Raw genomic sequence first — 113,614 nt, 5'->3', positions numbered from 1 at the left:
CAAGCAGATTGTGGACGACGGTTTTTTCCACGCCGACCCGCACCCGGGCAACATCCGCATCCGGGACGGCAAAATCGTCTGGATCGACCTCGGCATGATGGGGCGGCTGTCCGTACGCGACCAAGAACTGTTCCGCGAGGCTGTTAAGGCGATCGTGCGGGGCGACGTCGACGCGCTTAAGGGCATCCTGCTGACGATCGGCGTCTGTACGGGCAAAATAGACCATGCGCGGCTGTATACCGATATCGACGGCTTCCTGACAAAGTACGGCAAAATGGAACTTGGCACCATGGATCTCGGCCAGATGCTGGAGGAGATACTGACCCTTGCCAAGCAGCACCACATCGCGATGCCCAAGGGGGTTTCGATGCTGGGGCGCGGCGTGCTGACGCTGGAAGGCGTGCTCGCAGTCATCAGCCCGGAAATCAACCTGGTCAAAATCATGGCGAACCGCCTGTCTTCCGAAATGCTGCAAGAGTTTGACCTCAAGCAGGAGCTGCGCACAAACGCCAGGCGGCTGTATGAATCCGGCCGGAAGGCGATCGACCTGCCCGCCCAAATGTCGGACTTGCTGCGCATGGGAATCAAAGGGCAGGCAAAGCTGAACCTGGAACTGCTCGGGTCGGAACAGCCGCTGTCCTCGATCGACCGCATGGTCAACAAAGTCATCAAGTGCATTTTTTCCGCGGCGCTCCTGATCGGCTCCTGTATGCTGTGTACGACGGATATGAAGCCGCGCATCCTGGAAATCCCGATCCTCGGCCTGTTGGGCTTTGCGGCGGCGCTCCTGATTGGTTTTTGGGTGCTGTGGGACATGCATAAAGACAAGAAACACAAAAATTAAAGCCCGGACAGGCCTAGCTGTCCGGGCTTCTTTTTTAGTGTTCCGCCCAATCCTGGCTGCGCCCGACGGCCTTGCCCCAGCCTTTCAGCAGATGGGCGCGTTCCTCCGCGGGCATATGGGGCGCAAAGGTCGTTTCGCAGCGCCAAAGCGACTGTAATTCGTTGCGGTCTTTCCAGACCCCGGCGGCCAGGCCGGCCAGATACGCCGCGCCGAGCGCGGTGGTTTCGTGGATCGCCGGGCGGCGGATGGTGCAGCCCGCGATATCCGCCTGGAACTGCATCAGGAATGCGTCGCGGCTGGCGCCGCCGTCCACGTTGAGTTCACGCAGTTCGATCCCGGTATCGCGCTGCATCGCATGAAGCAGGTCGCAGCTTTGATAGGCGATGGATTCCTGCGCCGCCCGGATAATATGCTCCCGGCGGGTGCCGCGTGTCAAGCCGATCAGGCAGCCGCGCGCGTACATATCCCAATAGGGCGCGCCAAGCCCGGTAAACGCCGGCACGAAATACACCCCGCCGGTGTCCGGCACCTTCTGGGCGTAATACTCCGCGTCCCGGCTCTCGCTGAGGAAGCGCATTTCGTCGCGCAGCCACTGGATGACCGCGCCGCCCACGAACACGCTGCCTTCGAGCGCGTATTGGACGCCGCCGTCCAGCCCGATCGCGATCGTCGTCAACAGGCCGTTATTGCTTTCACAGGGGACGGCACCGGTGTTCATGAGCAGGAAACAGCCTGTCCCGTAGGTGTTTTTCGTGTCGCCCGCCGCAAAGCAGGTCTGCCCGAACAGCGCGGCCTGCTGGTCGCCCGCAATGCCTGCAATCGGGATGCGGGCGTTCTGGATATCGGCATAGCCGTAAACCTCGCTGGAGGAGCGCACCTCCGGCAGCATGGCGCGCGGGATGTCCAGCGCCCCAAGCAGCGTATCGTCCCAGTCCAGCTTGCGGATATCGTACAGCATGGTGCGGGATGCGTTGGTGACGTCCGTGATATGCGCGGCGCCGTCCGTGAGTTTCCACACCAGCCAGGAATCAACCGTGCCGAACAGGATGTCGCCCTGTGCCGCGCGTTCGCGTGCGCCCGGCACCTGATTCAAAATCCATTTGATTTTTGTGCCGGAAAAGTAGGCGTCCGGCACAAGGCCGGTCGTCCGGCGGATGTACGGGGACAGCCCCGCGCCGCACAGCCCGTCCACGATCGGAGCGGTCCTGCGGCATTGCCATACGATCGCGTTGTAGATTGGCCGGCCGGTGTGCCTGTCCCACAGGATGGTGGTTTCCCGCTGGTTTGTGATGCCGATGGCGGCGATCTCCTGCGCGCGCACGCCGCTGGACGCGATCACTTCCATCATGACGGCATATTGCGAAGAATAGATCTCCATCGGGTTTTGTTCTACCCAGCCTTCGTGCGGGTATATCTGCGTCAGCTCCTTTTGCGCCACGCCGACGATATTTTGCTGTGTATCAAACAGGATGGCGCGCGAACTGGTCGTACCCTGGTCAAGCGCCAATATGTACTGCATCATATGCATATCCGCCCCTTTTCCGCTTATATAGTCTAACTATACTGGTTCGGGGCGGTCCTTGTCAACGGGGCGCCATGTTTTTGCCGAAAACAGGGAACGGGACATTGCACGCACCGGGCTTTTGTGCTATGATAACTGATAGGTATATTTTAATCCAGCACGATTCTGCATAAAAGGGGCAATGAAGCCATGCAATATCAGTTTTCGGATCGGATTTCCGGCTTGAAGCCTTCCGCGATCCGCGAAATCCTTAAAGTAACGCAAGACCCGTCGGTCATTTCCTTCGCGGCGGGCAACCCGTCTCCGGAGAGTTTCCCGGCTGCGGAAATGGCGGAAATCGCCACTGACCTGTTCCGGAACCGGGCGGGGGAAGCGCTGCAGTACGGCATGACCGAAGGGTATATGCCGCTGCGCCAGCAGACGGCCAAGCGGCTGCGCGAAAAGTACCGCATCGGGACGGACGGGGACGACCTGATCATCACGAGTGGCGGGCAGCAGGCGTTGGAGCTGGCGGCCAAGGTGTTTTTGAATGAAGGGGATACCCTCATCTGTGAAGACCCGAGCTTTGTCGGCGCGCTCAACGCTTTCCGGTCGTACCGCGTGCGTCTGGTCGGCTGCCCGACGGACGAGCTGGGCATGCGGATGGACATCCTGGAAAACCTGCTCAAGACACAGCCGCGTGTCAAGGTGATCTACACCATCCCGACGTTCCAGAACCCGAGCGGGCGTACGATGCCGGAATCCCGCCGGCGGGAAATGCTCGCGCTCGCGGAAAAATATAACGTCATGATCCTGGAGGACAACCCCTATTTTGAACTGCGCTACTCCGGGGAGCCTGTCCCGGCGATCAAGAGCATGGACGTAAACGGGCGCGTCATTTATGCGGGTTCCTATTCCAAGGTGCTTGCGCCGGGGATCCGGATGGGCTTTGCCTGCGCGCCGCGTGAGGTGATCGGGAAAATGGTGGTCGCAAAGCAGACGAGCGACGTGCATTCCAACCTGTTTTTCCAGATGGTCATTTCCGAGTACTTAAATAGATATGATCTCGATGCGCACATCGAGCAGGTGCGCGGCCTCTACCGCCACAAGCGCGACGTGATGCTGGACGCGATCGGCCGGCACTTTGACAAGCGCGTCAGCGTGACCCATCCCGACGGCGGCCTGTTCCTCTGGGTACAGCTCCCCGACGGCTGCGACGGGTTCGCGCTTTGCGAGCGCGCCGGCGTGCAGAAGGTCGCCGCGGTGCCCGGCGTTTCGTTCCTGGTCAACGATGAGATGAAAAGCCCGGGGATCCGGCTCAATTTCTCCCTCCCGTCCGACAGCCAGATCGAAACGGGGATCGCCATCCTGGGCAAAGTAATTGAAGACTATTTAAAGGAAGTAGAAGCATGAGCGAAAATACGATCGAACAGAAGAAGAAAACCATCTTCTCCGGCGTGCAGCCGAGCGGGAAGCTGACCCTGGGGAATTACCTCGGCGCAATCCGCAATTTCGGCCCGCTGCAGGAGGAATATAACTGCATTTACTGCGTCGTCGATATGCATGCCATCACCGTCCGTCAGGATCCGGCGACGCTCCGCCGCCAGACGCTCGAGGTGCTGGCGCAGTATATCGCCTGCGGCCTTGACCCGGATAAAAGCACGCTGTTTATTCAGAGCCACGTACCCGCGCATGCGGAACTGGCCTGGGTGCTGAGCTGCTATACCATGTTTGGCGAGCTTTCCCGCATGACGCAGTTTAAGGACAAGTCCTCCAAGCATGCGGACAATGTCAACGCCGGCCTGTTTACGTACCCGGTGCTGATGGCTTCCGACATCCTGCTCTATCAGACGGATATGGTGCCGGTGGGCGTCGACCAGAAGCAGCATGTCGAACTGGCGCGCAACATTGCGCAGCGCTTTAACGGCGTATATTCCGATACCTTTGTCATGCCGGAGCCGTATATCCCGCAGACAGGCGCAAAAATCATGAGCCTGCAGGAGCCGTCCCGCAAGATGAGCAAGTCCGACGAGAACCAGAACAGCTTTATCCTGCTCATGGACAAGCCGGATGATATTATGCGGAAATTCCGCCGCGCGGTGACCGATTCGGACACGCGCGTCGCACGCGGCGAGGGCAAGGACGGCGTCAATAACCTGATTTCGATCTACGCGCTTGCAACCGGCAAAACGCCGGAGCAGGTGGAAGCCGAATTTGAGGGCAAGGGCTACGGCGACTTCAAGCCTGCCGTCGGCGAGGCGGTCGTGGAACTGCTGCGCCCCATCCGGGAAAAGACAGAAGCGCTTTTGCAGGACAAAGGCTACCTGGAAAGCGTTTATAAAGAAGGCGCTGCAAAAGCCAACTATTTAGCCCGCAAAACGCTGGATAAAGTTTACCGGAAGGTTGGCTTTGTCAAGCGATAAAGTCCCTGTGCGCCGGTACCCCGGCGCACGGAGGTTGGAGAGGTAGTAGCAATTATGTCTGAATATCAGGTAATCGGGACAATTATTGCGGCTTTTGCCGTTGCGGGTGTGTTAGCCTATATTTTAACGCCGTTTGTCAAGCGGTTTGCCCACAAGGTCGGCGCGATTGACGTGCCCAAGGATAACCGCCGCATGCATAAGGTGCCGATCCCGCGCATGGGCGGCCTGGCGATCTTTATCGCTTTCCTGTGTGCAATGCTCATATTTGCTGATTTTGACGAACAGCTCCTGAGCATCCTGCTCGGCGCGACCATTATCGTCGTGCTTGGCATTTTTGACGATATTATGGCGCTGGGCGCCAAGCTAAAATTTGTGGTGCAGATCGTTGCGGCGGCCATCCCCGTCTGCGCGGGCGGGCTTAAAATCGCGATGTTCACAAATTTGAACCCATTTTCAGAAAACCCGTATTTTAACCTCGGCATTTTTGCAATCCCGGTGACGATTATCTGGATCGTGGGGATTACAAACGCGGTCAACCTGATCGACGGCCTGGATGGCCTGGCGGTCGGTGTTTCCTCGATCGCCGCGCTGACGATGCTCGCGGTCGGCCTGCTGACGAACGACATGGCCGTCGCCGTCGCCATGGCGGCGCTCACGGGCGCATGCATCGGCTTTATGCCATACAACATCAACCCGGCGAAAATCTTTATGGGCGATACCGGGTCGACCTTTTTGGGGTATATGCTTGCGACCATGTCCATACAAGGCATGTTTAAGTTTTATGCGGTGATATCCTTCGCGGTGCCGTTCCTGATCCTCGGCCTGCCGATTTTTGACACGGCCTTCGCGATCACGCGCCGCGTCCTGTCCGGCCGCAGCCCGATGAGCCCCGACCGCGGCCACGTCCATCACAGGCTGATGGATATGGGCTTTAACCAAAAGCAGAGCGTCGCAATCCTTTACGCGATCAGCGGCACGCTCGGGTTGGCCGCCGTCGTATTGACCTCGCGCGGCGAAGTCAAGGCGATGGTGCTGGTACTGGCCGTAATCATTGCGATCGCGGTGGGCGCAAAAATCGTCCTGAGTGTGGACAAACATCTCAATGCGGAGCACCACAACACGGCAGGGCAGCCCAACCTGCCGGAATCTGAAGAAAAGGATACAGAATCAGATGAAAAAGATTAAAGTAATGACCGTTTTCGGCACCCGCCCAGAGGCGATCAAGCTGGCGCCGCTGGTGCGTGCGCTCGAGCAGGGGGAGCATACGGAAAGCATCGTCTGCGTAACCGCGCAGCACCGCCAGATGCTCGACCAAGTGCTCGATATTTTCAAAATCAAGCCCGATTACGACCTGGATATCATGCAGCCGCGGCAGACGCTGGCGCTGATTACGGAAAAGTCCCTGCACGGCCTGGACGCCGTGCTGGAGGAGGCGAAGCCGGATATTGTGCTCGTACATGGCGACACCTCGACGACGTTTGCCGGCGCGCTGGCCGCGTTCTACCACAAGATCCCGGTGGGGCATGTAGAGGCGGGCCTGCGCACCTATGACAAGTATTCGCCGTTCCCGGAAGAGATGAACCGCAAGCTGACCGGCCAGATTGCGACGCTGCATTTTGCGCCGACCGTCCGCAACCGCGACAACCTCGCGCGGGAGGATATCCATGACGGCGTGCTGGTGTGCGGCAATACGGTCGTGGATGCGATCCATATGACCGTGCGGGGGGAGTTTACCTTCCGCGACGAGCAGCTCCAGGCGCTTGACTTTGCCAAGAACCGCGTTGTGCTTGTAACCGCGCACCGCCGTGAAAACTACGGCGAGCCGATGGAGAATATCTGCCGTGCGATTGCGGAGCTGTCCGCTGCCTATCCGGACGTGCATTTTGTGTACCCGGTGCACCTAAGCCCGTACGTGCGTGAGACCGCGGAAAAGTACCTGGGCGGCAACCCGCGCATCCACCTGATCGCGCCGCTTGCGGTCGATGAAATGCACAACCTGATGGCGCGTTGCTATATGATCATGACCGATTCGGGCGGGTTGCAGGAAGAGGCGCCGTCCCTGGGTAAGCCGGTGCTGGTGCTCCGTAAGGAGACCGAACGCCCCGAGGCGATCGAGGCGGGCACGGTAAAGCTGGCGGGCGTAGACCAGGGGGAGATCGTGCGCTTGGCGCGCGAGCTGTTTGACGACCCCGGCGCGTATCACGCGATGGCGCACGCCGTCAACCCCTATGGCGACGGCAAGACGTCCGAACGTATCGTGCAGGCGATCGAGCAGTATTTCGGCCTGCGCGAGGACGACCCCGCGCCGTTTTGCCCGTAACATCCCCGGCTTGATTGGAGGAACCGCATGAAACCCAAAGTGACGACGCCCTTGCTTGCCTCAATCGGCGCGATGGTGATGGTGGGTACATTGTTCCTCAGCTTTTATGTGTCGACCAGCGCCTACCGCGCGGACGGGACGGGGATCGTCCTACCCGGCGAGGTGGACAAGGCGCCGGTAGCCGACACAGAGGTGCAGCACAAGCAGGACGACGGGCTGGACGGGATCAAGATTACGCCCGACAACGTGCAGCAGACCATCGCGTCGCTGGACAGGCCGGACGCCTATAGCTGTACCATTGAAAACACGCTTTACTATGGCCAGTCCAGCCATACCATTTCCCGCAGGCAGACGGTCAAAAATGGCGTTTGCCGTACGGATGAACTGAATCCCTCCGGGTCGATCGTGCGCAGTACGATCCAAAGCGGCGATAGGCTCTATGCGTGGCAGACCGGCAGCAGCACCTATTATGAGGGGAAGGCGGGCGCATTTTCCGTGGACGCCTCCGGTATGCTGCCGACTTATGAGACAGTCATTGCACTGCCGCGTGAAACGCTCACCGAGGCGGGGAGCGTCAATCTGGACTACGAGCCCTGTATCTACGTCGGCGCGCAGGACGGGGGACACCGGAGCGTATATTATGTGTCGGCGGTGACCGGCCTGCTCAAACGGGCCGACATCTTTGAAGGGGAACGTCTCATCCGCAGTAGCGTGATGACGATGGTTTCCACAGAAACGCCGGAGGATTCGGCCTTTGCCCTGCCCGGCGGCGCGCTGGCCGAAGGCATCGGCAATCCATCAGGAACGGAGTAATGACAAAGCATGCAGGAAGTAGCATTTACCTGGTCAGCATTTGGCGAGTTGCCGGATGCGGCGCACGATATCCGGAACAGGGTATTTGTGGAGGAGCAGGGGTTCCAGGAGGAGTTCGACGAAACCGATCGCCGGAGTTATCATATCCTACTCATGCTGGACGGCGCCGCCTGCGGTACCGCCCGGATATTTTGGGATCAAAAGCCCGTGATGCGTTTGGGCAGGCTCGCGCTGCTGAAACCCGCCCGCGGCGGCGGGCACGGCAGGGCGGTGCTGGAAGAGTGCCGGGCGCAGGCGCGCCGTATGGGCGCGCACAGCATGGTGCTGGATGCGCAGATGCGGGCGAAAGGGTTTTATGAGGCATGCGGTTTTACCGCAGTCAGCGATGTATTTTTAGAAGAAGGGTATCCGCACTACCGGATGGAGTGCAGCCTTTAGGAGAGGTAGCCATGGCCAATTATTTAGGGATTTCAGATGAAATTTACGCGCTCGGCAAGCAAGCCGAGCGCTTTATCGCGCCGTATATGGCGCGTATTGACGAAACGTGCGATAGCAACACGGAAAAGGTGCTTGCAGCCTTCCGCAAAAACAGGGTTTCAGACAACCTGTTTGCGGGAACGACCGGGTATGGCTATGACGACCATGGGCGTGACACGCTCGACCGCATCTATGCCGATATCTTTTGCACGGAGGCGGCGCTTGTACGGATCGGATTCGTAAACGGCACGCATGCGCTGTCCTGCGCGATGTTCTCCGCCGTCAAAACGGGGGATACCGTGCTGTCCGTGACCGGGCCTGCCTATGACACGCTACAAAATACCATCACCGGTGATATGTGCGGCAGCATGAAAAGCTACGGCATCGGCTACCGGCAGGTCGACCTGAAGGACGGCCTGCCCGACCTGCCCGCCATTGGGCAGGCGGCGGCAGACCCGGCGGTCAAGCTGGTGTTCATCCAGCGCAGCCGCGGCTATGCCGTGCGCCAGACGCTGTCGTGCGCCCAGATCGGCGAGATATGCGGGATTGTGCACCGGGTAAACCCGGGCGCGGTTGTCATGGTGGACAACTGCTACGGCGAGTTTGTGGAAACAACCGAGCCGACGCAGTTTGGCGCGGACCTTATAGCAGGCTCCCTCATCAAAAACCCCGGTGGCGGCCTTGCACCCACCGGCGGCTATATTGCAGGCCGGGCGGACTTGGTGGAAAACGCCGCGTATAAGCTGACGGCCCCCGGCATCGGCGGGGAATGCGGCTGCACGATAGGGCAGAACCGCCTGCTGTACCAAGGCCTGTTTATGGCGCCGCACATCACCGCGCAAGCGCTCAAGACGGCGGTTTTTTGTGCAAAGGTTATGGAACTGCTCGGGTATGAAGTCAGCCCAAAGGCGGAGGATACCCGGTATGATATTATCCAGACCATCGCGTTCGGCGCGCCGGAGCCGCTTTGCCGGTTCTGTGAGGGCATCCAGTCGGGCGCGCCGGTGGATTCCTTTGTCACGCCGGAGCCTTGGGCGATGCCGGGGTATGACGACCCGGTTATTATGGCGGCCGGGGCGTTTGTCCAAGGCGCGTCGATCGAGCTTTCCGCAGACGCGCCGATGCGGGAACCCTATGTGTGCTATATGCAGGGCGGATTGACCTATTCGTCCGGCAAGGCCGGCATCCTGCTTGCGGCGGAACGTTTAAAAAAAGCCAAATAGCACGAAAAAAAGGCGGGATTTTCCCGCCTTTTCTCACTTTTAAACGATCTAGCGGTTTATATTGAACGAACCCTTTTTTTGTGGTATAATAGCCGCACACGGCTAATCATACCGGGGAATTAGAAATTATACTGCGGCGCGGGCGTGCATGGGAAACCGGTACGGCGTTCACGCCGGGACAGAAGGAAAATGGGCAAACAGTATGGTTATTATGGGAATTGACCCGGGATACGGCACCATAGGTTATGGTTTTGTAAAGTACGACCAATATAAATTTACCCCCATCCAGTATGGCGCGATTACGACGGGGCCAGGCATGCCGATGCCGCTGCGCCTGTGCGAAATTTATGATGACCTGAACACCCTGCTGGATACGTTCCATCCGGAAGCTGTGGCGGTGGAGGAGCTGTTTTTTAACACCAATATCACGACCGGCATCCAGGTCGCACAGGCGCGCGGCGTCATCCTGCTGGCATTGGCGCAAAAAGGGCTGCAGCCCGCGTCGTATACGCCTTCCCAGGTCAAGCAGTCCGTGGTCGGCTATGGCAAGGCCGAAAAAAAGCAGGTCATGGAAATGACGCGCGTGATGCTGGGGCTTTCCAAGGTACCGCGGCCGGACGACGCCGCCGATGCGCTGGCGCTGGCAATCTGCCACGGGCACGCCCATCAATCTCAGATATATGAGGGAAGATAATGTTTTATTATGTTGAAGGCAAGGCCGCCCTGGTGGAACAGGGGCTTGCCGTGGTCGATTGCGGCGGCGTGGGCTATGCCTGCCATGCGTCGCAAAATACGATATCTGCAATTAAAGTGGGGCAACAGGCGCGCCTTTATACATATCTATATGTAAGGGAAGATATTTTCGACCTCTACGGTTTTGCCGACCAGGAAGAGCTGTCCTGCTTTAAAATGCTGATCGGGATTTCCGGCGTAGGCCCTAAGGCGGCGCTGGCGATCCTGTCCGTCGCCCCGCCCTCCAGGCTGGCGCTTTCTATTATCACAGGGGATGAGAAGCTGTTGACGCAGGCGCCCGGGATCGGTAAAAAAATTGCCCAGCGCATCGTGCTGGAACTGCGGGACAAAATGGCAAAGGAACAGATGGAGAACCCGGTCGCGCAGTCTGCGGCGCCCACGCTGGTACAGGCCGGCAAGGGCGGCGGTGTAAACCACACGCAGGAGGCGGTCGCCGCACTTATGGTGCTGGGCTACAGCCAGGCGGAAGCGTTCCACGCCATGGAAGGGCTGGCGCTGGACGGCATGGAGGCGGAAGACATCATCCGGCAGTGCCTGAAAAAGCTCGCCGCACAGTAAGGGAGTGGTAATTTGAGCATTGAATTTTCCGGGGGCATGGCGGACGACGAGCGGATCGTCTCCAGCCGGCAGTTGGACGATGACGATACGGAAACCTCCCTACGGCCGCGTTCCATGGGGGATTATATCGGCCAGGAAAAGGTTAAGGATAACCTTTCGATCTTTATAGAAGCCGCCAGGAAACGGAATGAACCCCTCGACCATACGTTGCTTTACGGCCCGCCGGGCCTGGGCAAGACGACGCTGGCGAATATCATCGCCGCTGAGATGGGCGTCAATATCCGCGTCACCTCGGGACCCGCCATTGAAAAGGCAGGGGATTTGGCCGCGCTCTTGACAAATTTAAGTGAAAACGATATCCTGTTTATCGATGAAATTCATCGCCTCAACCGCAGTGTGGAGGAAATCCTCTATCCCGCGATGGAGGACTATGCGCTGGATATCATCATCGGCAAGGGGCCTTCCGCCCGCTCGATCCGTTTGGATTTGCCGCGGTTTACGCTGATCGGCGCGACTACGCGCGCAGGGCAGATGACCTCCCCGCTGCGCGACCGCTTCGGCGTGATGCTCCGGCTGGAGCTTTATTCCCCGGAGGAACTTCAAAAGATCGTCGACCGTTCGGCCGGGATTTTGGGTGTGCCAACGGTGAGCGACGGTTCTTTTGAAATTGCCAGGCGTTCGCGAGGCACCCCCCGTATCGCAAACCGGTTTTTGCGCCGGGTGCGTGATTTTGCCGAGGTTTGCGGCGACGGCGTGATCACGCGCGAAATCGCGGATATAGCGCTGCGCGCGCTGGAAGTCGACGCGCTGGGGCTTGACCGGATCGACCGCCGTATGCTGCGGTGTATCATCCAGAATTTTAGCGGCGGCCCGGTAGGCCTGGAAACGCTTGCCGCCGCAATCGGCGAAGAGGCGATCACGATAGAGGACGTCTATGAGCCGTATCTGATGCAGATCGGTTTTTTAAACCGCACGCCGCGCGGCCGTTGTGCAACGCTGCTTGCGTATGACCACTTGAAGCTGGAGCCGTCTGACGGCCAGCAGCGCCTATCATAGCAATCTCAAGTCCGAAAATGGAATGCAGTTACTTTCAGGAAAGCAGGGTGTTGAAATTTGGGTAAATATTTTGGTACAGACGGCGTAAGAGGCGTCGCAAATGTTGAATTAGACGCATTATTGGCGTTTAGGATCGGCGCGGCGGCGGCGTATACGCTGACGCAGGAGCGCATCGGCGGCGGCAAGGCGAAGCTTTTGATCGGCAAGGATACGCGTATCTCTTCGGATATGCTGGAAAACGCCTTGGTCGCTGGCATTTGCTCCGTCGGCGCGGATGTAGAGCTGCTCGGCGTGATTCCCACGCCGGCCATCGCATACCTTACCATTAAGCACAAGGCGGACGCGGGGATTGTGATCTCGGCAAGCCACAATTCCTATGAATATAATGGGATCAAGATCTTTTCCGGCAGCGGCTACAAGCTGTCGGACGAGATTGAAAACCGCATTGAAGCCCTGATTGATGATTTTGAAAGCATCCCCAAGGTCAGCCACGACAAGCTTGGCCGGGTGCTTAAAAGCGCGATCGATCCGGTGGTCGAGTACACCGACCATGTCAGCGAAACGATTGAGGGCGACCTGAGCGGGCTGCGGGTCGCGGTGGACTGTGCAAACGGCGCATCCTCGACGACGATTATCCGTCTGCTCCGCCAGCTCGAGTGCAGCGCGGAAGTGCGTTTCTACGAGCCTGACGGGATCAACATCAACGACAATTGCGGTTCCACGCATCTGGGCAATCTGAAAGAACGCGTCAAGAACGGCAACTTTGACCTCGGTATTGCATTTGATGGCGACGCCGACCGCTGCCTTGTCGTCGACGAGACGGGCGAGGAATTGGACGGCGACCGCATTATGGCCGTCTGTGCGGCGCGTATGAAGCGGGAAGGCAAGCTGCGCGGCAACGCTTTTGTTGCGACTGTGCTCTCCAATATGGGGCTGCACGCCTATGCGAAGAAGCAGGGGATGGAAATCGTCTGCGCGAATGTTGGCGACCGCTACGTCTTGGAAAAGATGCTGGACGGCGGCTACATCTTGGGCGGCGAGCAGTCCGGCCATGTGATTTTCCTGGAGTACGCTTCCACGGGCGACGGCGAGCTGACTGCGGTACAGTTTATGAAGATCCTGAAGGACAGTGGCAAAAAATGCTCTGAAATCGCGGCCGAAGTTATCCCGTTTCCACAGCTTATGATCAATGTAAAGGTTCCAAACGACCAGAAGAAGGTCATTGCCGACCGGCCTGAGGTAAAGGAAGCGATCCAGAAAGCGGAAACCGCGCTTGGCGAAGGCCGTATCCTGGTGCGCCCGTCCGGCACGGAAGCGCTGGTGCGCGTCATGGTCGAAGGCCTCGACGCGGGGCTGGTAGAAAAAATGGCAAAAACAGTTGCGCAAACGATTGAGAGTATCGTATAATAGGGAATCATAACGTGCATCGATGGAGCGGCATGATATGACCTGATGGTCAATCCGTGCCGCTTTTTCCCTTGTTAGGAGGTGGATCACATTCTTACAATTGCATAGCAAAAAGCGCCAGAGCTGCGGCGTCATGAACCGCAGCTGACGAGGAAAGGGTTCATCGAAAATTCGGCGGGTGCCCTTCGGCCATCAGTGGGTTGGTCGTCAGCAAACCTTTAAAACCCGGGAGCGATCCCGGCGACAAAGAGGTTATGCAGATACGCACTATTTTTATGCCCAAAATTGGGGAGCAATATTTTTTAGTGTCATGGAGGAAAACATTATGTGTGGCATCGTAGGGTTTACCGGCAGGGAAGGCGCACTGCCGATTTTAATCAGGGGCCTGTACAGCCTGGAGTACCGCGGTTACGACTCCGCCGGTATTGCGGCCTTTACGAAAGAGGGGCTGCGTGTGATCAAGACGCGCGGCCGGATCAAAAACCTGGAAGATAAAATTATTGCAGAAGGCGGCCTGGACTGCACCTGCGGAATCGGGCACACGCGCTGGGCGACGCACGGCGGGCCTTCCGACCGCAACTCCCATCCGCACCTTGGCGGCAAGGAAGGCAAGGTTGCAGTCGTACATAACGGCATTATTGAAAACTATTTGGAGCTTCGCCAGCGCTTGGAGGCGCACGGTTATGAATTCCATTCCGAAACGGATACCGAGACCGTCGCCCATCTGATCGATTACCTGCATACGGGCAGGCGGGAAGATCTGGCGATGACGGTGCTGAAGGCCGTCGGCCGCCTGCGCGGCTCGTATGCGCTCGGTGTGGTGAGCATGGATAACCCGGAGGAGATCGTCGCAGCGCGGCGTGATAACCCGCTGGTCATTGGCCTGGGCATGGGGGAAAACATGATTGCATCGGATATCACGGCGATCATCTCGCGCACGCGAAAGTACATCATCCTGGACGATAACGAAGTGGCAATCGTGCGTCCGGACGGCGTCGTTGTGATGAACGAGTTCGGCGACGAAGTGGAGAAGGAAATCCACACGGTTACCTGGGACCTTTCCGCCGCGGAAAAGGGCGGTTACGAGCATTTCATGATCAAGGAGATCATGGAGCAGCCCCAGGCGGTCAGCAGCACGGTGCGCCCGCGCGTGCAGGAAGGCGCGGTCCGGTTTGAGGAACTCGGGCTGACGGAAGATCGCCTGCGCAAGGCAAAATATATCCATATCATCGGTTGTGGCTCTGCGCTGCATGCAGGCATGGTCGGGAAGCACGTAATTGAATCGATGTGCCGGATACGCTGCTCTGCGACGGTAGCGTCGGAGTTCCGGTATGAAAACCCCATTATTTCGCCGGATGACCTGTGTATTGTCATCAGCCAGTCCGGCGAGACGGCGGATACGCTCGCGGCGATGCGCCTGGCGAAGGAAGCGGGTGCATTTACGCTTGCCATTGTCAATGTCGTGTCTTCCACTATTGCGCGGGAAGCGGACGGCGTACTCTATACCTGGGCCGGCCCGGAAATCTCGGTGGCCACCACGAAGGCCTATTCCGCACAGCTTTCCGCCCTGTACCTGATAGCGGCGAATCTCGCCCGGATCTGCGGTACCATCGATGCGCAGGAAGAGGCGCACATCTGTGACGAACTCTTTGCCCTGTCCGACCGCATCCGTCAAACGCTACAATGCAAGGAGCAGATGCAGTATGAAGCTTCGCTCTATGCCAACCGCACACATGTATTCTTTTTAGGCCGCGGCTTGGATTATGCGGCTGCGCTCGAGGCGTCACTGAAGCTCAAGGAAATTTCCTACATCCACAGCGAGGCGTACGCGGCGGGCGAACTCAAGCACGGTACCATTTCGCTGATTGAAGAGGGGACGCTCGTCGTCGCGCTGGCCACGCAGCCGGCGCTCTATGAAAAGACGGTGTCCAATATCCGCGAGGTTGTGGCGCGCGGCGCGGCGGTCATCCTGGTCACGACAGAGGATTTTGACGGGGATGCCAGCCAGTGCCAGCAGGTAATCCGTCTGCCCAAATGCCAGAGCATGTTTTCCGCATCGCTTTCGATCGTGCCGCTGCAGCTCCTAGCGTATTATGTTTCCGTGCAGCTTGGTTTGGATGTTGATAAGCCGCGAAATCTTGCAAAATCGGTTACCGTCGAGTAGGGGACTGCGTACAAACGGGCAGGTGTTGTAGAATCCGCACAAAAAGATTTGGCATATAAAAACAAAAAACCATAAGATTCACAAAAACTCTTGACATAATCCTGTAGGGCTTATATAATAATATCAATATGAAATATGGAAATGATAGCAGCAATGAAGCAAATTGCCTACCTGAAGAGGCGCTTTTATGCAAAGCCGCTAGTTTAGGGGACAATGACGCAATGGAACAGTTGGTACACCGGTATTCCCGCTTGGTGAAAACGTGTGCACGGCCGTATTTTCTTGTAGGCGCAGATGGTGAAGACCTGATTCAGGAAGGTATGGTAGGGCTGTTGCGGGCAATACGCGAGTATGACGCTTCCAAGTCGGTGCCGTTTGAGGCATTTGCCCGGCTTTGCATCACGCGCAGGCTTTATTCGGCGGTGCGCGCTGCGGCTTCCCACAAACATGAAATGCTGAACCATTCCATATCCATAGAGAAACCTCTGTTTGACGACAATGCGGAACCCCGCCCCCAGGTGGCAGAACCGATTTCAGATCCGGAATCGTTGGTCATCGGCATGGAGGAGCACCGGGAGAGGCTGAAGCAGCTCCTCGGCTCACTGTCTATCTTCGAGGCAAAGGTTTTGAGGCTTTATCTTGACGGCTATTCTTACGAAGAAATGGCGGGACGGCTGGATAAATCCATCAAATCCGTGGACAATGCCATCCAACGCATCAGGCGGAAATCGGCAGCTATCAATCCTTAGGCGAATGCAGGGAAAGTCCTGTACGCAAATATAATTTTAGTGTTCCGCAGCGAACCAAGGTATCAAAGAGAGGTAGAAAACATGTACGAAGACAAGACTTTAGTATGTAAGGAATGCGGCGCTGAGTTCGTATTCACCGCTGGCGAGCAGGAGTTCTATGCAGAGCGTGGCTTTATGAACGAGCCTCAGCGTTGCAAGTCTTGCCGTGATGCAAGAAAAAATGCGGCTCGTGGCCCCCGTGAGTACTTTACTGCTACTTGCGCTTCTTGCGGCGGTGAAGCAAGAGTTCCGTTTGAGCCCAAGTCTGACCGCCCGGTATATTGCAGCGAATGCTTTGCAAAGATGAAGGCTGAGTAATTAGTTTGGACTTCAAAATCCCCCATCCCTTCTGGGACGGGGGATTTTATTTGCGTAAGCAGCAAAGGCAGCACAAAAGGTAAAAGGCGCTACCTTCACGAATTCGCTGGCAAAAAAGCGCACCATATAAAATACGGTGCGCTTTTTTCCACTCTATAGGTGCTTTTTAGGCGCGGTTCACGATACGCATTTGTAGCGCCTCCATGATGTCCAAGGCTTTTTCATGCAGGGCGTCGTCAAAACTGGCGCACAGCGATGCGTCAATGGTAATTTGGGCTTCCGGCCATTGCGCCTGCAGCATGACGGCGTTGGAAAGCACGCACATGTTGGTCACGACGCCGACCATCATAATATCAGATATCTCCCCGATCTGCCCGGCAAGGCGCGTAAGTTCAGCGGGCGGTATCCCGAAACCCGGTTTATAGGCCTGGAACAGCTGCCCGTTGGAGCAGGTTTCGCAGCAAAGCATCTGGGTTTTGCCGTAAAGCCGCCATCCTGGGGTCTGGGCAATGCAGTGCTGAACCGGCAGCGCGCGCCCCTCGCGGGTGGAAAGGTAATCCTCGCCATGCGTATCAAATGTGAAGAGGACATAATCCCCCATAGCCAGATACGCTTGCGCCAAATGGGCAATACCGTCATCCAGCGCAGCGGCTTTAGGGAAACCAAGGGCGCCATCCACAAAATCGTTTTGATAATCTACGATCACTAGCAGTTTTTTCATGATCCTCCACCCTTTCATTCTCCTGTTAAGCCCATCATAGCACGGAACACAATCCGTGGCAACTATATTTTTTTTATGGTATAATAACCTACATAGTGCGGCTGCTCCACGCATAAGGTGGAACATGTGGGGAGGCAGAGACTATGAAAATGTGGACACTGCGGATACGCACAGTACTGTGGGGCGGCATTGCGGTGGCGCTGGCTGCAGTGATCGCGGTCTTTTTCCGGACGCAGGGTGCAGCCATGGCATTTTCGCCATGGGCGGATGAACGGACGCTGGTAATCGACGCCGGGCACGGCGGGTTTGACGGCGGGGCGATTGGCTCCGGCGGCACGACGGAGCAGCATATCAATTTGAGCGTCGCGAAACGGACGCAGGCGCTGGCGGGCTTCTTCAGCATCCAGACGGCCATGACGCGGAGCGATGAAAATGCGCTGGGTTACCAGCCGGGACGCGCGATCCGGGAAAATAAGGTTGCGGATATTAAGATGCGCGAAAAGATTGTGAATGAAACGCCGAATCCGGTGTTCATCAGTATACATCTAAACAAATTTGAACAGGGAAAGTACTGGGGTGCGCAGGTCTTTTATTCCAAAGGCAATGAAGAGGGGATGCCACTCGGCGAAACTGTACAGCAGTGCCTGATCGACGGCCTCAACAAGGAAAACCACCGTAAGGCCAAACAGGCCGCGGATACGATTTACCTGATGAAAAAGCTGCAGTGCCCGGCAATCATTGTCGAATGCGGGTTCCTTTCAAACCCGGAGGAAGAGCAGCTTCTACAACAGACGGAGTACCATAAGCGCCTGGCAATCTGTATTGTCAGCGGTTATTTACAGCATCTGGCGTCGACGGACGCTTAGCGGAGGGACAATGAAAGAAAAGACAGTTTATTTATGCAGTGAGTGCGGATATGAAAACGCAAAATGGTTCGGGAAGTGCCCCTCCTGCGGGGCGTGGAACACCATGTCTGAGTTTAAGGTAAAGCCGGAAGTACAGACGCGCGGTGTGTTGCAGAAGCCGCGCGGCCTGTCAAAACCGTCGACGCTTTCCCAGATTGAAACACGGGATGAAGAACGGTTTTTGTCCGGCATCGGGGAGCTTGACCGCGTTTTGGGCGGCGGCGCAGTACACGGCTCCTTTGTACTGGTAGGCGGCGAACCCGGCATCGGCAAATCCACGCTGCTGCTGCAAATGTGCCAGGAGATGTGCAAAAATGCGACCGTTTTGTACGTCTCGGGGGAAGAATCGCTGCGCCAGATCAAACTGCGCGCCACGCGGCTTAAAATCTCCCCGCCAAGCCTGTTTGTGCTCGCGGAAACCGATATGGAGCAGATCCTTGCGGAAACCGACAACCTTGCGCCCGATATCCTGATCGTCGACTCGATCCAGACAGTATACCGGGCTGAGGTCTCTGCGGCTCCCGGCGGCGCGACGCAGATCAAGGAATGCGCGATGGCGCTGATGCAATATGCCAAAAGCCATAACGTGACCATCTTCATTGTCGGCCATGTCAATAAGGAAGGCGCGCTCGCGGGACCTAAAATCCTGGAGCACATGGTGGACTGTGTGCTGTATTTTGAGGGCGAGCCATCTGGGAGCTTCCGGTGTTTGCGCGCTGCAAAAAACCGGTATGGGTCTACCAATGAAATCGGCGTATTCGAAATGAGCGACCATGGCCTGCTGGAGGTCGAGAACCCCTCGGCGGCTATGCTGGCTGGGCATCCCGCGGACGCCTCTGGGAACTGCATCGCCTGCACAATGGAAGGCACGCGCCCGATCCTGGCGGAAATCCAGGCGCTGGTGGCGAAGACCGCTTTTGGCGTGCCGCGCCGTACGGCCGCGGGCGTGGACTACAACCGGATGGTGCTGCTGCTTGCGATCCTTGAAAAGCGCGCCGGGCTGTTCCTGTCCGGCAGCGACACCTATGTCAACGTCGTCGGCGGCATGCGGCTGGACGAGCCTGCAGTCGACTTGCCCATGCTGCTCGCGACAGTCTCGAGCTTCCGGGACAAGCCTCTGCCGGAAGGCGTGATGGCATTCGGCGAAGTGGGCTTGACCGGCGAACTGCGCGCCGTATCCGCCGCAGCGCAGCGCATCCAGGAGGCCTGGCGGCTGGGGTTCCATACCTGTATCATGCCGCGGCAGGATCTGGGGGATAAGGGGCTCCCAAAAGAGATGAACATCGTCCAGGTACAAAATATCGCGGAAGCCATTCAGGCTGTCTTGTAAAATGGCGGTATTTTCGCTATAATAAACGGAACGGGAATAAAAACACTGCGCAGTTGGTAGTCTCGCGCGCGGCGGTTTCGCCGTCAGTAACCCTCCCTCCCATGGGTCGTCCGTTTCCCGCAGCACTTTAATGGGAGGAACTGCATATGGATGTTTCAGCAAAGGTAAGCGTGTATTTCGATGACCCATTTTGGGTCGGCCTGTACGAGCGGGAAGAGGATGGGCATCTTACAGTATGCCGCATTGTTTTTGGCGCGGAGCCAAAGGATTATGAGGTGTATGCGTATTTGCTCGCCAATTGGGGGCGCTTGCGGTTCAGCCCGCCGGTTTCCATAGAGGCGCGGCTGGTCACCAAAGCAAACCCCAAACGGATGCAGCGGGCGGTACAGCGCCAGTTATCTAGCCCGGCCGCGGGTACAAAGGCGCAGCAGGCGATGAAGCTTGCGCAGGAATCCTGCAAAGAAGCAAGGAAAACACGCCGCAAGTCACTGGAAGAGGCCGAGAAGGAACGCCGGTTTGCGTTACACATCCAAAAAAAGAAGCAAAAGCACAAGGGCAGGTAAATCCTGCCCTTGTGCTTTTTATCCGTCCGGCTCATAATTTTCAAGATGCAGGCAAAGACTATAAGCAGTTTTGAAATTGGGAGGACATTGCATGAAAAATAAGGTCAGGATGACGCTGTTATCTACAGCGGTAATTTTATTGGTAATGCTGCTGATCGGTGCACACTCCAATTCAGAGCCTGTGATTTCGCTGAAGGGGACGACGGCGGTCTCCCAGGATATTTATAACAGCGTCTATGCGCCCGGACAGGTGGAGGCGGAGCAAAGCGCGGACTACAGCACCGCGCGGACAGCGACCGTTACAAAGCTTTACGTAAAGCCCGGCGATCGCGTCACAGAGGGGCAGCCGCTGCTCTGCTTAAGGGAAACCACGATGGCGCTGGATGAGGAAGCGGTTCAGACATTTGCACAGGCGGTGATGGATGGCGAGCTTGCAAATCAAAATGCAATGTCGTCTGCGCTGCAAAATATCGGCGCGCCCGAGGACGAGGAATATACGGTCAAAGCTACGATGGACGGCGTCGTCATGCAGGCGCCGGAAACGGTAGGGCAGAACATCCTCCCTGGGCTGAGCTACCTGCGGATTTCCGATACGGAGCATTTACGGGTGCGCGCCGATATCCCGGAGACCTATATCCGCCAGGTGCGGGAGGGGCTGCGCGCCAATGTGACGAGCGACGCGAACCCGGACGTCACGGTTGCAGCGCGTGTGCAGCGCGTCGCGCCATACGCCCGGCGCGCGGTCAGCCTGACCGGGCAATCGTCCGCCGCAACGGTAGAGGCGCTGCTCGCGCTCAAGGAGACCGACCCAGCATTGCGGCCGGGGTATTCTGTCGACGTAAAGATCTTTACCGACGCTGTCCAGGATGCCGTGCTTGTCCCGTACGAGGCGGTCGGGCAGGAAGGGGACAGCGAATACGTCTTTACCGTGAAAGGCGACGGCACCGCACATAAAATCTATGTGGAAACCGGGTATGAGCTGGACGGCTATATCGAGATTAAATCCGGCGTAAAGGCGGGGGACGTCGTGCTGCTGTCGCCGCCGGATACATTGCGGGACGGGGACCGGGTCGAGGTCGGCGGGATATGAAATTTGCAGACGGGGTATTTTTGGCGGCGGTGCAAATGGCCCGCCGCCGTATGCGCGCCTTTTTATGCGCCGTATCTGTCGGGGTGGGCGTTCTATCCATGGTACTGATTGCATCGCTCGGCCTGTTCGGGGAAAAGCAGCTGCAGCAGGGCATGGAAAGCGTAGGCCTGAGCGGCCTGACAGTCTACGTTTCGCAGGCGGGGCAGGGGCAGCTATTGACGGCAAAACATGCCTCTGAACTGGCAGCGACGCTGCCGGAAGTTGCGGCTGCGATGCCGGTCAAGGTCAAGAGTGGGACATACCGTACCAGCCACCAAAACGGTTCGGCTGTATTCCTTGGCGTGAACGAGCACTTGGGCGACGTTATGGGGCTGTCGCTGGTTGCGGGGCGTTTGCCGAATGCGCAGGAAGTAAAATATGGCCGGGCGGTAGCGGTAATCGATGAAGTCCTGGCAAAAAAGCTGTACCAGAGGACGAATATCACTGGAAAGTCAGTTCGCTTTACAGTCGAGGGGAAAGAAGAGTATTTTGAAATTATAGGGGTCATAAAGTCGCAAACGGGTGCAATTGGCGCAAGCTTTGGAAATTTGATCCCGACGCTTATCTACGTGCCGTATTCCTGCTTGGCAAGCGATAAGGAGAGCGTGGATCAAATATTCATCCAGTGCGCCGCCAAAGCGGATTTGGACGATACGGGCACGCAGGTCAAGGATTTCCTGTCCCACCGCGAACAGGTTGCCGGCACGCTTTCCGTCCAAAACGTAAGCGGCGCGGTAGAACAGATACAAGGGATGGCCTGGATGGTGACCGCGCTGTTCTTAGCGGTCGGCGCGATTTCCTTTTTTGTGGCAATGCTTGGCGTTTTAAGCGGTATGTTTTCGGCCACCCATGAAAAGACCGCAGAAATCGGTATCTTTATGGCGCTCGGGGCGCAGCGCAAGGATATCGCCCGTATTTTTCTGTTGCAGGCCGTGCTGACCTGCTTGCTGGGCGGCGTGGGCGGTACGGTGCTCGCGGGGGTGCTTTTGGCGGCCGCATCACAGGTTTTGGGGGTTACACTTTCCATACCGTTCGGGTTTGCCGCGGCTGTTTTGGCGCTGTCCGCGCTTTGTGGGGCGCTGTCGGGCGTATACCCCGCAATCCGTGCGGCCAAGCTGCATCCAGTCGACGCAATGCGAAAATAATCTGTGCTTGCTCCTTTTTTTCTACAGTGTTCTGTGGTAAAATAGCAAAGACAAAGCACAGAAAAGGGGAAGCGACATGCGCCATATTAATGATCTCAGCGAATTGAGCATGGAGGAGTTCCAAGAGCTATACCGCCTGACCAGCAATATTATTGACCGCCCGGAAGGGTATGCCGACGCTTGCAGGGGCAAGGTATTGGGAAGCCTGTTCTACGAGCCCAGCACGCGTACCAACCTTTCGTTTTCTACGGCGATGATGCGGCTGGGGGGCAGCGTAGTGGGGTTTTCAGACCCACGCTCCACTTCGACGGCCAAGGGCGAATCATTAAAGGACACTTTTAATATGGTATCCAGTTATGCAGACCTGATTGTGATGCGTAACCCGCGGGAAGGGGCTGCAAAGGCGGCTTCGCTTTATTCATCCGTCCCGGTGATCAACGCGGGCGACGGCGGGCATCTCCACCCGACCCAGACGCTGACGGATATGGTGACGATCCTCCGCCTGCGCGGCAGCGCCGATAATATGAAGATCGGCATCTGCGGGGATTTGAAATACGGCCGCACCGTCCATTCCCTCATCAAGTTTTTGCAAAAGTATAAGAATGTACAGTTTTATTTGATCGCACCGCGGGAGCTCTCCATTCCCGAGTATATCCGCCGCTTTATGGCGGAGCATAAGATGCAGTTCTTTGAGGTATCCGGGCTGGAGCCTGTGATCCCGATGCTGGACGTGCTGTATATGACCCGCATCCAGCAGGAGCGGTTTTCATCCGAGTCGGAGTACCGCAGCCTGAAGGGGATTTATTGCCTAAATGCACGCAAGCTGCAGGAAGCAAAGCCAGAACTTTTGGTTATGCACCCGCTGCCGCGCGTGGACGAAATCGCGCAGGATGTAGACGACGACCCGCGTGCGGTCTATTTCGAGCAGGCGCGTTTTGGTATGTACGCGCGGATGGCGCTGTTACTGACGCTGTCCAAACAAGGGCACCGCCGCCCGCCCAAAACGCCGGCCGGGAACCCGTACAGATGCTGCACCAACCCCAAATGCATTACCAAGACAGAGCCGTACCTGCCGATGCTGACAGTGGAAACCAGTGAGGGCGAGTGCTGCGCTTATTGCGATAAACCTGTCGAAAAATGCATTCCAAGGAGCGAGGAATAAATAAAAGGCCATCCCTGTAAAGGGGTGGCCTTTTCAGCTATCCTGCTCTTTTCCCTCATCCTTTGGCCGTTGTATATGCGCCAAGGGGTTCCTTTCGGCGGCCTCCCGGACGTTCAGGTCGTCGATATGCGTGTAAATCATGGTGGTGTCCAAGCGCACGTGTCCCAGCACATTTTGCAGTGTTCGGATATCCACGCCGTTTTGGTACATCAGTGTGGCCGCGGTATGGCGCAGCTTATGGGCGGAGTATTTTTCCTGATCGAGCCCGGCCTGGCCGATATATTTTTTGACCATCCATTTTACGGTCTGTGTGCTAATGCGGTTGCGCTTTTTGCTAGTAAAGAGCGCATTCTTATCAATATCATGCGGCTTGACCCGGTTGGGGAGGTACCGTTCGATTGCATCCATGCAGGCGTCGTTCAAAAAAAGCATCCGTTCCTTGTTGCCCTTGCCGAGCACGCGCAAGGTGCGGTCGCGGATATCCGTGAGGTTAATGCCGACGAGTTCGGAAACACGGAGCCCGCAATTGAGGAAAAGGGTCAGGATGCAGTAATCCCGCTCCGCATATGGCCCTTCCACGTGTGATAAGAGCGCCATGCAGTCCTCCAGGGAGAGGTATTTTGGCAGGGATTTGCGTTGTGAGGGGGATTCCAGGTTGCTGACTGGGTTGAATTCCAAAAGGTTCGCCTTATCTGTCAGGTACTTGAAAAAAGCCCGTATGGAGGAAATTTTGCGTGCGCGGGAGGAGGCCGACAGGCCGTATTCGGTGACCGAGCTGTTTTGATGCTGCGGACGGTCGTGCGCAATGAATTCTAAAAAGGAATAGACGTCGGAAAGCGTGATATCCTTGATAAAGGGCAGGTCAATGTCGGTAATATCAATTTGATCGAACGGTGCGTCAGGCGCTACAAGCCCACGCAGTCGCTTCATATATCGCAGGAACATGCGAAGATCCAGGAAGTATTCCCGCGCAGTCTGATCCGATTTCCCCCGGATCGTAGAAATATAAGTCATAAAATCGCGGAGCAAGGGCGGGGACTCGATAAAATAGGATGCAACAGAGCGCTTCAACATATACGCCTCCTTATGGTTTACACTGCCAATATTGTACGTCAAAAACGCGCCTGCGTCAAATCTGCACGAAATTTGGGGGCGCCGGCTTGCGCGCGGTTCTGCCAGGGTGTATAATAAAATTCAATATTATGATTTGAGAGGAAGGGGACAGCATGAAATACCTAAGGCGCTTAACCGGTATCCTAGCGGTACTTTTAATTGTCGCAGTACTGGCTTTCGCGCTGTCCATCCCTGTTTTTACGATGCATCAGCCGTCGGCCAGCCAAATCCCCCTAGAGGACAATTCGTCTGTGCAAATCTTTTCTTTCTATAAGTCCCTCTTACAGGAGGGGTTCCCTGGGGCCTTTAGCCGTTTTGCGGAACAGCCTTCCGCCCGGGAAGGGGCTTCCTATGAAGAGGTTCGCCGCGACGCTTGGTTTTATCTGCTCGTTGCACTCTATATGTGCTGCCTGCTCCCATATTCCTTTGTACTGCGCCGGAGGCAGGAGCCGCCGCCGCTCGTACAGCAGCATGCATTGGTCCGTTACTTGAAACGCGCCGACGGCAGAAAACGCGCTTTTTTCACCAAATGGGTACGGTGTGGTGAAGGCGTTTTCAGCCTGTAAAGTAAATACGCTTTCCTGCTCCGCCCGAGAGAAAAGTTTGTTTTTTCGAGGAAGGAGCCTGCAAGCATGAAACTCAATCAATTACAATATTTTGTCGCCGTTTGCGAATGCCATAGCGTTACGCATGCGGCGGAACAGCTTTATATTTCACAGCCCTCTATTTCGAGCGCGATCCGCGCGCTGGAAGACGAACTGGGGGTGAAGCTATTCCATCGTTCCTACCACAGCCTGATCCCCACGATGGAGGGGGAGTTTTTCTATCACGAGGCGAAGGGGCTGCTGGATCACGCGGCGCAGATTGCGGATAACATGGAGCAGCGCCGGCGGCGCAGCCAGAATGTTCAGCTCGGCGTCCCGCCCATGATCGGTTCGCTGTTGTATCCGGAATTGGTACCGCCCTTTTCAGACAAGCACCCGGATGTATCGATAGAGGTTTCGAGCGCCGGTTCCTTGACCAATGCGGAAGCTGTGCGGGAAGAGCGCCTGGATATGACGCTGATGCTCCTGGGTACATACAGCGCCGGATTCCACCAGGTCGCGATCCGGCGTTCGGAAATTGTCCTCGCGGTCCCGAAGACGCACCCCTTGGCTTCGCAGCAGTGGATCGAACCCCATATGCTCCGCATGCAGAAAATGGCGTCCCTTCCGGAGGACACGGTATTGTTTGCAACGCTAGATAAGATTTGCAAGCGTCATCATATGGATACGCAGGTACAATATAAGAGCCGTGACGTAAGTAGCATCAAGGATTATGTGATGCGGAAAAACAGCGCGGCGCTGCTGCTGCGGGACGTTGTGCAGCAGGACAATGACCTGGTAGCATTGCCGTTCCGCGACCCGCTGCCGGCGGAGATTGGCCTTGTGTGGAAGAAGCGCTGCTATATGAACGCGGGCGCTGAAATGTTTATCCGCCATGTCCGGAAATTTCCGAAGGAAATCGCTGTGTAAAATTAAATTTGATGATTTGGAAAAGCGTTGCCGTTTGGCAACGCTTTTTTATTTGTTACTGCAGGATTTTTAAATTTTGGGGCAAACTAATCCCATCATTTTATATTTGCGGCTGGGCGTGATACACCCGCCGCTCGGAACTATTTTCGTCGGAGGGTGCACATGGGAGCCGAAGAACCGATTATATCCCTGGAGAATGTAGAAAAGACCTATTCAGGCCGGCAGGGGGACATTACCGCCCTGGATAAAATTAACCTTTCGATCATGCGGGGCGAAATCTTTGGGATTATTGGGTTATCCGGTGCAGGCAAGAGCACGCTGGTGCGCTGCATGAACCTGTTGGAGCGCCCGACTTCCGGGAAGGTATGGATCGACGGGCGGGAACTCACTGGCATGCCCGGTGGACAACTCCGCCGCGAACGCAGGAAGATCAGCATGATCTTCCAGCAGTTTAACCTGTTGCAGCAGCGTACTGCGTTGGAAAATGTGGCGTTTCCGCTACAAATCAGTGGGCTTCCAAAACGGGCGGCAGCGGAGCAGGCAAAAGGGCTTTTACAGACGGTGGGATTGGAGGCGCGCGCGCACGCCTATCCGGCGCAGCTTTCTGGCGGCCAGCAGCAGCGCGTAGCGATTGCACGGGCGCTGGCAACGGAGCCGAAAGTATTGCTGTGCGACGAAGCGACCTCCGCGCTCGACCCGACTATGACGCGCTCCATTTTGCATTTGTTGCGCGACATCAACCGGCAGCTTGGCATTACAATCGTCATGATTACCCATGAAATGGCGGTTGCCGAAGAAATTTGCCAGCGGATCGCGGTGCTCGACCAAAGCCAGGTCGCGGAGCTAGGCACCGTACGGGAGGTTTTTGCGCACCCAAAATCGGACATTGCCAAAAGGCTGCTTTTCCCCGGAGGGAATGCCCCCCGCCCGTCTGCGGGGAACCGATGCTACCGCATTGTTTTTGACGGCAGTTCGTCCTACGAACCGGTGGTTGCCGATCTGATTTTGCGGTGCAAAACACCGGTCAATATCCTGTTTGCCGATATGCAGAACCTTGACGGGCAGGCCGTGGGGCAAATGATCGTGCAAGTGCCTGATGGAGCGGATACACGGAGGAACATGCTGGATTTCCTAGGGCAACGGGGGCTCCAGGTAGAGGAGGTGCCGGCAGATGATTGGATCTGAGTTATGGGGGCTTATTGGCATCAGCGTCCTGGAGACCTTGTATATGACGCTGCTTTCCACTTTTTTCGCCTATCTCATCGGGCTTCCCCTTGGGCTTGCGCTGGTTGCGACTGCGCCGCGCGGCATCCGGCCAGCAAAATGGCTCAACCGCAGCCTTGGCTTTTTGGTCAATGTACTGCGTTCCGTGCCGTTTTTAATATTGCTGGTTTTGGTAATGCCGATTACGCGCGCAATTGTCGGCACGACCATCGGTACCAACGCGACGGTTGTGCCTTTGGTGTTGGCGGCGGCGCCCTTTGTCGCCAGGATGGTGGAATCGTCCATCCAGGAAGTTGGCTCCGGTGTGATCGAAGCCGCGCAGTCCATGGGCGCATCCCCCATGCAGATCATTTGCAAGGTACTGGTTCCCGAGGCAAAGCCTTCGCTCATGGTCGGCAGCGCGATCGCGGTCACGACGATCCTCGGGTACTCCGCGATGGCGGGTTTTGTAGGCGGCGGCGGGCTGGGTACCATCGCGATCAATTATGGGTACCATCGCGGCGAGACGCCGCCCATGCTTGTGACGGTGGTGATCCTCGTGCTGCTTGTGCAGTTCTTTCAGGAATGCGGCATGGGGCTGGCAAAAAAGCTGGATAAACGGAACCGATAAGGAGTGATTTCATTTGAAGAAAAAATTAACCCTGCTGTTTTTTTTGTGTATGCTTTTGTCGTTATTTGCAGGCTGCAGCGCAGGCAAAAATCAGGACGCCCACACCATTACCGTCGGTGCGACCCCGACCCCGCACGCGGAAATCTTGAAAGCAGCCCAGGAGCAGCTGAAAGAGGCCGGATATACGCTAAAAATAGTCGAGTTTACCGATTATGTGCAGCCGAACCTCGCGTTGTCCGAGGGGGCATTGGACGCTAATTATTTTCAGCACGCCCCATATCTAAATGACTTTAACCAGGAACACGGCGGCGGCCTGGCATCGGCCGGGGCGGTCCATTACGAGTTGTTCGGCATCTATCCCGGCAAAACGGCTTCGCTGGACGCGCTGCCGGATGGCGCGACCGTAACGGTGCCGAATGACGCGACAAATGAAACGCGCGCGCTGCTTTTGCTGCAGGATGAGGGCCTGATCCGCTTGAAAGACGGTATTGACGAAACGGTAAAAGCCACGGTTACGGATATTGCCGACAACCCTAAAAAATTAGTGATCAAAGAGATCGAGTCGGCACAGCTTGCGCGTTCCCTGCAGGACGTGGATTTGAGCGTTATCAATGGGAACTATGCGCTGCAAGCCGGGCTGCATGCCAACCGGGATGCGCTTGCAATGGAACCGGAAAGCGCGGCGGAGGCCTATGCCAATGTCATCGCCGTCCAGGACAGCCGCAAGGACGACGAAAAGACAAAAGCCCTGATGGCCGCGCTGACCAGCGACAAGGTACGCGATTTTATAACGGAAACCTATCAGGGCGCGGTAGAGCCAGTGTTTCAGTAAGCGCTATGGAAAAGGATCGGCATCCCAAGATGCCGATCCTTTTCCAATTTGTAACCGGTATTTGCTTGACGGCACATCTCTACAGATGTAGAATAAAGTAAAGATTAGTTCTACATCTGTAGAGGATATGGGGTGGCGGATATGACGAAAAAAATAAAACGGCTGCCAGATGCGGAATGCTCCGTTATGCAAATCATTTGGCAGGCAGACGGCTCGGTTACGTCGTCTTATGTACAGGAACAGGCGGCGCAGGATTGGAAGGCGACCAGCGTACTGACTTTTTTGTCACGGTTGACAGAGAAAGGCTTCCTGTCCTGCGAAAAGCGGGGAAAGGTCAATTTTTACCGCCCGCTTGTAGAGAAGGAACAATACCTGCAGCAAGAGGGGGCAAATTTCCTGAAGCAGCTTTATAACGGCTCGGTAAAAGACCTTGTTGTTTCCCTCGCGCATGCTGGCGCCGTTACAGACGAGGACTTACAGGATTTGCGCAGCTTTTTGGATGCACAGGGGGAGGGGTAGCCATGGAAGATCTCTTTCTGAACATCTTGCAAATCAGCCTTACCGTTGCAGCCGTGGCCGTCGTCCTCTTGGTGTTGCGGCAATTGCTGCATAAGCGTTACCCGGCGCGGGTCATGTGCCTGATGTGGCTGCTTCTTGGGATACGGCTAGTCTTGCCGGTGCAACTGACGCTGCCGCAAGCGCCCGTAACCGTCACCCCGCATACATATCGGATGACATATGAAGCCGCCATAGAAGAAACGGATGAAGCGCCGCCCGTACAGTGGGTCTCCCGCGCAGAAGCGCGGCAGGCGGCAAGCAGTCCGGAAACGCAGGCAAACCCTGCAAAGACGCTCTCTGTCGGCGCAATCCTGGGGGGCATATGGCTGTGCGGCGCGCTGCTTGCCCTGTGTTTACAGGTGTTTGCATACATCCGTTTCCAGAACTGCATCCGCCAAAATGCCCGCGGCGTTTACCGCACGGAATTGGCGGAGGTATTCGAGCGGGAGAAGGAGCGGAAAAAGATCGCGCGGCGGGTTGCGCTGCTGGTACTGCCGGGCGCGGAATGCCCCATGCTGGTGGGCTTTGTACGGGCAAAACTGCTTGTACCGGACGAAAACATGACGTTGCAGGACGCGGAATATATTTTCCGGCACGAACTGACGCACTATAACCATCGCGACCTATGGCTGAAAGCGGTGCTGCTGCTGGCGCGATGCATGCACTGGTTTAACCCGGCAGCGTATTTGATGCTGCGCGCGGCGTCGGAGGACATCGAGCTTGCCTGCGACCATGCGGTTTCGGTGGACATGTCCCTCGCGGAAAAGAAGCGGTATGGGGAAACGATCTTGCGCAGCGTCAGCAACCAGGTCAGCCGCAGGCCGGCTGCGATGATTTCACGTTTTTCTGGGGATAAGGAGAGCCTTATGAAACGATTACAGAACCTGTTTGACGGCCGCGCAAAAAAGCGGGGCGGCGCGTTTTTACTTGCAGTTATGATGGTATTGGCGGTGGTTGGCGGCTCTTTTGCCATCCGGCAGGACGCCGGCGCGATAAGCGACGACGGTTTAAAGCAGCAGCTGACGGAGCTTGCAAACGAATGGGGCGACGCGTTCCGCCACCGCACAGGCAAACCTATCTATGATATGCTGGCCAAGGATAAGGCGGAGCAGTTTTATCAAAACCGGTTGGCGATGCTCGGGGAAATTGATCCGGATGGTACCCTTGCAGGGGAGGATCAGGAACGCGCCCTCTGGCATATCGGCGTTTCCAGCCCGTGGGTGGACGGCTATACGGTGCAGGCGGTAGACCCCGCGAAAATGCAGGCGACGCTGGTCTACAACTGGCACATTTCCGGTTCGCCCGACTGGCGCACGGCGGAACGGCTGACATTTGCCAGGGAAGGCGACGCCCTCAAGGTGACCGATTGCAGCAACATGCTATTTGACGGGACGGAGGCCTATGAAGATGGCGGGCTGGTCGACAGCGTGGACAGGTTCGAGCAGCTCTATGGGAACGACCTGGGGCTGCCAGACCCTTCCTACCTTTATGCGTTGGCCGAAAATGAAGACATGCGGGGGATGGCAAAGTTCGACCCGATGGACCCGTTTGAAACAGCGGTGGCCATGCTGCATTTAAGCGGCGGCAAAGTGCTGGATTCGCGCAATTATTATGCGGAAGATAAATTGGCGGGCAAGACGGTATCCTACCAGTTTGCGGATGGCGGCATCCTCAATATCGATATGGTCAACGTCTATGACCAGGCCTATATCCCTATGGACTGGGCATTGCCGGACGGCAAAAACACACGTACGGCTACCGACCTGGCGCGGCAATGGGCGCGCGGTATCGAGTATAAAAGCGGTCAGTACCTTTATCCGATCCTGTCCACAGAGAACCGGAAAGCGCTGGTGGATTACAAACGGGAACAAGGCGAGGACGGCGAATGGTATTGGAAGGTCGGCGGCTCAAGCCCTTCGTTCCGGGAATGGGTTGTGATAGATACGGAATCCCCCGATATCAAGCGGGTCGTGTTCCTGGCGCACGGCGGCGGTTCGGATGATTACCGGTCGGACGGCGGCGGGTATGTGCAGGACATCACGACGGGCATGGAAAAAGGGCGCACGGTGATTACGGATGTGCAAGACGTAGACGTGGGGGTAGACACCGGTACGTTTACCGGTATGGAGCGCTTCCAGTTGCTGTTTGGCACGGGGCTGTCCCTGCCGACCTATGGAGCGGAGACCCTTGCGGCATTTCAGGAAAGCCATTCGCATGATTTCCTGCTTGACCCCACCGAAGCGGTTGTCAAACTGTTTGGCTTTGGGGATACGGTGACGACAGAGGATGCCGCGCTATCAAAAGAGGCGGCGGCGCAAAAAAATGCTGCGTGGCAGGTCTCTTGCTCGTTTGTCGACGGCAGCGGCGAAGTCGTGATCTATCTGTACCAGCCAGACGGTTTCCCGTTCTGGCTGCCAAGGGGCTGGGAAGTGGTGGCCGACCGTCCCGAAGCCAAGCAGACCACACAGGAGATTGTCCACCTCTGCAACCAGTGGGCGCAGGGCTTTGCCCGGCGGAGCGGGCATCTGCGGTATGATATCATGTCGGACGCAATGCAAGAGGCTTTCCTGCAGGAGCAGGGCAAAACCGAGACCGGCGAGCAAATTTGGACGATTGGCTATTCCAGCCCGTGGCCAGAGCGCTGGGCGGTGCTGCCGGAGGCTGCGAACATGACCGCGCGCATCGTTTATGCGGAGTGGGATTCCACCCCGATGGAATACCGACGCGCTGAATTGCTACACTTCGGTGAGGAGGGCGGCAGGCTCGTCGTAACAGACGCGACTGAATACGGTAGCTATTGGATCAATACTGCCGACGAGTTTTTAAACCTGTATAATAACCCGCTGGGTCCCCCGCAGTATAGCGCCGACGATTTGCAAGCGCTTGGGCAAAAAGCGGAACTGGGCAGCGAATATAGATATAGTGACCCTGCTAAAGCGGCCGTTTATTTCTTGCACCTGCAAGGCGGCAAGGCGGTACTGGATAACCCGGAAGGGATCCCCTTGGAAACCACGAATGCCGTTGTGGTAAACTATACCTTTGCAGACGGCGAGCTTATGATCCTCCAGATGATGCGTGATGTGGATGCGCCCGGCGGGGCGGCGCACGTGTGGCTGCCCGTCTATTGGAACCTCCCAGGCCGCGGCCTGTGGGGTTCCGATAGCAAACGGAACGCGCAGAATAGCGACTTGGGGTGGCCGGAAGTACAGATCACTGATATCGAGGACCTGAACGGGTTGCCCGCAAGGGTGATCCCCGAAACAGACGGTATCATCGACCTTATGCCGCAGGAAAACGCTGTGATCCATTATTCCGGCAATGTATCGCGTATTGACGTCTATCTGGAACAGGAGGGCGGACAGGGCGCAAGCCCCGTACTGGTAGGCTCCGCATCCGTCGTGCCTTCCGCATGGGAGCGCATCGTCGTGCCGCTTGCAATCCCCACGTTCCCGGATGGGGAGGGATACTGCTTAAAGGCGTACGCAACCGGTAAGGCGTCCACGCTTGCACAGCCGGATCAGGTTTTGATTGCGGACGACGGGACGGTAACCGGCTATTCCACCCCGGAGTATGTACGGTACAGCGGCGGCGACCCCGCGCCACGGGATACAAGCGCCTATCAATCCGCAGACACCGCGCGCCTGTTCCATTGGCTGCGTTCTGCCGACGGCGCATATGCGGAAGGGATTTTGGCAGAGCTTGACCGCAGGTACCGGCAGGATCCGGAGGAAGTCGAAGCGATTGTCAAGACGCAGCCGTATTCCGCTGGGCGGACATGGATCGAGCACTGGCAAAGCCTTGGGCAATAAAACGCACGCATAACGAAAAACCGTGGCCGGCAGGGATGTCCCTGCCGGCCACGGTTTGTTTTAACCTTACAATTAGTAGCCTCGGCGCTTGGTCACGGGGATACGGCGCGTCGGCGCGCCGCCCCGGCGCGGGGAAGACGGCCGGGAGGAACCCGGCGTGCGGTTGTCATACAGGCGTACATCCGCGCGCACGCCGTTGATCTTTTCGCCATTCAAGCTGCGGATTACTTCCTGCTTATACTTGGAGGGCAGTTCTACCAGGCTGTAGTCGCCATAGCAATAAATCTTGCCGATCTGCTTGCCGGAGATATCGACCTTTTCCGTGATTGCACCAACAAGCTGGTTGGGTGCAACACGCTGGTTCCGGCCAACCGAGAAACGCAGGCGCACCATGCCTTCCGGCGTGGGCTGGAGCGGCGCCTTCTGCACCGGCTTCGGCACAGCGATCACGGGGACGTCCTTCATTTCATAATCCATAAGCAGGTCGAGCAGGACGCCGGAAAGTTGTGCGGCATCAAAGCCTTCGTCCAGTAGCTTTTCCACCATCGGATGGACGGGCAGGGGGGCGGTTTCCCCATCCGCGCCCTGCATCGCTGCGGTTTTTTCACACAGCTTGGTGCGGACATTCATCAGCAGTTCGTTGGTGCGCCGCTCGCGGATATCCTGTACGCGCGGCAAGGCTTTGAGCTGGATTTTGGCTTTGGTATAGCGCTCGATATCGCGCACCTGGAAAACCTGGCGGCGGCCGCCTGCCAGCGTATAGGATACGCCTTCACGGCCTGCGCGGCCGGTACGGCCAATGCGGTGGATATAATATTCATAGTCCTGCGGGATATCAAAATTATACACCGCGTCGACGTCGTCCACGTCAATGCCGCGCGCGGCCACATCGGTCGCGATCAAAATCGGCGTGCGGCCGGATTTGAAGCTGTTCATGACGGCGGTGCGCGCTTCCTGCTTCATATCGCCGTGCAGCGCGGAAGCGTTAAAACCGTGTTCATTTAAATAGCGCGCAAGCTCGTCGACCATCTTTTTGGTGTTGCAGAAGATGATAGACAGCTTCGGGCGGTGGGTATGCAACAGGATCGCAAGCGCGTCCATCTTTGCGCCGATGGGGATTTCGTAATAATATTGCTCTACCGTGTCGATGGTGCGCTCGGAATTGTCGCCCGCCTCGATCAGGAGCGGGTCGGTTTGGTACTGCCCGGTGATTTCCATGATTGCGGGCGGCATGGTGGCGGAGAACAGGACGGTCTGGCGCGGTTCGGGCACATGGGAAAGAATGGTTTCAATGTCCTCACGGAAGCCCATGTTCAGCATTTCGTCCGCTTCGTCCAGGACGAGCATCTTCAGGTTTTCAAGCCGCAGGGTCTTGCGGTCGATATGGTCCATGATACGGCCCGGTGTGCCGATTACGACCGATGCGCCGCGGCGCAGCAAGGGGATCTGGTTCTGGATCGGTTCGCCGCCGTAAACGGCCACCGTACGGACGCCGTCCGTGTAGCGGGCAAGCTTGCGCATTTCGCCTTCGGCCTGCATGGCCAGTTCACGGGTGGGGCACAGGATCAGCACCTGTGTGCCCATACCGGCTTCCACGCATTCGACGGCCGGGACGCCGAATGCAACCGTCTTGCCGGTGCCGGTGTGGCTCTTGCCGATGATATCGCGGCCTTCGCGGATCGCGGGGATGGACTTGGCCTGGATTTCTGTGGGTTCTTCAAAACCCATGTCTTTCAGGGCGTGAAGCACGCTTTCGGATAACTGCAGATCGTCAAAAGTAATGTTGCTCAAAAAGGTTCCTCCAATAAAGTGTACGGGATCGTCAAAACAGAAAAAAGGTGGGGATAGTTACTATCCCCACGCTTTGTCAGTTGCTAAAGATAAAGCAAAATATATTATAGGCCGTTATCTGTAAAATGTCAATTGTAAATGCTTATTCAGATACAGAAATGACATCTTCCATGGTTTCAACGGTGCGGACGGCGAGTTCTTTAGAGATTTTGCGCGCAAATCCGGCCAGTGTTTTGCCAGGGCCGATTTCGCAGCCCGTATGCAGGCCGGCGGCCATGCCGTTTTCCACCAGCGCCTTCCAACGGACGGGGGAAACCATGTGGCGCTCCAGATGCTCCGGCAGGCGGTCGATGGCCAGCGGCTTGCCGTCCAGGTTGGAATAGACCGGCATACTGGGCTGGTGAAAGGTAAAGCCCTCCGCGAAGGCGCGCAGTTCCTCGGCGGCTTCCTTCATAAGCGGGGTATGGAAAGCGCCGCTTACCGCGAGCGGGACCGCGCGGCGCGCGCCGGCTTCCTTACACTTTTCTACTGCGGCATTAAGCGCGGCGCGTTCGCCTGCAATGACGAGCTGGCCGGGGCAATTGTAATTGACCGGGATGACGATGCCGTCCACGGCGGCGCAGGCCTGCTCTACAACAGCGTCTTCCAGGCCGAGCACGGCCGCCATGCCGCCGTCGATCTCGTCCGCAGCGCGCTGCATAAGCTGCCCGCGCTTCTGTACGATCCGCGCGCCGTCCTCAGTGGACACGATGCCGGACGCAGCCAGCGCCGTATATTCGCCGAGTGAAAAGCCCGCGCAGGCTTCGAAATCCACCCCACGTTCCTTGAGCGCAGCAAAAGCCGCCAGGGAATGGGTGAAGATAGCGATCTGGGAATTTTCCGTACGGGAAAGCTCCTCCGGCGCCGATTCGAAGCACAGCTTTGCAACGTCGATGCCGCAAACGTCGCTGGCGCAGTCGAAAACCTGCTTCGACGCCGCACACTGCTCGTACAGTGTTTTGCCCATGCCAGGCGCCTGCGCGCCCTGCCCAGGGAAAAATGCAAATCCAAAAGTCATTGGAAAACCCCCTATTAATCAAAAAATAGTCACAAAAAAAGGCGCGGAAACCCATACCGCAGTAGGAAACAGTTGACAAGCCTTTTCGCATCTATTATAATAAATCGTAAATACTTTGTCAATCAAACTATTGCGTATGAAGCAGATTCCGCACAGAATATGTTGGAATTTGCCTCATCTGCTATATTGGATGGATTTTGAGAGGAGCGTGGCTACGATTAGGAGCCTGTTAATTGGAACCGGGAGCTATGTGCCGGACTTTGTTCTGACGAACGATATCCTGGAAGAACTGGTGGATACCAACGATGAATGGATTGTAAAGCGCACGGGGATCCGTGAACGGAGGATCGGCCCAGGCATGACGACCTGGCAAATGGGCGTTGAGGCCGGCCGCAAGGCGCTCCAAAGTGCAAAGGTGCCGCCGGAAGAGATTGATATGCTGATCCTCAGTACATGCACCCCGGACACCTACTCCCCGACGGTTTCCGGCTATGTCCAGGAGGCGCTTGGGCTGAAAAAAGCAGCCGCGGTGGACATCAACGCCTGCTGTACCGGTTTCTGCTACGCCTCCGATATTGCGGACTGCTATATCAAGGCGGGCAAAGCGAAAACCATCCTCGTGGTCTCGGCGGAAACGCTGCACCGGATCACCGATTATACCGACCGCGGGACCTGCGTCCTGTTTGGCGACGCGGCGGGTGCGGCCGTCTACCGTGCCTGTGAAGATGAAAACGAGCAGTCCGGGATCCTTTCCAGCTTCATGGCGGCCGACGGTTCCGGCGCCGACTACCTCTATATGGAGGCGCTCCCCGTAGAGGAAGACCCACTGCACAGTGACCGTAAGTTTTCCGAAAAGAACCGCTTCCTGAAAATGCAGGGCGCGGCGGTCGTCCGTTTTACCGCTTCTGCGGTGCCGCATGCCATCGATATGGCGTTGCAGCGCGCGGGGCTTACGGCAGCCGACGTGGACTGGGTCGTTCCGCATCAGGCAAATCTGCGCATTTTGCAGATCATTGCGCAAAAATTTGGTATCCCTAACGAGAAAATTTATGTTAATATGGATAGGTACGGGAACACTTCTTCCGCCAGTATCCCGCTCTGCCTGGACGAGATGAACGATAAGGGGCTGCTCAAAAAAGGGCAGGTTATCGTGTGCACCGGCTTCGGCGGCGGGTTGACTTATGGCGCTTTTGTGCTTAGACTGTAATTGTCAGCAGGAGGAACGAAAAGATGAAAACCAGAATCACTGAACTCTTAGGGATTAAATACCCGGTTGTGCAGGGCGCCATGGCGTGGATCGCGGAACACCATCTCGCGGCCAGCGTATCGGCGGCGGGCGGCCTCGGCATTATTGCGGGCGGCGCGGCTCCGGTCGATTTTATCCGCGACGAAATCCGCAAGGCGCGCGCGCTTACGGACAAGCCGCTGGGCATGAATATTATGCTGCTTTCCCCCAACGCGGATGACCTGGCGCAGCTTGCCATTGATGAAAAAATTGAAGTCCTGACGACCGGCGCGGGTAATCCGGGCAAATATATGGAAAACTGGAAGCAGGCGGGCATTAAGGTCATGCCGGTCGTCGCTTCCGTCGCGCTGGCAAAGCGCATGGAGCGCGCAGGCGCGGACGCGGTAATCGCAGAAGGCATGGAGGGCGGCGGCCATATCGGCGAGCTTACCACGATGCCCCTGGTACCTCAGGTCGTCGACGCGGTAAGCATCCCTGTCATTGCAGCGGGCGGCATCGCGGATGGCCGCGGCATGGCCGCGGCGCTGATGCTGGGCGCCGAGGGCGTGCAGTGCGGCACGGTGTTCCTGGCGACGCCGGAGTGCCAGATTTCCGAAAAGTACAAGGACTTGGTGCTGAAAGCCAGCGATATTGCCACCGTCGTCACCGGTCGCCCGAGCGGGCACCCGGTGCGCGCCCTCAAGACGCCGCTGCAGCGCAAGTGCCTGGAGCTCGAAAAGCATGTCGACAACCGTTCGCTCGAAGAGATCGAGGCCGCGACCGCAGGTTCCCTGCGCAAGGCGGTGCAGGACGGCAACTATGAGGAAGGCACATTTATGTCCGGCCAGATCGCGGGCATGCTCAAGGAGCTCCATCCCTGCGCGGATGTCATCAGCGGTATGACGGCGCAGGCGGAAGAGCTGCTCAAAAACGCATATAAACGCTTTGCGTAAGGAGGATGGACACGATGGGAATTGCAGTAGTTACCGGCGCGTCCCGCGGCATCGGCGCGGCAGTCGCGCGCAAGCTTGCCGAGCAGGGGCATGATGTTGTGCTCAACTGCGCGTCCCGGATCGAAAAGGCGGAAGAAGTTGCGGCACAGTGCCGGGAATACGGCGTAAAGGCGGTCGCAATGGCCTGGGACGTATCCGACCATGCCGCCTGCGACCAGGCGCTCAAGGAGATCAAGGCATCCCTCGGCGTGCCGACGATCCTGGTCAATAACGCGGGCATTACGAAGGACGGGTTGATCATGCGCATGGGGGAAGCACAGTTCGACGACGTAATCCGGATCAACCTCAAGGGCACCTTTAATATGACGTCGCTGTGCGGCGCAATGATGATGCGCGCAAAGGCAGGTGCGATTATCAATATGGCGTCCGTCGTGGGCATTACGGGAAACGCCGGCCAGGCCAACTATGCCGCGTCCAAAGCGGGGGTCATCGGCTTGACCAAATCCGCAGCCAAGGAACTTGGCGCGCGCGGCGTACGCGTCAATGCCATCGCGCCCGGCCTTGTGGAGAGCGACATGACGGATGTGCTGCCTGAGGATGTCAAAAATGCAATGCTGTCCCAGATAACGCTGAAGCGCGCCGGTAAACCCGAAGACATCGCCAATGCGGTCGGATTCCTTGCATCGGATGCCGCCGCATATATTACCGGACAGGTGCTCGTCGTCGACGGCGGCATGGGTGTGTAGAGCAGGAGGATAGATATGGAAAGAGTAGTCATTACGGGCATGGGCGCGGTAACGCCGATTGGCAATGACGTGAAAACCTATATGGACGCGCTCAAGGCCGGCAAGTGTGGCGTTGCGCCGATTACGCACTTTGACACCGCTGAATTCAAGGTCAAGGTCGCGGCGGAGATCAAGGATTTCGACCCGACCCAATACATGGACAAGCGCGAGGCCAAGCGTATGGACTCGTTCTGCCACTATGCGGTCGCGGCGGCGGCGCAGGCTCTGGAGCAGGCCGGGCTGCGCGAGCCGGGTTCTTTTGACCCCTGGCGTACGGGTATTATCTTTGGTTCCGGCTGCGGCGGGCTTCCTATCGTTGAGACGGAAGTCGTAAGGCTGCATGAGAAGGGGCCGAGCCGCGTATCCCCGCTGTATATCCCGGAGATGATCGCCAATATGGCGGCGGCGCATATTTCGATGCAGTTTGGCATCCGCGGCGAAAGCGTTTGCCCGATTACGGCGTGCGCGACTTCGACGCATGCGCTCGGCGAAGCGATGCGCATGATCCGCCATGGGTATCAGGATATTGTTGTGGCTGGCGGCACGGAAGCGGCAATCTGCACGATCGGCATGGCCGGTTTCCAGAACATGAAGGCGCTTTATACCGGCGACGACCCGCAGGCGGCCTCTATCCCGTTTGACAAGCGCCGCAGCGGCTTTGTCATGGGCGAAGGCGCTGGCGCGCTCATCCTGGAAAGCCTGAGCCATGCGAAAGCACGCGGCGCGCACATTATTTGCGAGATCGCGGGCTATGGCGCAACTTCGGACGCGTATCACATCACAAGCCCGGACCCGGAAGGGGAGGGCGCATGCCGCGCAATGCAGCTTGCAATCGCGGACGCGGGCCTGACGCCGGCGGATGTTGATTATATCAACGCGCACGGCACGAGCACGCCGATCAATGAGAAGTACGAAACCATTGCAATCAAAAAGGCGTTTGGCGACGCGCTGAAGTCGGTCAAGGTCTCTTCCACGAAATCGATGACCGGCCATATGCTGGGCGCAGCAGGCGCTGCGGAAGCGATTGCCTGTGCAATGGCGATTTGCGACGGCATTATCCCGCCGACGATCAACTTTGTCGAGCCGGACGAGGATTGTGACCTGGATGTTTGCCCGAACCACGCGGTTCAGGCCGACGTTAAGGTGGCGATCAGCAATTCCTTGGGATTTGGCGGCCACAATGCCACAGTCCTGCTGAAGAGGTATGAATAAAATGGACAATAAGGAACTCAAAGAGCTTGCCTTGGAACTGATGGAGGCGGCTTGCGCGCGTAAGGTAGCGGAGTTTGAACTTGAGACAGAAGACTTCTGTGTCCGCATCAAGACACAGGGGGAGCCGGTTGTCGTACAGGCGTCCCCGGCGGCGCCGGTTGCCGCTGCCGCACCGGCTGCAGCAGAAGCGCAGGCCGCGCCGGCCGATGATATCCCGCAGGGCACGCGCGTGGAAGCGCCGCTGGTAGGCATCTTTTATTCTTCCCCCTCGCCGGAGGAGCCGCCTTTTGTCGAAGTCGGCCAGAAGGTGCAGAAGGGCGACACCCTGTGCATTATTGAAGCGATGAAGACCATGAATGAGATTTCCGCGCCGTGCGACGGTACGGTAAACCGTATATATGCGCAAAACGGCGATATGGTCGAGTTTAAGCAGCTGATTTGCGTCATTGAGTGAGGGGGATCCGGATATGCTGAATAAAGAACAGATCATGGAGATCATCCCGCACCGTCCGCCGATGCTGCTCGTGGATGAAATTACGGAGCTTACGGAAACCGGCGCAGTAGGGACGCTGCACCTGACTGGCGATGAATTCTTTTTCCAGGGGCATTTCCCGGGCAACCCGATTATGCCGGCGGTATTCCGTCTGGAGGCGCTGGCACAGGTCGGCGCGGTAGCGCTGCTCTCAATGCCGGAGTTTAAGGGCAAGACCGCCGTTTATACCGGTATCGATAAGGCGAAGTTCCGGGCGATGGCCGTCCCGGGCGATACGTTGCGTATGGAGATCAATTTCGTCAAGCGCCGCGGGCCCATGGCAGTAGCCGAGGGCATCGTCTGGGTTGGCGATAAGAGAGCGGCGGAAGCAGAAATTAAATGCGCCGTCATCATGGACTGAGGCAGGTCAAACGAATGTTTCATAAGGTTTTAATTGCGAACCGCGGGGAAATCGCGGTCCGTATTATCCAGGCATGCCGCGATCTGGATATTATCAGCGTTGCGGTTTACTCGGAAGCGGATCGCGAGGCGCTCCACGCGCAAATTGCGGATGAGGCTGTTTGCATCGGCCCCGCCCAGGCGAAGGACAGCTACCTGAATATGCAAAACATCATCAGCGCTGCGGTTGCGTCCGGGGCACAGGCGATCCATCCCGGTTATGGGTTCCTTTCCGAAAATGCGGAGTTTGCTTCGCTCGTTCAGCAAAACGGCCTTGTATTTATCGGCCCAGACCCGGATACGATCCGTTTGCTTGGGGATAAGGCTGAGGCGAAGCGCCAGGCCATTGCGGCCGGCGTCCCCGTCGCCCTCGGCACGGACGGCGCGGTCGAGGATTATGCAGAAGCGGAGCGGGAAGCTGCGCGCATTGGGTTCCCACTGATGCTGAAGGCCGCTTCCGGCGGCGGCGGCAAAGGCATCCGCATCGCGCGGGAGCCTTCCGAACTGAAGGCGGCATATGATACCGCTTCCAGCGAAGCGGTTGCCAATTTTGGCGACGGGCGCATCTATATGGAGCGGTATATCGAAAACCCGCGCCACATCGAGGTGCAGATCCTGGGCGACCACCATGGGAACGTTGTACATCTTTTTGAGCGTGAATGCTCGATCCAGCGCAGGCATCAGAAGGTGCTGGAGGAGGCGCCGTCCTCTTTTGTGGATAACGACCTCCGCCGCCGTATGGGCGCGGCAGCGGTCGGCCTTGCAAAGCGCGTAGGCTACCGAAATGCCGGCACAATCGAATTCCTGGTGGACGGTAACAAGAATTTCTACTTTTGCGAAATGAACACGCGCATCCAGGTGGAGCATCCGGTTACCGAGGTGGTAACCGGCCGCGATATCGTTTGCGAGCAGCTCCGGATCGCCTCCGGCGAACCGCTGTCCTTTACGCAGGAGCAGCTTTTCCTGCATGGCCACGCGATTGAATGCCGCATTTGCGCGGAAGACCCCGCCCGTGATTTCGCACCGTGCCCTGGCAGGATTGTATCGATGCATCTGCCCGGCGGCTGCGGCGTCCGCATGGATACGGCCGCATATCAGGGATACATGATCCCGCCGTATTACGACAGCATGATCGGCAAGCTGATCGTGCAGGGGCGGACCCGTGAGCAGGCAATTGCGCGGATGCGCCGGGCGCTGGCCGAACTGCTTTTTGAAGGCGTTACGACCAGTACCGATTATCAAATGAAAATTTTACAGTCGTCTGCTTTTGTGAACGGGAACTTTAACACCAATTCGATTGCAAACGGCGATTTCGATTAACTGATTCAGGCCCGGAGGAGGGAGACCATTGCTGATCGACTTATTTAAAAAGACCCGGGACAGCTCCATGCAGATGAAGAAATACACCGTGAGCGCCCCAAAGCCGGATATTACCTGCAAACGCTGCGGTACCGTCCTGCAGGCCAACAATTATGGCCGCAACCTCTATGTATGCCCGTCCTGCGGCCTGTATGGGCGCCTCTTTGCCCGCACGCGTATTAAGCTGACCGTGGACAAGGACAGCTTCCAGGAACTTTGGGGGAACTTGGAGACGGCAAACCCCTTGAATTTCGAGGGGTATGAGGATAAGATCCGCACGCTGCAGGAAAAAACCCGGATGCGCGAGGCCGTTGTCACAGGCGTATGCACCATCGGTGGGATCAAAACCTGTATTGGCGTCATGGACAGCCATTTTTTGATGGCGTCCATGGGCAGCGTCGTCGGTGAAAAACTGACGCGGCTTTTTGAATATGCGGCGGCGGAACATCTTCCGGCCGTAGTATTTACGGCTTCCGGTGGTGCGCGTATGCATGAAGGCATTTTCTCCCTGCTGCAAATGGCAAAGGTATCGGCGGCGGTTGCCAAGCATTCGCAAGCCGGCGGGCTGTATATCACGGTATTGACTGACCCGACTACAGGCGGCGTAACGGCGAGTTTTGCAAGCCTGGGCGATATCATCCTCGCGGAACCGCACGCCACGATCGGCTTTGCAGGCCGCCGTGTCATCGAAGGCACCATCGGCGAAACGCTTCCTGAGGATTTTCAGTCCGCAGAGTTCTTGCAGAGCCACGGTTTTTGTGATAAGATAGTTCCGAGGAATCAGATGAAGCGCACGCTCGAGGAACTGCTCCGGCTGCACCAGACCCCGAAGAAACCCAAAAGGCAGGTGAAGAAGGCGTGAGCACTACTGTTGCGGAAAAAATGCGCATCATCCATGACCCGAAACGCCCTACGATTGACGACTATGTAAATACGTTGCTTGACCATTTTGTAGAGCTGCACGGTGACCGTTTTTATGCAGACGATGCTGCTATCTGTGCAGGCATCGGCACGCTTGCCGGGATCCCGGTGACGGTGATCGGCCACCGCAAGGGCAAAACCACAGAGGGGAACCTGGCTGCTAATTTTGGTATGCCGCATCCGGAAGGTTACCGGAAGGCGCTCCGGCTGGCGCACCAGGCGGAAAAATTTGGACGTCCGGTCATCTGTATCGTCGACACTCCTGGCGCTTTCTGTGGCATCGGCGCTGAAGAGCGCGGCCAGGGCGAAGCAATTGCACGTTCGCTTGCGGAGTTTATGAATTTGCGTACCCCTGTCATATCAATCGTCACAGGGGAAGGCGGCTCCGGCGGCGCGCTGGCGCTTGCGGTCGCCGACCGTGTCTTAATGCTGGAAAACGCGATCTACTCCGTTATTTCGCCGCGCGGCTGCGCGTCGATCCTGTGGAAGGACGCATCCAGGGAACTGGAGGCGGCGGAGCGTCTGCGTATTACGGCTGACGACCTGTTGGAGTTCGGCGTGATTGAAAGCATTATCAACGAAGGGGCAAATGTGGCCTCGCTGATGCGTAATGTAAAACGTGCCTTACTTGAGAATATTCAATATCTGCAGGAAGAACCGCTTGATGTCCTGCTGCAAAAACGGTATGAAAAATTCCGTAAAGTCGGAGTTTTCAACGAAATATAATTCAAAATACAAAGGAGAACACACCCATGTTTGAGAAGATTTGCGATCTGCTGGCGGAGAAGTTTGACGCTGACGCATCTACCATGACGATGGAGACCACGATCAAGGAAGACCTGAAGGCCGATTCCCTTGACGTTGTAGAGCTCATGATGGATCTGGAGGAGAACTTCGGTATTGCGATTTCCGACGAGGAAGCAATGAAGATGAGCACTGTAGGCGATATTGTAAAGTATATCGAAGATCATCAGTAAATCACAAATTCAAATAAAAAAGACCGCTGGAAATGCATCCAGTGGTCTTTTTTTAGTCGGTCTTTTTTTTAGTGTTTGTCGTCCTGTGTGGGCTGCGGTTCCACGCATGCACCCGGCTGACAGTACATTTCCGTATAGGAGGTCATGTCAGGGTCAATGCGCGGCGAATGCTTGCTGCTGTGGGCAGGCGCTGCATTGGTATCCATGTGGAAAATGTCGTCATAACGCGGGAAATCCTTTTTGTGGCACATTTACACGTCAACTCCTTTCCGATACCTTAGTGTACCGCATAAACGTATAAAAAATGCCGGCCCTATGAAGAATACATTTTTCCCAAATCGGTTTTCCTTTTACCGTGCGTCTGTACGGAATACAAACCAGTACGCGGCCATGCGGCCATCTGCCCAGGTGCACAGCACTTTGAAGCCGCGGAGCGTGTTGCCCGGCTCGTAATCGCTCCCATCGGAGCTTAGGGATGCGAATATATTCTGCTCTACCGTTAACTCCGGTGCAGAAATACTGTTACCATCCTCTGCGGTCTTTTCCCAGATGGCATCTACGGCCGGATGACCTTGTCCATTGCGATATTTTACGGTGCCGTCATGTGCTAATATGGCGTCGTAAACGGTGATATGATACGGCGCATCTGTCCCTGGCTGCAGCGACGTTTGCAGGGCGGCGCCCAGCGGCACATAGGGGATGTCGCTGTAAAAATCAAGCTGGTGCAGCGCGCGGATGGTTTGCCAGCCGTTCTCTTCGCTGCCGTCTGTGGCAAGCACGAATAGTGGGGCGTTATCCGCTAAAACGTTTAGTTGCGGGGAACCGGCAGGTTCCGCCCCCGCTATAGATGCGTTTTCTACGCTGGCGCGGAACGGCGCATAGACGTGCGTATTTTGCCCACGGTCAGTAACCGTCAGCTGTACGGAACCTGCGGTTTCTTCTGCGGTGAGTACAAACCGCAGGCCGTCATTTTCATAAATGTCCGGTTCGCTGCGATACGGGGCGTGGTCTGGTAGGCCTGCAAGGGAAGGGACGCCGCCGGAAAGCGGCGCGGCCTTTTGGGTTAAGCGGCCGGACGGGAGTTTTAATACATACATAGTAGTTTGCGTCATGGGGTGCAGATATACGGTTTTTCCATCGGGGGAAACCGCGATTTCACAAGCGTCTTCGCCGTCTGTGATATTACATCCGATCGGTGCAAGGTCGACGCTCTGCGCAATGGATTCCTTTTGCAAATCATAGATAAAAAGGCCGAAATACGAATGTAAGATCGCATAATCCTGATTAGCATATACAATAGACGGCGGGGAAGCGCCTATCACCGTATCCGGTGTGACGGATGCAGGCTGTGGGATTTCCCCTATGGGATTGGCCGCGCATACGATAAGCGTTACGACGCAAAGGAAAACGCCGGCAACCGCGGTACGCACCCGCGGCGCTTGCCATCGGAGGGCGTTTTGAATGCGCATTTTTACGTTGGATTCCCCAAAGGCCAGCGGGCTGGTCAAGGATCCGTGAGATGTGGACAGCGTTAGCAGCGCCTGCGAATATGCCGCACGGCTGGCAGGCCCCATGCGGCGCAAGACGGCTTCGTCACACGATAATTCCATATCGCGGCAAGCGAGCAGGTACGATAGCCATGCCAGTGGGTTAAACCAATGGAGGCAAAGCGCAAGGTACGCCAGCGGTTTGATTAAATAGTCGCGCCGGCGCAGATGCGTTTGTTCATGCTGTAAAACGTAGTCCAGCGTATCGCCGGAAAGCCCAAGGGGGATATAAATCCGTGGACGTATAAAGCCCAATACAAAAGCAGTATTTATAAAACCGCTTTCATAGGTTTGTCCCTCGGCCTTCGTCGCGGTAGCGAGACCCCGCCTGAGCCTACTATAGGAAATCGCCGCATAGCCCAGCAATATGACAATCCCGGCAATCCATACGCAGGCGGCGATGGACAGGAAAACCTGGCTGGGGTTGATGGATGAAGCCTGTGCAGCTTGATTGGATGCAACAGCTTGGTTGACCGCGCTGTCCATGCCCGGAAAGCCGGTGGGCGGTGCCGCAGCCGTGCGCAGCATAATATCGTGCGGAATAGGGGCTGCGGCCGGAAGCGGGGACAGGATGCTTGAAAAGGACACGGGGCATAAAAAACGGAACAGCACGACCAGCCATAAGGCATAGGAATAGCGTTTTGGGAAACGGTGAAGCACAAAGCGGATGGCAATTACTATAAGCACGGCCAGGCTGGCAGTCAGGCTCATATTGAGCACGGTAATAAAAAAGGCGATCATCCGTCCTCACCGCCCTTGTCAGGCAATGCCTGCGTCGCATGCTCGATGAGCCCTTTCAGCTCTTCCGCCTCCTGCACTGTCAGGGTCTGATCCTTGAGGAATGCGGCGACAAATGCCGGAAGGGAGCCGTTAAACGCCTTCTGCATCACAGTTTGGCTTTCATGGCGTTGCGCGTCCTCCTTTTTTAGCAGGGCGGTTACCAGAGCGTTTTCATTTTTTAGATAGCCCCGGTCGCACAGCTTGCGCAGCACCGTATAGGTCGTAGACTTTTTCCATCCCAGTTTTTCGCGGCATATTGCCACCAGATCACCGGAAGGGAGCGGTTCGTGTTCCCAAACAAGGGACATAAATTTAAATTCTGCGTCAAATAACCGTTGTTCCTGCATGGTGCACCTCCTTCGGTTTATTGTAATAGACCCTCTTGTTTCGTATAGTCTATCGCAATAGACCAAAGTTGTCAAGAAAAAAGAAACGGTTTGACCCGTTTCTTTTTTCTGTTACTTTTGAATGCCATTGAGGAACGCGCGCATGCGTTCCGTCGCCTCACGCAAATGGCTCATGGAGTATGAATAGGAGATGCGGACATGCCCCTCGCCGCTGTCGCCGAACGCATTCCCGGGAACGACCGCGACCTTTTGCTCCTGGAGCAGCCGCTCGCAGAACTCCTCCGAGGAAAGCCCCGTCGACTTGACCGAGGGGAATACATAGAACGCGCCCTCCGGCTCAAAACAGGTAAGCCCCATCGAGCGGAGTTCGCCGAGCAAATACCGCCGCCGGAGGTCGTACTGGCCGCGCATGTGCAATACATCGTCGTCGCCTGTGCGCAGCGCCTCGATGCCTGCAAACTGCGCGGTGGTCGGGGCGGACATGATACCGAACTGATGGATTTTGCAAATCGGCATGATCAGTTCCTTCGGGCCGCACACCCAGCCAAGGCGCCAGCCGGTCATCGCATAGGACTTGGAAAAACCGCCTACGACGACCGTGCGTTCCTGCATGCCGGGTAGTTCAGCAAAGCAGACATGCTCGCCGCGATAGGTCAGGTCGCAATAGATCTCGTCCGAAATCACGAGGACATTGGTATCCTGCAGCACGGCCGCAATGGCCTCCAGCTCCTCGCGGTTCATGATCGCGCCGGTCGGGTTGTTGGGGAAGGGGAGGACAAGTGCTTTGGTTTTTGGGGTAATGGCGTTGCGCAGACGTTCTGCCGTGAGTTTAAACCCATCCGCTTCCACGGTCGGCAGCGGCACGGGCACGCCACCGGCCATAATGGTCAGCGGCGTGTAGCAGACGAAGGAGGGTTCTACAATCAAAACCTCGTCCCCAAGGGAGACGAACGCGCGCAGCGCATTATCAATCGCCTCGGAACCGCCGACCGTGACCAGGACTTCTTTGTCGGAATGATAGGTCAGGCCGTACTTACGCTGATAGAGCTTGGCGATTTCCGCACGGAGCTCCGCAAGCCCCCAGTTTGAGGTGTAGAACGTGCGCCCTTTTTCAAGCGATGCAATCCCCGCGCGGCGGACCTGCCAGGGAGTCTCAAAATCCGGTTCGCCGACGCCCAGGGAGATCGCGTCCTCCATCGTGGAAACGATGTCAAAAAACTTGCGGATGCCGGAAGGTTTCACCACCTTGACCCGTTCGGAAAGCAGTTGCTGGTAGTCTACCATGACATGATGACCTCCCTTTCATCACGAACCGAGGGGTCAAATTCCACGCCCTGATCCTTGTATTTTTTCAGCACGAAGTGGGTGCCGGTCGACAGCACGTTTTCCATCGGCGCAAGCTGCTCGGAGACAAAGCGCGCGACTTCCTTCATGGATTTACCAGTGATGATGACGGTCAGGTCGAAGCCGCCGGACATCAGGTATACGCTTTCCACCATATGGTGGGAATAAATCTGCCGCGCAATCTCATCAAACCCCATACCCTTTTGCGGGGTGATTTTGACCTCAATGAGGGCGGTTACATATTCCTTATCGGTCTTTTCCCAGTCGATCAGGGTCTTGTACCCGATAATGGTATGGTTTTTCTCGAATGCTCGGATGTGTGCCGATACCTCGGCCTCTTCCATATCAACCATGGCTGCGATCTGCGCGGCGGTCAGCCGTGCGTCCTGATCGAGCAATGCCAAAATCTTATCGTCCTTATTCATGTTGTTCCCTCCAAACGGTAACAAAAAATAGATGAAATTATTATACACCAAAAGGGCGGCAGTGCATAGACGGAAAGCTAGAAATTCTATTGCACAATTTGTAAAAAAGAGATAGAATAAAAGCAACCCAGAAAGAAGGAGCGACACATGGAGTTTACCGGTTTCCGCCCGGAAGGGCTGGATTTATTAATAGAAAACCGCCTGCACAACAGCAAAGGGTTTTATGAGGATCACAAGCCGCGCATAAAAGCGCTTGTGAACGAACCGTTCTATGCGCTGATTGAATCTATGGCTCCCGTTATGCGCGAGATCGACCCGCTCTTCGTCATCGAGCCGAAGCGGATGCTATCGCGCGTCCGCCGGGACACCCGCTATACCAAGGACAAGACGCTGTACCGTGACCATGCGTGGATTACCTTTGCGCGCGCGAAGCAGGGCAGGTTTGCCGAACGCCCGGCATATTATTTTGAAATCACCCCTGAATATTTTGGCTATGGCTGCGGATACTATCAGGCGCCGCCCAATGAAATGCAGCTTGCGCGGGAATTGATGCTTGCGGAGGATAAGCTTTTCCTGGACGCCTATCGAGCGGTTCAGCAGCAGACGCGGTTTACCCTGTATGGGGACAGCTACAAACGGCCCAAATATCCGGATGCGCCCGAAAAGTACCAAGCTTGGATCAACCGCAAGAACCTTGGGCTTTCGTATGAATGCCAGGATTTTGAGGCGCTCTTTAACGGCAGCTTTGTGCGTCCGATGCTGGCGGATTTGAAGGGTATCGCCCCGTTCTACCGGTTTTTATGTGCAATCAAGGAGCGCTCACAGGCCGCGGAAACGGAGGCGCTCAGATGAAGTATGTAGCGCTTGATTTTGAGACTGCAAATTCCTCGCCCTGCAGCGCATGTTCGGTTGGCGTTTCGGTTTTTGAAGACCGCGAGCTTCTACATTCAGACGTTTATTTGATCCGCCCGCCCAAAGCATTTGGCGCATTCCACTGGTTCAATATCAAGGTACACGGTATCACCCCGGCAATGGTAAAAAATTCACCGGCGTTCCCGGAAATTTGGCCGCTGCTGCAGCCGGATATCGAAGATTCCGTGCTTGTCTGCCATAATGCGATGTTTGATACCGCCGTCTTATGCAAAACGCTGACGCACTATGGGCTGGATCTGCCGCGCTGCAGATATGTGTGTACGGTAAAAGTGTCGCAAAAGGTATGGCCTGCGCTCCAAAACCATAAGCTTGACACGGTTTCATCCGCACTGGCTATTCCCCTCAATCACCACGAGGCCGGGTCGGACGCCTTGGCGTGCGGCATGATCCTACAGGAAGCGCTCAAGCAGACCGATTCGGTGGATGCGGACGTGCTGGCGGATAAAATAGGCATGCGTTTGGGCAAGATTGCACCAGAGGGATGTATTTCATGCTCTACCGCGCAGGAAATTGCGCGTCAAAAAGAAAGGGCGGCGCAAAAGCGTACATACACTTCGCGCCGCATACAAAAACAACCGTAGAAGAAAGGGAGTGCCATATGAAATGTTGCGAGAAATGCAGCGGCCTGCTTAACAGCTTTGACAAGGAGGATTTTTGCGCGCATGCACAGTGCGCGAAGGAAAAGGCTTCCGTACTCGTCGCATACCTGATGGAAAAAGCGCGCGGTTTCAATGTCTTTGATTTTGCAATGCTCAAAATCTGCCTGCTGAGTTTTGGCTTGTGGATAGGTTCCAAATTCTCCAAGTTTTTCAGCAGGTTTAAGGGGATTTTATTCCTTGGATTTATCTTTTCTTATGTGTTCCTGATTTGGCGCATCTTCTTCCGCGAAGATGATTGACAAAAAGGGCTGTGGGTGTTTCATCCCACAGCCCTTTTCTTATGCATTGCGGACGGCGTCTTTCATCTTTTGCACATATTCACGCACATAGGGGATGCATTCGTTCCCATACTGGGCGACCAGCTTGACGATTGCGCTCCCAACGATCGCGCCGTCGGACAGCGCCGCCATCTCCCTGGTCTGTTCCGGGGTCGAAATCCCGAAACCGACGGCACAGGGGATGTCGCTGTATTTTCGCGCAACCTGCACGATTTCGCCCACGTTTGTGGTGATCTCAGAGCGCATCCCGGTGACACCGAGGGACGACACGCAGTAGATAAAGCCGCGGGCTTCCTTCGCGATCATAGCGATGCGCTCGTGCGAAGTCGGGGCGATCATGGAGATCAGGTCGACGTTGTGCGCCTGCGCCGCCTGGCCGAGTTCGTCCTTTTCCTCAAACGGCATATCCGGGATGATCAGGCCGTCCAGGCCGCAGCCTTCACAGTTGGCGAGAAACTTTTCTGCACCATAGGTATAGATGGGGTTGAGATAGGTAAGGAATACCAACGGGACGTCGGTTTTTTGACGCATACGGCGCACCATATCAAATATTTTGTCCGTGGTGCAGCCCGCGGCAAGCGCACGGACGTTCGCGTCCTGGATGACGACGCCCTCTGCGACGGGATCGGAAAATGGGATGCCGATTTCAATCAAATCTGCGCCCGCTTCCGCCATGGTAAGGATCAGTTCTTCGGTCACCGCAAGCGACGGGTCGCCGGCGGTGACGAATGCAATAAAGGCCTTTCCATCCTCAAAGGCTCTGTGGATTTTAGTCATACAGGTTTACCCCCCTATATCGCGCAATGGCGGCGACGTCCTTATCGCCGCGCCCGGAAAGGTTGACGACCAGGATGTCGTCCTTGAACATGGCCGGTGCGATTTTCCGCGCATGGGCGACCGCGTGCGCGCTTTCGATTGCCGGGATAATGCCTTCCGTGCGGGAAAGGTACTCGAACGCGTCGACCGCTTCGTCATCGGTTACCGGCACGTATTCCGCGCGGCCGTTGTCGTGCAGCATCGCATGTTCCGGGCCGATCCCCGGATAATCCAGGCCGGCGGAAATGGAATAGACAGGCGCGATCTGGCCGTATTCATCCTGGCAGAAGTAGGACTTCATACCGTGGAACACGCCGACGGTGCCGGTCGCAATTGTAGCGGCGGTTTCCGGCGTATCCGCCCCGCGGCCGGCGGCTTCGCAGCCGATCAGCCGTACCTCAGGGTTCCCGATAAAATCATAAAATGCACCCATTGCATTTGAGCCGCCGCCTACGCATGCAAGCACGGCGGTTGGCAACCGGCCTTCGCGCTCCAATAACTGCTGCTTGATTTCGCGCCCAATCACGGCCTGGAAATCCCGCACGATCTCAGGGAACGGGGCGGGCCCCATCACCGAGCCCAGGACATAATGCGTATCGTCGATCCGCGCGGTCCACTCGCGCATGGTTTCGCTTACGGCATCCTTGAGCGTCATGGTGCCGCTTGTGACCGGGTGTACTTTTGCGCCGAGCAGCTCCATGCGGAATACATTGAGCGCCTGCCGGTCGGTATCCTCTTTGCCCATGAAAATTTCGCATTCCATATCCATCAGCGCGGCGGCGGTCGCGGTGGCAACGCCATGCTGCCCGGCGCCGGTTTCCGCAATCACACGCGTTTTGCCCATGCGCTTGGCGAGAAGCACCTGCCCCAGGACGTTATTGATTTTGTGGGAACCTGTGTGGTTAAGGTCTTCGCGCTTCAGGTAGATTTTCGCGCCGCCGAGTTCCCGCGTCATTTTTTTGGCAAAATACAGCATACTCGGCCGCCCGGCATAGTTTTGCAGCAGGTCGTCCAGTTCCGCCACAAAATCGGGGTCGTTTTTATAACGGTTATAGGCCTGCTCCAGCTCAATGACCGCGTTCATCAGGGTCTCGGGGATATATTGTCCGCCGTAAGGCCCGAATCTTCCGTGTGTTCCCATTATGCACCTCGTATCAGTTGATATATTTGTTTTATCTTTTCGGCATCTTTTGCGCCGCCCGTCTCAATCCCGCCGGATAGGTCGATACCGTCCGGCTGTACGGCGCGAATGGCATCCTGTACGTTTGCGGCGGAAATCCCCCCGGCCAGGAAGAAGGGAAGAGAGGGGCGGTTGCGCGCAATTACGTCAAAATCAGCGGTCTGTCCGGTCCCGCCGTATGCGTGCGGCGAAAACGCGTCTAGCACCAGCGCATCCACCGGCAGGCGTTCCGCCTCCCGGATATCTGCTGCAGCCCTGACACGCACCGCCTTCCACACCGGCCCGTGCCATCGCCGGCGTACCGCTTCGATATAGCGGGCGTCTTCATCGCCATGGAGCTGCAGCACGGAAAGCCCCGCGGTTTCCGCCGCCGCAAGCAGGCGCTCCAGCGGTTCGTTGACGAATACGCCCACGGTCTGGATTGCAGGCCGCAAGTGCTCCGACAGGGCGGCCGCCTGTCCGGCGGTTACCTGGCGTCGGCTCTGGGCAAAGACAAAGCCGACGTAGTCCGGTGGCGCGGCGTTGACATAGGCGATGTCCTCTGGCCGCCGCACGCCGCAAAATTTCAGCTTCATACGCCCTCCCGCAATGCGGCCAGCGTTGCGCCGATATCATCCGCGCGCATGAGCGTTTCCCCGATCAGCACCGCATCCGCGCCGTTTTCCCGCGCCGCCTTCATGTCGGCTTGGGTCGCGATGCCGCTCTCCGACACCAGGACATGCGGATAAGGGATGCGGGAGGACAGGCGCGCGGTCGTTCCCAAGTCCACGTGGAAGGTCGTCAGGTCACGGTTATTGATGCCGATGATCGGCGCTTCGGCGGCTACCGCGGAGGCCAGCTCCTGTTCGTTATGAACCTCTACCAGGGTATGCAGCCCGAGGGACATGGCGAGGTGCATCAGGTCGCGCAGCTTTTCCGCGCGCAGCAGCGCGCAGATCAGCAGGATCGCGTCCGCGCCGATCACGCGCGCCTCGTAAACCTGGTAGGGGTCAAAAATAAAGTCTTTCCGAAGCATCGGGAGGGTGGTCGCTGCGCGTACTTCGCGGAAATATGCGCTCGAGCCTTGGAAATAGTGCTCTTCCGTCAGGCAGGAGATTGCGTCCGCGCCCGCGGCTTCATAGCGCCGCGCGACCTGCGCCGGATGGAAGTCCGGACAGATGACCCCTTTGGAGGGGGAGGCTTTTTTGACCTCGGCAATGACGGAAAGCGTCTGCCGTTTCAGCGCACCGGGAAAATCCAGCACAGGGCGCGTACATGCTTCCGCCTGCGCGGCCATTTCTTCGCGGGAAACACATGCGATTTCACGCTGGAGCTGCGCGGCGCGGTATTCTACAATTTCATCTAAAATCATGGACGGCCTCCTTTTACAAAGCGTTGGTATAGGCACGGAGCGCATTGAGCCGCGCCAGCGCTGCGCCGCTTTCAATAGACTGCCGGGCAAGGGTTATGCCGTTTGCAATCGTCGCCGCGCGCCCTGCGGTATAAAGCGCGCAGCCCGCGTTCAGCAGCACGATATCGCGTTTGGCGCCGGTTTCACGCCCCTCCAGGATCGCGCGGGTGATCTCGGCGTTTTCTTCCGCAGTACCGCCGGAAATGTCGGATTTTTGCGCCAGGGTAAAACCGTATTCGCGCGGGTCGATACTATAATTGCGCAGTTCGCCATCCCGGATTTCGCATACATGGGTGGTGGAGGAAATCGAGATTTCATCCAGGCCGTCGTCGCCGTGCACCAGCATAGCCGCGCGGATCCCCAGGTTACGCAGCACCCGCGCCATCGGCTCCAGCAGGGTTTCATCGTATACGCCGAGTACGATATAATTCGTAAGCGCGGGGTTGGAGAGGGGGCCAAGGATGTTGAACACGGTACGCACGCCGGTTTCCCGGCGCGCAGGCCCTGCAAACCGCATGGAGCTGTGGAAGCTTTGCGCGAACAGGAACGATAGGCCGGTCTCCTGGATACAGTGCATGGCCTGCAGCGGCGTCATGCCGATCTTTACGCCGAGCGCCTCCAGGACGTCGGCCGCGCCGCTCTTTGACGAGACGGAGCGGTTTCCGTGCTTGGCGACTTCCTGCCCGGCGCCGGCGATGACAAACGCCGCGGTTGTGGAAATGTTAAAGGAGTTTGAAAGGTCGCCGCCCGTGCCGACGATATCGACCGCGTCCGTGCTGTTTGGTACGACAGCTGCCTTTTGCCGCATTACGCGGGCAAAGCCGGTAATTTCCTCAACTGTTTCCCCCTTCATGCGGAGCGCCACAATAAATGCGGAAATCTGGGAATCCGTTGCGCCGCCCGACATGATAATATCCATTGCCTGGCGCGCCTCGTCGACCGACAGGCTGTTGCCGTCGACCACCTTGGCGAGGTACGGCTTGAGCGCCACCCGCTCGGCGGCGGGGATTTCAACCGCGTCCGCATGCCGTCCGGTGATGCGTATCCCGGCGATTTCGCAAAGGAAGGTCTCCAAAATGTTCATGCCGCAGTCCGTCAGGATGGACTCCGGGTGGAACTGCACGCCGTAGGTCGCATGGGTACGGTGCCGCAGTGCCATGATCTGCCCGTCAAAATCTTCCGAAATGATTTCCAGGCAAGCCGGGAGCGATTCGCGTTCCACGATCAAAGAGTGGTAGCGGGCGACCGGCACACGGGACGGCAGGTTTTTAAACAGCGGGGAAGCGGTGTCCAAAATCACATCACTTTGTTTGCCGTGCATAAGGCGCTTTGCATGCACGACTTTCCCGCCGAACGCCTCGCCGATTGCCTGGTGCCCAAGGCACACACCCAGGATCGGGATCTTGCCGGAAAACGTGCGGATGACGTCAAGCGTAATCCCGGCGCTTTTGGGGTAACCGGGGCCGGGGGAAAGCACGATCGCCTGCGGCGACAAGGCGGCGATTCCATCCGTCGTAATCGCGTCGTTGCGCACGACCCGCACGTCGGGATGAAGGCGCCCGAGGTACTGGTAAAGGTTATAGGTAAACGAGTCATAATTATCGATGAGCAGAATCATAGTGCCGCAGCCTCCTTAATCGCATTAATAACGGCGAGCGCCTTGTTTTCAGTCTCGGTGAATTCATTTTCCGGCACGGAGTCCGCGACAATGCCTGCGCCCGCCTGGACGTACGCCTTGCCGTGGCGGAATAGTACGGTACGGATCGCAATACAGGTGTCGATATTGCCGTCAAACCCGATATAGCCTACCGTACCGCCGTACAAGCCGCGCTTGCGGTTTTCCAGCTCGTCGATGATTTCCATTGCGCGCACCTTGGGCGCGCCGGACAGGGTGCCGGCCGGCAGCACGGCCATCAGGGCGTCCAATGCGCTTTTATCCTTGGCAAGCTTGCCGCGCACGTTGCTGACCAAATGGGATACTTTGGAGTAACTCTCAACCTTCATGAAGTCTGTGACTTCCACCGTCCCGAATTCGGACACCTTGCCCACATCGTTCCTGCCAAGGTCGACCAGCATCGTGTGTTCCGCGCGCTCCTTTGGGTCGTTCAGCATTTGGCGGCGCAGGCGGTTATCCTCTTCCTCCGTCGCGCCCCGGCGCACGGTGCCGGCGATCGGACGGGTAGAGACGATGCCGTCTGTCACGTTGACCAGCATTTCCGGCGACGCCCCAGCCACCTGGTAATCCTTGAACTTAAAATAGTACAGATAAGGGGAGGGGTTGGCAGAGCGCAGGCAACGGTATACATCAAACGGCGCGGGCGGGTTTTCCACCTCGAAACGTTGGCTCAGTACGACCTGGAAGATATCGCCTTCCGTAATATAATCTTGTGCGCGCCGCACGTTTGCGATATATTCCTCACGCGTCAAATTGGATGTGACTTTGATTTCGCCGCTAAAGGGCGCTTTTTTATCCGGGGAAGGGACATAGTGCTCGATCAGCCCGGCCAGCGCCTGGGCGCGGTGGCCGCAGGCGGCGTAGGCGCGCGCCAAATCTTCAGTGCCGGCGGGGATATTCAGGATGATGATCGTTTTGCTCGCCAAATGGTCGTAGGCAATGATTTCATCAAACAGGAACAGGTGGCAGTCCGGCATCCCCAGGTCGTCCTGTGGGACATTGGCAAGCCGCGGCTCAATATACCGGACGGTATCATAACCAAAGTATCCGATCAGCCCGCCGGTGAATTTGGGACGGCCGGAAAACTGGGGCGCATGGTAGCGGCCGGCAATTTCCGATAGGAAGGCGACGGGGTTGCCGACACGGGTTGCCGTCGTTCTCCCATCCGCCGTTACCTCGGCCAAACCGTCCTGGATGGAAATCTCCATTTTAGGGCAAATACCAATAAAGGAGTAACGCCCCCACTGCTCAGAATTCTCTACGCTTTCCAGCATAAAGCTGTTTTCAGACAAATCCGCGACGGCGCTCATGATCTGGACTGGCGAGCAGCTATCGGCCAGCACCTCATAGAATACAGGGATACTCTTATAAGTTTCTGCGAGGTGTTTGACTTCGCTTAAAGAGGGGAATAACATACATATCGCTCCTTTAACAGGTTGATTTGGCAACAAAAAAAGTCTATCGTCACATGGGACGATAGACTTCGTGGTGCCACCCAAATTCGAGAACAGAAAATTCTCCTTATAGGGGTACAAATCAGGCGTTCAAACAGGTACGCGCCGGACGGATACCCTTTCCCGATAACGCAGGAAATGCGGCGACGGCTACTAGGGGATAGGCCCCATTGACCGCGCTCCTCACAAACCCATTCACACCAGCCGTATCTGCGGGACTTTCACCAACCGCCCGCTCTCTGCAAGACCTGCGCTGCTGTTACTTGCTTTTGCTCTTAGGATTTTGTTTTTAAATTGTGTTCATTATAGTACGGCATTATGGCGTTGTCAAGAAAAAAGCACAAATTAATTTGCGCGGTATTTTATAAATATTCATATAAAATTAATAAATCCTATGGGCGAAATTGCACAATACCGTTTTGCAGAATGCAAATTTATGATATACTAAATACAAATTAGCGCATATTTGGGAGGACCGTCTTCATGAAGGAAGGACCATATAAAAAATATTTTTGCTGGGGCCTCACAATATTGGCTGTGGTTGCAACCAGCATCCTGTTTTTCTTTGCAATTTTTAAAATTGACGCCATCGGCAGCTTTGTAAAGCAAATTGCGGCCATACTAATGCCGTTTATTTATGGCCTCGTCATTGCCTATCTTTTAATACCGACCTTTAACTATTTTTACAACCGGCTATACCCGGTTTTAAAACGGAAAGCCAAAACGCCCCTGCGCGCTGCAAGGATTGCAAAGGGTCTAAGTACAGCTATCTCTATGCTTCTGGGCTTTCTGGTCGTAGGCGCCCTTATTTCCATGGTCTTGCCGCAGCTGATCAGCAGCATTATGGGGCTTGTGGATACCCTCCCGGACAGCATCCGTAACGTGACGAACTGGTTGCAAAACCTGCTGGCGGATAACCCGGAAATCGAGCAGACTGCAATGCAGTTCTACCAGGAGGGCATAAACACCCTTACGGTTTGGGTCAAAAACGATATGATCCCGCAGCTTACCACCTTGATGAGCAGCCTTGTGGGCACCTTTAATTTTTTTAAGAACCTGCTGATCGGTATTATTATTGCCGTCTATGTCCTAAACAGCAAGGAACTCTTCGCCGCACAGGCAAAGAAACTCTTGTACAGTGTTGTGAAAGTGCCGCAGGCTAATTTAATTATCGACAATATCCGCTTTACGCATCGCGTATTTGGCGGCTTTATTAACGGCAAACTCCTGGACTCCTTGATTATTGGCGTGATCTGTTTTGTCGGCATGTCGATCCTAAAACTGCCTTACTCCATGCTGATCAGCGTAATTATCGGCGTGACCAATATCATCCCGTTTTTTGGGCCGTTTATCGGCGCGATCCCCAGCACATTCCTCATCCTTCTGATAAACCCCATGCAGGCGCTGTATTTTCTGATTTTTGTATTCGCGTTGCAGCAGTTTGACGGAAACATCCTAGGACCCAAGATTTTGGGCGATTCCACTGGGCTTTCAAGCTTCTGGGTAATGTTTGCAATCCTCCTTTTCGGCGGATTGTTCGGCTTTGTCGGCATGGTGCTCGGCGTGCCACTGTTTGCTGTATTCTACAGCTTTGTGTCCGGTATGGTCTGCCGTTCCCTGCGCAAAAAAGTTTTGCCGGAAAAGACAAGCGCATACTATGACCTTGACCATATCGACAGCAAAGACCACGGTATGAACTACGAAAAAAGCACGCGCACGGCGGCAAAGGTCGCTGTCGACGAGAAAGAAGACCAAAAGCCGGGCGGGGGCTAACTTAGGCGCAAAGTGCTGATCCGCGCGCCGGAAACTCCAAAAATAAAAAGGCGGTATGGGTTGTGCCCATGCCGCCTTTTTATTGAAGTTAACCACACGCTTCCGGATGCCGCTCGAGCCAGGCCTGCGCGTAGGAACAGGTGGCGGCCATATCCCAGCCGGCCTTCCGGATCTGTCCGATAGCCGCCTGTACCAGTTGGCCGGCGACGCCTTGCCCACGCAGCGAATCGTCAACAAAGGTATGGTCAATATTCACCTTTCGGTCAGATACGAAGGGGAACGTGATTTCTGCAATCAGCTTCCCGTTTTCATCCTTCATGTAAATGCGATGGTCTTCATATTGGAATGGCATATTCTTCCCTCCTATCAGCGGGTCATCGGGCTTTTTTTGTTACAGCGGGTTTTTGATCCAGCTTGTTTACGATCAGTGCAATCGCCTGGTCGCCGGACACGTTTGTTGCGGTACCAAAGCTATCCTGGGAGAAATGGAGCGCAATAATGAGCTGCTGCATCGGGTTCGTAAAACCGAGCATGGACGAAATCAGCCCAAGCGCCGCCATTACGCCGCCGCCGGGCACGCCGGGCGCGGCCACCATAGTGATACCGAGCATCATAATAAAGGGTGCAAACATCGCGATGGTCGGCGTCAGGCCGCTGGCCAGCATGATCCCCATCGCACCCAAAACCAGTGTAATCGTATCGCCGTTGAGATTGATGGTAGCGCAGAGCGGGATACAAAAATCCGCGACGTCCTCATCGACCTCATTGCTGTAAGCACATTCCAGCGCGACCGGTATCGTAGAGGCGGAAGACTGGGTGCCTAGCGCCGTAAAATAGGCCGGCACGATATTACGGATGCTCTTAAAATGGTTTTTCTTGCAAATCAGGCTTGCAAGGCCGAATTGGGACACGATATAGAGGAGCTGCAAGGCAATAATAATAATATAAAGCGAAGCAAACATCTTGACCGTCCCAAACAGCCTGCCCTCCGCCGCGATATTGCAAAACAGGCCGGCAATATGAACGGGGATCAGCGGGATGACGATTTTACCCAGTACAAGGGAAATCACGCCTTGCAGGTCACGGCAGACGGAAAGCAGGGAAGTCCCCTTGCTGTTCGCCATACCGATACCAAGTACGAACGCCAAGATAAGCGCCGTCATAACCCCAAAGACGGGCGGAATATCGATTGAGAAAAACGGCTGTGCGGAAGCGGCTTCTGCAATATCCCCGGAGATCGGCTGGATCAGGGAGGGGAGCAGCGCCTTGCCCAGAAGGAAGGTCAAAAACCCGGAGCAGACCGTGGTGCCGTAAGCAAGTAAAAGCGTAACGCCGAAAAGCCGGTTCGCCTTTTTACCCAGCTCAGCCAGGCCGACGGTTACAAACGACAGGATGATCAGCGGGATCAAGAAGCTTAAAAAAGTGCTAAACAGCGAGTTAAAAGTTGCAAATAGCCGGACGACCGAAGTAAATCCGACGCTGTCTGCAACGCCGAGCCAGCCACCGAGCAGGCCGATTACCGTACCGATGATAATACCGGCAATCAAGCGGGTCAATAGTCCTAAATGTTTCACGAATACGACTCCTTTTCTACAATTCCTATGTTACAGTCTAGCAGATTTACGGAATGATTACAACCCTTGCACTTGTGGTGGTATTTAACGGAATTTTAAATCTTTTGCCGCTCTGCGGTTTACTTTCACGTACTAATATGGTAAGATATAGCTAATGAAAAGTACGGGAGGGATTGCCATGAACGATAAGCTGCGGGACAAGCATATGGATGAGCTGTTCGAAGCAATATTGACCCTGCAATCGATAGACGAATGCTACAATTTTTTTGAAGACCTCTGTACGATAACGGAACTTCGTGCAATGGAACAGCGCTTCCAGGTCGCAAAAATGCTCGACCAGGGGCAGATTTACAGCGATATCGTCCGGGAGACCGGGGCGAGCACCGCGACGATCAGCCGCGTGAACAAGTGCCTGACTTACGGCACGGACGGGTACCGCAACGTTTTGGAGAAGCTGAAACAAAATGGATAGCTATCGGGTATTATCCGCCTACTATGACCGATTTACAGACGATGTCGGTTACAGCGCTTGGGCGGATTTCTTTGAGCAAATTTTCCAGAGGGAAGGGCTTCAGCCGCACCTGGTGCTTGACCTTGCCTGCGGCACCGGCAGTATTAGTGTGCTGATGGCGGCGCGGGGATACGAGATAATCGGCGTCGACGCTTCGGAGGAAATGCTGATGCAGGCGATGTCAAACACGGTCGACCTCAGCCCGCGCCCGATGTTCTTGCATCAACGCATGGAGGCGCTGGATCTCTATGGGACGGTTGACGCCTGCCTTTGCTGCCTGGACAGCGTAAATTATGTGACCGACCCGGACATGCTGCAAAAAGCTTTTGAACGGGTAGCCCTGTTCCTGGAGCCGGGCGGCGTCTTTATTTTTGATATCAATACGCCGTTTAAATTTGAACGGATCAACGGGCAAAGCTTTGTGCGGGAAGACGGGGACGTATATTGCGTATGGCAGTGCCTAGTGGAGGACGCGCTTTGCCGGTATGAATTTGATATTTTTGAAAACGGCGGCCATAATAAATGGGCACGCTACCAGGAAACGCATGAAGAACGCATTTACACGCCGGACGAAATACTGTCCTATTTGACAAAAGCAGGGTTTTCTGATATAAAGCAATATCCGGAGCTATCGTTCGGCCCTGTCACCGGGAAGGAAGACCGGCTATTTTTTACAGCGAGAAAGAGGTAACACACACGCATGAAAGATAGTTTAATCCGCGTAATCACAAAAGATGCAGGGATCCAGATGACAGCCATCCTGAGCACCGGAATTGTTGAGCGCGCGCGCCAAATCCACAAAACCTTGCCTGTGGCCACCGCCGCGCTTGGCCGCACCTTAACCGCGGCATCCATGATGGGGAACCAGCTTAAGGCGGAAGCCGGCTCGGTGACCGTGCAGGTCAAAGGCAATGGTATGCTGGGCGCGATCGTTGCGGTTTCGGATCACGAGGGCAATGTCCGCGGGTATTTGCAGAACCCGGCCGCAGACCTGCCGCTCCGCCCTGACGGGAAACTGGACGTCGGCGGCGCCGTTGGCCGCGGATACCTGATGGTCATAAAGGACGTGGGTATGAAAGAGCCGGTTTCCGGCACGGTTGCGCTCGTCAACGGCGAAATCGCCGAGGATCTGACGCGTTATTTTGTAGAAAGCGAGCAAGTACCATCTGCCTGTGCGCTGGGCGTGCTTGTCGATACCGACCAGAGCGTCCGGCAGGCGGGCGGCTACCTGGTGCAGCTCATGCCGGGCGTCACCGAGGAGCAGATCAGCCGGCTGGAAAAAAATATTGCACAGGCCGGTGCGATTACCGCCATGCTGGAGGCGGGGCTGACCCTTGCCGATATCGCGCGCCGCGTGCTGGACGGCTTTGAAATAGAGATATTGGAGTCCGCGCCGGTGGAGTACCGCTGCGCCTGCAACCGCGGGAAGGTGCTGGGCGCGCTCGTCAGCCTGGGCCGCGAGGAACTTACGCAATTGTCGGAAGAGGAAGGGCAGATGGAAGTAACCTGCCAGTTTTGCGATAAGGCCTACACGTTTACGAACCAGGAACTTGCGGCGCTGCTGGAACAGGCGAGCCAATAAATAAAAAAGGGACTTGACAGCGGCATCAAATGAGTGTAATCTAATACCATAGATTTTCACTATAGGAAATGTGATGAACGGGTAAAGTAACCGCAGGACGACTTTAGAGAGCTGCCGGATGGTGAAAGGCAGTGCCGGAAAACGGTGAAACTCGCCTGGGAGCAGTGGACTGAAAACCTTTGGGGTTGGTAGGTTCTACCGGAAGCCCACCGTTACTGGGGCGGCATATTGTTAGATATGCACTGAGTGGCCGGATTTACGGCAAGAAGAGTGGTACCGCGGAGCATACGCTTCGTCTCTTAAATTTTGTTTAAGGGACGAAGCTTTTTTTGTCCCTGAAATCCCAATAACCTACTGATGGAGGGCAAAATTATGGAAAGAACAGTCAAGATTTTCGACACGACCCTGCGCGACGGTGAGCAGTCCCCAGGCTGCAGCATGAACCTCAATGAAAAAATCGAGGTTGCCAAGGAACTGGAAGCGTTAAAGGTCGACATCATCGAAGCCGGCTTTGCAATCGCCTCCCCGGGCGATGCGGCTGCGATTGCGGCGATTGCCGACACCGTAAAGGATTCCACGATCTGCTCGCTGGCACGCTGCGTGGAAAAGGATATTGACGCCGCTTGGAACGCAATCCGTTTGGCGAATTCCGCACGCATCCACGTGTTCCTGGCCACCTCGCCTGTACATATGGAATATAAGCTGAAGATGAAGCCGGAAGAGGTGCTGGAGTCCATCACGCACAACGTCGCATATGCGAAAAAGTATTGCAGCGACATCGAGTTTTCCGCGGAGGATTCCACGCGTTCTGACCTCGACTTCCTGTGCCGTGCGTTTGAAGCCGCGATCAAGGCGGGTGCCACCACCCTCAATATCCCGGACACGGTCGGTTACATGATACCTGAAGAGTACGCTGCGCGCATTCGCTATCTGCGCGAACACACTTCTGGGATTGAAAACGTGACGCTGTCCTGCCACATGCACAACGACCTTGGCATGGCGGTCGCGAATTCCCTGGCCGGCGTCCAGGCAGGCATTGACCAAATTGAATGCACGATCAACGGCATCGGCGAACGCGCGGGCAACGCTTCCATGGAAGAATGCGTCATGGCGCTGAAAACCCGCAAGGATATCTTTGGGATCGTCTGCAACATCGACACCACGCAGATTTATCGCGCCAGCCGCATGATCCAGACCATTACCGGCGTGCCGGTTTCCCCGACGAAGCCGATTATCGGCGCGAATGCATTTGCGCATGAATCTGGTATCCACCAGCACGGCGTGCTGGCAAACAAGGAGACTTACGAGATCATGACGCCGGAATCCGTCGGCATCCCGAAAAACGCGATCGTGCTCGGCAAGCACTCCGGCCGCCACGCGTTCGAAGACCGCCTGCGCGAGCTGGGCTATACCCTGGATCGCGAGAAGCTCGACAAGGTCTTTGCCAAGTTCAAGGCCTTGGCGGACAAGAAAAAGGTCATCAAGGATCGCGACCTCGAAGCGCTGATCGGCGTCGTGCCGGTATCCGGCGAGGAGCGGTATACGCTGGATAACTTTGTTATCAATTCGGGCAACTCGATCACCTCCACCGCCGTCATCCGCCTGAAGAAGGGCGACCAGGTCTGCGAACGCGTCGCCGGTTCGGACGGCCCGATCAACGCGGCGTTCCGTGCAATCAATAAGATTGTAGGCAAGGAAATCGTGCTGGAAGATTATTCGCTGAAATCCATGACCGACGGCGAGGACGCACAGGCCGAAGCTATTGTTAAAATTGCGGTCGACGGCAGCGACATCGTCACAGGCCGCGGCGTATCGACCGACGTCATTGAAGCGTCGATCAAGGCGTATGTAAACGGTATCAACAAGTACTTTCTCGACTGAATATAGGGGGATTAGACACAAATGGGAATGACAATGACCCAAAAAATTCTCGCGCACCACGCCGGGATGGAGCGCGTGGCCGCCGGGCAGCTCATCGAGGCAAATGTCGACCTGACGCTCGCAAACGATATTACCGGCCCCGTCGCCATCCGTGAGATGGAAAAGGCGGGCTTTGATAAGGTGTTTGACAATACCAAAATTGCGCTCGTCATGGATCACTTTGCACCGAATAAGGATATTAAGTCCGCAGAACAGTGCCTGGAATGCCGCGAGTTCTCTAAGCGGCACAAGATCGTCAATTTCTTTGATGTTGGCGAAATGGGTATTGAACACGCCCTGCTGCCGGAAAAAGGCCTTGTAGCGGCAGGCGAACTGGTGATCGGCGCAGACAGCCATACCTGCACCTACGGTGCGCTGGGCGCGTTTTCGACCGGTGTCGGTTCGACCGACCTCGCGGCGGGAATGGCGACGGGCAAAGCCTGGTTCAAGGTGCCGTCTGCAATTAAATTTGAGCTCAAAGGCAAGCTCCAGCCCAACGTATCGGGCAAGGATGTAATCCTGCACATTATCGGTAAAATCGGCGTGGACGGCGCGCTGTACCGTTCCATGGAGTTTGTCGGCGATGGCGTTGCCGCACTGTCCATGGATGACCGCTTCACGATCTGCAACATGGCGATCGAGGCTGGTGCGAAAAACGGCATTTTCCCGGTAGATGAGAAGACAACGGCCTATATGGACGGCCGGGTAAACCGTCAGGTGCATATTTTTGAAGCCGATGCGGATGCGGCGTATGACGAGACCTATGTGATCGACCTGTCGGCGCTCCGCCCCACGGTCGCATGCCCGCACCTGCCCGAAAACACCAAGACGGTCGACGAGCTCGGGCGTATTGTGATCAACCAGTCTGTCATCGGGTCTTGCACAAACGGGCGCATTGAAGATATGCGCGTCGCGGCGGCCATCCTGAAGGGGCGCCATGTCGCCACGGACGTCCGTACCATCGTGATCCCGGCGACGCAGGCCGTCTATCTCCAGTGCATCGAAGAAGGCCTTGCAAAGATCTTTGTCGAGGCGGGGGCCGTCCTGTCCACGCCGACCTGCGGCCCGTGCCTGGGCGGCCACATGGGCATCCTTGCGCATGGGGAAAAAACCGTTGCAACCACCAACCGCAATTTTGTCGGCCGTATGGGCCATATTACCTCGGAAATTTATCTGGCCAGCCCCGCTGTTGCAGCGGCCTCGGCCGTTGCGGGCTATATCTGCTCGCCTGAAGACCTTTAAGGGAGGGACCGTCCAATGAATGCAAAAGGCAGAGTATTTAAATACGGCGATAACGTGGACACGGACGTCATCATTCCGGCGCGTTATCTGAACATCGCGGATACGAAGGAACTGTCGACCCATGCGATGGAGGATATCGACACGGAGTTCGTCAAAAAGGTGCAGCCTGGCGACGTGATCGTGGCGACCCGGAACTTTGGGTGCGGCTCCTCCCGGGAGCATGCGCCGCTGGTTTTAAAGGAAAACGGCGTCTCCTGCGTTATCGCGTCCTCCTTTGCGCGTATTTTTTACCGCAATGCGATCAATATCGGCCTGCCGATCCTGGAGTGTGAAGCGGCGGCAAACGGCATCGACGCGGGCGACGAGGTGGAAGTCGATTTTGATACCGGCATCATCACCAACGTCACCAAAGGGGAGACCTATCAGGCGGCGGCGTTCCCGCCTTTTATCCAGAATATCATCCGGGCGGGCGGCCTTCTGAAGTCGCTCAAGGAAAGAGGCGAATGAGCGATGCAGTATCGGATTGCAGTAGTTAAGGGCGATGGGATCGGCCCTGAAATTGTCTCGGAGGCAATGGAAACGCTTACGCTGGTCGGAGAAAAATTTGGGCATACGTTCCGGTTTGAGGAAGTCCTCGCAGGCGGGTGCTCGATTGACGTCAATGGGATCCCGCTGACGCAAGAAGCCATTGATATCTGTAAGGCGGCGGATTCTGTGCTTCTGGGCGCGGTCGGTGGCCCCAAGTGGGACGACGTGCCCTCGGAAAAGCGGCCGGAAAAAGCGCTGCTTGGCCTGAGGAGCGCGCTGGGGCTGTTTGTGAACCTCCGCCCGGCGCAGATGCACAAGGCGCTTGCCGACGCGTGCCCGATCAAGCCGGAAATTATCGGCGACGGCTTCGACATCCTGGTATGCCGCGAACTGACGGGCGACGTATACTTTGGTAAGCATTACCGCAGGGAAAGCGAAAAGGGCTGGGGCGAGGTCGGCGCAGACGACATGAACTATTCGGCCTATGAGGTCGAGCGCATCGGACGCCGCGCCTTTGAAATGGCGATGAAGCGCAATAAGAAGGTTTGCTCCGTCGATAAGGCAAACGTCCTGGAAACCAGCCGCGTGTGGCGTGAAACCATGCACCGCATCAGGGAGGAATACCCTGAGGTCGCGTATACCGATATGTATGTCGACAACTGCGCGATGCAGCTCGTACGGAACCCCAGTCAGTTCGACGTTATTGTAACCGGCAACCTGTTCGGCGATATCCTGTCGGACGAAGCCTCGATGATCACCGGCTCGATCGGCATGCTGCCGTCGGCCTCTATGAACGAGACCGGCAAGGGGATGTATGAGCCGATCCACGGCTCCGCACCGGATATTGCGGGCAAGGGGATTGCAAACCCAATAGCGACGATCCTGTCCTGCGCCATGATGCTCCGCTATTCGTTCGGCCTGATGGAAGAGGCCGCGGCGATCGAAGCGGCGGTTACCGCCGTCCTGGACGCCGGCCACCGCACGGCCGATATTGCAGCAAACGGGGAAAAGGCACTTTCCACTTCGGAAATGGGCGCTTTGATCCGCGGGCAGCTCCAGGCATAACCCTATATTGAAAGGCAAGGCTGGTAATGCAGCCTTGCCTTTCAATTTTGGCAAAGGGGTAATTTATTGTTGTATCTTTCTCAGCCCCCTGCAATAGGATTTTGCATGGAGGTAATACGAATGGAGGATTTTTCACGTTTCATTAAGCCTGATTTTACGGTACTCGTGGCGGCGCTTTATTGCCTTGGGATAGCGCTCAGGCGTTCTGCGCTCTTTCCAAACAACATGATCCCGCTTTTGCTGACGGCTTGCGGCGCCGGGCTGGGCGGGCTGTCTGTCGCTGCGCATTACAGCGCGTATGCGAACCCGGCGGCGGCCTTTTTGGATGCGCTGGTGCAGGGGATTTTATGCGCAGGGATGGCGGTCTATATCAACCAGCTGATCAAGCAATCCGCCGGGAACAAATAGTTTTCTTTTTTGCTTGAGGTTTTTCACGATATGGTATAGAATAAAAGAGATTTAGAATATGCCGATAATTGGAGAAAACATTGTGGAAACAGCTAATATTTTAGGCGTAAGATTTAACGCAATCACTTTAGATGACGCCGTGGATGCCGCGATGGAGCGCATCCGCGCAGGGGAAAAGGGTTATGTCGTCACCCCGAATTCCGAAATCGTCTATTTATGCCGGAAAGAGCCCGCGCTGACGGCTTTGCTCAACCGCGCGTGCCTTGTCCTGCCGGACGGTATTGGCGTCGTTTATGCCGCACGGCTTTTAAAACAGCCGATCAAAGGCAAGGTTGCCGGGATTGATTTTGCCGAACACCTGGTAGCGCAAATGGCGCGGGAAGGTAAAAGCATTTTTTTCCTCGGCGCAAAGCCTGGGATCGCGGAACTCGCTGCAAAAGAATTGCAAAAAAAGTATCCCGGCCTAGTTGTCAAGGGTTGCCGTGACGGGTATTATAAAGACGACCAGGAAGCCATTGACGCCATCAACCAGGCCGGAGGTGCGGACGTCGCGCTCATTTGCCTTGGCGCGCCCAAACAGGAGCGTTTTATGGCGGCGTACCAGGGGCAGGTTAATGCCACGATTTTGTGCGGCCTCGGCGGCTCGCTTGACGTTTTTGCGGGGACGGTACAGCGCGCCCCGGATATCTTCATCAAGCTTGGCTTGGAATGGTTTTACCGGCTGCTCAAAGAGCCGAAGCGCATCGGCCGTATGATGAGCCTGCCGAAATTTATGCTTGTCGTGCTGAAAACAAAGTTGTTTGGGAAAGGGGCGAAGTAAAATGAAAGTGCATTTGTTGGCGTATACGCCCCAACCGGAAAAGCTGATTGCGGCAGCGGCAAAAAACTGCTACTCCTCCACAGATATCGATGGCATCTTAGACGGGCTGACGGAGGAAAAAACCGAAAGCTTTTTACATATGCTTACGGATATTGGCCACGAAAGCCCCATTGAGCATGCCAGCTTTTCGTTTGCAATCGAAGGCGTGTCCCGTTCGCTGCTGGCGCAGATCACCCGCCACCGGATGGCCTCCTTTTCCGTACAGTCACAGCGGTACGTGAAGGAGCGCGGCTTTGAATATGTCGTGCCGCCTGAGATCGCCGATATCCCCGAAGCACGAGCGCTGTTTGAAAAGGCAATGGACGACGACCAGCAGACATACGAAGCGCTGACGGCAAAGCTGTTTGACAAGCACTTTAAGGTTTTGTGCGACGAAGGCCTTGCGGAAAAGCAGGCGCGCAGCCAGGCGGAAAAAAAGGCAATCGAGGACGCACGATACGTCCTGCCGAACGCCTGCGCCACTCGGATCGTGATGACGGCCAACGCGCGTTCTTTGCAGAATTTTTTCCGGCTCCGGTGCTGCGCGCGCGCGCAGTGGGAGATCCGCGCCCTTGCAGAGGAAATGTACAAGCTGGTCTATACCGTCGCCCCGGTGCTTTTCTCCAAAAGCGGCCCCCCGTGCGTCGACGGCGACTGCACGGAGGGGAAGATGAGCTGTGGGCACGCATTAGAAGTGCGGGCACACTATGAGACGCTGCGTAGTGCTTTACATGGATAGCAGCTGTTTGTCCGGCACAAACTAAAGCAAAATTATAGAAAGAATCCAGGGAAAATTTATGTTACCATTTCGCAAAATCACACTGGAAGACAAAGCGGAGGTAGAGCGCCACGCGACGATGATCCCCACGCATTTATGCGAACACTGCTTTGTTGACCTTTACATTTGGAAGGATCATTACAACACGGAAATCTGCTTCCATAACGGCTTTTTATTGGTGCGGTGCACTTCGTTCCCGGATGGTATCCCGATGTACCTTGCGCCGGTCGGTGAGGGGGACTTTGCTGCAGAAGTCGCGCAACTCCAGCAGGATGCCGCCGAACGCGGTGTGGATTTCCTGATGACGTCTATTTCAGAAGAAATGCTGCCATCCTATCAAAACGTTTTTGCAGATACGTTCGATTTTGTCACAAGCGAAGACGCGGCGGATTACATCTATCTGAGTGAAAAGCTGCAAACCCTGTCTGGCAAGAAGCTGCAATCCAAGCGGAACCTCGTGAACCGCTTTCAGGCCGCTTATGAAGGCCGGTGGGAATATATCCCGATCACCCCAGACAATACCGAGCAGGCCTATGCGTTCCACCTCAAATGGTGCGAGCAAAACGGCTGCATGCGGAACCAGTCCTTTATGGGTGAGACTTGCGCCATAAAGCTGGCGCTTGACAGCTTTTCTGCGCTTGACCTGCGCGGCGGCATGCTTCTTCTGGATGGGGAAACGATTGCATTTACACTGGGTTGCCGCGCGCGCGAAGACCTATTCGTCGTACAGATTGAAAAGGCAGACCATGAGATTGCCGGTGCGTACCAGATGATTAACCAGCAATTCGTTTTGGCAAATTGCACAGGCGTACAATATGTGAACCGCGAAGAGGATTTGGGGCTGGAAGGCTTGCGCAAGGCAAAAAGGTCATATTATCCAGTTTTCTATGGGCAAAAATATACTGCAATCCCCAAAGGGGCGAAAACCTTATGATCCGTTTTGCACACGCGCAGGACTATCCTGAAATCAGGCGGCTTTGGGAACGTTGCTTTCCTGACAGCAGCGGCTTTAACCCGTATTTTTTTGAGTATGTGTTCCAGCCGGGACAGGCTTTGCTGCTTGAACAGGATCATACGCTCTGTGCAATGCTGCAAATGCTGCCTTATCAGCTTCATACGGTTGCTGGGACAGAACAAGCGACTTATATATATGGCGCATGTACCGCGCCGGAAGCGCGGAAACGCGGCTACATGGCGCAGCTTTTAGAGCGCTCTTTCATGCTGGATCAGGAAGCCGGGCGCGCAGCGTCTATCTTGATCCCGCAAGAGGAGTGGCTATTTGGGTTTTACCAAAAGTATGGATACGAACGTACTTTTTATGTGAAGGATCAGGACGTTGCGGCTTGTGGTATTGCTATGCCTCCGGCGGTCAAGTCACGGCCGCTTACCTGTGATGATATCCCCGTGCTGGATGAACTTTACCGCAGGGCAACCGGCAACGCAGGCTGTGCGGTTTTACGCACTCCGATGCAGTGGCAGCGGCAGATCGAAATGTTCCAGGCGTTAGGGCTCGGCGCTTACGCACTGCATATCGGCCACGAAATGAAGGCCTATGCGTTTGTCTGGGAGACGGAAACTGGGGCTTGGGCACAGGAACTGCTTGCGGATGACGCAGAAAGTGAAATAAACTTGTGCGGCATACTCTGCCGGGAACTGGACAAGCCCAACATGCGCATTACCAAGGTAGGGATGCAAACCGCCCTTGGCTGTGCGAAATTTTATGATAACCGCCCTGTAACGCAGGGATATATCAACCTTATGTTCAACTAAGGAGGAATTACACATGATTTACCTAATGCTGGCCGATGGATTTGAAGAAGTAGAGGCTATGGCGCCGGTCGATGTGCTCCGCCGCGCGGGAGCCGATTTAAAAACGGTCGGTGTCACCGGCAGAATGGTTACCGGCGCGCACGGCGTGCCGATGCAGGCGGACTGCACGCCGGAAGAAGTGGATTTGGCCACCGCGGATATGGTGATTTTGCCCGGCGGCATGCCAGGCACCAAAAACCTATATGCCTCTGCATTTGTCCGCGATGCAATCCAGTACTGTATCGACCATGATAAGTATGTCGCGGCCATCTGTGCCGCGCCCTCCGTCGTTTTAGGCGGCATGGGGCTGCTGCAGGGGAAAGAAGCGACCTGCTACCCGGGAATGGAAGACGGTATGGCCGGCGCAAACGCACAGCCCAAGCCGTACTGCATTGCAGGCAAAATCATCACCGGGCGCGCGGCAGGCGCAGCGTTCGACTTTGCGCTTGCCCTTTGCGCGGTGCTGAAGGGTGAAGCTGTGGCGGAGCAGGTCCGCCGTGATATTGTATATGTTGGATAATGCCAAGCGCGCGCTCCGGCAGCGTATGTTGCAGGAGCGCGCAGCGCTATCCAATCTGGAACGTGAGCGGATTTCTGAAGGGATATATCGCAATCTCCTATCTGACAAGGGGCTTGCAAACAGTAAAGTGATATTCCTTTACTGCTCGACAAAAGATGAAATTGATACGGATAAAATTGCAGAATACTGCCTGTTATCCGGCAAAACCGTATGTGTTCCCAGATGCATCGGGCACGGCGTTATGTCCGCGCATGAGATTAAGTCGCTATCCGGCCTTGTGCCGGGCAAATACGGCATCCGCGAGCCAAAGCCTGACAGCAGGGTCGTCTCCCCGGATCAAATTGATCTGGTATTGGCGCCTTGCCTGTGTGCAGACCGCCGCGGTTACCGGTTGGGCTATGGCGGCGGTTACTATGACCGTTTCCTGGAAAAGACGTCTGCAACCATCGTGGCGCTTTGCGCTTCTTCACGGCTCATGCCCCTAATCCCCGCGGAAGGGCACGACTGCCGTTGCCATAAAATTGTAACAGATACGGAGGTTGTCGTTACATATGAAAAATAGGACGGCATTTTTTTCCGGTCTGGCGCTGTTCTTGTGCTTTTGCATTTTATCCGGCTCCGGCCGCATTATCCATGCACTGGAACCCATCCATTTGCTGCTGGGGATGCTGGTGGCCGAAGTGGCAGCGTTTGTAATCCCCACGCTGGTCATTAAACTGGGGGCGGGGCGGGATGACCCTGTCCGGTTCCGTACTTTCCCAAAAGTCAGTACTTCGGCCGTCCTCGGCTTTACAGTTTTTTCGGCCGTTGCGGTATCGATTGGCGTTTTGCTGATTAATTATCTTTTTTTGCAAGTGAATGCAAACCACCCGGCGACGCTGTCAAGCTTTGTTTTCCAATCCGTCAGCGGCGTGCCGGCTTTTTTGCTGCTGCTTGTTTTTATTGTGATCCCGCCGGTTTTTGAAGAGTTTTTTTTACGCGGCGCTCTTTTTTCTGCCCATGAAAAAATGGCGGGCACAGGGATGTGCATTGCCTTTTCTGGATTGTGCTTCGCCATGCTGCATGGCTCACTATCGAATTTTCTTGGGCCATTACTGGCCGGCTGCCTGTATGCATATTTAACCTATGCGTTTGACTGTGTATGGCTCGCCGTTTTGGCACATTTAATCAATAATGCCTTTTATCTGGGCGTTTCTTGGCTCAGTACCACGTACAGCGCGTTTGGGATATGGAAGTATATCCCTGGGGTCTCTGTTGTCATGCTGCTCTTTTTCGGCTATCTTTCCTTTTGCTGCCTGGAAAGCTTGCTGGTGCATGATAAAGTCCCTAAATTTAGACGTACAGAGAACCGGGGAGCCAGCCTGTTGTCGATTGTGATCAACCCGGGCTTTACAGTATTTTTATTTGCATTTATTGCGAAAGCGATTCTAGGGCTCATATAATGCGGGCCTGCCATTCATGAGGTGACAAGATGGAAAACTATACCCCCCGCGAGCCGCGCGATAACAACGCGCCTCCGGCTCGCAGGAAGCAAAAAAAGCAAAGCGGCTGTGCGGGCGCATTGCTGTATCTGGTCGTTATTTTCGGCATTGCCGCACTACTTTCAATGGTTCTGCTGTTTTCCGCAAACGATGTGTTCGCTTTTGTCAAGGATAACCGCTCCGTTACGTTGACGGTGCCGGAGGACACGACGGTAAAGGCGCTGAGCAAGGAGCTGGATCAGGAGGGCGTAATCCATTACGGCAGCCTGTTTAAATTGTTTGTGACGGTAACGGGTAAAGATACCACCGTATTGGCAGGGGATTATACCCTGAACCCCTCTATGGACTACGGCGCGATTATACGCTCGCTGCGAAACTCGACCGGGGAAAACACTGTGACGATCACGATCCCGGAAGGCTACACGATTGACCAGATCCGCGAAGCGCTGCTGAAGCACCACGTCTGCTCGGAAGAAAGCTTGGATGACGCGCTGAATACCTATCCTTTCAAGTGGGATTTCCTCAAGGGCAAAACGCCGGGGAAGAACTGGCTGGAGGGATACCTGTTCCCGGATACCTATGAGTTTTACCAGAAAAACGACAGTGCGGTGCAGGTTATCAATAAAATGCTGAACAATTTTGCGGACAAGTTTGACCAGCCGATTGCTGACGGCGCAGCTGGCCTGGGGCGCTCAATGCATGATATTGTTACGATCGCGTCCCTGGTAGAACGCGAGGCGCAAAAGGAGGACGAATTTGCTGAAATTGCAGGCGTCATCTATAACCGTCTCAACAACAGCCAGCAGTTCCCGTATCTACAGATCGATGCCACCGTTCAGTATGCGGTTGGCCATAAGGATCAGCTTACCGAAGCCGATTTGAAGGTTGACAGCCCGTATAATACCTATACCAATAAGGGCCTGCCGCCCGGCCCGATTGCAAGCCCTGGTTATACTGCGCTCTATGCGGCTTCCCATCCCGAGGACAATGGGTATTATTACTATGTAGCGATGCCGGACGGCTCCCATTTGTTTGCAAAGACCAATGCAGAGCACGAGGCTAATAAAAGGAAAGCGGCAGAAGCTTTTGAAAAGGCGAGCACACAATGATGATCAAAAAACCGGAAATCCTTTCACCGGCGGGTGACTTTGAAAAATTACGCTATGCCATCGCTTATGGCGCGGACGCGGTCTATCTGGCCGGGCGGCGTTTTGGCATGCGCGCGGCCACCGGCAATTTTGACGACGGCGAATTGCGGCAGGCCATTTCCTATGCGCACGCACGTGGGGTAAAATGCTATATTACCGTTAATATCGTCCCTTCCAATGCCGATTTGCAGCAGCTTCCGGGGTACCTCGAATTGCTGCAGGACGCGGGGGCAGACGCCCTGATCGTTGCGGACGTCGGGGTGGTCGCCATGGCCAAGCGTTACGCGCCGAAGGTGCCGCTGCACATCAGCACGCAGACGAGTATCCTAAATTATGAAGCGGCAAACTTTTGGGCGGAACTCGGTGCGGAACGGATCGTCCTTGCACGAGAACTTAGTTTGCCGGAAATTGCGGAAATCCGTGAAAAGGCCCCCAAAGCCCTGCAAATCGAAGCGTTTGTACACGGCGCAATGTGTATTTCATATTCCGGCCGTTGCCTGATCTCGCAGTATATGACCGGCCGGGACGCGAACCGCGGCGCGTGCGCGCAGCCGTGCCGTTGGAAATACAGCCTTATGGAGGAGAAGCGGCCGGGAGAGTATTTCCCTGTGGAAGAGGACGGCCGCGGGACCTACCTGTACAATTCAAAGGATATGTGCATGATCGAACATATCCCGGAGCTGGTACGGGCTGGGATCGATTCTTTTAAAATCGAAGGGCGCGCCAAAACCGCATATTATGCAGCCGGCATTACCAGCGCCTACCGCCGTGCAGTAGAAGCCTATATGCAAAACCCGGAAGGGTTTATCCTCGCGGAAGACATCCGGGCAGAGATCGGCAAGGTCAGCCACCGCAATTATTATACGGGGTTTTATTTCGGCGCCGAGGAATGCGGGCAGTTTTATGAGGACAGCCACTACATCCGCGATTGGGAAGTTACCGGGCTATGGGATTCGTGCGACGCGCAGGGCAATGCCGTATTCCGCCTGAAGAACCGCTTTTTCAGCGGTGACACGTTAGAGCTGATCCAGCCCGGCCAGGCGCCATACCGGTTCGTCGTCACGGAAATGACGGACGACGAGGGGAATCTGCTGTCCGTTGCACACCATCCGGAGATGCGCGTACACCTGAAACTGCCGTTTGAAGCTGCTCCCTACGCAATTTTGCGCAAAGAAACGGGCGAATCAATTGACAAATAGTACGTTCATGTTGTAAACTGAAAAGGTAATAAGAAAGCGATGACGAAACGAGCCGTGCACGGCAGCCAACAGCGAGAGGGGAGAGTGGAAGCCCTCGGCAATGCATGCACCGGCAGCCACTTCCGAGCCGCCCGGATAACCGGGACGCGTGATCTGCGTTAATGGATCTCTGAGATGCCCGTGAGGGGCAGATTAGGGTGGTACCGTGGAACAGAGCTTCCGCCCCTAACGTGTGTTAGGCGCGGAAGCTTTTTATTGCGCTTACAAAATTATGAAAATATATGGAGGGTCACAACATGCAATACATGGGTTTAAACGAAATCCGTGAAAAATTCCTGTCGTTTATGGAATCCAAGGGGCATTTGCGCCTGCCGAGCTTCCCCCTGATCCCGCAGGGCGACGCATCCCTGCTGCTCATCAATTCCGGTATGGCGCCGATGAAGCCGTTTTTTACCGGCGAACAGGAACCGCCGCGCCACCGTGTAACGACGTGCCAGAAGTGCATCCGCACCGGCGACATTGAAAATGTCGGCAAGACGGCGCGGCACGGCACCTTTTTTGAAATGCTGGGCAACTTTTCTTTCGGCGACTATTTCAAGCACGAGGCGATTGCCTGGAGCTGGGAATTCCTCACCTCGCCCGAATGGATGGGGATCGACGCCGACCGCCTGTACCCGTCCGTCTATGTGGACGACGACGAGGCGTTTGCGATTTGGCGTGACGAGATCGGTATCGCGCCGGAGCGTATTTTCCGCTTTGGCAAGGAAGATAATTTCTGGGAACACGGCGCCGGCCCCTGCGGCCCCTGCTCCGAAATTTACTATGACCGCGGTGAGAAATACGGCTGCGGCAAGGAAGGCTGCACCGTCGGGTGCGACTGCGACCGCTATATGGAGGTCTGGAATAACGTATTCTCGCAGTTTAATAACGATGGTCAGGGGAACTACGTTGAACTGAAGCAAAAGAACATCGATACCGGTATGGGCCTGGAGCGTCTTGCGGTCGTCGCACAGGACGTCGGTTCCCTGTTTGAGGTTGACACAGTACGCAACATCATGACGCATATTTCGGAAATCGCGGGCGTCCACTACGGCGACAGCGAAAAGACCGATGTTTCCCTGCGCGTCATCACCGACCATATTCGCTCCACCACGATGATGGTTTGCGACGGTGTGCTGCCCTCCAACGAGGGGCGCGGTTATGTGCTGCGCCGCCTGCTGCGCCGTGCGGCGCGCCACGGCAAGCTGCTTGGGATCAACCGCCCGTTCCTGTCCGAGGTTGCCAGCACCGTAATCCAGGAAAGCGGCGGCGCTTATCCGGAACTGGTCGAAAAGCAGGACTTCATCCATAAGGTTATCTCTATGGAAGAGACCAGCTTTGACAAGACCATTGACAGCGGCCTGTCCATCCTGGAAGACATGGTTGCAGCCGTTAAAGCGGAGGGCAAATCCGAGCTGCCGGCGGCCGATGCGTTCAAGCTGTACGACACCTATGGGTTCCCGATTGATTTGACGGTGGAGCTGCTGGAAGAGCAGCAGATGACGACCGACCGCGCAGGCTTCGACCAGCTCATGGAGGAGCAGCGGATCCGTGCGCGTAAGGCGCGGGAAAAGCTGGGCGACCTTGGCTGGGCTTCTGAGAACCTTGGCCTTGACAAGTCGATCAAGACCGAGTTCCTGGGCTATACGCAGCTTGCAAGCCGCGGTAAAGTGCTTGCCGTGATTGCGGACGGCGAGATTTGCGAAGACGCCGGCGCAGGCGCAAAGGTTACCGTCGTACTCGACCGCACCCCGTTTTACGCGGAAAGTGGCGGCCAGGTGCCAGACTACGGCACGCTGGCTTCTGATAACGGCTGCGTGGTTGAAGTCCGCGACGTACAGAAATCCAAAGATGGCAAGTTTATGCACTTTGGCACCGTTGCCAAGGGCGCGCTTTCCGTAGGCGACGAGGTCGAGGCTACCGTCGATGCGGAGCGCCGGCAGGCGATCTGCCGTGCGCATACGACCACGCACCTGCTGCAAAAGGCGCTTCGCACCGTCCTGGGCAGCCACGTAGAGCAGGCGGGTTCCTATACGGATGCGGACCACATCCGCTTTGACTTCACGCATTTTGCGCCGATGACGCCGGAAGAGCTGCAGCAGGTGGAAGATATGGTCAATGACGCAATCCTGGAAGGCTATGCCGTCGAAACCCGTGAAATGCCGATCGACGAGGCCAAGAAGCTTGGCGCAATGGCGCTGTTTGGTGAAAAATACGGCAGCGTGGTACGTGTCGTGCGCGCTGGCGCTTTTTCTACCGAGCTTTGCGGCGGCACCCATTTGGACAATACGGCAAAGGCCAGCGTTTTCAAAATCATCGGTGAAAACTCCGTTGCCGCCGGCGTACGCCGCATCGAGGCATTGACCGGCAAGGGCGTAATCCGCATGTTTAATGAAAAGCAGGCCATGATCGCGGACACGGCCAAGGCGCTCAAAACCTCCCCGGCGGAACTACTGCAGAAGGTCGAGCAGATGATGGGCGATATGCGTGAAATGGCCAAGAACGTGGATAAGCTGAGCGCGCGCATCGCAAACATGCAGCTTCTCGACCTGTTTAACCTGTCCACGGATATCAAGGGCGTCAATGTCATTGCCGCGAAGCTGGACGACGTGACCGTCGATACGCTGCGCGCCATGGGCGACAGCATCAAGGAGCGCGCACCCAAAATGGTCGCCGTACTCTCTACGGTTACGGCGGAAGGCAAGATTAACTTCCTGTGCGTGTGCGGCGAAGAAGCGGTCAAAAAGGGCGCGCATGCCGGAAAGATCATCAAGGAAGTCGCCAAAATGTGCGGTGGCGGCGGCGGCGGCCGGCCTGACAGCGCAACCGCGGGCGGCAAGGATGTATCGAAGCTGGAAGAGGCGATCGAGGCGGTCAACAACATCGTGGATGCCCAGCTCAGCTGATAAATTATACGGACTTTGAAGGAGGCAACTGGTATGGAAGACTGTATTTTTTGTAAAATTGCAGCAAAGGAAATTCCCTCCAAGGCGCTCTATGAGGACGGGCAGGTATATGCCTTCTACGACCTTGACCCGCAGGCGCCGACGCATTTTCTCGTGATCCCAAAGCAGCATATTGCCAGCGCTTTGGAGGTTACGGCAGAAAACAGCGCCGTTGTCGGGCACTGCTATGAAGTGATCGCTGCGCTTGCAAAACAGCTGGGGTTTGACAGCTACCGTGTCGTCACAAATTGCGGGGAATCGGCGGGGCAAAGCGTATTCCATCTGCATTTCCATGTGCTTGCCGGCCGGGATATGACCTGGCCTCCGGGATAAATATGATAAAAGGGGGGCGGCGGCAGCGCTGCCCTTCTTTTATCCTCCGGAAGGCGCCCGGAAAGGGGGAAGGCATGTGAAGCGTCCTGTTATCCCGTTTGCAGCCAGTTTTGCAGCGGCAGTCTGGGCCGCGCTGCATAATGGCGTATTGGCATTGCTTCAGGAATATTGGCTGCTTAGCGTATCCGCAGCAGCGCTGATAGCCTTATGCTGCTTTGCCATCAGGAAGATCCGTGCCGTGGGCAGTATCCTATGCGCCGGCGCGATCCTTGGATTGTTGTTTTCGGGCGCTTATACGCACTTTTTAGTGCGCCCTGTGGCAGGGCTGGATGGGAAAACCTTTCCCATAACCGCTACGGTGGAGGATTATGCGCAGGTTTATGAGGAAAATCAGCGCGTCCAGGTCTCATTTTCCGCAAAGGACGCGGGTATTACCGGTTTTCATCCCCGGATCCATACTTTGCTGTACGTCCCGCTGACCGATACACCGCTCGTTCCCGGTGACCGGATTACAGCTACCGTCGACTTTTACACCCCTACGGTGCTGGATGGGTTTGCGCGGAAGGAATATTATGACGCAAACGGCTTTTACATTTTGGGTTCAGTCAAGGATGATATCGGGGATACTGGGGAATTGCCTGCGTTTTCGGTTGAAAAGGCGACGCGCGCCCCGATCTGGTCTTATCCGGTGCGCATGGCGGCGCGGATCAAATCAAATATTTCACAGTTCCTGCCTACACGGGAAGCGGGGTTCCTGACGGCCGTTTTACTCGGCGATAAAAGCGGCCTGCAGGATACCGACCAGCAGGCGATGAAAAAAGCCGGGCTGTCGCATGCAACAGCCGTTTCCGGCATGCATATTGGCTTTCTGGTAGGTTTTTTCTACTTACTTTTTGGCCGGAAGTTTGGCACCATTTTTTCGATTGCCGCGATCCTCATCTTCATCCCAATGGCCGGCGCATCGCCTTCGGTCATACGCGCCGGCATCATGTATTTGATGGCCGCAATTGGCTTTTGCCTCGGCAAAGAGAGCGATGGCCTCAATGCGTTGTGCCTGGCATTGCTTGTGTTGCTGCTTGCCAATCCCTATGCGGTAGGCAGCGTCAGCCTTCAGCTATCGTTTGCGGCTTCCCTTGGGTTGATCCTGTTCAGCCGCAGGATCAAAATATGGGTGATGCAGCCCCTCCAAAAGCTGCCGCGTTGGTTCAAAAAGGTGGCAGGGTTTATCGCGGATGGCCTGATCTGCTCTGTCTGTGCACTTTGTTTTACGGCGCCCGTCCTGTTTTCTGCATTCGGATATGTTTCCCTCTTGGCGCCGATCGCTAATCTTTTAACAGTCGGTATCATAGGCGTCGTATTTGTCCTTGGGTTGGTCACGGCCGCCGTTTTCAGCGTATGCCCGCCACTTTCTATTTTGGCTGCCAACATCCTGACACCCTGTATTGATTATATTTTAGGGATTGCATATCGGGTATCCGCGATCCCATTCGGGTTGGTGTATTGGGACAACCTATATGGTAAACTGGCACTACTGTGCTGTTTTGCCGCCCTTATCTTGATTGCGGTGCAGCCGAAGCGGATCAAAATGTGGCTTGCCTTATCGCCGGTATGTGCTATACTGGTAGTGCTTTGTATACTGGGCGTCCATGCGGAAGCACATACGGCTACAATTTCCTTTTTGCCCAGTGGTTTCGGGCAGACAATCCTGCTTGCCGACGGGCAGCGGGACGGGTTCGACCCCATTTTAATCGATTGCAGCGCCAGCGGCCACCGCGATGCGGCATTGGCTACGCAGTCCTGGCTGGAATGGCGGTGCATGGATAACATCGATACGTTGGTGCTTACCGCGGTTGACAAGACCCATGCGCGAAGCGTGCCAGAACTCCTGCAAAACGTCCCGGTAGGCCGGATTATTATCCCGCAGAATGTCAGGGAAAGCGAAATTTCCGCCCAGATACAGGAGACGGCTGCGCAGGAAGGTGTCCCCATCCTGACTTGGGACGCCGACGGGGAACAGCCGCTCCCTACGTGCGGCGATAGCTTTCAAATCTACCTTTCTGCCGCAGTTGACCGGAAGCTGGTTGTCCGGATTCAGGCAGGGGAGGAAGATATCCTCGTGCTGCATAGCTTGACACAAAAAATGCTGCAAGCACTTTTAGATAAGCAACCTTTGCAGGCGGAAACCATTGTTTTGTCGGAAAGCAACTTAAGCGACGCACGAATGGTATATGACGCCATGGATATCTTGCAGCCGCAGACAGTTATTTTGCAATCAGGCTATTCTACGTTAGATACGCTATGCCGGAAACCGGTTCGCAACACCATGCTGGAAGGGGAAATCACCTTCCGCATCCGGCAGGCCACGGCCAAGGAGTGATAGTATGCCCACAAAAGTTACGGCAGATGGGCTTGCCCAGCTGAAAAAAGGGATTAAAGACGGCGGGATAGGCAATCTATATGTGTTTTACGGTCCGGAGTCTTATTTAAAAGAATATTACCTGCAGGAAGTGATAAAGCTTTTGGTCGACGACACGTTCCGCATGTTCAATCTGGAGGTTTTTGAGGGCAAGGCCTTGACACCGGAACTCCTATCAAATGCGATCGAAGGCTGTCCCGCCATGGCAGAGCGAAAAGTCGTCGTTGTGAAAGACTTTGACTTATACAAACCGCCGGCGGGCATGCAGGAAGCCTTGCCGATGCTCCTAACAGATTTGCCGGAGTACATCTGTCTGATTTTTTATTATGATATCCTGGAACTAAAGCAGGACAAACGTCTGAAAATCCATACGCTCCTTAGCAAAAACGCCTGTTTTGTGGAGTTTTCAGAACGCAGCGAACGCGAACTGATTGATTGGGTGCGTAGGCGTTTCCGGGCGTTGGGGAAGGGGATCGACGACGAAACCTGCTCTTATTTCCTGTTCCTGTGCGGCCACTCCATGACACAGCTCATTACGGAAACGGAAAAAGCCGCCGCCTTTTCAACCCTTGAGTATATTACACAGTATCATATCGATTCCGTTTGCACGCGCGTCCTGGACGCCGTCATATTTGACCTGACGGATGCGATTGCCGATCGTTCCTTTTCTAAAGCAATCAGTATTTTTGAGGATTTAATTGCACAAAAAAATGACGAAATCCAGATATTTTCTTCCATCATGCGGCATTTGCAGCGTTTGTATGCGGCCAAGCTGGCCAGCCAGGCGCATAATGGCGAACGGATCCTCCTGGAAATTTCGGGTACCCGCTCTTCCTACTATGCACGGAAGCTGATTGGCGCAGCGCGCGGACTTTCACTGGGCTGGCTTCGCAAAGCAATCCTTTCCGCTGCGGAAACAGATGCAGCACTGAAAAGCTCCAGTGCGGACAAACAAAAATTAGTGGAATTTATGTTGCTCAATATGGCGACCGGTTTTGAGGGATAAGGGGAAAATGATAAGGATACAAGAAGCAATTGTTGTAGAAGGCCGTTATGATGTAAATACTATCCGGCAGCTTGTGGATACAGTCGTACTGGAAACCGGCGGGTTCCGTATCTTCAGCGACCAGGAACGTTTGGCAATGATCCGCCGGATTGCAGCGGTACGCGGGATCCTGATCCTAACGGACAGCGACGGCGCGGGCTTCGTCATACGGAACTTTTTAAGGGGTGCAGTACCGCAAGATCAAGTAAAGCATGCCTATATCCCTGATATATTGGGAAAAGAGCGGCGGAAGCGGAAAGGCTCGGCTGAGGGGAAGCTCGGCGTGGAAGGGATGCCGCAGGAAATCCTTTTACGTTCACTTCGCCAAGCCGGGGCTACATTTTTAGAAGGGGACACGCCGATTGCGGGGCCGCAAGCGCTGCACCCGCAAATTATAAAAGCGGATTTATATGCCCTCGGCCTATCCGGGACACAAAATTCCAACTACAGGCGGAAAGCACTGCTGCGCAAAATGGAACTTCCGGAGCATTTGTCCAGCAACGCTTTGCTTGATTTTTTGAACGCTGTTTCCAATTTGGATGAAGTAAAAAAATATCTTTGTGAAATTGATAACACAGCATTGACAGGGGAAGCGTAAAATACTATAATAAGACCATAAAATAATATTCTGTTTCAGGGCGGAGTGAAAGTCTCCACCGGCAGTGAAAAAGCCGATAGCGCTTTTAAGTCTGCGAGCCATTTGGCACGATAGGGTTAGAATCCCAACCGACGGTTATAGTCCGGATGAAAGAAACAGATGTACTTTGTTGCGCATCTGTGCCCACAGACAATGTCTGTGGGTTTTCTTTTTCCAAAACAGAATCCAATACGTTTGGAGGAGAAATTATGAGCCACACGAAGAAAATAACATTTACTGCGATTTTTGCAGCGATCGCCGCGGTTTTAATGTTTTATGAATTTCCATTACCGTTTATGCCGCCGTTTTTAAAAGTCGATTTGAGCGGTGCAGTTATTTTGATCGGTGCATTTATTTTTGGACCGATGCCAGCGCTTTCTATGGCGCTTATTAAAGACCTGATCCATCTGTTATCCAGCCAGACCGGCGGTTCCGGTGAACTTGCGGATTTCCTCATGACGGCTACGCTCGTCCTTGTGGCGTTATTCGTGTACCGTCGCAGACAGACAAAGGGCGGCGCAATTGCAGGCTGCGCAATGGGGACTGTCGCAATGTCCATTATGGGAATGATCACAAACCAGTTTATCATCATTCCGTTTTATTCTTTGACCATGCCGATCGATCAGATTATAGAAGCCTGCGGACAGATTAATCCGTTGATTGGCAATTTAAATGGTTATCTGTTGTTCGGCGTATTGCCGTTTAATTTGATCAAAGGTGCGGTGCTTTCTGTTATCACTGTAATCATCTATCAAAAACTTGGCAGCTTTATCCGAAATATGCATGTTTCCGCACCGCAAAAAAGCCATTAACCTTAAAACAATAAGAACCCGCACAACAGATGTGCGGGTTCTTATTTGCCTCTCTTATTATACAAAATATTTATTTTGCTTAATTGGCTATGCTGCCGGATTCCGTCCCTTTGGCCAGCCCCGCCGCCGTCCGGGACTGCATCCGGCAGCATGTACCTTACGCGGCGCCGAGTAAGCAAAATAACCGTTGTTGTTCTGTTCGCTTCCCACATCACCCGGTAATATTCCTGGCAACGAAAATAGCAGCAAGCACAGAAATAACCACAGCAGCAACAGAAGCAGCTTTCATGCAAAAATGGAGCAAGCCGCCATAACGGATACCGGAGCTCTCCATAGCACCAAGCAGGATAATAAAAAAGACCTTTACAGTAAGGTGCAATAAGCAGCTTACCGCCACAACAACCGCCAAGCCGTTAAGGACATCCGGACGCATAATTAAATCGAAACCCATATTTTACACCCTTTCAAATCATTTCTTCCTGAGAGCCGCCCAGCGGTTCAAACCCTGGATGCTCCGGGAACTCTACACCATTGGTGTCTTCCAATTCTACAAACTTTTCAACCGGGATACCCTTGCCATACCATAAAATTTGTGATAATATGTCCTTGTAATCAATTTCATCCGGTTTTAAGACCAGGGACGCTTTTACGAGAAGCGTCTCTATTTTTTTACGCATTTTTCGCCCCAGCATTTTCACATACTCCGGATGCTCCAAACATGAAAGGCACAATACCTTTTCCGTACCGTCGATATCATCACCCAAGCTATCCAGAACAAAAACATTCGGGAAAAGCCGTTTAAACTCCTGATATGTACAATTTGAATACGACATTGTAAGTTCAACACGGGTTAAAGGGTAATCCAGTTTGCTTTCAATCTGCTTGTTATATATCTTTACATTCCCATGAGCATGCCCAACACCCAAATACTCGGTAAACTCCTCGCCACCATAATGCTTCATAGTATAGTTCCGCCTATCCATCAGCACATGAACCGAACTACGGGAATACGGGATATCAATCGCCACATCAAACTGCTTAAAATCAATATACTTGCAGTTTGCGATCAACCGGCAGTAGAACACATCAAACTGCGGACTTTTACCAACCTTCGCCGGATTAAATTCCAGCTTACAGGTTGTCCAATACTCATTCGGCGCTTCGCGGTTTGGCTGAATACCCCAATACCATGAATTATCTTCATCCGTATGGATTGTAAGATTCTCATGGTAATCTGAAATACGATACCCGAGCCGGTCTCCGGCCAGAACCCCATATTTACTACCTGAACCCAAACGGAGATAATGCTGCAGATCAGCGACCGTCGAAGACCGGACACGCATTAACATGATAAGCTTGTCCAAGGTATAAACACCCCTCAAACCAGCACCCCCTAAAATCAGATTTTTATAACTTTTTTAGCCTTTAAGCCAAAGGGCACATAAACCGCCGTACTGGGTTGTAGGTGTACTAAAGTACATGTCATAGCCCCTGTCTAGAGAAGGGGGCTCCCCCTCTGCCCTGCCCCTTCCCTGCTTTTTCAATCCTGAACTTTTTCGCCCTTTTGAGAAAACGCGGTGCAGCCACTTCCCACGGCCTTACCGGGACGGAAAGCCGCCCCGGCAAAGAGAGCACCTACAGCACCGGCAGCCCTCATTCGCTGGTCACATCCCGCCAACGCCAAAATACACGGTCACATATCCATGCCCAAAGGTCGTCGTCTATCTCTTCATCTAAAATCTCGTCGCCGTATTCAAACACAGCTATTTCATGCCCCCAAGTTGTATTCACTTGAAACTCAATCTTACGCATAAGCACAAACCGTCCTTTCTCAAATGCTCCACGTAAATACTTGCCTCCTCGCAGCCTACGGTCGACAAGCTCCCTTCGGCTCTCGGCGCGAGCACCTGCGCCACAAGCCGCCGCTACGGCACGCCTACGGCGATAGGAGAGCAACAACACGGCCAGAGCCTTCACCGCCCCGCAGGGCGGCTCAGGACGCGCCTGGGAGACGCTCAGGCATTCGGGTGCCCTCCCGCTGCGCGGGCCCCTCCCCGCCCGCCTGAGCGTCTTCTGTGGCGAACAGCGCGTAACTGTCGTACAGCTTCGCGATCTTAGGGCGGTAAACGAGCACCTGGCTACCAAGCTTCATGTTCTGCCCATACCACTTCTCTACTGCGAGGAAGCAGGTAAACGGGAGGAATGCGAAAAAGCCATTGTTCACCTTCAGGTGTTTTACATCGTATTCAATAAGGCACCGGATTTGCCGGTCGAGCATCCGGTCGAACTGGGCGACCAAGATAAAATTAAACCCCAGCTTCCGGTGCTGGGAGAAGAACTTAATCCACTCCATGCGCTTATTGCTACCGCTATTCCAGTCCCGGCTATTGAACAGACATTGCGCTTCATCCAAGATCACCAGCGTCTGACCCTCCACACCAAAAGCATGGCGCGCCCGGGCATAGGAGATCAACCGCTCAATTGTTACATCCGGATTATCCCAATACTCGAACCGGTCGGCCAAGGCCGAGGGGACGCTCAAGGGGAAATTAGCGATTACCCGGTTCCGCTCCTTGCGCCGGAGCTTGTCCAGAGCATCCTTCACCGCATGGTACGATTTGCCCGAACCGGGCGTACCGCTGTACAGGTAAATCACATTATCACCTCACTCTATCGCCTTGACCCACCGGGCGATAACGGCAATTGCGTAGTACAGGGCGACCGCTACAAGCCACGCTTCGGCCATTGCCAAGAACTCATAAACCGGCAGGAAATAATTAATTTTAGCTATCAGGTCGCCGAACCATGTCCCCTGCACCCACTGGAACGGGGAATCCGGGAATAATATGCATATCGCATTGAGCACGGTCACCACAGCGTTTAGGAGCAGCTGCACAAAGCTTGCGAGACCTGCAAACATAATCCATCACCTACCACTTAATCAGGTCACGTGTCCGCATGACCAAAATGAACCCGAACCAGATACAGGCCGCATACCGGAAGAACGCCAGCGGTACGGCAAACGGCGAAAGATCAACCGTGTGATGCACCTGCAAATAGTCCGTATCAATATCAATTTGCAGCTGGTAGCCCGCAGCGGTCGCCGCAAAGAGCCGCACGGCATTCACGAAATCAAACGGTATGCAAAACGGGAATTTCTGTAGGACAATAAGGTTTTTAAAGCCGTCGAAATCCAGCTTAAAATTAGACGGGCTATCGAAGAAAGCACCGATTGCCCCGGCGATCGAGGTTATGCCGTCCGCTATCCCCTGCAATATCCCCTTGAGGAAATCCCACAAGCCCTGTAATATCCCCGGTATACTGGTTGGGGTATCGGGTACATCAACGGGCGGGTTATCCGGAATATCACTTTCCCATGTACCATCTTTCACCTTATCCAAATCAACCGGCGTATCAACCGGAAAGGTTTGCAACTTTTCGTCTGGAATGTCCGGATAATAAACGCCTTCCTGTACCAACGGGATATCAAATTCACCCGTAACAGCATCGGGTAACGGTATATACATAGGGAAATCGGGAGGATCAACGACTAACGGAGGTGTAGCCGGGTATACATCACAAGCACCGCCAATAGTAATAAATTCATCCCAAAGATGCTTACCAAGATTAATAGGATACGGAACTACTTGCCAGTCAATAACATATTCCCCATCACGGAAAATCTGATCCATATAAATGGCTTCAAGATAAACCCAACGACCATCTGGGAAAGTGCCACCAGTAGTAACCCCGGCAAAACCCATCTGTTTTATATTCATATACTTTGCAGAGCCAAAACGGGTCTCTTTGTAAAATTCACCATCTTTAAAAAATGTGGCCACATAATCGCCATACTTATCAGGAGAATAAACAATATCAAAAGTATAAGTATGACCTTCAACGGTATAAGAACTAAACGGACGGAAAGGAAGCCGAAAGCTTCCCGACTCGGGAAGATCAGACACCTTAACAATATCAGACACTTCAGCGTCGATAACAAAACCGACATCTTCCGAAGACCAAAACGAACTTACAAAATCCACCACCTGCGCCCGCACCTTATCAGATAGCCGGATAACCTGCTCTTTCGTCCAATCAAGCGTAGCAACCGTTTGATTTATATAAGCCTTGAAGTCAGCCCCGGCACGCTTCCAGAGATTCCATGCACATTCAGTAAGCATTTCAATACGAAGCCACAGCCGACGATCAGCACCGCAACCACCGCGACCGCAGCGTCGTCAATGACCAGAACAGCCCGAGCTTCTAAGTATGTATGTGCCGGCGCGGCGATCGCCACCATGATAGCGAGCAGCACCACCAGCACACGGAGCAGCAGCGGCCGACGCGGACGGGCGACTGCCTGCACTAATCCTTCCATGGGAACAACCCTCCCTAGTAAGATAAAAATAGGGGGGCATTTGCCCTCCCCTTTCCGGCAAATTACTTTGCCATACCCTTAAATTTGTTCCAGAGCAGCTTCGACCCAAAGAACACGACACCGAGCGCCACGGCCAGGCCGATAACGGTCACCGCATCAGCCTGGAGACTGGTGGACGCAGACTGGATAGCGGAAACGATAGCAGAGGAATCACCCTCGGCAAGCATCAAAAACGGCATAACGCTTTCTCCTTTCCTACAGATTTTTGAACATATTTAAAGCATTCCGGGCGAAAAACCCGAAAAGCATAAATATCAAATCCGCCGTGAGCACTGTACCGAAAATCGCTGTAAATACATCAACCACCGTTACACCACCCTAATATCGCACGAGCAAAACCATGCGCAAGAATCGCCGCGATCAATACGACCAGCAGCACATTGCAGGTATCAAAGGCCGAGTGGATCTCCGTCAGCTCCGCAAGGCACTTATCTCCAACGGTTTCGGCAGCAACTTCTTCCATCTGCTCCGGCGTAGGAATAGGCTCCGCACCGGCCAACTGAAAAAGCACCAGCGAATCATTCTGCATCACTTCCCTGCCTTTTCGGAATTCGGGGAAACCAACGCCGACTGGAACGGCTTAAACGGCTGGACATACTCCAGTGATTTTAAATGCAGAACAGGCCGCCCTTTGCCATCAGCCCGAATAGAGAACGTAGCGTTATAATCTGCCGGGAGGTTGATAATAGAATCATAGTCCCCCAGCGGCAAGGATGCCGACAGCAGCCGCACACCCTTTGCGTTCTGTTCCGTTTCACTATCCCAGGACTCTACATACCGAACTTTACACCCCTGTACTGCATGTCCGTCCTTCTCGTCCTTAAAACTAGGCTCTCAGACAGTACTGTTACCACACTGTTAAACGCCATCCTGTCTAACTCATTTAAAAATTAGCATGTTAATTCTGTTCTACATCTCATGCTATTAAATGTTAAATATTGCTTGTCAACAGATTTGATCAAATTTTAAAAATATGATAAAATAACCCAAAGGAAGTGTGCAAATTGAAAACAAGGCTAGAAGCTAGAGCAGAAAAATGCACGTTAAAAATAGCTAATCAACGTTTAAAATCCATACGAAGGAATGAACGAAATGCAACCTATAGCAATACTTTGCATTATTATAATTCTTGCAATAATATTATTGTTTATAAAAATACACGCCGACCCACACAAGCACTTTAAAAACGCGAAAAAAGAGATTCAAAAGTTAATTTTAGACGCCGAACACAATAAATGGCATGACGAACCGCAAAAAGGAATCATGCAAGCAAGCTTTTTTAAAGGTCGCGTATTATTGCTACATCAAAAGGGATTAATTACGGACGAAGAATTAGAAGAACTAAATCAAGCTGCGAATTACATGAAACAATATATTAAAACAACCGATCACACCGAAAAATATATATACAAAAGATAAAAGACTAGGCTCCCCCTAGTCCTTTTTTATGCCAACACACCGGAACCCATTTCACTTAATTGAATATATTGGATATCCGACGAATGCTCCGGAAACCCTACGTCAACACATCAATCATTAGATAAGATAAAAACTTCAATATATTTTTAGACAGCACTTGACAGTTCGTATCTTTTTCCTTATAATGAAAATACATACGATAAAAGCAATGACAGAGGAAAGTAAGCGTATCAAAAGTGGTTTTCAGGGAGTGCCTGCCAAGACTGTAAGCGGGCGTAGCTACTGGTTTGCTGAAGTTCCCTCTTGAGCTGCAGGACTGAAATGTTACAAGTAGGTTCCGCCGGTGTTCCTCCGTTACAAGGATAGGATATAAAATTTTATTGTATCCGATTAAGTGCGGCGATTTGCGCCGAAGCTGGGTGGTACCGCGGAACTGTTTGTCTTTCGTCCCTTTCTTAAGGACGGAGGACTTTTTTTATAGCCTTTCTCCTGGCTGGACAAATAATTCTTTCATAAAAAGGAGTAAAGACGTATGATTATTATCATGAAAAGCGGAACCACGAGGGAGCATGTAGCTGACTTGTCAACATGGCTGGAAAAGTTCAATGTGCAGGCCAAACCCATTTTTGGCGCCGATACGATCGTTGTCGGCCTGGTTGGGGATACCGCTTCTGTGGATAAGGACGCCCTCTTGCGTGACCCGCAGGTGGAAAACATCATCAAGGTGCAGGAACCGTTCAAGCTTGCAAACCGCAAATTCCACCCGGATGATACGGTCGTAACAATCGGTGATTCTGTCAAAATCGGCGGAAATAAAGTTGTGGTGATGGCCGGGCCTTGCTCTGTGGAATCGCATGACCAGATCGTTGACGTTGCGCGCCATGTTAAGGCCGAAGGCGCCACTGTTTTACGTGGCGGCGCCTGGAAGCCCCGCTCTTCCCCGTATTCTTTCCAGGGGCTAAAGGCGGAAGGCCTTGACCTTCTGCATGAAGCGAGCATGGATACCGGCCTGCCGGTTGTAACGGAGATTACCAACCCTGCGCATATTGATCTTTTCATGGAAAAGTGCGATTGCTTCCAGGTCGGCGCACGCAATATGCAAAACTTTGAGCTGCTTAAGGAACTTGGGCAGACACGCAAGCCGGTATTGCTCAAGCGCGGCTTTGCAAATACCATTGAGGAATTCCTAATGTCTGCCGAGTATCTGATGGCTGGCGGCAACAATAACGTCATCCTTTGCGAGCGTGGTATCCGCACATATGAAACCTATACCCGCAACACGCTGGATATCTCCGCCGTCCCGGTGTTGAAGCGCCTTTCGCACCTGCCGGTCGTCGTCGACCCCTCCCATGCTGCGGGCATTTACTGGATGGTTGAGCCGCTGGCGATGTCTGCAATTGCAGCCGGTGCAGATGGACTCATTATCGAGGTGCATAACGATCCGGCACATGCGATGTCGGACGGCGCGCAGTCCCTCACCTACCATTCTTTTGCGGAAACAATGGGGAAACTCCGTTCCATTGCGGCGGCCGTCGGCAAAGAAATCTAAAAGATTGACAAAGGAGCACAGGTCATGCAACATCTCAGCCTAAAAGGGGCGTATGGCGTCTCAGATATCCTTATCGGGAGCGGGTTAATACAGCGGACTGCGGAAGAATGCATCCACAAGTTTTCGCCGAGCCGCGTGCATATTGTTACGGATACGCATGTTGCACCCTTATATTTGGAAACGATCCGGCAGCAGTTTAACATCCCTGTTTCCGTATCAACCATCCCTGCCGGCGAGGAACATAAACGGCTTTCGACCGTCGAAACATTATATCATGATTTTTTATCAGCTGGGCTGACGCGTAAGGATTTGGTTATTGCTGTCGGCGGTGGCGTCACGGGCGATATCACCGGCTTTGCCGCGGCTACATTCCTCCGCGGCGTATCCCTTTGCCAAATCCCCACCACCTTGCTGGCGCAGGTCGATTCCTCGGTTGGCGGCAAAACTGGCGTTGACCTTGCTGAAGGGAAAAACCTTGTCGGCGCTTTTTATCAGCCCAGGCTGGTCCTCATTGACCCGCAAGCCCTCTCCACCCTTCCGGCCGGGATTTTCCAGGACGGCATGGCTGAGGTCATCAAGTATGGCTGTATCCAGAACCCTGAAATCTTGCATCTTGTGAGCCGGCCAGATTTTAAAGCCGATATCGATCGTATTATCTATGAATGTGTCAAAATCAAGCGTGATATTGTTGAAGTGGATGAACACGATACCGGCCTGCGCATGATTTTAAACTTTGGGCATACAATCGGGCATGCAGCGGAAAAATTGGGGAACTACACGGCGCTGACCCACGGGCAGGCGGTAGCCATCGGCATGGTGGCTGCGATGCGCCTTTCCAATGCCTTGGGCGCGCCGGAAGACCTGGTTCCCCTGCTGTCCAGTTTGCTACAGCAGCATGGCCTTCCAACTGAACTGCCCTATGGCAAACAGGACATTTTTAATGCGCTTTTGTCTGATAAGAAGAAATTTGCAGATACGATGAACTTCATTTTGGTGCGTGAACTGGGTAAAGCGGACATCGTCCCCCTCCCTGTTTCACAGCTGCAAGAATATATTATGACGATTTAGGTGAATGAATAAAGGAGGCGGACTGCCATGGGTTCCGTATGGGGCCATACGGTCAAAATCTCTATTTTTGGCGAATCGCACGGCGGCGGGATCGGCGTAGTCCTGGACGGCTTCCCGGCCGGTATACCATATGACGAAGCCTTTGCCCTGGAGGAAATGTCCAGACGCGCGCCTGGGAAAAACAAACAATCCACTGCGCGGAAAGAGGCTGATTTGCCTAAAATCCTTTCTGGGATTTACGAGGGCTGTACGGCGGGCACGCCGGTTTGCGCCGTTATTGAAAATACGGATACCCGTTCCGGCGATTATAAGAATTTTACAGATCAGCCCCGCCCTGGGCATGCGGATTATACGGGCCTGCTCCGTTTTGGCGGTTTTAACGACCCGAGGGGCGGCGGGCATTTTTCTGGCCGCCTGACAGCCCCGTTGGTGTTCGCCGGCGCGCTTTGCAAGATGTACCTCAAAAGCTGCGGCGTTACGGTGGGTTCCCATATCCAATCTATTGCGCAAATCCAAGATACACCGTTCGACGATACTGCGGTAACGGCGGCGCAATTGCATACGCTCCGCACACAGGAGTACCCGGTTATTAACCCCCGCGCGCAGGCGGCGATGCTTTCTGCAATTGAGGACGCGCGCCTGGCGCAGGATTCCGTCGGCGGTGTAATTGAATGCGCGGCCGTCGGCCTGCCAGCCGGCCTCGGGAACCCGATGCTGGATACCGTGGAAGGCCGCCTGGCTTCCCTGCTCTATGGCGTTCCTGCGGTAAAGGGCGTGGAATTCGGCGCAGGCTTTGCCTTCGCGTCCCTGCGCGGTTCCCATGCAAACGACCTGTTTTACCAGGAAGACGGCAAGGTACTGACAGAAACCAACAATAACGGCGGCGTGCTTGGCGGCATTACGAGCGGTATGCCCCTTATTTTCCGTACGGTAATCAAACCAACCCCCTCTATCTCGCAGCCACAGCAAACGCTGAACCGTATGACTGGCGCAGTAGAGCCCCTCGTGATCCAGGGGCGGCATGACCCTTGCATTGTGACCCGCGCCGCCCCAGTGATTGAAGCGGCGTGCGCAATCGCGCTTACGGACTTAATGGTGGAGGGCTATGGCTATGCGAGAACTTAAGGATATCCGCACGGACATCAATGCTGTGGACGAGCAGATCCGCGGCCTTTTTATGAAGCGCATGGCGCTTGCACTGGAAGTTGCAAAGACAAAGGCCAATACAAACGATAAGATTTTGAAGCCGGATCGCGAAGCGGAAATTATAGCGACGCGTTCCCAAGGCATGCCCGATGAAATCCGCCTGAAATATGTCGCGCTGTTACAGTCCATGATGCGCGCGAGCCGGGAATATCAATATAGCGAGATCCTGCGACTTGTACCGGATAAGTTCCCCCTCCCTCCTGCGGAGGGGAAGCTCGACCCCCGGTCGGTTTATTATCAAGGTGTCCCAGGCGCGTATCAGGAACTTGCCGCACGCGCCCTGTTCCCGGCTTGCGAGCCCGCGCCGGTCGCTACCTGGGAACAGGTATTCCAAGCGGTGCATTCCGGGGAGGCGGACGCTGGCGTGGTGCCGGTCGAGAATACGACGGCGGGCACCGTCAACGAGGTTTACGACCTACTGCTAAAGTATGATCTATCGATCAACCGCTCTTACATTAAAAAAATCCGCCACTGCCTTGCCGCGGCGCCGGGCGCCACGCTGGATACCATCGTCCGCGTATGCTCCCACCCGCACGCCCTGCCGCAATGCAGCACCTTTATTGCTGCGCATGACTATGAGGCCGTGGAGGCTTCTAATACCGCGATTGCGGCGCAAAATGTCCGTGACCGGGCTGATAAGGCTGTGGCGGCTATCTGTTCGCGGGAAGCCGCGGAGCGTTACGGCTTGGCCGTCCTCGCCGAAGGTATTAACGATTTACAGCACAATGAAACCCGTTTCATCGCCGTCAGCCGCAAGCTGACGGTACAGCCGGAAGACAATACCATAGAGATCGTTTTTAACCTGGAAAACGTAGCCGGCTCGCTGAGCGCGGTGCTCTCTATCTTTGCGGACTACGGCGTTGACATGACGGAAATCCATTCGCGTCCGATGAAGGACAGCCCTTGGTGTTATGTTTTCTATATCGACTTTACGGGGAACATGCGCGACCATAATATCCAGGCGCTCCTTTACCAACTCCACGAGGAGTTGCCATACATCAAGGTGATCGGTAGCTACCGTGTCACTGAGCAAATGGAGGATTGATATCCTATGAACCCAATTCATTTGACCGCATCCGCCCCGCTGCGGGGTGAAATCACGGTACCCGGCGATAAATCCATTTCGCACCGCGCCGTCATGTTTGGTGCGCTCGCCAAGGGGACGACCCACATCACGGGCTTCCTGATGGGGGAAGATTGCCTGTCCACCATTGACTGTTTCCGCAAGATGGGTGTGCAGATAGAGGTTACAGAGCGTGAAGTCATTGTGCACGGCGTGGGGCTGCACGGCCTCAAAGCGCCTGCAGATGACCTTTATACCGGCAACAGCGGTACGACCACGCGCCTGCTGTGCGGCATCCTTGCTGGGCAGGATTTTTCCTGCCGCATGTCGGGCGACGCTTCCATCCAAAAGCGCCCTATGGGGCGCGTCATAAAGCCCCTGCGGGAAATGGGCGCTCAGATCGACGGGGTGGACGGGAATTTCTGCCCGCTGACGCTGGGCGGCGGCAAGCTGCATGGGATCCGCTATCCCCTCCCCGTTGCTTCCGCACAGCTGAAAAGCGCCATCCTGCTTGCTGGCCTGTACGCGGATGGCGAAACGGCCGTTATCGAGCCCGCCCCCTCCCGTGACCATACGGAACGGATGCTGCGCGCGCTGGGCGTCAAGGTAGTAACAGACGGGAACGTCATCACGCTGACGCCGCCGGCTGAACTCTCCGCACAGGATATTGCGGTGCCTGCAGATATTTCTTCCGCAGCGTTTTTCCTGGTGGCCGGCTGCATCGTGCCCGGCTCTGAGCTCACCATCCGGAATGTCGGCGTGAACCCCACCCGCACGGGTATTTTGGACGTGCTGCGCGACATGGGCGCGGACATCACCATGTCTAATATAAGGGACGGCGCGGAGCCAGTCTGCGATTTGACCGTCCGCTATTCACACTTACATGGCGCGGAAATCAGTGGCGGTATTATCCCGCGGCTTATTGACGAGTTGCCGGTTTTAGCTGTCGCCGCTGCTTTTGCTGAGGGGGAAACGGTCATCCGCGATGCGCAGGAACTGAAGGTCAAGGAATCGAACCGTATCGCCGCAATGGTAACCGAGCTTTCCAAAGCCGGTGCAGACGTATCTGAAACCGCGGACGGTATGGTGGTTCGCGGCGGCGCCCCCCTGCACGGCGCGTCGTTTGATACGTATAACGACCACCGGATTGCGATGAGCATGGCGGTTTGCGCGCTGGCCTGCGGTGGGGAAAGCACAATTTTAGACCCTGGCGTTGTGGCGATATCCTACCCGTCGTTTTTTGATACGCTGTTGGGTCTGGGAGGTTAAGGCATGCTGCTTTCGTTTGAAGAGTTCCAGCAGTTTAAACCGGCCAAGCCCACTTACGCATTGTTCGGATGGCCGCTGGGGCACACGATGAGCCCCGAACTGCACGCCGCCTTATTTGAAACCGACGCAACGGATGCAGGCTATATCGGCGTCGCGGTCCCGCCGGAACACTTAAAAGAAGCTTTTTCCCTAGCCAAGGAAAAACTTGCGGGCATTAACCTCACCATCCCGCATAAAAAAGCGGTAATCCCGTTGCTGGATGCCATTGATGACGGCGCGCGGGATTTAAACTCTGTAAACACTGTTGCCTTTACAGGCGGACGAGCCAAAGGCTACAACACAGATATTTTAGGTTTTGCGGCCTCTTTGCAAAAAGATGGCGTGGAACTTGCAGGAAAAAAAGTGCTCCTGCTGGGATACGGCGGCGCGGCGGCCGTTATGGCCTATCATTGCGCGCGCGCTGGCGCGCACCTGACAATTACCGGGCGCAACTTGGAAAAAGCGCAGGCACTGCGCGGTCAGTTGCAGGCCGCGCTCCCGGAAAGCAAAATTTCCGTTTGCAGCAAGCGGCATATCCCGCGCGATATCCAGGTGGTGGTAAACGGTACGCCGCTCGGCATGTATCCCCGTGAAGACGCTGCCCCGCTCCGTTTCCTGCCCCGTAAGACGGAATATGTCTTCGACGCGATCTACAATCCGCCGGTTACCTCGACCATCCGGCTCGCACCGGGGCGCAAGGTACAGACCCGGGACGGCCTCTATATGCTTGTGATGCAGGCTGCGCACGCGCAGACCATTTGGACCGGCCGCACCTTTCCGGAAGCTGCGCTCGATACGATCCTGCGCCGCCTATATGGTAAAATGGCCGTCAAGCGCCTCCATGACAAGTACGGCAAGAAAAACCTCGTCCTATGTGGGTTTATGGGCAGCGGCAAAACCACTGCCGGCCGCAAAATCGCAAGGCTCTGCGGGATGAAGTTTATGGACGCCGACCATTACCTTGAAGAAAAGGAAGGCATGAAAATCCCCGAGATTTTTGAACGCTTCGGCGAACCGCACTTCCGCGACCTCGAGACAAAATATCTGGCGGAACTGGCGCAAATGGACGGAATTGTACTGGCACTCGGTGGCGGTGCCGTCCTACGGCCGGAAAATGTACAAACGGTTAAGTCCACGGGTCTGCTCATCCATCTCGACACCCCATTTTACCGTATTGTAAAAAATATTTCGTATTCCAATACTCGTCCCTTGCTTGAAAAGGGCGATAAGCTTGCGCAAACAAAAAAACTGTATAATGCACGCAAGAATATTTATCACAGCGTGTCGGACTTGTCTGTCCGCTCCCCTCGCCTTTCCGAGGTGATCGAGCGTGTTATTAAATCAATATAAGCGTTTTGTTCTTAAAGAAGGTAAATTTTATATGCATTTTTTCCGAAGGTTCCAGCGTGTTGCCGCGCTTTGCCTGTGTGCCGCCGTCTGTATGACGAGCGGCGTGGGCGCGGCATTCAATTCCTCCTTCGCCTATTCCTATGCGATCGGCGAAGGGGCGCAGTATACCCGCCTGGAGGGCACCAACAGCGGTGGGTATCAGAAAGCAAACTATATTGAGTATAAGCCGAACAGTACGGTATCCCCGATGATCGCCTATGCAGGCGACTCCATTTACGGCAGCAAGGCTACGATCACAAACGCCGCAAACTATCTCCAGAACCAGGGGTATAACGTGATTGGCGGCGTCAACGCCGATTTCTTTGTAATGGGCACTAGCATCCCGATCGGCCTTGTCATTAAAGACGGCACCCTAATCAGTTCGGACGCCTGGCAGTACGCAGTCGGCTTCATGGCGGACGGTACTGCGGTGATCGGGCGGCCGAGCTCTACTATGAACCTCACCGGCCCGAGCGGTACGGTTTGGATCAGCTATTTTAATAAGACACGCACAAGCTCCGGTATTTACCTGCTTGACAGCAATTATGACGATAAGACGCATATCTCCACCTCGGGGAAAAGCATTATCCTGGAGCGTATCGATAATACCCCTGTCCGTGTCGGCGGGAAGGTTACCATGAAGGTGGTCGCAAAGGGTGCGGGCAACAGCTCCACCACGATCACCTCCAACCAAATGGTGCTCACGATTGATGACAAGACGCAAGCCACTTGGGTAGACTACCCGGTCGGCGAGGAAGTGACACTGAGCGTCAACGCGCCGGACACGCGCTGGTCGAACGTCGTCTATGCCGTCGGCGGCAAAAGCCTCGTCGTCGATGGGGCGGTGTCCGCTTCCGGCATTGACGGCGGATCTTCCCGTTCCCCGCGTACCGCTGTGGGCGTGAAAGACGACGGTACCGTCCTGCTCTATGAAATTGATGGCCGCCAGTCCTCCTATAGCGTTGGCATGACGGCGGCGGAGCTTGGCAACGAACTTAAGGGCATGGGCTATAATAATGTAATCTGCTTGGATGGCGGCGGGTCTTCCGCGATGAATGTGCGCTATCCCGGCCAGGACGCGCTCGAAGTCGTATCTAAACCTTCTGACGGCTCCTTACGCGCCTGTGCAAATTACATTTTCCTGGTGAATAAGGCTTCGGGCGACGGCGTGGCGCGCCACGTCCATATGCGCCCCAGTTTCTATTATATGATCCCAGGCGCAGAAACCTATTTTGCAGCATGGGGTTCAGACAACGCGTACAAACCTGCGGCGCTACCCGCAGGCATGACCTATACGGCATCCAGCGGTACGGTGGACGCGGCACAGCAGATTTATACCGCAGGCGAAGAAACCGGTACGATTACGGTCACCGGCTCTTCTGCCGACGGTTCCGTTACCGGCAGCCACAATTTCTGCGTGACCAAGGACGTTGGCAAGATCGAATTGTCCAGCGGCGGGTCGGCGATCTCCACCACTTCCCTGCGCGGCGGCCAGTCGATCGATATCGACGCCAAGCTGTATCACCAGAACATGGCGATGGCCGCAAAGGACAGCCTGCTCACCTGGACGGTGAGCGGCGACATCGGTACGGTGGACGGCAACGGCGTATTCACGGCAAATGAAAAGCCGGCTTCCGGAAAACTCACCTGTTCATACGGCTCTATATCCGCTTCCGTAAGCATCAATGTCGGCATGAGCGATCCCCCGGCGCTGACGGATGTTGCAGATTTTGAAACGGAACAGCCGCTAAGCGGTTCCGACGCCCTGACGCTGACGCGCGTTACGCAGTACGATAAGGTTGCACGCGGCACGGGCGCACTGCAGGTTTCCTATCAGATCGAAGACAGCTTTGATACCCTGCTGACGCCGCGCGCCCTCACGGAAGGCCTGTCCGACCTGTCCCTTTGGGCAATGGCGGATACCGACGGCGTCAAGCTGACCGCGATTTTTGAAAATGCGACTAAGGAAGAAATTGCAGTCCCGCTGTCCGCAGATGTGTCCAATGGCAAATATACGCAGCTTACGGCAAAGGTTCCGGAGGACGCGGAGGCGCTTACCGGCATCCAGATTACGCCGGGCAGCGAGAAGCAAGGGACGTTGTACCTCGACCATATCCTTATGAGCAAGGCGCCGGTGACCAATACCGACGCGCCTGCCATCACGCTGACGCAGGCGCCTGCGACTGCGTCGGCAGGCGGCACTGCCACGGTGACGGCGCGCATATCCATGAATAACGGCACCTACGTGATGCGGCCGGCCAATGTGGCCGCATACGTGGACGGCACAAAGTCTTCCGCAACCTACTCCGCGTCCAGCGGCACGATCTCTGTAACCACGCCGGCGCTGCAGGAAGGCCTGCACCAAGTCACGATCGAAGCGGTCGACGACGCCGGCAACCGTGCCCGTAAGAGCGTCACCATTACTGCCGGCAGCAGCGCATCGTCCAGTTTTGCTGATACCGCATCCCACTGGGCAAACGGTTATATTAATTTTGCAGCAAACCGCGGCCTGCTCCAGGGTGAAACATCGAACGGCGCAAAGAACTTTAATCCGCAGCGGAACCTGCGGCGCAGTGAGTTTGCCGTTATCATGGCACGATATCTGGGGCTGGATACGTCCGATACAAAGGGGCTCCCCTTTGCGGACGCTGCCTCGGTTCCGGACTGGGCGGCCGGTGCGGTCAAGGCCTGCTATACTGCAGGGATTATGAACGGGCAGCTTGATACCAAGACCGGCAAGTCCAACTTCAACCCGAATGCCAATATTACACGCGCCGAAGTCATGACGGTCATATCCAAGTGCCTGCCGCGCGGCTATGTGGCCGGGACGACCAGCTTCAGCGATTACAGCAGCATCCCTAACTGGGCGGCCGACCATGTGCGGTATACTGTTGCGGCCGGGCTGATTGGCGGATATGAGGATGGCACCATCCGCCCGCTGAACAGCATTACCCGGGCGGAAATCGCAAAGATCCTGTGCGGCCTTTACTAATCTCACAAAACGCAGCAGCTTAAAAAACCGCCCGCCTGTAAACTTGCAGGCGGGCGGTTTCCCTTTCCGTAAATAACGAGGCGCCCCCAATACATTGTTTTGTATTGGGGGCGCTTCGTTATTACTTTTGTCTGAGTTTTTCAATTTCGGCTTCCACCGGCGTGACATAAGCGGTTTTGTACACATGGTATATCACCATTCCGGGTTTTGCCCCGGCGGGCTTTTTGATGTTGCGTACCTCAGAATAATCCACCGGTACCATCGCGCTGTTTCGCGCCTTGGAATGGTAGGCGGCGATACACGCGGCTTCGGTCATAGCGGTGTCCGTCGGTTCCTTGCCGTCGGTGACCAGGATCACATGCGAACCATGGATTTTTTGCGTATGGAACCAAATATCGTTTTTATAGGCGGTCTTGAGGGTCAAAATATCGTTTTGCAGGTTGTTTTTCCCTGCAAAAACGTCAAAACCATCGCTCGTGCGGTAATGGAACGGGATCGCCTTCACCGGCGCCGGTTTATGGTTTTTTCGCCCCCGCTTCTGTTTTGCAGACAGGAAACCGGTCTGCAGCAGTTCTTCACGGAGCTGCGCCAAATCCTGCTCGCTCTCGGCTTCGCCGATCGCCTCCAGCACGCTTTCAAGGTATTGCAGGTCTGCATTGCCGATCTTAATCTGCTCGGTCAGCATGCTTTCCGCTGTTTTCGCCTTATTGTAGCGCTTAAAATAGCGCTGTGCGTTTTGTTGCGGCGTCAGGCGGATATCCATTTGGATTTCAATTTCCGGACATCCTTCCGCGTAATAATCCACAACCTTCGCCGTCCGCGCGCCCTTTTCCAACTGATAAAGGTTTGCCGTAATCAGATCCCCCATCCGCTTATAGGTGTCGCGGTTTTGCGTCTGCGCCAGTTCCTGCTCCTGCAAGGCGAGCTTACGCGCCAGCCTGTCCCGTGCATTTGTGATAATACGGAGCATATCCTGCGCACGGCGGCGCATACGCTCTGCGCGGCCTTTTTTCTCATAAAAGGCCGACAGCAAATCCGAAAAGGATGGCAAGGCCGAACGCAGCATCATGCCCTCGTACTGCCTGATTTCAACAGAGGAAAAATCAAAAACCGTTTGATCTTCCAGACGGGACAGCAGGCAGGGCGTACCGGCGCAGGCCTGTACCTGCTGGGTAAACTCCGTAAACACAGCCGACAGCGTCTCCAAATCCTGCTTTGTCAGCGTGTTGACCGACTTGGATGCATCTCCAGTCGCGCGGTATGCAATTTCGCGGCACAGCAGCGGGGACAGGCCATAGAAGCAGCCCAACAGCCACTTGTCCAGCCCTTTGGCGTCCTCGGCACCGGCCGCCGCCGCGGCCAGGCCACTCCCGGATACCTCAAGAGGGTTCCGCTTGTTTTCCTGTACCGGCGGCATATGATAGAACAGGCCGGGTAGGATCTTCCGCTTACCGCTCATGTCACCTTCCACGCGCCGCAGTGCGTCGATAATCCGCCCGTCGCTGTCATTGAGGATAATGTTGGAGAAATTGCCCATTAGTTCGCAAACCAAATATTTTTTGCTGGCCACGCCCATTTCGTCGTTGGTATCCAACTCGATAACGGCAATACGCTCTAAAGCGGGCTGCGTAATAGAGGCGATTTTCGCGCCCTGTACATGCTTGCGGAGCAACATGCAAAACATTGGCGGCGCGGCGGGGTTTTCCCGCGTGTTATCAATAAAATGCATGCGGGATGCGCCGGATGCCGTCGATATCAGCAGCCGCCGCGCGCCTTGTATCCCACGGATGGACAATACAATTTCATCCCGTTCCGGTTGATAGACTTTTTCTATACGTCCCCCTGCAATTTTTCCGTTCAGTTCATGAACGACCGCTTGCAGGCAGACAGCATCTAAAGGCATGGGTAGCCTCCTTTCCTTTTATACGAAATGGATGCAGTCCTTATGGCGCAAGGAACTGAAGCACTCCACTTCATGAAAGCGTGTCTGGATGACGTTTGCAAAAGCTTTTACGACGGGGTTTTCCGTCGGGAAGTGCCCAGCATCCAGCAGCGTCAGGCCAAGGGATTCCGCACGCTGCATCAAATCATAGCTGCAGTCCCCGATCACAAAAGCGTCCGCGCCCTTTGCGATTGCAAAATCCATCATTTTGCCGCACGCGCCGCCGCCGACTGCAACGCGCCGCACAGCCGACTTGCCGCAAACATACCGCACGCCGCCTGCATGGAGGCTGTCCTTTACATATTGCGCAAACGCGGGGATTTCCATTACAGCCGGCAACAGGCCGACCCGGCCAAGCTGCCCGTTTCCCCCCGCCCCGAGATTTTCGATATCCTGCAGGCCGAGCGCGCCTGCCAGCGCATCGTTTACCCCGCCAGGCGCGCAATCCGCATTGGTGTGCATGCAGATAATGGAAATCCCCCGGCGGATGGCCTGTAGGAGCGTGCGCCCGGTTGCAGTGTCGTCGGTCACGCTGTGGACGGAGGTAAAGATCAGCGGATGGTGTGCGACAACCAACTGGGCGCCGGTTGCGGCCGCCTCCTGGATGACCGCCTCAGTAACGTCCAGCGCACACAGCACACGGGTCACGGGCTGCCCCCGATCCCCTGCCATCAGGCCGCAATTGTCCCACCCCTCAGCCAAATCATATGGCGCGAAGTGCTCCAGGCATGTCAAAATATCTTGAACCGTGGTCATAGCTTTCCCTCCAGTGCATGTTCCAGGTTTTGAACGATCTGCTTTTGCGAGGATAGCCGGGATGCGGCAACCTGCCTTCCCCGTAGCATCCCCTCCAGTGCATTGCGCTCCCTGCGCAAGAGCGTTTGCAGGTACGCGGCGGCGCCGGGCGCTTCCAGCAGCGCGCTGGAGCAATAACAGGCTTCCAGCGGTTTTCCCACTCCGGCTGTGTGTCCCCCTGTCCCTACCGCACACAAAATCACATAGGTGCGCCACCCCTCTGTACAAATGGCTTCCCTCTGGATTTCAAAACCCTGTGACCACAGGAACTGCCGTAATGCGGGGATCATGGTCATGGGCTGGAGGATCAGCATATGCCGTCCATCCTTGCACCAGGGGGCGTCGCGCAAAATCTGCGCGATCGTTTCACCGCCCATGCCAGCAACCGTGACCGTATCGCATTCCGCGGCCGCAATTTCCTCAAGCCCCGCGCCGAGCCGCAGGGATATTTTGTCCAAGCAGCCGCATTCCTCTGCATTTTTCCGGGCATGCGCAAGCGGGCCTGTGCGCAGGTCGGAGGCGATCGCCGATTCTATTTTGCCGCTTAGCAAAAGGGAAAGCGGCAAAAAGGCGTGATCCGTACCAACGTCTGCCAACCTTGCGCCTTCCGGCACAAGGGCGGCAATTTCCGCGAGACGCGGTGTTAACTGTATATGCATTCTTTTCTTACCCTGCCTTTTGGGATAGGTCGGATTGGATCTGTTCCGAGCCTTTGCGATAGACAAAGGCGGAAGCAATCGTGGTGCAGCCGCCGACAATCAGCAGCATCACGCCGTAAATAGGGTCAGTCGGCAACGCAATGAGTATAAGCATTGCAACGATACGGCCAAGCTCTGCAAAATAGTGGCGGATGGTAACCATTTCATAGTCCGTATTGCGGATGCGCCCAGCCCATTCCATTGTATCATAAACTGACAACTGCCCGTGGTTATAAGCAAGCACATAAAACAGGATATAAATCACGCTGTAAAGCATAATTAGGATACTGCTCATCTGTGAACCAAACAGGCCGGTGGCCAGCATGATGCACAGGAAAATGATCTCACCGACGCCTGACAAAACCGCCGCCCGGCAACGTGCGCGCGAGGAACGGAAGCGTTTGACATATGCATACGCCCAGATCATCAGCAGGTTTTTTAGCGCCAGGCAAATACCGACAAAAATTTCATTGGAGCTTGCATAGTAGACCAGGACGTTGAGGTAATACAGCACCACGCCGTCCCGTACGCCACGCAGGATCTCGCCGGATAAAACGTTCCGTGTACCGGGGTATCGCAGGAGCTGCCGTAAAAGCTGCAACAGGTGCGGCTCGATTTTCTCCCCCTGCTCATAGGTGAGCCTGTTGGAATACAGCGCTGTGAGTACAAACATGGTCAGCGTCACTGCAAAAATTACAATATAGCCCTGTATCCCGGAAAAACTGTTGGTTATAAAGCCGCTTACCGGCGGTGCGATTGTCGCGATTGCATTGGATGTCAGGCTGATAAAGCCAAATGCGGCCTGCCGGTTCTGCGGGGTGGTATAGCGGCGCGTCAGGGTATGGTATCCCATCCAATAACAGCCGGAACCGAAGCCCACAAGCAGTGCGATCAATACATAATAGTATCTTGCGTCCCCCTGTAAGGCCAGGAGCACGATATAGGCGCATATGTAAAACGAAATGCCCAGCTTCATGGAAAACAACACGTTCCGCCATTTGCTGACATAGAGCGCAAGCGTAAATCCCGTCCCCTCCAGGAAATACTTGCATAGGTTGTACTTGGCTACCAGGGAAAAATCCTGGCCGCCGCTTTTAAATAAAAAGACGCTGATAAAGACGTCCGATAGGGTTGTAGCAAAAATGAAAAATATCTGCACAACCGAAAAGTTCAGTAAATTCTTTGAAAACCCCTGCGTGCCCAAACGTAGCAACATACGGTTTTTTAACCGCCCATAATTCATTGACCTTTTTACCCTCTGTTTCCCGACATAAAATGAGACCGACAAGTTTGTCGGTCTCATGTAAGAGCGCTCTTACTTGCTTTCGCTGAAAAATGCGTTAAGCTTTGCAACCAGCTCGTCCGCATCCGTGCCGTGAACTGCGCACGCATCCTCGATGCTCTCGCCCTGGGACGACGGGCAACCCAGGCAATGCATGCCCATATCAAGGAAATACTGCGCGGTTTTTAAGTCGCGGGCCAGTACCTCGCCGATCGTGGTCTTTTTGGTGATCTCAGCCATAATGGACCTCCTAAATATTTTATCGTTACCATTATACTGCCACAAAGCGCGGATTTCAATACTAATGTATTATATTTCTGTAATCAGAATATAAGCAAGGCCTTTTCAGCCAGGCTTAGGACACTAGCGCAGGATAAAATACTAGGCGGTACAGCAAAATGCTGTACCGCCTATCGCAGCAGTCTGATTATTCAGCCGGCTTCGGGTCGGTCAGTACTTCTTTAAACGAAGTAGCCAAACCAGCCAGGCTCTGGATTTCGCTCGGGATAATGATTTTCGTCGCCTTGCCATCCGCCGCCTTGGCAAAAGCCTCAAGCGCCTTGACACGGATAACCGCATCGTTCGGCGACGCATCGTTCAGCAGGCGCAGGGAATCGGCGAGCGCCTTTTGCACGGTAAGCAGCGCCTCCGCTTCGCCTTCCGCTTCCTTGATCTTGGAGAGGCGCGTTGCATCCGCGCGCAGCACCATGGATTCCTTTTCACCTTCGGCAACCAGGATTGCGGACTGTTTTTTACCTTCGGCAACCAGGATCGCTTCGCGACGCTCGCGCTCCGCCTTCATCTGCTTCTCCATGGATTCCTGGATGGCAGCCGGAGGGATAATGTTTTTCAGTTCCACACGGTTTACTTTGATGCCCCAAGCGTCGGTCGCCTCGTCCAGGATCGCGCGCATTTTGGTGTTGATGATATCGCGGCTGGTCAGGGTCTGGTCAAGTTCCAAGTCGCCGATGATGTTACGCAGGGTGGTTGCCGTCAGGTTCTCGATCGCCGACATCGGGTTTTCGATGCCATAGGTGAACAGCTTCGGGTCGGTGATCTGGAAATACACGACGGTATCAATCTGCATAGTGACGTTATCCTTGGTGATAACGGGCTGCGGCGGGAAGTCGACGACCTGTTCCTTCATCGTCACTTTACGGGCAATACGTTCGAAAATCGGGATTTTAAAGTGAAGCCCTGTGCCCCAAGTGCCCTGGTATGCGCCCAGGCGTTCAATAATATAAGCCTTCGCCTGCGGCACAATCACAATGTTGGATGCGATAAAGGCAATAATCAATATTGCGAGTACAATCCAAACAATAATCATAATGCTTCCTCCTGCACTTCCTGTGTTTGTAATTCTTCGACTATCGCTTTTACACCGGCAATGGATAGTACGCGTACCGTTGTTCCCACTGCTATTTTGGAATTATCCTGGCTGCGTGCGGACCAGTTCTGGCCGAGCAGCTTAATTTCACCCTGGGAAAGGGCGTTGTCAATCGCTACGGTCACAATCGCCTGCTGCCCAATAATACGGTCGGCATTTGTTTTTTCCCCGCGTACCCGTAGGAATTTCCTGGTCAATGGCCGGACCAATATGAGCAGCAATGCAGAAACGACTACAAATACAACCATCTGCACCAGCGGGCTTAACCCGATGCTTGCCAGGATCAGCGCTGCAAGCGCACCGACGCTGAACCAAATAGAGGTCAGATTTAAAGTAAAAGCTTCTATTGCAACTGTTACCACCAGGGCTGCGACCCATATATACACAATATTGATAAATGTGCCGCCTATAATCATTTTGTCCCCTCCCCGTCGCGCTGGACTGCGGAGCCGGAACCGCGCAATCCCCATATATTTTTAGACTGCAAAAGTGCAGGAAAGATATCCAGGCAAACACATGTTGGTTATCCGGCGCTGCCTGTACCTTTGCGTTCATTATAGCATGGCTCCCATAAAAAGTATAGAGCGTTTCGTCAATATTAACAATGCAGTTTGCTACCATAGGCCGTAATGCGGGCGCTCCTGTTTGAGCAGCCGATAACGCGCCCAGCTGTCCAGCGGGATGACCAGGAGCGCAAGCAGCACCCCTTGCATCAGCATGGCAGACGGCGCCGGGAGCCGCCACATAGTTTTGAAGCAATCCTGCAACACCACCCGAAAAATTGCCGCCCCCCCTGTGAGGACAATGGCGGCGGACACGATGCGCTGGAACAGCGGCAGCGTAGCATGGTATACATGGTTCATCTGCTCCAGCATCAAGCAGATTACTAGGCCATTTACAAAACTACATATAAGTTCTTGGTCTTTTGATGCAAGAAGCATGTACAAAAGCGCGCCTCCCAGGCTGATTGCCCATTGACTTATTCCAGCCAGCTTCATAATTTGCCCCTTTTCTGCGTGATATGATATTAGTATGCAGGTAACATAAATTTTATAGCCGGGCGCATACATTGCGGCAAAACTTGCAAATATGTCACCTGTCCGGTATAATATAATTCATCAATCAATCTGCAAGGATTGTAATGCTGAAAGGACGCGCATGGTTATGGATTCCAAGAAAAAAAGGTTTGACCTCTATTCCCTTTTGTTGTCCGTTGTTTATGTTGCACTTGGCCTGGTCCTTATCATATGGCCAGACACTTCGGCGCGCGCCATATGCTCGGCGCTCGGCGTCCTCCTGCTGCTCGCAGGCGGCTTCCATGTCATCTCATATTTTATGCAAAGCCATTATAGCAGCATGATCCGGCAGAGCCTGACTATTGGCTTAGTATTGCTGCTTTTGGGCGCATTTATTTTACTTCGTACCGACGATATTTTAAAGGCGATGCCCTTCGTCTTCGGCATCCTCCTGGTGATTGACAGCGCGACGAAGGTGCAAGCTGCTTTCGATCTGCGCAGGCTGCAAGCCCCATATTGGTATGCCGCCCTGCTTATCGGTATTGTGACCGCAATTTTGGGCATCATCTTAGTCGTCAACCCTTTTACTGCAATCGTCGTCCTGAACATTTTTATTGGTGCTTCGCTGATTATCAATGCGGTGTCAAATTTAATTTCGTCCATCCTTCTCTCGCATAAATACAAATCCATGGACAATGCCGAGCACTGGGACCCCTAAAATACTATGGTCAAAGGAGACCGTTATGAGTTTTACAATAGTGACCGATTCCTGCTGCAACCTGCCCGAACCCCTTATTGAGCAATATGATCTCCGGATCATCCCGCTGATGTTCCATGCAGAGGGAAAAGAATATTTAGGCTATTCGAAGGGAAATCCCCTTGACCTACAGCAATTTTACGCAATGATGCGCCGCAAAGTGCATGTCATGACCTCGAGCGCTTCGCCGCAGCATTGCCAGGAGATTTTCCAGGCAGCGCTGCAGCAAGGCGACGACCTGCTTTATATCGGTTTTTCCTCCGGGCTGAGTGCAAGCTATGATACGGCGGCGTCCGTCCTGCTGCAGCTTGCCGAGGCATACCCCTCCCAGCGGGTGTTTGCCGTAGACTCCCTATGCGCAGCGCTGGGGGAAGGGCTGCTCGTCACCTATGCCGCGCGTATGCGCGAAAAAGGCGCGGATATTGAAGAGGTATATTCGTGGCTGCTGGATAACCGCCTGCACCTGTGCCATTGGTTTACGGTGGACGACCTATTCTTCTTGCACCGCGGCGGCAGGGTCTCCAAGGCGGCTGCGATTGTCGGCTCTATGGTCGGTATCAAGCCGGTCTTGCACGTGGATAACGACGGGCACTTAATCATGAAAAGCAAGGTGCGGGGACGCAAAGCCTCACTCGACGCGCTGGTGCAGAAAATGGCGGAACTGGCATCGGAACCGGGCAAGCAAACGGTTTATATCGTGCATGGGGATTGCGACGCAGATGCGAAATATGTTGCTGACGCCGTCAAGGCGCGCTTTGGCGTGAAAGACATTCTAATCCAATGCCTCGACCCTGTGATCGGCTCGCATTCCGGTCCGGGCACGGTCGCCCTGTTCTTTATGGGGCGGGAACGCTAGAAATCAAACAAGGGGCTGGGATCCTGATCGATCCCAGCCCCTTTTCCTATCTATTCCGGCAAATGCTCCATAAATATTTTTGCGGTCTCCGGATACGTGCCCAGCCCCTCCATAAGGACATTTACCCCATAGCCTTCGCTTTCCAGGATGGAGCGCCAGCTGCCGTCCCCGTCCCCGTCCCCGGCCAGGTCATTTTGGGCATGATCCCCGGCGACGATCATAAAAGGCGCCAAGTAGACCTTGGACACTTCATGACGGTGCAGGCGGCGCAACGCGTAATCGAAATTGGGGAAACCCTCCACCGTGCACACATATGTGCGCTCCGCGCCGGAAAACCGGAATGTATTTTCCAGCAATGCATAGGACGCGTTTGAAGGGTGTTCGGTGCCGTGCCCCATGAACACAATTGCCTCATCCGCTTGTAATTTCGGCAGGTGCGATAACATGCCACGGCAAATCCGCAAATAGTCGGCCGTCTGCCATAGCAGCGGCTTGCCAATTTCCAGGCGGGAAAAGCTGCCGGTAAACGCGGTGATTTGTGCACACATTTTTTCATATTCATAGCCCGGGATCACATGGAGGCTTTGGCAAATGACTTCCTCATAGCCCTCCGCGGCAAGCCGGGCCAGAAGTTCTTCCGGGGTGGGGATCGTTATCCCCTCTTCCCTCTTGATTTTGCGAATGACCATATTGGAAGTAAATGCACGGTAAAAATCATATTCCGGCCGCGCGGCCGCAAGCTGCTCCTCAAGGTTTTGGATCGCCTTGCGCGCCTCCGGATAGGTGGTCCCAAAACTGATGACTGCCAATGCTTTTTTGGGCAATTAAAACCCCTCCCTTGTTACAATTTGATAAAGCAGGGCGTTTACAATCGCTGCCGCCACATTGCTGCCGCCCTTCCGGCCGCGCGCAATAATATACGGCGTATCCCCGCCAATAAATAACTCTTTGGATTCTACAACATTCACAAACCCGACCGGCACGCCAATCACAAGCGCCGGGCTTACGGCGCCGCTCCCAATCAGTTCATGTAGGCGTATCAGCGCCGTCGGTGCATTCCCGATCGCAAAAATGAGCGATCCTTCCAGCGCAGCCGCATGCTCCATAGAAACCGTTGCACGTGTCACCACACGCGCCTTGGCCTCTGCCGCGACCGCAGGATCGGACATAAAACATACGGCCTTCCCGCCAAGCTTTTCCAGCATGGCTTTATTGATGCCCGACAGCGCCATATTGGTGTCTGTAACAACGGTAGCACCGGAGCGCAGCGCCCGCTTTGCATGTGCTACGACGTCAGGGGAAAACGCCAGCTGGTCAGCATAGTCGAAATCGGCCGTCGTGTGGATCACGCGCTTGATAATTGGTGCAAGCTGCGGGTCAAGCATCCGTCCGCCCAGCTCTTCCGTGATCATTTCAAAGCTGCGTTTTTCTATCTCATTTGGTTTTAAGGTGTCAAATCCCATTTTGTTCCCTCACCACTCAATCCCTTCGCGCGCAGGAATCCCGCGGTCAAACGGATGTTTAATTTTACAGATTTCCGAAACGTAGTCCGCCAAATCCAGCAACTCCTGCGGCGGGTTCCGGCCTGTCAGGACAACCTCCATGTGGTCAGGCCGCGTTTGCAGGAATTTGCACACGGCATCGCAGGATAGGAAGCCGCAGGAAATCGCCGCCATAATTTCATCCAGCACTACAAGCCCCGCCTGATAGGCCTCAGCCTGCCGGCACATTTCCTGAAAGCAGGTTTCCAGCGCCCGCGCCGTTTCCGTGCGCTCGCCATCCGACATTTGGAAGGAAAATTTGCCGCAGGGGTTCGCGCTCAGCAGATGCACATTCTCCAATTGCCGGAGCATATTGCATTCCCCGGATTGGCCGTCTTTTAAAAACTGTGCGATTACCACTTGGCCGCCGTGCCCCGCAAACCGCACAGCCAGCCCGAAGGCGGCGCTGGTTTTTCCCTTCCCATCGCCGCAGTAAATATGCACGCAACCTTTTCCCATTATGCGCCCGCCTCCAATATTTCATAAATTTTCCTCATGTCAACCGATTGACGCACTACGGAAGCCAGCTTGTCATATTGCGCCTGCTTATACGCCTCTGCGTCAAAGACTTCAAGATGTCCCGCAGGAAGCCCCTTCCTGGCAAAAAGCGCTTCGGCGATCACGCGCGCGACCGCTTCATTGTCAAAAATACCGTGCAGATAGGTGCCGTAGCAGTTCCCGCTCTGGCAGCCATCCAGCATGCGCCCGCCGTCCTTTTCCATCGTCAGCAGGGCTTGGCCGCCTTCCTTCCGGACACTGCGGCCCATATGGATTTCATAACCGGTCACCGCAAGGCCGGACAAGGCTGCAAAAGCCCCGTCCACAGGTTCCAATCTCCCGTGCGTTTGCACCGTCCTTTTTTCCGGTTCAAACACCGTATGGACCGGCAGCAAACCCATGCCCCGCATTTCGCCCCCGCCTTCTGTTCCATGTGGGTCGGTGAGCGTCGCGCCCATCATTTGATAGCCCCCACAAATGCCGAACACTGGTACCGATTGTGCTGACAGCTTGAGGATTTGCGCCTCCAGCCCCGTTTCCCGCAACCATTTCAAATCGTCCATGGTATTTTTGCTGCCCGGCAGGATTACCATGTCAGCGTCCATCAATTCATCCGGGCGGGAAATATACCGCACGCCCACCCCCGCGATGCGGGACAGCGCGTTAAAATCCGTAAAATTCGATAACCGTGGGAGCCGGGGCACGGCAATCGTCACAAGCTGCGGGACATAACCTGCGCAAAGCCGCTCCGACAGGCTATCCTCATCGTCTATATCCAGCTGCGTATAGGGTATAACGCCAAGCACCGGCTTATGCACCAACCCTTCCAGCATCGTAAGGCCGGGTCGCAAAATCTCGACGTCGCCGCGGAATTTGTTGATGATAAGCCCGCGGATGAGCGCCTGTTCTTCCGGCTCCACAAGCATAACCGTGCCGTACAGCGCGGCAAACACGCCGCCGCGGTCAATATCCCCAACCAGCAAAACCGGCGCGCCCGCCATCTTAGCCATACCCATATTGACCAAGTCGTCCTGCTTCAGGTTGATTTCAGCCGGGCTGCCTGCCCCTTCGATCACGATAATGTCATACGCAAGGCTCAGGCTGTCAAACGCTTCTTTTACAAGCGGCCGGAGCTCTTTTTTGCGCTTATAGTAGTCGGCAGCGGAATAATTCCCAAGCGCTTTCCCATTTACAATAAGCTGGGAACCGCTGTCGCTGGTCGGCTTTAATAAAATCGGGTTCATCCGTACATCCGGCTCAACGCAAGCGGCCTCCGCCTGCATGACCTGCGCACGCCCCATTTCACAACCATTTGCAGTAATAAACGAATTCAGCGCCATATTCTGCGCTTTGAACGGCGCCACGCGGTAACCGTCCTGGTGAAAAATGCGGCACAGCGCCGCAGTAAGCAGGCTTTTCCCGGCGTTGGACGTCGTACCCTGCACCATAATTGCCTTGGCCATAATCAGTCCCCTCCCCTATCCAGTAGTAGCCGCAATGGTTCTTGCGGACTTATAAGGGGAAGCACCGATGCCTTCCCCTGGAAACGATTTTCGTAAATCCAAAAATGCACGGGCGCCGCCCCGTGTTTCCCGGTTGCGCTCTGCGTTTGATGGTCGGAACACAGCAGGAGCCTCTCCCCCGGCCGCAGCGTATCCAACATCGGGACTAGCAGCTCGCGCCGTATCCTATTCAAAAATGCGGCTTTTTGCACTGCATCCCTGCGATGCCCCGCCTCGTCGCAGCCATTGATATGTAAGATAACAAGGGGATAGCGCCGGGCAAGCTGCTTTGCCGTCCAGTATTTTGCCTGCAAATCGGTATCCACGTCGGCTGTCGTCCCCGGGATAATGGGGCACGCAATCCCCAGTGCCAGCGACAGGCCGCGCACGATTTCGGCGCTGCACACCATCCCAGCCCGCACCCCCGTACGTCCTGCGAAGGTAAACAGCGGCCGGTACGCGCTTTGCCCCCAAGGCAGCAGCACATAGCCGGGGATTTGCGCGGCGCAATCGGCAATAAACTGCCGCAGCCGCCGTCCCAGTAACCCGCCTTCCGGCAAGCACGTCCGATAATCCGCCCCATAGTGCTGGTGCGGCGGTTCGGTATGTACGCCGCCCAGCCGCTTTGCTGCGTTTTCAATGCGCAACAAGCTGCGGTATCCTGACATCTGGTGCAAGCACCAGCCTTCTGGCAGCGTTCTGGATTGTTTTTGCGCGAGTATCCCTGTAACACGTTCCGCTGCCTGTGGAGGGACGGGATACAGCCGCCCATTTGTGTCGCAGCCGCATAGCGTGCAGCGGAAAAATGCGTCGTGTTCCGTCACGGGAATGCCGCAGGCCATAGCTTCCCAAGCGGCGCGGCCGCTGGGGAGCTCCGCTTCCTGCGCCCCCAGCAAGCGGAGGATACAGCCTAAGCTATCCGGAACCGCGCCCGCCGGTACGGTTCGCACTGTGCCCGTCATTTTTAAATGTTGCGGCGGGGAGG

Annotated in this window: 114 protein-coding genes, 1 riboswitch and 3 other annotated features (1 of these 118 cut by a window edge); of the genes, 75 read left to right on the top strand and 39 right to left on the bottom strand. The window is 55.2% G+C overall.

The features are described from left to right. Nucleotides 1–844: the 3' portion of an ABC1 kinase family protein gene (locus tag CZ203_RS11275; protein WP_087066196.1), read on the top strand. Its footprint begins 761 nt before the window's first position; the window shows 844 of its 1,605 coding nt (coding positions 762–1,605); its start codon lies off the left edge, out of view; the stop codon is at nucleotides 842–844. A gap of 34 nt (nucleotides 845–878) precedes the next feature. Here CZ203_RS11275 and glpK read toward each other — a convergent pair whose 3' ends face one another. After that, complete coding sequence (gene glpK, locus CZ203_RS11270) at nucleotides 879–2,366, bottom strand: glycerol kinase GlpK (protein WP_200809476.1); 1,488 nt, start codon at nucleotides 2,364–2,366, stop codon at nucleotides 879–881. 189 nt (nucleotides 2,367–2,555) lie between these two features. On the opposite strand from glpK, the gene CZ203_RS11265 reads away from it, so the two are divergent. The 14 genes from CZ203_RS11265 to CZ203_RS11200 all read left to right on the top strand — a co-directional run bounded on the left by CZ203_RS11265 (nucleotide 2,556) and on the right by CZ203_RS11200 (nucleotide 16,645). Further along, a complete protein-coding gene (locus CZ203_RS11265) occupies nucleotides 2,556–3,758 on the top strand; it encodes an aminotransferase-like domain-containing protein (protein WP_087066194.1) in 1,203 nt (400 codons plus the stop codon). Continuing rightward, nucleotides 3,755–4,768 (top strand): tryptophan--tRNA ligase, encoded by a 1,014-nt coding sequence (gene trpS, locus CZ203_RS11260; protein ID WP_200809475.1) that lies wholly within the window; start codon nucleotides 3,755–3,757, stop codon nucleotides 4,766–4,768. Before CZ203_RS11265 ends, trpS begins: the two co-directional genes overlap by 4 nt. 54 nt (nucleotides 4,769–4,822) lie before the next feature. Continuing rightward, a complete protein-coding gene (locus CZ203_RS11255; protein ID WP_087066193.1) occupies nucleotides 4,823–5,953 on the top strand; it encodes a glycosyltransferase family 4 protein in 1,131 nt (376 codons plus the stop codon). Further along, a complete protein-coding gene (gene wecB, locus CZ203_RS11250; protein ID WP_087066192.1) occupies nucleotides 5,940–7,088 on the top strand; it encodes a non-hydrolyzing UDP-N-acetylglucosamine 2-epimerase in 1,149 nt (382 codons plus the stop codon). The genes CZ203_RS11255 and wecB overlap by 14 nt, the downstream gene beginning before the upstream one ends. A 27-nt stretch (nucleotides 7,089–7,115) precedes the next feature. Continuing rightward, nucleotides 7,116–7,901: a hypothetical protein gene (locus CZ203_RS11245; protein WP_087066191.1), complete on the top strand. Its 786-nt coding sequence runs from the start codon at nucleotides 7,116–7,118 to the stop codon at nucleotides 7,899–7,901. Nucleotides 7,902–7,910: 9 nt separating this feature from the next. Next, on the top strand, nucleotides 7,911–8,339 hold the full coding sequence (locus CZ203_RS11240) for a GNAT family N-acetyltransferase (protein WP_087066190.1): 429 nt from the start codon (nucleotides 7,911–7,913) through the stop codon (nucleotides 8,337–8,339). An 11-nt stretch (nucleotides 8,340–8,350) separates the two neighbouring features. After that, entirely contained in the window at nucleotides 8,351–9,601 is a 1,251-nt protein-coding gene (locus CZ203_RS11235) for a methionine gamma-lyase family protein (protein WP_087066189.1), read from the top strand. Nucleotides 9,602–9,803: 202 nt separating this feature from the next. Next, nucleotides 9,804–10,295, top strand: a complete 492-nt coding sequence (gene ruvC / locus CZ203_RS11230; RefSeq protein ID WP_087066188.1) for a crossover junction endodeoxyribonuclease RuvC — start codon at nucleotides 9,804–9,806, stop codon at nucleotides 10,293–10,295. Beyond that, a complete protein-coding gene (gene ruvA / locus CZ203_RS11225; RefSeq protein WP_087066187.1) occupies nucleotides 10,295–10,912 on the top strand; it encodes a Holliday junction branch migration protein RuvA in 618 nt (205 codons plus the stop codon). The genes ruvC and ruvA overlap by 1 nt, the downstream gene beginning before the upstream one ends. Before the next feature lie 12 nt (nucleotides 10,913–10,924). Beyond that, nucleotides 10,925–11,968 (top strand): Holliday junction branch migration DNA helicase RuvB, encoded by a 1,044-nt coding sequence (ruvB, locus tag CZ203_RS11220; RefSeq protein WP_235847511.1) that lies wholly within the window; start codon nucleotides 10,925–10,927, stop codon nucleotides 11,966–11,968. 57 nt (nucleotides 11,969–12,025) lie between these two features. Further along, nucleotides 12,026–13,375 carry a phosphoglucosamine mutase gene (gene glmM, locus CZ203_RS11215; protein ID WP_087066186.1) on the top strand — a complete coding sequence of 450 codons (1,350 nt, stop codon included), beginning with the start codon at nucleotides 12,026–12,028 and terminating at the stop codon, nucleotides 13,373–13,375. Nucleotides 13,376–13,700: 325 nt separating this feature from the next. Further along, nucleotides 13,701–15,539 carry a glutamine--fructose-6-phosphate transaminase (isomerizing) gene (gene glmS / locus CZ203_RS11210; RefSeq protein WP_087066185.1) on the top strand — a complete coding sequence of 613 codons (1,839 nt, stop codon included), beginning with the start codon at nucleotides 13,701–13,703 and terminating at the stop codon, nucleotides 15,537–15,539. 221 nt (nucleotides 15,540–15,760) lie between these two features. Beyond that, entirely contained in the window at nucleotides 15,761–16,288 is a 528-nt protein-coding gene (locus CZ203_RS11205; RefSeq protein ID WP_235847510.1) for a sigma-70 family RNA polymerase sigma factor, read from the top strand. 81 nt (nucleotides 16,289–16,369) lie between these two features. Continuing rightward, nucleotides 16,370–16,645, top strand: coding sequence for a zinc-ribbon domain containing protein (locus CZ203_RS11200; protein WP_087066183.1), 276 nt, complete (start codon nucleotides 16,370–16,372; stop codon nucleotides 16,643–16,645). A gap of 166 nt (nucleotides 16,646–16,811) precedes the next feature. On the opposite strand, the gene CZ203_RS11195 is transcribed toward CZ203_RS11200, so the two are convergent. Then, the gene (locus CZ203_RS11195; RefSeq protein ID WP_087066182.1) at nucleotides 16,812–17,366 is read right to left on the bottom strand and encodes a cysteine hydrolase family protein; all 555 of its coding nucleotides are present in this window, start codon (nucleotides 17,364–17,366) and stop codon (nucleotides 16,812–16,814) included. 143 nt (nucleotides 17,367–17,509) lie between these two features. Here CZ203_RS11195 and CZ203_RS11190 point away from each other — a divergent pair, with 143 nt between their 5' ends. The 6 genes from CZ203_RS11190 to pyrB all read left to right on the top strand — a co-directional run bounded on the left by CZ203_RS11190 (nucleotide 17,510) and on the right by pyrB (nucleotide 23,600). Then, nucleotides 17,510–18,232, top strand: coding sequence for an N-acetylmuramoyl-L-alanine amidase (locus CZ203_RS11190; RefSeq protein WP_087066181.1), 723 nt, complete (start codon nucleotides 17,510–17,512; stop codon nucleotides 18,230–18,232). A 10-nt stretch (nucleotides 18,233–18,242) separates the two neighbouring features. Then, nucleotides 18,243–19,601 carry a DNA repair protein RadA gene (radA, locus tag CZ203_RS11185; RefSeq protein WP_087066180.1) on the top strand — a complete coding sequence of 453 codons (1,359 nt, stop codon included), beginning with the start codon at nucleotides 18,243–18,245 and terminating at the stop codon, nucleotides 19,599–19,601. A 146-nt stretch (nucleotides 19,602–19,747) separates the two neighbouring features. Then, nucleotides 19,748–20,164 (top strand): YjdF family protein, encoded by a 417-nt coding sequence (locus CZ203_RS11180; protein WP_087066179.1) that lies wholly within the window; start codon nucleotides 19,748–19,750, stop codon nucleotides 20,162–20,164. Between the two features lie 91 nt (nucleotides 20,165–20,255). Further along, the gene (locus CZ203_RS11175; protein WP_087066178.1) at nucleotides 20,256–21,254 is read left to right on the top strand and encodes an efflux RND transporter periplasmic adaptor subunit; all 999 of its coding nucleotides are present in this window, start codon (nucleotides 20,256–20,258) and stop codon (nucleotides 21,252–21,254) included. Then, complete coding sequence (locus CZ203_RS11170) at nucleotides 21,251–22,438, top strand: ABC transporter permease (RefSeq protein WP_087066177.1); 1,188 nt, start codon at nucleotides 21,251–21,253, stop codon at nucleotides 22,436–22,438. Before CZ203_RS11175 ends, CZ203_RS11170 begins: the two co-directional genes overlap by 4 nt. Nucleotides 22,439–22,514: 76 nt before the next feature. Continuing rightward, nucleotides 22,515–23,600: an aspartate carbamoyltransferase gene (gene pyrB, locus CZ203_RS11165; RefSeq protein WP_087066176.1), complete on the top strand. Its 1,086-nt coding sequence runs from the start codon at nucleotides 22,515–22,517 to the stop codon at nucleotides 23,598–23,600. Between the two features lie 33 nt (nucleotides 23,601–23,633). Here pyrB and CZ203_RS11160 read toward each other — a convergent pair whose 3' ends face one another. After that, nucleotides 23,634–24,674 (bottom strand): tyrosine recombinase XerC, encoded by a 1,041-nt coding sequence (locus CZ203_RS11160; protein ID WP_087066175.1) that lies wholly within the window; start codon nucleotides 24,672–24,674, stop codon nucleotides 23,634–23,636. A 152-nt stretch (nucleotides 24,675–24,826) separates the two neighbouring features. Between CZ203_RS11160 and CZ203_RS11155 the strand changes: the two genes are divergently transcribed. The 7 genes from CZ203_RS11155 to CZ203_RS11125 all read left to right on the top strand — a co-directional run bounded on the left by CZ203_RS11155 (nucleotide 24,827) and on the right by CZ203_RS11125 (nucleotide 33,260). After that, nucleotides 24,827–25,279, top strand: a complete 453-nt coding sequence (locus CZ203_RS11155; protein ID WP_087066174.1) for a hypothetical protein — start codon at nucleotides 24,827–24,829, stop codon at nucleotides 25,277–25,279. 66 nt (nucleotides 25,280–25,345) lie between these two features. Next, the gene (locus CZ203_RS11150) at nucleotides 25,346–26,227 is read left to right on the top strand and encodes a LysR family transcriptional regulator (protein WP_087066173.1); all 882 of its coding nucleotides are present in this window, start codon (nucleotides 25,346–25,348) and stop codon (nucleotides 26,225–26,227) included. A 162-nt stretch (nucleotides 26,228–26,389) separates the two neighbouring features. Next, entirely contained in the window at nucleotides 26,390–27,412 is a 1,023-nt protein-coding gene (locus CZ203_RS11145; RefSeq protein ID WP_087066172.1) for a methionine ABC transporter ATP-binding protein, read from the top strand. Further along, a complete protein-coding gene (locus tag CZ203_RS11140) occupies nucleotides 27,399–28,061 on the top strand; it encodes a methionine ABC transporter permease (RefSeq protein ID WP_087066171.1) in 663 nt (220 codons plus the stop codon). Before CZ203_RS11145 ends, CZ203_RS11140 begins: the two co-directional genes overlap by 14 nt. A gap of 13 nt (nucleotides 28,062–28,074) precedes the next feature. Further along, nucleotides 28,075–28,893 carry a MetQ/NlpA family ABC transporter substrate-binding protein gene (locus CZ203_RS11135; protein ID WP_087066170.1) on the top strand — a complete coding sequence of 273 codons (819 nt, stop codon included), beginning with the start codon at nucleotides 28,075–28,077 and terminating at the stop codon, nucleotides 28,891–28,893. A 141-nt stretch (nucleotides 28,894–29,034) separates the two neighbouring features. Beyond that, entirely contained in the window at nucleotides 29,035–29,412 is a 378-nt protein-coding gene (locus CZ203_RS11130; RefSeq protein ID WP_143436196.1) for a BlaI/MecI/CopY family transcriptional regulator, read from the top strand. A gap of 2 nt (nucleotides 29,413–29,414) precedes the next feature. Then, nucleotides 29,415–33,260, top strand: a complete 3,846-nt coding sequence (locus CZ203_RS11125) for a M56 family metallopeptidase (RefSeq protein WP_087066168.1) — start codon at nucleotides 29,415–29,417, stop codon at nucleotides 33,258–33,260. A 72-nt stretch (nucleotides 33,261–33,332) separates the two neighbouring features. On the opposite strand, the gene CZ203_RS11120 is transcribed toward CZ203_RS11125, so the two are convergent. Together CZ203_RS11120 and fabD are read right to left on the bottom strand one after the other, a co-directional pair. Continuing rightward, complete coding sequence (locus CZ203_RS11120) at nucleotides 33,333–35,051, bottom strand: DEAD/DEAH box helicase (protein WP_087066167.1); 1,719 nt, start codon at nucleotides 35,049–35,051, stop codon at nucleotides 33,333–33,335. Between the two features lie 142 nt (nucleotides 35,052–35,193). Next, nucleotides 35,194–36,108, bottom strand: coding sequence for an ACP S-malonyltransferase (fabD, locus tag CZ203_RS11115; RefSeq protein ID WP_087066166.1), 915 nt, complete (start codon nucleotides 36,106–36,108; stop codon nucleotides 35,194–35,196). A 208-nt stretch (nucleotides 36,109–36,316) separates the two neighbouring features. Here fabD and CZ203_RS11110 point away from each other — a divergent pair, with 208 nt between their 5' ends. The 10 genes from CZ203_RS11110 to acpP are packed head-to-tail and all read left to right on the top strand — an operon-like array spanning nucleotide 36,317 to nucleotide 44,471. Further along, a complete protein-coding gene (locus CZ203_RS11110; protein WP_235847509.1) occupies nucleotides 36,317–37,315 on the top strand; it encodes a beta-ketoacyl-ACP synthase III in 999 nt (332 codons plus the stop codon). 23 nt (nucleotides 37,316–37,338) lie between these two features. Beyond that, on the top strand, nucleotides 37,339–38,286 hold the full coding sequence (fabK, locus tag CZ203_RS11105; RefSeq protein ID WP_087066164.1) for an enoyl-[acyl-carrier-protein] reductase FabK: 948 nt from the start codon (nucleotides 37,339–37,341) through the stop codon (nucleotides 38,284–38,286). A 14-nt stretch (nucleotides 38,287–38,300) separates the two neighbouring features. Continuing rightward, on the top strand, nucleotides 38,301–39,032 hold the full coding sequence (fabG, locus tag CZ203_RS11100) for a 3-oxoacyl-[acyl-carrier-protein] reductase (protein ID WP_200809474.1): 732 nt from the start codon (nucleotides 38,301–38,303) through the stop codon (nucleotides 39,030–39,032). A 15-nt stretch (nucleotides 39,033–39,047) separates the two neighbouring features. Beyond that, nucleotides 39,048–40,283: a beta-ketoacyl-ACP synthase II gene (fabF, locus tag CZ203_RS11095; RefSeq protein ID WP_087066162.1), complete on the top strand. Its 1,236-nt coding sequence runs from the start codon at nucleotides 39,048–39,050 to the stop codon at nucleotides 40,281–40,283. Nucleotide 40,284: 1 nt separating this feature from the next. Next, on the top strand, nucleotides 40,285–40,737 hold the full coding sequence (accB, locus tag CZ203_RS11090) for an acetyl-CoA carboxylase biotin carboxyl carrier protein (RefSeq protein WP_087066161.1): 453 nt from the start codon (nucleotides 40,285–40,287) through the stop codon (nucleotides 40,735–40,737). A gap of 13 nt (nucleotides 40,738–40,750) precedes the next feature. Then, on the top strand, nucleotides 40,751–41,176 hold the full coding sequence (gene fabZ / locus CZ203_RS11085; protein WP_087066160.1) for a 3-hydroxyacyl-ACP dehydratase FabZ: 426 nt from the start codon (nucleotides 40,751–40,753) through the stop codon (nucleotides 41,174–41,176). Nucleotides 41,177–41,190: 14 nt separating this feature from the next. Then, nucleotides 41,191–42,534 carry an acetyl-CoA carboxylase biotin carboxylase subunit gene (gene accC, locus CZ203_RS11080; RefSeq protein WP_087066159.1) on the top strand — a complete coding sequence of 448 codons (1,344 nt, stop codon included), beginning with the start codon at nucleotides 41,191–41,193 and terminating at the stop codon, nucleotides 42,532–42,534. 28 nt (nucleotides 42,535–42,562) lie between these two features. Then, nucleotides 42,563–43,435, top strand: a complete 873-nt coding sequence (accD, locus tag CZ203_RS11075) for an acetyl-CoA carboxylase, carboxyltransferase subunit beta (protein ID WP_143436195.1) — start codon at nucleotides 42,563–42,565, stop codon at nucleotides 43,433–43,435. Nucleotides 43,436–43,455: 20 nt separating this feature from the next. After that, nucleotides 43,456–44,220, top strand: a complete 765-nt coding sequence (locus tag CZ203_RS11070) for an acetyl-CoA carboxylase carboxyltransferase subunit alpha (RefSeq protein WP_087066158.1) — start codon at nucleotides 43,456–43,458, stop codon at nucleotides 44,218–44,220. A 26-nt stretch (nucleotides 44,221–44,246) separates the two neighbouring features. Beyond that, entirely contained in the window at nucleotides 44,247–44,471 is a 225-nt protein-coding gene (acpP, locus tag CZ203_RS11065; RefSeq protein WP_087066157.1) for an acyl carrier protein, read from the top strand. A 350-nt stretch (nucleotides 44,472–44,821) separates the two neighbouring features. On the opposite strand, the gene CZ203_RS11055 is transcribed toward acpP, so the two are convergent. The 4 genes from CZ203_RS11055 to CZ203_RS11040 all read right to left on the bottom strand — a co-directional run bounded on the left by CZ203_RS11055 (nucleotide 44,822) and on the right by CZ203_RS11040 (nucleotide 48,914). Next, nucleotides 44,822–46,759, bottom strand: a complete 1,938-nt coding sequence (locus tag CZ203_RS11055; protein WP_087066155.1) for a M56 family metallopeptidase — start codon at nucleotides 46,757–46,759, stop codon at nucleotides 44,822–44,824. Beyond that, the gene (locus CZ203_RS11050; protein ID WP_087066154.1) at nucleotides 46,756–47,145 is read right to left on the bottom strand and encodes a BlaI/MecI/CopY family transcriptional regulator; all 390 of its coding nucleotides are present in this window, start codon (nucleotides 47,143–47,145) and stop codon (nucleotides 46,756–46,758) included. The genes CZ203_RS11055 and CZ203_RS11050 overlap by 4 nt, the downstream gene beginning before the upstream one ends. Nucleotides 47,146–47,256: 111 nt before the next feature. After that, on the bottom strand, nucleotides 47,257–48,429 hold the full coding sequence (locus CZ203_RS11045; RefSeq protein ID WP_087066153.1) for an aminotransferase class I/II-fold pyridoxal phosphate-dependent enzyme: 1,173 nt from the start codon (nucleotides 48,427–48,429) through the stop codon (nucleotides 47,257–47,259). After that, nucleotides 48,423–48,914, bottom strand: a complete 492-nt coding sequence (locus CZ203_RS11040; protein WP_087066152.1) for an Lrp/AsnC family transcriptional regulator — start codon at nucleotides 48,912–48,914, stop codon at nucleotides 48,423–48,425. Before CZ203_RS11040 ends, CZ203_RS11045 begins: the two co-directional genes overlap by 7 nt. A 147-nt stretch (nucleotides 48,915–49,061) precedes the next feature. Here CZ203_RS11040 and CZ203_RS11035 point away from each other — a divergent pair, with 147 nt between their 5' ends. The 3 genes from CZ203_RS11035 to CZ203_RS11025 are packed head-to-tail and all read left to right on the top strand — an operon-like array spanning nucleotide 49,062 to nucleotide 50,745. After that, complete coding sequence (locus CZ203_RS11035) at nucleotides 49,062–49,766, top strand: DUF2461 domain-containing protein (RefSeq protein WP_087066151.1); 705 nt, start codon at nucleotides 49,062–49,064, stop codon at nucleotides 49,764–49,766. Next, the gene (locus tag CZ203_RS11030) at nucleotides 49,763–50,428 is read left to right on the top strand and encodes a 3'-5' exonuclease (protein ID WP_159456488.1); all 666 of its coding nucleotides are present in this window, start codon (nucleotides 49,763–49,765) and stop codon (nucleotides 50,426–50,428) included. The genes CZ203_RS11035 and CZ203_RS11030 overlap by 4 nt, the downstream gene beginning before the upstream one ends. Nucleotides 50,429–50,445: 17 nt before the next feature. Next, complete coding sequence (locus CZ203_RS11025; RefSeq protein WP_087066149.1) at nucleotides 50,446–50,745, top strand: hypothetical protein; 300 nt, start codon at nucleotides 50,446–50,448, stop codon at nucleotides 50,743–50,745. 39 nt (nucleotides 50,746–50,784) lie between these two features. Here the strand turns inward: CZ203_RS11025 and trpA are convergent, their stop codons facing one another. Genes trpA through trpE form a run of 6 tightly spaced genes read right to left on the bottom strand, consistent with a single transcriptional unit; the run spans nucleotide 50,785 to nucleotide 57,260 of the window. Next, nucleotides 50,785–51,561, bottom strand: coding sequence for a tryptophan synthase subunit alpha (gene trpA, locus CZ203_RS11020; RefSeq protein ID WP_087066148.1), 777 nt, complete (start codon nucleotides 51,559–51,561; stop codon nucleotides 50,785–50,787). Beyond that, nucleotides 51,554–52,741 (bottom strand): tryptophan synthase subunit beta, encoded by a 1,188-nt coding sequence (trpB, locus tag CZ203_RS11015; RefSeq protein ID WP_087066147.1) that lies wholly within the window; start codon nucleotides 52,739–52,741, stop codon nucleotides 51,554–51,556. The genes trpA and trpB overlap by 8 nt, the downstream gene beginning before the upstream one ends. Further along, on the bottom strand, nucleotides 52,741–53,355 hold the full coding sequence (locus tag CZ203_RS11010; RefSeq protein WP_087066146.1) for a phosphoribosylanthranilate isomerase: 615 nt from the start codon (nucleotides 53,353–53,355) through the stop codon (nucleotides 52,741–52,743). Before CZ203_RS11010 ends, trpB begins: the two co-directional genes overlap by 1 nt. Further along, complete coding sequence (gene trpC / locus CZ203_RS11005) at nucleotides 53,352–54,131, bottom strand: indole-3-glycerol phosphate synthase TrpC (RefSeq protein ID WP_087066145.1); 780 nt, start codon at nucleotides 54,129–54,131, stop codon at nucleotides 53,352–53,354. Before trpC ends, CZ203_RS11010 begins: the two co-directional genes overlap by 4 nt. A gap of 13 nt (nucleotides 54,132–54,144) precedes the next feature. Continuing rightward, complete coding sequence (locus CZ203_RS11000; RefSeq protein WP_087066144.1) at nucleotides 54,145–55,788, bottom strand: bifunctional anthranilate synthase component II/anthranilate phosphoribosyltransferase; 1,644 nt, start codon at nucleotides 55,786–55,788, stop codon at nucleotides 54,145–54,147. Beyond that, nucleotides 55,785–57,260, bottom strand: a complete 1,476-nt coding sequence (gene trpE / locus CZ203_RS10995; protein ID WP_087066143.1) for an anthranilate synthase component I — start codon at nucleotides 57,258–57,260, stop codon at nucleotides 55,785–55,787. The genes CZ203_RS11000 and trpE overlap by 4 nt, the downstream gene beginning before the upstream one ends. A gap of 51 nt (nucleotides 57,261–57,311) precedes the next feature. Then, nucleotides 57,312–57,585 (bottom strand) — a binding site (T-box leader). Nucleotides 57,586–57,782: 197 nt separating this feature from the next. Between trpE and CZ203_RS10990 the strand changes: the two genes are divergently transcribed. After that, the gene (locus CZ203_RS10990) at nucleotides 57,783–59,072 is read left to right on the top strand and encodes an AI-2E family transporter (protein ID WP_087066142.1); all 1,290 of its coding nucleotides are present in this window, start codon (nucleotides 57,783–57,785) and stop codon (nucleotides 59,070–59,072) included. 88 nt (nucleotides 59,073–59,160) lie between these two features. On the opposite strand, the gene CZ203_RS10985 is transcribed toward CZ203_RS10990, so the two are convergent. Beyond that, nucleotides 59,161–59,424 (bottom strand): GNAT family N-acetyltransferase, encoded by a 264-nt coding sequence (locus CZ203_RS10985; RefSeq protein ID WP_087066141.1) that lies wholly within the window; start codon nucleotides 59,422–59,424, stop codon nucleotides 59,161–59,163. A 22-nt stretch (nucleotides 59,425–59,446) separates the two neighbouring features. After that, nucleotides 59,447–60,646, bottom strand: a complete 1,200-nt coding sequence (locus tag CZ203_RS10980) for a dicarboxylate/amino acid:cation symporter (protein WP_087066140.1) — start codon at nucleotides 60,644–60,646, stop codon at nucleotides 59,447–59,449. Between the two features lie 178 nt (nucleotides 60,647–60,824). Here CZ203_RS10980 and CZ203_RS10975 point away from each other — a divergent pair, with 178 nt between their 5' ends. The 23 genes from CZ203_RS10975 to CZ203_RS10865 all read left to right on the top strand — a co-directional run bounded on the left by CZ203_RS10975 (nucleotide 60,825) and on the right by CZ203_RS10865 (nucleotide 83,923). Continuing rightward, nucleotides 60,825–61,118 carry a YerC/YecD family TrpR-related protein gene (locus CZ203_RS10975; protein WP_087066139.1) on the top strand — a complete coding sequence of 98 codons (294 nt, stop codon included), beginning with the start codon at nucleotides 60,825–60,827 and terminating at the stop codon, nucleotides 61,116–61,118. Further along, complete coding sequence (locus tag CZ203_RS10970) at nucleotides 61,111–61,848, top strand: class I SAM-dependent DNA methyltransferase (protein WP_087066138.1); 738 nt, start codon at nucleotides 61,111–61,113, stop codon at nucleotides 61,846–61,848. Before CZ203_RS10975 ends, CZ203_RS10970 begins: the two co-directional genes overlap by 8 nt. 9 nt (nucleotides 61,849–61,857) lie before the next feature. Next, a complete protein-coding gene (hslO, locus tag CZ203_RS10965; protein ID WP_087066137.1) occupies nucleotides 61,858–62,739 on the top strand; it encodes an Hsp33 family molecular chaperone HslO in 882 nt (293 codons plus the stop codon). A 64-nt stretch (nucleotides 62,740–62,803) separates the two neighbouring features. After that, nucleotides 62,804–63,042, top strand: a binding site (T-box leader). Between the two features lie 69 nt (nucleotides 63,043–63,111). Further along, nucleotides 63,112–64,620 (top strand): 2-isopropylmalate synthase, encoded by a 1,509-nt coding sequence (locus CZ203_RS10960; RefSeq protein ID WP_200809473.1) that lies wholly within the window; start codon nucleotides 63,112–63,114, stop codon nucleotides 64,618–64,620. 21 nt (nucleotides 64,621–64,641) lie between these two features. Continuing rightward, complete coding sequence (leuC, locus tag CZ203_RS10955) at nucleotides 64,642–65,901, top strand: 3-isopropylmalate dehydratase large subunit (RefSeq protein WP_087066136.1); 1,260 nt, start codon at nucleotides 64,642–64,644, stop codon at nucleotides 65,899–65,901. 15 nt (nucleotides 65,902–65,916) lie between these two features. Next, nucleotides 65,917–66,408 carry a 3-isopropylmalate dehydratase small subunit gene (gene leuD / locus CZ203_RS10950; protein WP_087066135.1) on the top strand — a complete coding sequence of 164 codons (492 nt, stop codon included), beginning with the start codon at nucleotides 65,917–65,919 and terminating at the stop codon, nucleotides 66,406–66,408. Nucleotides 66,409–66,411: 3 nt separating this feature from the next. Beyond that, nucleotides 66,412–67,494 (top strand): 3-isopropylmalate dehydrogenase, encoded by a 1,083-nt coding sequence (leuB, locus tag CZ203_RS10945; RefSeq protein WP_087066134.1) that lies wholly within the window; start codon nucleotides 66,412–66,414, stop codon nucleotides 67,492–67,494. A 120-nt stretch (nucleotides 67,495–67,614) separates the two neighbouring features. Next, nucleotides 67,615–67,902 carry a phage holin family protein gene (locus CZ203_RS10940; RefSeq protein ID WP_159456487.1) on the top strand — a complete coding sequence of 96 codons (288 nt, stop codon included), beginning with the start codon at nucleotides 67,615–67,617 and terminating at the stop codon, nucleotides 67,900–67,902. 82 nt (nucleotides 67,903–67,984) lie between these two features. Next, the gene (locus CZ203_RS10935) at nucleotides 67,985–68,722 is read left to right on the top strand and encodes a WecB/TagA/CpsF family glycosyltransferase (protein WP_235847508.1); all 738 of its coding nucleotides are present in this window, start codon (nucleotides 67,985–67,987) and stop codon (nucleotides 68,720–68,722) included. 1 nt (nucleotide 68,723) lies between these two features. Further along, nucleotides 68,724–69,500, top strand: coding sequence for an FAD-dependent thymidylate synthase (gene thyX / locus CZ203_RS10930; RefSeq protein ID WP_087066131.1), 777 nt, complete (start codon nucleotides 68,724–68,726; stop codon nucleotides 69,498–69,500). Between the two features lie 58 nt (nucleotides 69,501–69,558). Next, the gene (locus CZ203_RS10925) at nucleotides 69,559–70,473 is read left to right on the top strand and encodes a DUF2156 domain-containing protein (RefSeq protein WP_087066130.1); all 915 of its coding nucleotides are present in this window, start codon (nucleotides 69,559–69,561) and stop codon (nucleotides 70,471–70,473) included. Then, nucleotides 70,470–71,309 carry a GNAT family N-acetyltransferase gene (locus tag CZ203_RS10920; RefSeq protein WP_087066129.1) on the top strand — a complete coding sequence of 280 codons (840 nt, stop codon included), beginning with the start codon at nucleotides 70,470–70,472 and terminating at the stop codon, nucleotides 71,307–71,309. Before CZ203_RS10925 ends, CZ203_RS10920 begins: the two co-directional genes overlap by 4 nt. A 13-nt stretch (nucleotides 71,310–71,322) precedes the next feature. Then, the gene (locus CZ203_RS10915) at nucleotides 71,323–71,868 is read left to right on the top strand and encodes a DJ-1 family glyoxalase III (protein ID WP_087066128.1); all 546 of its coding nucleotides are present in this window, start codon (nucleotides 71,323–71,325) and stop codon (nucleotides 71,866–71,868) included. After that, nucleotides 71,846–72,430 (top strand): 5-formyltetrahydrofolate cyclo-ligase, encoded by a 585-nt coding sequence (locus CZ203_RS10910; protein ID WP_143436194.1) that lies wholly within the window; start codon nucleotides 71,846–71,848, stop codon nucleotides 72,428–72,430. Before CZ203_RS10915 ends, CZ203_RS10910 begins: the two co-directional genes overlap by 23 nt. After that, complete coding sequence (locus tag CZ203_RS10905) at nucleotides 72,420–73,310, top strand: CPBP family intramembrane glutamic endopeptidase (RefSeq protein WP_087066126.1); 891 nt, start codon at nucleotides 72,420–72,422, stop codon at nucleotides 73,308–73,310. Before CZ203_RS10910 ends, CZ203_RS10905 begins: the two co-directional genes overlap by 11 nt. A gap of 29 nt (nucleotides 73,311–73,339) precedes the next feature. Further along, entirely contained in the window at nucleotides 73,340–74,458 is a 1,119-nt protein-coding gene (mltG, locus tag CZ203_RS10900) for an endolytic transglycosylase MltG (protein ID WP_087066125.1), read from the top strand. Continuing rightward, a complete protein-coding gene (locus CZ203_RS10895; protein ID WP_200809472.1) occupies nucleotides 74,455–75,696 on the top strand; it encodes a peptidase U32 family protein in 1,242 nt (413 codons plus the stop codon). The genes mltG and CZ203_RS10895 overlap by 4 nt, the downstream gene beginning before the upstream one ends. 296 nt (nucleotides 75,697–75,992) lie before the next feature. Further along, complete coding sequence (gene alaS, locus CZ203_RS10890) at nucleotides 75,993–78,641, top strand: alanine--tRNA ligase (RefSeq protein ID WP_087066124.1); 2,649 nt, start codon at nucleotides 75,993–75,995, stop codon at nucleotides 78,639–78,641. Nucleotides 78,642–78,674: 33 nt separating this feature from the next. After that, complete coding sequence (locus CZ203_RS10885; RefSeq protein ID WP_087066123.1) at nucleotides 78,675–79,013, top strand: histidine triad nucleotide-binding protein; 339 nt, start codon at nucleotides 78,675–78,677, stop codon at nucleotides 79,011–79,013. Between the two features lie 76 nt (nucleotides 79,014–79,089). Beyond that, nucleotides 79,090–81,390, top strand: a complete 2,301-nt coding sequence (locus tag CZ203_RS10880) for a ComEC/Rec2 family competence protein (protein WP_087066122.1) — start codon at nucleotides 79,090–79,092, stop codon at nucleotides 81,388–81,390. A gap of 4 nt (nucleotides 81,391–81,394) precedes the next feature. Further along, on the top strand, nucleotides 81,395–82,435 hold the full coding sequence (gene holA, locus CZ203_RS10875) for a DNA polymerase III subunit delta (protein WP_087066121.1): 1,041 nt from the start codon (nucleotides 81,395–81,397) through the stop codon (nucleotides 82,433–82,435). 7 nt (nucleotides 82,436–82,442) lie between these two features. Then, nucleotides 82,443–83,072 carry a toprim domain-containing protein gene (locus CZ203_RS10870; protein WP_087066120.1) on the top strand — a complete coding sequence of 210 codons (630 nt, stop codon included), beginning with the start codon at nucleotides 82,443–82,445 and terminating at the stop codon, nucleotides 83,070–83,072. A 27-nt stretch (nucleotides 83,073–83,099) separates the two neighbouring features. After that, nucleotides 83,100–83,234, top strand: a riboswitch (FMN riboswitch). Between the two features lie 86 nt (nucleotides 83,235–83,320). After that, complete coding sequence (locus CZ203_RS10865) at nucleotides 83,321–83,923, top strand: ECF transporter S component (protein ID WP_087066119.1); 603 nt, start codon at nucleotides 83,321–83,323, stop codon at nucleotides 83,921–83,923. Nucleotides 83,924–84,134: 211 nt separating this feature from the next. Here the strand turns inward: CZ203_RS10865 and CZ203_RS10860 are convergent, their stop codons facing one another. From CZ203_RS10860 to CZ203_RS10825, 9 genes are all read right to left on the bottom strand, one after another. Beyond that, entirely contained in the window at nucleotides 84,135–84,374 is a 240-nt protein-coding gene (locus CZ203_RS10860; RefSeq protein ID WP_087066118.1) for a hypothetical protein, read from the bottom strand. 13 nt (nucleotides 84,375–84,387) lie between these two features. Continuing rightward, complete coding sequence (locus tag CZ203_RS10855; RefSeq protein WP_143436193.1) at nucleotides 84,388–85,287, bottom strand: hypothetical protein; 900 nt, start codon at nucleotides 85,285–85,287, stop codon at nucleotides 84,388–84,390. 289 nt (nucleotides 85,288–85,576) lie between these two features. Then, nucleotides 85,577–85,735, bottom strand: coding sequence for a hypothetical protein (locus CZ203_RS14770; RefSeq protein ID WP_159456485.1), 159 nt, complete (start codon nucleotides 85,733–85,735; stop codon nucleotides 85,577–85,579). 181 nt (nucleotides 85,736–85,916) lie between these two features. Beyond that, nucleotides 85,917–86,579 (bottom strand): zonular occludens toxin domain-containing protein, encoded by a 663-nt coding sequence (locus tag CZ203_RS10850; RefSeq protein WP_087066116.1) that lies wholly within the window; start codon nucleotides 86,577–86,579, stop codon nucleotides 85,917–85,919. A 9-nt stretch (nucleotides 86,580–86,588) separates the two neighbouring features. Beyond that, entirely contained in the window at nucleotides 86,589–86,843 is a 255-nt protein-coding gene (locus CZ203_RS10845) for a hypothetical protein (protein ID WP_087066115.1), read from the bottom strand. Between the two features lie 10 nt (nucleotides 86,844–86,853). Continuing rightward, complete coding sequence (locus tag CZ203_RS10840) at nucleotides 86,854–88,104, bottom strand: hypothetical protein (RefSeq protein ID WP_143436192.1); 1,251 nt, start codon at nucleotides 88,102–88,104, stop codon at nucleotides 86,854–86,856. After that, complete coding sequence (locus CZ203_RS10830; RefSeq protein WP_087066112.1) at nucleotides 88,041–88,301, bottom strand: hypothetical protein; 261 nt, start codon at nucleotides 88,299–88,301, stop codon at nucleotides 88,041–88,043. Before CZ203_RS10830 ends, CZ203_RS10840 begins: the two co-directional genes overlap by 64 nt. Nucleotides 88,302–88,363: 62 nt before the next feature. Continuing rightward, the gene (locus tag CZ203_RS14765; RefSeq protein WP_159456484.1) at nucleotides 88,364–88,540 is read right to left on the bottom strand and encodes a hypothetical protein; all 177 of its coding nucleotides are present in this window, start codon (nucleotides 88,538–88,540) and stop codon (nucleotides 88,364–88,366) included. Between the two features lie 119 nt (nucleotides 88,541–88,659). Beyond that, nucleotides 88,660–88,893 (bottom strand): hypothetical protein, encoded by a 234-nt coding sequence (locus CZ203_RS10825; RefSeq protein WP_159456483.1) that lies wholly within the window; start codon nucleotides 88,891–88,893, stop codon nucleotides 88,660–88,662. A gap of 560 nt (nucleotides 88,894–89,453) precedes the next feature. On the opposite strand from CZ203_RS10825, the gene CZ203_RS10820 reads away from it, so the two are divergent. The 8 genes from CZ203_RS10820 to CZ203_RS10785 all read left to right on the top strand — a co-directional run bounded on the left by CZ203_RS10820 (nucleotide 89,454) and on the right by CZ203_RS10785 (nucleotide 100,355). Then, nucleotides 89,454–89,780, top strand: a complete 327-nt coding sequence (locus tag CZ203_RS10820) for a hypothetical protein (RefSeq protein ID WP_087066110.1) — start codon at nucleotides 89,454–89,456, stop codon at nucleotides 89,778–89,780. Between the two features lie 199 nt (nucleotides 89,781–89,979). Beyond that, nucleotides 89,980–90,235, top strand: a binding site (T-box leader). Nucleotides 90,236–90,312: 77 nt separating this feature from the next. Then, the gene (aroF, locus tag CZ203_RS10815) at nucleotides 90,313–91,329 is read left to right on the top strand and encodes a 3-deoxy-7-phosphoheptulonate synthase (RefSeq protein ID WP_087066109.1); all 1,017 of its coding nucleotides are present in this window, start codon (nucleotides 90,313–90,315) and stop codon (nucleotides 91,327–91,329) included. Nucleotides 91,330–91,353: 24 nt separating this feature from the next. After that, nucleotides 91,354–92,397: a 3-dehydroquinate synthase gene (aroB, locus tag CZ203_RS10810; RefSeq protein WP_087066108.1), complete on the top strand. Its 1,044-nt coding sequence runs from the start codon at nucleotides 91,354–91,356 to the stop codon at nucleotides 92,395–92,397. Between the two features lie 27 nt (nucleotides 92,398–92,424). Further along, on the top strand, nucleotides 92,425–93,522 hold the full coding sequence (aroC, locus tag CZ203_RS10805; protein WP_087066107.1) for a chorismate synthase: 1,098 nt from the start codon (nucleotides 92,425–92,427) through the stop codon (nucleotides 93,520–93,522). Next, nucleotides 93,509–94,648 (top strand): prephenate dehydratase, encoded by a 1,140-nt coding sequence (gene pheA, locus CZ203_RS10800; RefSeq protein ID WP_159456481.1) that lies wholly within the window; start codon nucleotides 93,509–93,511, stop codon nucleotides 94,646–94,648. Before aroC ends, pheA begins: the two co-directional genes overlap by 14 nt. A 6-nt stretch (nucleotides 94,649–94,654) precedes the next feature. Beyond that, entirely contained in the window at nucleotides 94,655–95,935 is a 1,281-nt protein-coding gene (gene aroA, locus CZ203_RS10795) for a 3-phosphoshikimate 1-carboxyvinyltransferase (RefSeq protein WP_087066105.1), read from the top strand. Between the two features lie 3 nt (nucleotides 95,936–95,938). After that, nucleotides 95,939–97,324 (top strand): shikimate kinase, encoded by a 1,386-nt coding sequence (locus CZ203_RS10790; protein ID WP_087066104.1) that lies wholly within the window; start codon nucleotides 95,939–95,941, stop codon nucleotides 97,322–97,324. A 31-nt stretch (nucleotides 97,325–97,355) separates the two neighbouring features. Then, entirely contained in the window at nucleotides 97,356–100,355 is a 3,000-nt protein-coding gene (locus tag CZ203_RS10785) for an S-layer homology domain-containing protein (protein ID WP_087066103.1), read from the top strand. A 121-nt stretch (nucleotides 100,356–100,476) separates the two neighbouring features. Here CZ203_RS10785 and CZ203_RS10780 read toward each other — a convergent pair whose 3' ends face one another. The 8 genes from CZ203_RS10780 to CZ203_RS10745 form a co-directional block, all read right to left on the bottom strand. After that, entirely contained in the window at nucleotides 100,477–102,258 is a 1,782-nt protein-coding gene (locus CZ203_RS10780) for an Rqc2 family fibronectin-binding protein (protein WP_087066102.1), read from the bottom strand. An 18-nt stretch (nucleotides 102,259–102,276) separates the two neighbouring features. After that, nucleotides 102,277–103,053 (bottom strand): Nif3-like dinuclear metal center hexameric protein, encoded by a 777-nt coding sequence (locus tag CZ203_RS10775; protein WP_087066101.1) that lies wholly within the window; start codon nucleotides 103,051–103,053, stop codon nucleotides 102,277–102,279. After that, nucleotides 103,050–103,751 carry a class I SAM-dependent methyltransferase gene (locus CZ203_RS10770; protein WP_087066100.1) on the bottom strand — a complete coding sequence of 234 codons (702 nt, stop codon included), beginning with the start codon at nucleotides 103,749–103,751 and terminating at the stop codon, nucleotides 103,050–103,052. Before CZ203_RS10770 ends, CZ203_RS10775 begins: the two co-directional genes overlap by 4 nt. Nucleotides 103,752–103,758: 7 nt before the next feature. Then, nucleotides 103,759–105,006 carry an MFS transporter gene (locus CZ203_RS10765; RefSeq protein WP_207651267.1) on the bottom strand — a complete coding sequence of 416 codons (1,248 nt, stop codon included), beginning with the start codon at nucleotides 105,004–105,006 and terminating at the stop codon, nucleotides 103,759–103,761. Nucleotides 105,007–105,105: 99 nt separating this feature from the next. Next, on the bottom strand, nucleotides 105,106–105,312 hold the full coding sequence (locus CZ203_RS10760) for a DUF1858 domain-containing protein (RefSeq protein ID WP_087066098.1): 207 nt from the start codon (nucleotides 105,310–105,312) through the stop codon (nucleotides 105,106–105,108). 187 nt (nucleotides 105,313–105,499) lie between these two features. Continuing rightward, a complete protein-coding gene (locus CZ203_RS10755; RefSeq protein ID WP_087066097.1) occupies nucleotides 105,500–106,399 on the bottom strand; it encodes an SPFH domain-containing protein in 900 nt (299 codons plus the stop codon). Then, complete coding sequence (locus CZ203_RS10750; RefSeq protein ID WP_159456479.1) at nucleotides 106,396–106,875, bottom strand: NfeD family protein; 480 nt, start codon at nucleotides 106,873–106,875, stop codon at nucleotides 106,396–106,398. The genes CZ203_RS10755 and CZ203_RS10750 overlap by 4 nt, the downstream gene beginning before the upstream one ends. Nucleotides 106,876–107,073: 198 nt before the next feature. Next, entirely contained in the window at nucleotides 107,074–107,457 is a 384-nt protein-coding gene (locus CZ203_RS10745) for a hypothetical protein (protein ID WP_087066095.1), read from the bottom strand. 166 nt (nucleotides 107,458–107,623) lie between these two features. Here CZ203_RS10745 and CZ203_RS10740 point away from each other — a divergent pair, with 166 nt between their 5' ends. Continuing rightward, the gene (locus tag CZ203_RS10740) at nucleotides 107,624–108,193 is read left to right on the top strand and encodes an HdeD family acid-resistance protein (RefSeq protein WP_159456478.1); all 570 of its coding nucleotides are present in this window, start codon (nucleotides 107,624–107,626) and stop codon (nucleotides 108,191–108,193) included. A gap of 25 nt (nucleotides 108,194–108,218) precedes the next feature. Continuing rightward, complete coding sequence (locus CZ203_RS10735; protein WP_087066093.1) at nucleotides 108,219–109,088, top strand: DegV family protein; 870 nt, start codon at nucleotides 108,219–108,221, stop codon at nucleotides 109,086–109,088. 50 nt (nucleotides 109,089–109,138) lie between these two features. Here the strand turns inward: CZ203_RS10735 and CZ203_RS10730 are convergent, their stop codons facing one another. Genes CZ203_RS10730 through CZ203_RS10710 form a run of 5 tightly spaced genes read right to left on the bottom strand, consistent with a single transcriptional unit; the run spans nucleotide 109,139 to nucleotide 113,591 of the window. After that, the gene (locus CZ203_RS10730) at nucleotides 109,139–109,912 is read right to left on the bottom strand and encodes a sirohydrochlorin cobaltochelatase (protein WP_087066092.1); all 774 of its coding nucleotides are present in this window, start codon (nucleotides 109,910–109,912) and stop codon (nucleotides 109,139–109,141) included. Then, nucleotides 109,913–110,551 carry a precorrin-8X methylmutase gene (locus CZ203_RS10725; protein WP_087066091.1) on the bottom strand — a complete coding sequence of 213 codons (639 nt, stop codon included), beginning with the start codon at nucleotides 110,549–110,551 and terminating at the stop codon, nucleotides 109,913–109,915. It lies immediately after the preceding gene. A gap of 9 nt (nucleotides 110,552–110,560) precedes the next feature. Continuing rightward, nucleotides 110,561–111,088, bottom strand: coding sequence for a cob(I)yrinic acid a,c-diamide adenosyltransferase (locus CZ203_RS10720; RefSeq protein ID WP_087066090.1), 528 nt, complete (start codon nucleotides 111,086–111,088; stop codon nucleotides 110,561–110,563). Continuing rightward, nucleotides 111,088–112,590 (bottom strand): cobyric acid synthase, encoded by a 1,503-nt coding sequence (locus CZ203_RS10715; protein WP_087066089.1) that lies wholly within the window; start codon nucleotides 112,588–112,590, stop codon nucleotides 111,088–111,090. The genes CZ203_RS10720 and CZ203_RS10715 overlap by 1 nt, the downstream gene beginning before the upstream one ends. Nucleotides 112,591–112,592: 2 nt before the next feature. Next, nucleotides 112,593–113,591, bottom strand: a complete 999-nt coding sequence (locus CZ203_RS10710) for a hypothetical protein (RefSeq protein WP_235847522.1) — start codon at nucleotides 113,589–113,591, stop codon at nucleotides 112,593–112,595. Nucleotides 113,592–113,614: the final 23 nt, after the last annotated feature.

The organism is Intestinibacillus massiliensis (genome assembly GCF_900155735.1).
In the GTDB taxonomy this organism is placed as follows: Bacteria; Bacillota; Clostridia; order Oscillospirales; family Butyricicoccaceae; genus Intestinibacillus; species Intestinibacillus massiliensis.
The sequence above is the reverse complement of the archived record's forward strand: the minus strand, read 5'-3'. Positions and strand labels throughout refer to the sequence as shown.

Excerpts from the sequence above, each read along its gene's own strand:
- glpK (WP_200809476.1), bottom strand. The coding sequence starts at position 2,366 with ATGATGCAGTACATATTGGCGCTTGACCAGGGTACGACCAGTTCGCGC.
- CZ203_RS11265 (WP_087066194.1), top strand. The coding sequence starts at position 2,556 with ATGCAATATCAGTTTTCGGATCGGATTTCCGGCTTGAAGCCTTCCGCG.
- trpS (WP_200809475.1), top strand. The coding sequence starts at position 3,755 with ATGAGCGAAAATACGATCGAACAGAAGAAGAAAACCATCTTCTCCGGC.
- CZ203_RS11255 (WP_087066193.1), top strand. The coding sequence starts at position 4,823 with ATGTCTGAATATCAGGTAATCGGGACAATTATTGCGGCTTTTGCCGTT.
- wecB (WP_087066192.1), top strand. The coding sequence starts at position 5,940 with ATGAAAAAGATTAAAGTAATGACCGTTTTCGGCACCCGCCCAGAGGCG.
- CZ203_RS11245 (WP_087066191.1), top strand. The coding sequence starts at position 7,116 with ATGAAACCCAAAGTGACGACGCCCTTGCTTGCCTCAATCGGCGCGATG.
- CZ203_RS11240 (WP_087066190.1), top strand. The coding sequence starts at position 7,911 with ATGCAGGAAGTAGCATTTACCTGGTCAGCATTTGGCGAGTTGCCGGAT.
- CZ203_RS11235 (WP_087066189.1), top strand. The coding sequence starts at position 8,351 with ATGGCCAATTATTTAGGGATTTCAGATGAAATTTACGCGCTCGGCAAG.
- ruvC (WP_087066188.1), top strand. The coding sequence starts at position 9,804 with ATGGTTATTATGGGAATTGACCCGGGATACGGCACCATAGGTTATGGT.
- ruvA (WP_087066187.1), top strand. The coding sequence starts at position 10,295 with ATGTTTTATTATGTTGAAGGCAAGGCCGCCCTGGTGGAACAGGGGCTT.
- glmS (WP_087066185.1), top strand. The coding sequence starts at position 13,701 with ATGTGTGGCATCGTAGGGTTTACCGGCAGGGAAGGCGCACTGCCGATT.
- CZ203_RS11205 (WP_235847510.1), top strand. The coding sequence starts at position 15,761 with ATGGAACAGTTGGTACACCGGTATTCCCGCTTGGTGAAAACGTGTGCA.
- CZ203_RS11200 (WP_087066183.1), top strand. The coding sequence starts at position 16,370 with ATGTACGAAGACAAGACTTTAGTATGTAAGGAATGCGGCGCTGAGTTC.
- CZ203_RS11195 (WP_087066182.1), bottom strand. The coding sequence starts at position 17,366 with ATGAAAAAACTGCTAGTGATCGTAGATTATCAAAACGATTTTGTGGAT.
- CZ203_RS11190 (WP_087066181.1), top strand. The coding sequence starts at position 17,510 with ATGAAAATGTGGACACTGCGGATACGCACAGTACTGTGGGGCGGCATT.
- radA (WP_087066180.1), top strand. The coding sequence starts at position 18,243 with ATGAAAGAAAAGACAGTTTATTTATGCAGTGAGTGCGGATATGAAAAC.
- CZ203_RS11180 (WP_087066179.1), top strand. The coding sequence starts at position 19,748 with ATGGATGTTTCAGCAAAGGTAAGCGTGTATTTCGATGACCCATTTTGG.
- CZ203_RS11175 (WP_087066178.1), top strand. The coding sequence starts at position 20,256 with ATGAAAAATAAGGTCAGGATGACGCTGTTATCTACAGCGGTAATTTTA.
- CZ203_RS11170 (WP_087066177.1), top strand. The coding sequence starts at position 21,251 with ATGAAATTTGCAGACGGGGTATTTTTGGCGGCGGTGCAAATGGCCCGC.
- pyrB (WP_087066176.1), top strand. The coding sequence starts at position 22,515 with ATGCGCCATATTAATGATCTCAGCGAATTGAGCATGGAGGAGTTCCAA.
- CZ203_RS11160 (WP_087066175.1), bottom strand. The coding sequence starts at position 24,674 with ATGTTGAAGCGCTCTGTTGCATCCTATTTTATCGAGTCCCCGCCCTTG.
- CZ203_RS11155 (WP_087066174.1), top strand. The coding sequence starts at position 24,827 with ATGAAATACCTAAGGCGCTTAACCGGTATCCTAGCGGTACTTTTAATT.
- CZ203_RS11150 (WP_087066173.1), top strand. The coding sequence starts at position 25,346 with ATGAAACTCAATCAATTACAATATTTTGTCGCCGTTTGCGAATGCCAT.
- CZ203_RS11145 (WP_087066172.1), top strand. The coding sequence starts at position 26,390 with ATGGGAGCCGAAGAACCGATTATATCCCTGGAGAATGTAGAAAAGACC.
- CZ203_RS11140 (WP_087066171.1), top strand. The coding sequence starts at position 27,399 with ATGATTGGATCTGAGTTATGGGGGCTTATTGGCATCAGCGTCCTGGAG.
- CZ203_RS11130 (WP_143436196.1), top strand. The coding sequence starts at position 29,035 with ATGACGAAAAAAATAAAACGGCTGCCAGATGCGGAATGCTCCGTTATG.
- CZ203_RS11125 (WP_087066168.1), top strand. The coding sequence starts at position 29,415 with ATGGAAGATCTCTTTCTGAACATCTTGCAAATCAGCCTTACCGTTGCA.
- fabD (WP_087066166.1), bottom strand. The coding sequence starts at position 36,108 with ATGACTTTTGGATTTGCATTTTTCCCTGGGCAGGGCGCGCAGGCGCCT.
- fabK (WP_087066164.1), top strand. The coding sequence starts at position 37,339 with ATGAAAACCAGAATCACTGAACTCTTAGGGATTAAATACCCGGTTGTG.
- fabG (WP_200809474.1), top strand. The coding sequence starts at position 38,301 with ATGGGAATTGCAGTAGTTACCGGCGCGTCCCGCGGCATCGGCGCGGCA.
- fabF (WP_087066162.1), top strand. The coding sequence starts at position 39,048 with ATGGAAAGAGTAGTCATTACGGGCATGGGCGCGGTAACGCCGATTGGC.
- accB (WP_087066161.1), top strand. The coding sequence starts at position 40,285 with ATGGACAATAAGGAACTCAAAGAGCTTGCCTTGGAACTGATGGAGGCG.
- fabZ (WP_087066160.1), top strand. The coding sequence starts at position 40,751 with ATGCTGAATAAAGAACAGATCATGGAGATCATCCCGCACCGTCCGCCG.
- accC (WP_087066159.1), top strand. The coding sequence starts at position 41,191 with ATGTTTCATAAGGTTTTAATTGCGAACCGCGGGGAAATCGCGGTCCGT.
- CZ203_RS11070 (WP_087066158.1), top strand. The coding sequence starts at position 43,456 with ATGCGCATCATCCATGACCCGAAACGCCCTACGATTGACGACTATGTA.
- acpP (WP_087066157.1), top strand. The coding sequence starts at position 44,247 with ATGTTTGAGAAGATTTGCGATCTGCTGGCGGAGAAGTTTGACGCTGAC.
- CZ203_RS11055 (WP_087066155.1), bottom strand. The coding sequence starts at position 46,759 with ATGATCGCCTTTTTTATTACCGTGCTCAATATGAGCCTGACTGCCAGC.
- CZ203_RS11050 (WP_087066154.1), bottom strand. The coding sequence starts at position 47,145 with ATGCAGGAACAACGGTTATTTGACGCAGAATTTAAATTTATGTCCCTT.
- CZ203_RS11045 (WP_087066153.1), bottom strand. The coding sequence starts at position 48,429 with ATGGTAGACTACCAGCAACTGCTTTCCGAACGGGTCAAGGTGGTGAAA.
- CZ203_RS11040 (WP_087066152.1), bottom strand. The coding sequence starts at position 48,914 with ATGAATAAGGACGATAAGATTTTGGCATTGCTCGATCAGGACGCACGG.
- CZ203_RS11035 (WP_087066151.1), top strand. The coding sequence starts at position 49,062 with ATGGAGTTTACCGGTTTCCGCCCGGAAGGGCTGGATTTATTAATAGAA.
- CZ203_RS11030 (WP_159456488.1), top strand. The coding sequence starts at position 49,763 with ATGAAGTATGTAGCGCTTGATTTTGAGACTGCAAATTCCTCGCCCTGC.
- CZ203_RS11025 (WP_087066149.1), top strand. The coding sequence starts at position 50,446 with ATGAAATGTTGCGAGAAATGCAGCGGCCTGCTTAACAGCTTTGACAAG.
- trpA (WP_087066148.1), bottom strand. The coding sequence starts at position 51,561 with ATGACTAAAATCCACAGAGCCTTTGAGGATGGAAAGGCCTTTATTGCA.
- trpB (WP_087066147.1), bottom strand. The coding sequence starts at position 52,741 with ATGGGAACACACGGAAGATTCGGGCCTTACGGCGGACAATATATCCCC.
- CZ203_RS11010 (WP_087066146.1), bottom strand. The coding sequence starts at position 53,355 with ATGAAGCTGAAATTTTGCGGCGTGCGGCGGCCAGAGGACATCGCCTAT.
- trpC (WP_087066145.1), bottom strand. The coding sequence starts at position 54,131 with ATGATTTTAGATGAAATTGTAGAATACCGCGCCGCGCAGCTCCAGCGT.
- CZ203_RS11000 (WP_087066144.1), bottom strand. The coding sequence starts at position 55,788 with ATGATTCTGCTCATCGATAATTATGACTCGTTTACCTATAACCTTTAC.
- trpE (WP_087066143.1), bottom strand. The coding sequence starts at position 57,260 with ATGTTATTCCCCTCTTTAAGCGAAGTCAAACACCTCGCAGAAACTTAT.
- CZ203_RS10990 (WP_087066142.1), top strand. The coding sequence starts at position 57,783 with ATGAAGGAAGGACCATATAAAAAATATTTTTGCTGGGGCCTCACAATA.
- CZ203_RS10985 (WP_087066141.1), bottom strand. The coding sequence starts at position 59,424 with ATGCCATTCCAATATGAAGACCATCGCATTTACATGAAGGATGAAAAC.
- CZ203_RS10975 (WP_087066139.1), top strand. The coding sequence starts at position 60,825 with ATGAACGATAAGCTGCGGGACAAGCATATGGATGAGCTGTTCGAAGCA.
- CZ203_RS10970 (WP_087066138.1), top strand. The coding sequence starts at position 61,111 with ATGGATAGCTATCGGGTATTATCCGCCTACTATGACCGATTTACAGAC.
- hslO (WP_087066137.1), top strand. The coding sequence starts at position 61,858 with ATGAAAGATAGTTTAATCCGCGTAATCACAAAAGATGCAGGGATCCAG.
- CZ203_RS10960 (WP_200809473.1), top strand. The coding sequence starts at position 63,112 with ATGGAAAGAACAGTCAAGATTTTCGACACGACCCTGCGCGACGGTGAG.
- leuC (WP_087066136.1), top strand. The coding sequence starts at position 64,642 with ATGGGAATGACAATGACCCAAAAAATTCTCGCGCACCACGCCGGGATG.
- leuD (WP_087066135.1), top strand. The coding sequence starts at position 65,917 with ATGAATGCAAAAGGCAGAGTATTTAAATACGGCGATAACGTGGACACG.
- leuB (WP_087066134.1), top strand. The coding sequence starts at position 66,412 with ATGCAGTATCGGATTGCAGTAGTTAAGGGCGATGGGATCGGCCCTGAA.
- CZ203_RS10940 (WP_159456487.1), top strand. The coding sequence starts at position 67,615 with ATGGAGGATTTTTCACGTTTCATTAAGCCTGATTTTACGGTACTCGTG.
- thyX (WP_087066131.1), top strand. The coding sequence starts at position 68,724 with ATGAAAGTGCATTTGTTGGCGTATACGCCCCAACCGGAAAAGCTGATT.
- CZ203_RS10925 (WP_087066130.1), top strand. The coding sequence starts at position 69,559 with ATGTTACCATTTCGCAAAATCACACTGGAAGACAAAGCGGAGGTAGAG.
- CZ203_RS10920 (WP_087066129.1), top strand. The coding sequence starts at position 70,470 with ATGATCCGTTTTGCACACGCGCAGGACTATCCTGAAATCAGGCGGCTT.
- CZ203_RS10915 (WP_087066128.1), top strand. The coding sequence starts at position 71,323 with ATGATTTACCTAATGCTGGCCGATGGATTTGAAGAAGTAGAGGCTATG.
- CZ203_RS10905 (WP_087066126.1), top strand. The coding sequence starts at position 72,420 with ATGAAAAATAGGACGGCATTTTTTTCCGGTCTGGCGCTGTTCTTGTGC.
- mltG (WP_087066125.1), top strand. The coding sequence starts at position 73,340 with ATGGAAAACTATACCCCCCGCGAGCCGCGCGATAACAACGCGCCTCCG.
- CZ203_RS10895 (WP_200809472.1), top strand. The coding sequence starts at position 74,455 with ATGATGATCAAAAAACCGGAAATCCTTTCACCGGCGGGTGACTTTGAA.
- alaS (WP_087066124.1), top strand. The coding sequence starts at position 75,993 with ATGCAATACATGGGTTTAAACGAAATCCGTGAAAAATTCCTGTCGTTT.
- CZ203_RS10885 (WP_087066123.1), top strand. The coding sequence starts at position 78,675 with ATGGAAGACTGTATTTTTTGTAAAATTGCAGCAAAGGAAATTCCCTCC.
- holA (WP_087066121.1), top strand. The coding sequence starts at position 81,395 with ATGCCCACAAAAGTTACGGCAGATGGGCTTGCCCAGCTGAAAAAAGGG.
- CZ203_RS10870 (WP_087066120.1), top strand. The coding sequence starts at position 82,443 with ATGATAAGGATACAAGAAGCAATTGTTGTAGAAGGCCGTTATGATGTA.
- CZ203_RS10865 (WP_087066119.1), top strand. The coding sequence starts at position 83,321 with ATGAGCCACACGAAGAAAATAACATTTACTGCGATTTTTGCAGCGATC.
- CZ203_RS10860 (WP_087066118.1), bottom strand. The coding sequence starts at position 84,374 with ATGGGTTTCGATTTAATTATGCGTCCGGATGTCCTTAACGGCTTGGCG.
- CZ203_RS14770 (WP_159456485.1), bottom strand. The coding sequence starts at position 85,735 with ATGCGTAAGATTGAGTTTCAAGTGAATACAACTTGGGGGCATGAAATA.
- CZ203_RS10845 (WP_087066115.1), bottom strand. The coding sequence starts at position 86,843 with ATGTTTGCAGGTCTCGCAAGCTTTGTGCAGCTGCTCCTAAACGCTGTG.
- CZ203_RS10840 (WP_143436192.1), bottom strand. The coding sequence starts at position 88,104 with ATGCTTACTGAATGTGCATGGAATCTCTGGAAGCGTGCCGGGGCTGAC.
- CZ203_RS10830 (WP_087066112.1), bottom strand. The coding sequence starts at position 88,301 with ATGGAAGGATTAGTGCAGGCAGTCGCCCGTCCGCGTCGGCCGCTGCTG.
- CZ203_RS14765 (WP_159456484.1), bottom strand. The coding sequence starts at position 88,540 with ATGCCGTTTTTGATGCTTGCCGAGGGTGATTCCTCTGCTATCGTTTCC.
- CZ203_RS10820 (WP_087066110.1), top strand. The coding sequence starts at position 89,454 with ATGCAACCTATAGCAATACTTTGCATTATTATAATTCTTGCAATAATA.
- aroF (WP_087066109.1), top strand. The coding sequence starts at position 90,313 with ATGATTATTATCATGAAAAGCGGAACCACGAGGGAGCATGTAGCTGAC.
- aroB (WP_087066108.1), top strand. The coding sequence starts at position 91,354 with ATGCAACATCTCAGCCTAAAAGGGGCGTATGGCGTCTCAGATATCCTT.
- aroC (WP_087066107.1), top strand. The coding sequence starts at position 92,425 with ATGGGTTCCGTATGGGGCCATACGGTCAAAATCTCTATTTTTGGCGAA.
- pheA (WP_159456481.1), top strand. The coding sequence starts at position 93,509 with ATGCGAGAACTTAAGGATATCCGCACGGACATCAATGCTGTGGACGAG.
- aroA (WP_087066105.1), top strand. The coding sequence starts at position 94,655 with ATGAACCCAATTCATTTGACCGCATCCGCCCCGCTGCGGGGTGAAATC.
- CZ203_RS10790 (WP_087066104.1), top strand. The coding sequence starts at position 95,939 with ATGCTGCTTTCGTTTGAAGAGTTCCAGCAGTTTAAACCGGCCAAGCCC.
- CZ203_RS10785 (WP_087066103.1), top strand. The coding sequence starts at position 97,356 with ATGCATTTTTTCCGAAGGTTCCAGCGTGTTGCCGCGCTTTGCCTGTGT.
- CZ203_RS10780 (WP_087066102.1), bottom strand. The coding sequence starts at position 102,258 with ATGCCTTTAGATGCTGTCTGCCTGCAAGCGGTCGTTCATGAACTGAAC.
- CZ203_RS10775 (WP_087066101.1), bottom strand. The coding sequence starts at position 103,053 with ATGACCACGGTTCAAGATATTTTGACATGCCTGGAGCACTTCGCGCCA.
- CZ203_RS10770 (WP_087066100.1), bottom strand. The coding sequence starts at position 103,751 with ATGCATATACAGTTAACACCGCGTCTCGCGGAAATTGCCGCCCTTGTG.
- CZ203_RS10765 (WP_207651267.1), bottom strand. The coding sequence starts at position 105,006 with ATGTTGCTACGTTTGGGCACGCAGGGGTTTTCAAAGAATTTACTGAAC.
- CZ203_RS10760 (WP_087066098.1), bottom strand. The coding sequence starts at position 105,312 with ATGGCTGAGATCACCAAAAAGACCACGATCGGCGAGGTACTGGCCCGC.
- CZ203_RS10755 (WP_087066097.1), bottom strand. The coding sequence starts at position 106,399 with ATGATTATTGTTTGGATTGTACTCGCAATATTGATTATTGCCTTTATC.
- CZ203_RS10750 (WP_159456479.1), bottom strand. The coding sequence starts at position 106,875 with ATGATTATAGGCGGCACATTTATCAATATTGTGTATATATGGGTCGCA.
- CZ203_RS10745 (WP_087066095.1), bottom strand. The coding sequence starts at position 107,457 with ATGAAGCTGGCTGGAATAAGTCAATGGGCAATCAGCCTGGGAGGCGCG.
- CZ203_RS10740 (WP_159456478.1), top strand. The coding sequence starts at position 107,624 with ATGGATTCCAAGAAAAAAAGGTTTGACCTCTATTCCCTTTTGTTGTCC.
- CZ203_RS10735 (WP_087066093.1), top strand. The coding sequence starts at position 108,219 with ATGAGTTTTACAATAGTGACCGATTCCTGCTGCAACCTGCCCGAACCC.
- CZ203_RS10725 (WP_087066091.1), bottom strand. The coding sequence starts at position 110,551 with ATGGGATTTGACACCTTAAAACCAAATGAGATAGAAAAACGCAGCTTT.
- CZ203_RS10720 (WP_087066090.1), bottom strand. The coding sequence starts at position 111,088 with ATGGGAAAAGGTTGCGTGCATATTTACTGCGGCGATGGGAAGGGAAAA.
- CZ203_RS10715 (WP_087066089.1), bottom strand. The coding sequence starts at position 112,590 with ATGGCCAAGGCAATTATGGTGCAGGGTACGACGTCCAACGCCGGGAAA.
- CZ203_RS10710 (WP_235847522.1), bottom strand. The coding sequence starts at position 113,591 with ATGACGGGCACAGTGCGAACCGTACCGGCGGGCGCGGTTCCGGATAGC.